The sequence below is a fragment of the Rhodopseudomonas sp. genome (assembly GCF_013377015.1).
GTDB lineage: Bacteria > Pseudomonadota > Alphaproteobacteria > Rhizobiales > Xanthobacteraceae > JARJEH01.
The window spans coordinates 195406-287694 of the sequence record NZ_JACABA010000004.1 but is presented as its reverse complement, the minus strand read 5'-3'; the positions used below and the strand labels follow the sequence as shown (position 1 = coordinate 287694).

General features: G+C 63.9%; 88 protein-coding genes and 1 tRNA gene (1 of these 89 only partly in view). 35 read left to right on the top strand and 54 right to left on the bottom strand.

Annotated features, from left to right (window positions below; genetic code table 11):
- Positions 1 to 191: 191 nt before the first annotated feature.
- The 4 genes from HXX15_RS18795 to HXX15_RS18780 form a co-directional block, all read right to left on the bottom strand.
- On the bottom strand, positions 192 to 509 hold the full coding sequence (locus HXX15_RS18795; protein WP_296517898.1) for a hypothetical protein: 318 nt from the start codon (positions 507 to 509) through the stop codon (positions 192 to 194).
- A gap of 788 nt (positions 510 to 1297) precedes the next feature.
- Positions 1298 to 1374, bottom strand: a tRNA-His gene (locus HXX15_RS18790).
- Between the two features lie 163 nt (positions 1375 to 1537).
- Positions 1538 to 1969, bottom strand: a complete 432-nt coding sequence (locus HXX15_RS18785; protein WP_296517897.1) for a phasin — start codon at positions 1967 to 1969, stop codon at positions 1538 to 1540.
- A 279-nt stretch (positions 1970 to 2248) separates the two neighbouring features.
- A complete protein-coding gene (locus HXX15_RS18780) occupies positions 2249 to 2632 on the bottom strand; it encodes a phasin family protein (protein WP_296517896.1) in 384 nt (127 codons plus the stop codon).
- A gap of 350 nt (positions 2633 to 2982) precedes the next feature.
- Between HXX15_RS18780 and HXX15_RS18775 the strand changes: the two genes are divergently transcribed.
- The 4 genes from HXX15_RS18775 (at position 2983) to HXX15_RS18760 (ending at position 8497) form a co-directional block, all read left to right on the top strand.
- Positions 2983 to 6498 (top strand): PAS domain-containing protein, encoded by a 3516-nt coding sequence (locus HXX15_RS18775; RefSeq protein WP_296517895.1) that lies wholly within the window; start codon positions 2983 to 2985, stop codon positions 6496 to 6498.
- A 564-nt stretch (positions 6499 to 7062) separates the two neighbouring features.
- Positions 7063 to 7314 carry a type II toxin-antitoxin system VapB family antitoxin gene (locus HXX15_RS18770; protein WP_296517894.1) on the top strand — a complete coding sequence of 84 codons (252 nt, stop codon included), beginning with the start codon at positions 7063 to 7065 and terminating at the stop codon, positions 7312 to 7314.
- On the top strand, positions 7311 to 7712 hold the full coding sequence (locus HXX15_RS18765) for a type II toxin-antitoxin system VapC family toxin (protein WP_296517893.1): 402 nt from the start codon (positions 7311 to 7313) through the stop codon (positions 7710 to 7712). Before HXX15_RS18770 ends, HXX15_RS18765 begins: the two co-directional genes overlap by 4 nt.
- A gap of 74 nt (positions 7713 to 7786) precedes the next feature.
- Positions 7787 to 8497 carry a Crp/Fnr family transcriptional regulator gene (locus HXX15_RS18760; protein ID WP_296517892.1) on the top strand — a complete coding sequence of 237 codons (711 nt, stop codon included), beginning with the start codon at positions 7787 to 7789 and terminating at the stop codon, positions 8495 to 8497.
- A 10-nt stretch (positions 8498 to 8507) separates the two neighbouring features.
- On the opposite strand, the gene HXX15_RS18755 is transcribed toward HXX15_RS18760, so the two are convergent.
- Positions 8508 to 8702, bottom strand: a complete 195-nt coding sequence (locus HXX15_RS18755; protein ID WP_296517891.1) for a DUF1858 domain-containing protein — start codon at positions 8700 to 8702, stop codon at positions 8508 to 8510.
- A 264-nt stretch (positions 8703 to 8966) separates the two neighbouring features.
- Here HXX15_RS18755 and HXX15_RS18750 point away from each other — a divergent pair, with 264 nt between their 5' ends.
- From HXX15_RS18750 to HXX15_RS18740, 3 genes are read left to right on the top strand one after another with little or no spacing between them, the layout of a single operon-like run.
- Entirely contained in the window at positions 8967 to 10502 is a 1536-nt protein-coding gene (locus HXX15_RS18750) for a thymidine phosphorylase family protein (protein ID WP_296517912.1), read from the top strand.
- A complete protein-coding gene (locus HXX15_RS18745; RefSeq protein WP_296517890.1) occupies positions 10499 to 11416 on the top strand; it encodes a ribose-phosphate pyrophosphokinase in 918 nt (305 codons plus the stop codon). Before HXX15_RS18750 ends, HXX15_RS18745 begins: the two co-directional genes overlap by 4 nt.
- Positions 11413 to 13011 carry an MBL fold metallo-hydrolase gene (locus tag HXX15_RS18740; RefSeq protein WP_296517889.1) on the top strand — a complete coding sequence of 533 codons (1599 nt, stop codon included), beginning with the start codon at positions 11413 to 11415 and terminating at the stop codon, positions 13009 to 13011. The genes HXX15_RS18745 and HXX15_RS18740 overlap by 4 nt, the downstream gene beginning before the upstream one ends.
- A gap of 61 nt (positions 13012 to 13072) precedes the next feature.
- Here the strand turns inward: HXX15_RS18740 and HXX15_RS18735 are convergent, their stop codons facing one another.
- The gene (locus HXX15_RS18735) at positions 13073 to 13723 is read right to left on the bottom strand and encodes a CoA transferase subunit B (RefSeq protein ID WP_296517888.1); all 651 of its coding nucleotides are present in this window, start codon (positions 13721 to 13723) and stop codon (positions 13073 to 13075) included.
- Positions 13723 to 14460 carry a CoA transferase subunit A gene (locus tag HXX15_RS18730; RefSeq protein WP_296517887.1) on the bottom strand — a complete coding sequence of 246 codons (738 nt, stop codon included), beginning with the start codon at positions 14458 to 14460 and terminating at the stop codon, positions 13723 to 13725. Before HXX15_RS18730 ends, HXX15_RS18735 begins: the two co-directional genes overlap by 1 nt.
- 205 nt (positions 14461 to 14665) lie before the next feature.
- On the opposite strand from HXX15_RS18730, the gene HXX15_RS18725 reads away from it, so the two are divergent.
- Positions 14666 to 16627, top strand: a complete 1962-nt coding sequence (locus HXX15_RS18725) for an AsmA family protein (protein ID WP_296517886.1) — start codon at positions 14666 to 14668, stop codon at positions 16625 to 16627.
- Here HXX15_RS18725 and HXX15_RS18720 read toward each other — a convergent pair.
- The 7 genes from HXX15_RS18720 to HXX15_RS18690 form a co-directional block, all read right to left on the bottom strand.
- Complete coding sequence (locus HXX15_RS18720) at positions 16624 to 17706, bottom strand: DUF2336 domain-containing protein (RefSeq protein ID WP_296517885.1); 1083 nt, start codon at positions 17704 to 17706, stop codon at positions 16624 to 16626. The genes HXX15_RS18725 and HXX15_RS18720 overlap by 4 nt on opposite strands.
- Positions 17707 to 17735: 29 nt before the next feature.
- Positions 17736 to 21413: a PAS-domain containing protein gene (locus HXX15_RS18715; RefSeq protein WP_296517884.1), complete on the bottom strand. Its 3678-nt coding sequence runs from the start codon at positions 21411 to 21413 to the stop codon at positions 17736 to 17738.
- Positions 21414 to 21661: 248 nt separating this feature from the next.
- Entirely contained in the window at positions 21662 to 22477 is an 816-nt protein-coding gene (locus HXX15_RS18710; protein WP_296517883.1) for an ABC transporter permease subunit, read from the bottom strand.
- Complete coding sequence (locus tag HXX15_RS18705) at positions 22477 to 23391, bottom strand: ABC transporter permease subunit (protein WP_296517882.1); 915 nt, start codon at positions 23389 to 23391, stop codon at positions 22477 to 22479. The genes HXX15_RS18710 and HXX15_RS18705 overlap by 1 nt, the downstream gene beginning before the upstream one ends.
- 24 nt (positions 23392 to 23415) lie before the next feature.
- Positions 23416 to 24585 (bottom strand): ABC transporter ATP-binding protein, encoded by a 1170-nt coding sequence (locus HXX15_RS18700; RefSeq protein WP_296517881.1) that lies wholly within the window; start codon positions 24583 to 24585, stop codon positions 23416 to 23418.
- A gap of 91 nt (positions 24586 to 24676) precedes the next feature.
- Positions 24677 to 26146 carry a glycerol-3-phosphate dehydrogenase gene (locus HXX15_RS18695; protein ID WP_296517880.1) on the bottom strand — a complete coding sequence of 490 codons (1470 nt, stop codon included), beginning with the start codon at positions 26144 to 26146 and terminating at the stop codon, positions 24677 to 24679.
- A gap of 106 nt (positions 26147 to 26252) precedes the next feature.
- Positions 26253 to 28943, bottom strand: coding sequence for an EAL domain-containing protein (locus tag HXX15_RS18690; protein ID WP_296517879.1), 2691 nt, complete (start codon positions 28941 to 28943; stop codon positions 26253 to 26255).
- Positions 28944 to 29134: 191 nt separating this feature from the next.
- Here HXX15_RS18690 and HXX15_RS18685 point away from each other — a divergent pair, with 191 nt between their 5' ends.
- Positions 29135 to 30238: an NAD(P)/FAD-dependent oxidoreductase gene (locus HXX15_RS18685; RefSeq protein WP_296517878.1), complete on the top strand. Its 1104-nt coding sequence runs from the start codon at positions 29135 to 29137 to the stop codon at positions 30236 to 30238.
- A 122-nt stretch (positions 30239 to 30360) separates the two neighbouring features.
- Here HXX15_RS18685 and HXX15_RS18680 read toward each other — a convergent pair whose 3' ends face one another.
- Positions 30361 to 30546 carry a DUF465 domain-containing protein gene (locus tag HXX15_RS18680; protein ID WP_296517877.1) on the bottom strand — a complete coding sequence of 62 codons (186 nt, stop codon included), beginning with the start codon at positions 30544 to 30546 and terminating at the stop codon, positions 30361 to 30363.
- 363 nt (positions 30547 to 30909) lie between these two features.
- Here HXX15_RS18680 and HXX15_RS18675 point away from each other — a divergent pair, with 363 nt between their 5' ends.
- Positions 30910 to 31116, top strand: a complete 207-nt coding sequence (locus tag HXX15_RS18675; protein ID WP_296517876.1) for a DUF465 domain-containing protein — start codon at positions 30910 to 30912, stop codon at positions 31114 to 31116.
- Here HXX15_RS18675 and HXX15_RS18670 read toward each other — a convergent pair.
- Positions 31106 to 31780 carry a GGDEF domain-containing protein gene (locus tag HXX15_RS18670; RefSeq protein ID WP_296517875.1) on the bottom strand — a complete coding sequence of 225 codons (675 nt, stop codon included), beginning with the start codon at positions 31778 to 31780 and terminating at the stop codon, positions 31106 to 31108. The two genes, HXX15_RS18675 and HXX15_RS18670, sit on opposite strands and share 11 nt — an antisense overlap.
- A 126-nt stretch (positions 31781 to 31906) precedes the next feature.
- Between HXX15_RS18670 and purE the strand changes: the two genes are divergently transcribed.
- The 3 genes from purE to rpsU all read left to right on the top strand — a co-directional run bounded on the left by purE (position 31907) and on the right by rpsU (position 34011).
- On the top strand, positions 31907 to 32395 hold the full coding sequence (gene purE / locus HXX15_RS18665; protein WP_296517874.1) for a 5-(carboxyamino)imidazole ribonucleotide mutase: 489 nt from the start codon (positions 31907 to 31909) through the stop codon (positions 32393 to 32395).
- Positions 32392 to 33495: a 5-(carboxyamino)imidazole ribonucleotide synthase gene (locus tag HXX15_RS18660; protein ID WP_296517873.1), complete on the top strand. Its 1104-nt coding sequence runs from the start codon at positions 32392 to 32394 to the stop codon at positions 33493 to 33495. The genes purE and HXX15_RS18660 overlap by 4 nt, the downstream gene beginning before the upstream one ends.
- Positions 33496 to 33711: 216 nt before the next feature.
- Positions 33712 to 34011: a 30S ribosomal protein S21 gene (gene rpsU, locus HXX15_RS18655; protein ID WP_296517872.1), complete on the top strand. Its 300-nt coding sequence runs from the start codon at positions 33712 to 33714 to the stop codon at positions 34009 to 34011.
- 228 nt (positions 34012 to 34239) lie between these two features.
- Here rpsU and HXX15_RS18650 read toward each other — a convergent pair whose 3' ends face one another.
- Both HXX15_RS18650 and HXX15_RS18645 read right to left on the bottom strand, forming a co-directional pair.
- Positions 34240 to 35238 (bottom strand): hypothetical protein, encoded by a 999-nt coding sequence (locus tag HXX15_RS18650; protein WP_296517871.1) that lies wholly within the window; start codon positions 35236 to 35238, stop codon positions 34240 to 34242.
- 11 nt (positions 35239 to 35249) lie between these two features.
- On the bottom strand, positions 35250 to 35534 hold the full coding sequence (locus tag HXX15_RS18645; RefSeq protein ID WP_296517870.1) for a cupin domain-containing protein: 285 nt from the start codon (positions 35532 to 35534) through the stop codon (positions 35250 to 35252).
- A gap of 168 nt (positions 35535 to 35702) precedes the next feature.
- Between HXX15_RS18645 and HXX15_RS18640 the strand changes: the two genes are divergently transcribed.
- On the top strand, positions 35703 to 36101 hold the full coding sequence (locus HXX15_RS18640) for a VOC family protein (RefSeq protein WP_296517869.1): 399 nt from the start codon (positions 35703 to 35705) through the stop codon (positions 36099 to 36101).
- A 64-nt stretch (positions 36102 to 36165) separates the two neighbouring features.
- Here the strand turns inward: HXX15_RS18640 and HXX15_RS18635 are convergent, their stop codons facing one another.
- From HXX15_RS18635 to HXX15_RS18605, 7 genes are all read right to left on the bottom strand, one after another.
- Positions 36166 to 37566, bottom strand: a complete 1401-nt coding sequence (locus tag HXX15_RS18635) for an NAD(P)(+) transhydrogenase (Re/Si-specific) subunit beta (RefSeq protein WP_296517868.1) — start codon at positions 37564 to 37566, stop codon at positions 36166 to 36168.
- A 13-nt stretch (positions 37567 to 37579) separates the two neighbouring features.
- The gene (locus HXX15_RS18630; protein ID WP_296517867.1) at positions 37580 to 37897 is read right to left on the bottom strand and encodes a proton-translocating transhydrogenase family protein; all 318 of its coding nucleotides are present in this window, start codon (positions 37895 to 37897) and stop codon (positions 37580 to 37582) included.
- Positions 37898 to 37908: 11 nt separating this feature from the next.
- Positions 37909 to 39039, bottom strand: coding sequence for a Re/Si-specific NAD(P)(+) transhydrogenase subunit alpha (locus HXX15_RS18625; protein ID WP_296517866.1), 1131 nt, complete (start codon positions 39037 to 39039; stop codon positions 37909 to 37911).
- Positions 39040 to 39118: 79 nt separating this feature from the next.
- Positions 39119 to 39271: an aa3-type cytochrome c oxidase subunit IV gene (locus HXX15_RS18620; RefSeq protein ID WP_296517865.1), complete on the bottom strand. Its 153-nt coding sequence runs from the start codon at positions 39269 to 39271 to the stop codon at positions 39119 to 39121.
- Positions 39272 to 39371: 100 nt separating this feature from the next.
- Positions 39372 to 39764 (bottom strand): type II toxin-antitoxin system death-on-curing family toxin, encoded by a 393-nt coding sequence (locus tag HXX15_RS18615; protein ID WP_296517864.1) that lies wholly within the window; start codon positions 39762 to 39764, stop codon positions 39372 to 39374.
- Entirely contained in the window at positions 39761 to 40021 is a 261-nt protein-coding gene (locus HXX15_RS18610) for an AbrB/MazE/SpoVT family DNA-binding domain-containing protein (RefSeq protein WP_296517911.1), read from the bottom strand. Before HXX15_RS18610 ends, HXX15_RS18615 begins: the two co-directional genes overlap by 4 nt.
- A 72-nt stretch (positions 40022 to 40093) precedes the next feature.
- Positions 40094 to 41968 carry a M3 family oligoendopeptidase gene (locus HXX15_RS18605; RefSeq protein ID WP_296517863.1) on the bottom strand — a complete coding sequence of 625 codons (1875 nt, stop codon included), beginning with the start codon at positions 41966 to 41968 and terminating at the stop codon, positions 40094 to 40096.
- A gap of 144 nt (positions 41969 to 42112) precedes the next feature.
- Here HXX15_RS18605 and HXX15_RS18600 point away from each other — a divergent pair, with 144 nt between their 5' ends.
- The 3 genes from HXX15_RS18600 (at position 42113) to HXX15_RS18590 (ending at position 47884) form a co-directional block, all read left to right on the top strand.
- Entirely contained in the window at positions 42113 to 43642 is a 1530-nt protein-coding gene (locus HXX15_RS18600) for a sigma-54 dependent transcriptional regulator (RefSeq protein ID WP_296517862.1), read from the top strand.
- A 269-nt stretch (positions 43643 to 43911) separates the two neighbouring features.
- Positions 43912 to 45966 carry a L,D-transpeptidase family protein gene (locus HXX15_RS18595; RefSeq protein WP_296517861.1) on the top strand — a complete coding sequence of 685 codons (2055 nt, stop codon included), beginning with the start codon at positions 43912 to 43914 and terminating at the stop codon, positions 45964 to 45966.
- A 286-nt stretch (positions 45967 to 46252) separates the two neighbouring features.
- The gene (locus HXX15_RS18590) at positions 46253 to 47884 is read left to right on the top strand and encodes a DUF882 domain-containing protein (protein WP_296517860.1); all 1632 of its coding nucleotides are present in this window, start codon (positions 46253 to 46255) and stop codon (positions 47882 to 47884) included.
- A 108-nt stretch (positions 47885 to 47992) separates the two neighbouring features.
- Here the strand turns inward: HXX15_RS18590 and HXX15_RS18585 are convergent, their stop codons facing one another.
- Positions 47993 to 48265 carry a DUF2312 domain-containing protein gene (locus tag HXX15_RS18585; RefSeq protein WP_296517859.1) on the bottom strand — a complete coding sequence of 91 codons (273 nt, stop codon included), beginning with the start codon at positions 48263 to 48265 and terminating at the stop codon, positions 47993 to 47995.
- 190 nt (positions 48266 to 48455) lie between these two features.
- The gene (locus tag HXX15_RS18580; protein WP_296517858.1) at positions 48456 to 48758 is read right to left on the bottom strand and encodes a DUF1244 domain-containing protein; all 303 of its coding nucleotides are present in this window, start codon (positions 48756 to 48758) and stop codon (positions 48456 to 48458) included.
- A gap of 271 nt (positions 48759 to 49029) precedes the next feature.
- Here HXX15_RS18580 and HXX15_RS18575 point away from each other — a divergent pair, with 271 nt between their 5' ends.
- A complete protein-coding gene (locus HXX15_RS18575) occupies positions 49030 to 49557 on the top strand; it encodes a DUF1036 domain-containing protein (RefSeq protein WP_296517910.1) in 528 nt (175 codons plus the stop codon).
- Positions 49554 to 50990, top strand: coding sequence for a pyruvate kinase (pyk, locus tag HXX15_RS18570; RefSeq protein ID WP_296517857.1), 1437 nt, complete (start codon positions 49554 to 49556; stop codon positions 50988 to 50990). Before HXX15_RS18575 ends, pyk begins: the two co-directional genes overlap by 4 nt.
- Before the next feature lie 11 nt (positions 50991 to 51001).
- Here the strand turns inward: pyk and HXX15_RS18565 are convergent, their stop codons facing one another.
- The 4 genes from HXX15_RS18565 to ykgO all read right to left on the bottom strand — a co-directional run bounded on the left by HXX15_RS18565 (position 51002) and on the right by ykgO (position 53374).
- A complete protein-coding gene (locus tag HXX15_RS18565; RefSeq protein WP_296517856.1) occupies positions 51002 to 51430 on the bottom strand; it encodes an OsmC family protein in 429 nt (142 codons plus the stop codon).
- 37 nt (positions 51431 to 51467) lie between these two features.
- Positions 51468 to 52430, bottom strand: coding sequence for an alpha/beta hydrolase (locus HXX15_RS18560; protein WP_296517855.1), 963 nt, complete (start codon positions 52428 to 52430; stop codon positions 51468 to 51470).
- A gap of 70 nt (positions 52431 to 52500) precedes the next feature.
- Complete coding sequence (locus tag HXX15_RS18555) at positions 52501 to 53154, bottom strand: tetratricopeptide repeat protein (RefSeq protein ID WP_296517854.1); 654 nt, start codon at positions 53152 to 53154, stop codon at positions 52501 to 52503.
- A 94-nt stretch (positions 53155 to 53248) separates the two neighbouring features.
- Positions 53249 to 53374 (bottom strand): type B 50S ribosomal protein L36, encoded by a 126-nt coding sequence (gene ykgO / locus HXX15_RS18550; protein WP_011474396.1) that lies wholly within the window; start codon positions 53372 to 53374, stop codon positions 53249 to 53251.
- Between the two features lie 327 nt (positions 53375 to 53701).
- On the opposite strand from ykgO, the gene HXX15_RS18545 reads away from it, so the two are divergent.
- The gene (locus HXX15_RS18545; RefSeq protein ID WP_296517853.1) at positions 53702 to 54586 is read left to right on the top strand and encodes an amidohydrolase family protein; all 885 of its coding nucleotides are present in this window, start codon (positions 53702 to 53704) and stop codon (positions 54584 to 54586) included.
- Between the two features lie 4 nt (positions 54587 to 54590).
- On the opposite strand, the gene HXX15_RS18540 is transcribed toward HXX15_RS18545, so the two are convergent.
- From HXX15_RS18540 to HXX15_RS18525, 4 genes are all read right to left on the bottom strand, one after another.
- On the bottom strand, positions 54591 to 56006 hold the full coding sequence (locus tag HXX15_RS18540) for an ATP-grasp domain-containing protein (protein WP_296517852.1): 1416 nt from the start codon (positions 56004 to 56006) through the stop codon (positions 54591 to 54593).
- A complete protein-coding gene (locus HXX15_RS18535; RefSeq protein ID WP_296517851.1) occupies positions 55889 to 56527 on the bottom strand; it encodes an NAD(P)H-dependent oxidoreductase in 639 nt (212 codons plus the stop codon). The genes HXX15_RS18540 and HXX15_RS18535 overlap by 118 nt, the downstream gene beginning before the upstream one ends.
- A 79-nt stretch (positions 56528 to 56606) precedes the next feature.
- A complete protein-coding gene (locus tag HXX15_RS18530; protein WP_296517850.1) occupies positions 56607 to 56828 on the bottom strand; it encodes a hypothetical protein in 222 nt (73 codons plus the stop codon).
- A 107-nt stretch (positions 56829 to 56935) separates the two neighbouring features.
- Complete coding sequence (locus HXX15_RS18525; protein WP_296517849.1) at positions 56936 to 57970, bottom strand: ABC transporter substrate-binding protein; 1035 nt, start codon at positions 57968 to 57970, stop codon at positions 56936 to 56938.
- Between the two features lie 324 nt (positions 57971 to 58294).
- On the opposite strand from HXX15_RS18525, the gene HXX15_RS18520 reads away from it, so the two are divergent.
- The 3 genes from HXX15_RS18520 to HXX15_RS18510 all read left to right on the top strand — a co-directional run bounded on the left by HXX15_RS18520 (position 58295) and on the right by HXX15_RS18510 (position 60531).
- A complete protein-coding gene (locus HXX15_RS18520) occupies positions 58295 to 58510 on the top strand; it encodes a hypothetical protein (RefSeq protein ID WP_296517848.1) in 216 nt (71 codons plus the stop codon).
- Between the two features lie 87 nt (positions 58511 to 58597).
- Complete coding sequence (locus HXX15_RS18515) at positions 58598 to 60118, top strand: lyase family protein (RefSeq protein ID WP_296517847.1); 1521 nt, start codon at positions 58598 to 58600, stop codon at positions 60116 to 60118.
- A gap of 197 nt (positions 60119 to 60315) precedes the next feature.
- Positions 60316 to 60531, top strand: coding sequence for a hypothetical protein (locus HXX15_RS18510; RefSeq protein WP_296517846.1), 216 nt, complete (start codon positions 60316 to 60318; stop codon positions 60529 to 60531).
- 39 nt (positions 60532 to 60570) lie between these two features.
- On the opposite strand, the gene HXX15_RS18505 is transcribed toward HXX15_RS18510, so the two are convergent.
- Positions 60571 to 61533 carry a diguanylate cyclase gene (locus tag HXX15_RS18505; RefSeq protein WP_296517845.1) on the bottom strand — a complete coding sequence of 321 codons (963 nt, stop codon included), beginning with the start codon at positions 61531 to 61533 and terminating at the stop codon, positions 60571 to 60573.
- A gap of 539 nt (positions 61534 to 62072) precedes the next feature.
- Here HXX15_RS18505 and HXX15_RS18500 point away from each other — a divergent pair.
- Complete coding sequence (locus HXX15_RS18500; RefSeq protein WP_296517844.1) at positions 62073 to 62540, top strand: YbaK/EbsC family protein; 468 nt, start codon at positions 62073 to 62075, stop codon at positions 62538 to 62540.
- A gap of 13 nt (positions 62541 to 62553) precedes the next feature.
- Here the strand turns inward: HXX15_RS18500 and HXX15_RS18495 are convergent, their stop codons facing one another.
- Positions 62554 to 63201 carry a response regulator transcription factor gene (locus HXX15_RS18495; protein WP_296517843.1) on the bottom strand — a complete coding sequence of 216 codons (648 nt, stop codon included), beginning with the start codon at positions 63199 to 63201 and terminating at the stop codon, positions 62554 to 62556.
- Positions 63202 to 63552: 351 nt separating this feature from the next.
- Here HXX15_RS18495 and HXX15_RS18490 point away from each other — a divergent pair, with 351 nt between their 5' ends.
- From HXX15_RS18490 to HXX15_RS18475, 4 genes are all read left to right on the top strand, one after another.
- The gene (locus HXX15_RS18490) at positions 63553 to 63765 is read left to right on the top strand and encodes a hypothetical protein (RefSeq protein ID WP_296517842.1); all 213 of its coding nucleotides are present in this window, start codon (positions 63553 to 63555) and stop codon (positions 63763 to 63765) included.
- A gap of 82 nt (positions 63766 to 63847) precedes the next feature.
- A complete protein-coding gene (locus HXX15_RS18485) occupies positions 63848 to 64111 on the top strand; it encodes a hypothetical protein (RefSeq protein ID WP_296517841.1) in 264 nt (87 codons plus the stop codon).
- A 121-nt stretch (positions 64112 to 64232) separates the two neighbouring features.
- Positions 64233 to 64418 (top strand): DUF2934 domain-containing protein, encoded by a 186-nt coding sequence (locus HXX15_RS18480; RefSeq protein ID WP_296517840.1) that lies wholly within the window; start codon positions 64233 to 64235, stop codon positions 64416 to 64418.
- Between the two features lie 103 nt (positions 64419 to 64521).
- Positions 64522 to 65067, top strand: coding sequence for an Hsp20/alpha crystallin family protein (locus HXX15_RS18475; protein ID WP_296517839.1), 546 nt, complete (start codon positions 64522 to 64524; stop codon positions 65065 to 65067).
- 164 nt (positions 65068 to 65231) lie between these two features.
- On the opposite strand, the gene HXX15_RS18470 is transcribed toward HXX15_RS18475, so the two are convergent.
- The 3 genes from HXX15_RS18470 to HXX15_RS18460 form a co-directional block, all read right to left on the bottom strand.
- Positions 65232 to 66560, bottom strand: a complete 1329-nt coding sequence (locus tag HXX15_RS18470; RefSeq protein ID WP_296517838.1) for a methyl-accepting chemotaxis protein — start codon at positions 66558 to 66560, stop codon at positions 65232 to 65234.
- Positions 66535 to 67050: a PAS domain-containing protein gene (locus HXX15_RS18465; protein ID WP_296517837.1), complete on the bottom strand. Its 516-nt coding sequence runs from the start codon at positions 67048 to 67050 to the stop codon at positions 66535 to 66537. The genes HXX15_RS18470 and HXX15_RS18465 overlap by 26 nt, the downstream gene beginning before the upstream one ends.
- Positions 67051 to 67250: 200 nt before the next feature.
- Positions 67251 to 67475 (bottom strand): hypothetical protein, encoded by a 225-nt coding sequence (locus HXX15_RS18460; RefSeq protein WP_296517836.1) that lies wholly within the window; start codon positions 67473 to 67475, stop codon positions 67251 to 67253.
- Between the two features lie 418 nt (positions 67476 to 67893).
- Between HXX15_RS18460 and HXX15_RS18455 the strand changes: the two genes are divergently transcribed.
- Positions 67894 to 69258 (top strand): polysaccharide biosynthesis C-terminal domain-containing protein, encoded by a 1365-nt coding sequence (locus tag HXX15_RS18455; protein WP_296517835.1) that lies wholly within the window; start codon positions 67894 to 67896, stop codon positions 69256 to 69258.
- A gap of 664 nt (positions 69259 to 69922) precedes the next feature.
- Here HXX15_RS18455 and HXX15_RS18450 read toward each other — a convergent pair.
- The 4 genes from HXX15_RS18450 to HXX15_RS18435 form a co-directional block, all read right to left on the bottom strand.
- Positions 69923 to 70711, bottom strand: a complete 789-nt coding sequence (locus HXX15_RS18450; protein ID WP_296517834.1) for a 3-hydroxybutyrate dehydrogenase — start codon at positions 70709 to 70711, stop codon at positions 69923 to 69925.
- 67 nt (positions 70712 to 70778) lie between these two features.
- Positions 70779 to 71927: a patatin-like phospholipase family protein gene (locus HXX15_RS18445; RefSeq protein ID WP_296517833.1), complete on the bottom strand. Its 1149-nt coding sequence runs from the start codon at positions 71925 to 71927 to the stop codon at positions 70779 to 70781.
- A 97-nt stretch (positions 71928 to 72024) separates the two neighbouring features.
- Entirely contained in the window at positions 72025 to 72534 is a 510-nt protein-coding gene (locus tag HXX15_RS18440; RefSeq protein ID WP_296517832.1) for a CAP domain-containing protein, read from the bottom strand.
- 187 nt (positions 72535 to 72721) lie between these two features.
- On the bottom strand, positions 72722 to 73759 hold the full coding sequence (locus HXX15_RS18435; RefSeq protein ID WP_296517831.1) for a glutamine synthetase beta-grasp domain-containing protein: 1038 nt from the start codon (positions 73757 to 73759) through the stop codon (positions 72722 to 72724).
- Positions 73760 to 74231: 472 nt separating this feature from the next.
- On the opposite strand from HXX15_RS18435, the gene HXX15_RS18430 reads away from it, so the two are divergent.
- Positions 74232 to 74498: a DUF2735 domain-containing protein gene (locus HXX15_RS18430; protein WP_366558595.1), complete on the top strand. Its 267-nt coding sequence runs from the start codon at positions 74232 to 74234 to the stop codon at positions 74496 to 74498.
- A gap of 145 nt (positions 74499 to 74643) precedes the next feature.
- On the opposite strand, the gene HXX15_RS18425 is transcribed toward HXX15_RS18430, so the two are convergent.
- From HXX15_RS18425 to cysG, 10 genes are all read right to left on the bottom strand, one after another.
- Positions 74644 to 75579, bottom strand: coding sequence for a glutaminase (locus HXX15_RS18425; protein WP_296517830.1), 936 nt, complete (start codon positions 75577 to 75579; stop codon positions 74644 to 74646).
- Positions 75580 to 75806: 227 nt separating this feature from the next.
- A complete protein-coding gene (locus HXX15_RS18420) occupies positions 75807 to 76856 on the bottom strand; it encodes a sulfate/molybdate ABC transporter ATP-binding protein (RefSeq protein WP_296517829.1) in 1050 nt (349 codons plus the stop codon).
- Positions 76846 to 77769: a sulfate ABC transporter permease subunit CysW gene (gene cysW, locus HXX15_RS18415; protein WP_296517828.1), complete on the bottom strand. Its 924-nt coding sequence runs from the start codon at positions 77767 to 77769 to the stop codon at positions 76846 to 76848. The genes HXX15_RS18420 and cysW overlap by 11 nt, the downstream gene beginning before the upstream one ends.
- Positions 77770 to 77775: 6 nt before the next feature.
- A complete protein-coding gene (gene cysT, locus HXX15_RS18410; RefSeq protein ID WP_296517827.1) occupies positions 77776 to 78612 on the bottom strand; it encodes a sulfate ABC transporter permease subunit CysT in 837 nt (278 codons plus the stop codon).
- A 60-nt stretch (positions 78613 to 78672) separates the two neighbouring features.
- Positions 78673 to 79662 (bottom strand): sulfate ABC transporter substrate-binding protein, encoded by a 990-nt coding sequence (locus HXX15_RS18405; protein ID WP_296517826.1) that lies wholly within the window; start codon positions 79660 to 79662, stop codon positions 78673 to 78675.
- A 122-nt stretch (positions 79663 to 79784) separates the two neighbouring features.
- Positions 79785 to 80522: a phosphoadenylyl-sulfate reductase gene (locus tag HXX15_RS18400; RefSeq protein ID WP_296517825.1), complete on the bottom strand. Its 738-nt coding sequence runs from the start codon at positions 80520 to 80522 to the stop codon at positions 79785 to 79787.
- Entirely contained in the window at positions 80519 to 81034 is a 516-nt protein-coding gene (locus HXX15_RS18395; RefSeq protein WP_296517824.1) for a DUF934 domain-containing protein, read from the bottom strand. The genes HXX15_RS18400 and HXX15_RS18395 overlap by 4 nt, the downstream gene beginning before the upstream one ends.
- A complete protein-coding gene (locus HXX15_RS18390) occupies positions 81021 to 82676 on the bottom strand; it encodes a nitrite/sulfite reductase (RefSeq protein ID WP_296517823.1) in 1656 nt (551 codons plus the stop codon). Before HXX15_RS18390 ends, HXX15_RS18395 begins: the two co-directional genes overlap by 14 nt.
- A gap of 12 nt (positions 82677 to 82688) precedes the next feature.
- Complete coding sequence (locus HXX15_RS18385; protein WP_296517822.1) at positions 82689 to 83003, bottom strand: DUF2849 domain-containing protein; 315 nt, start codon at positions 83001 to 83003, stop codon at positions 82689 to 82691.
- Positions 83000 to 84427: a siroheme synthase CysG gene (gene cysG / locus HXX15_RS18380; RefSeq protein ID WP_296517820.1), complete on the bottom strand. Its 1428-nt coding sequence runs from the start codon at positions 84425 to 84427 to the stop codon at positions 83000 to 83002. Before cysG ends, HXX15_RS18385 begins: the two co-directional genes overlap by 4 nt.
- Positions 84428 to 84676: 249 nt before the next feature.
- Between cysG and cysD the strand changes: the two genes are divergently transcribed.
- The 5 genes from cysD to HXX15_RS18355 all read left to right on the top strand — a co-directional run.
- Positions 84677 to 85471, top strand: a complete 795-nt coding sequence (gene cysD / locus HXX15_RS18375; RefSeq protein ID WP_296517908.1) for a sulfate adenylyltransferase subunit CysD — start codon at positions 84677 to 84679, stop codon at positions 85469 to 85471.
- A 23-nt stretch (positions 85472 to 85494) separates the two neighbouring features.
- Positions 85495 to 87411 carry an adenylyl-sulfate kinase gene (gene cysC / locus HXX15_RS18370; RefSeq protein WP_296517819.1) on the top strand — a complete coding sequence of 639 codons (1917 nt, stop codon included), beginning with the start codon at positions 85495 to 85497 and terminating at the stop codon, positions 87409 to 87411.
- 158 nt (positions 87412 to 87569) lie between these two features.
- Entirely contained in the window at positions 87570 to 89018 is a 1449-nt protein-coding gene (locus HXX15_RS18365; RefSeq protein ID WP_296517818.1) for a DUF1800 family protein, read from the top strand.
- Between the two features lie 2 nt (positions 89019 to 89020).
- Positions 89021 to 90232, top strand: coding sequence for a DUF1501 domain-containing protein (locus HXX15_RS18360; RefSeq protein WP_296517817.1), 1212 nt, complete (start codon positions 89021 to 89023; stop codon positions 90230 to 90232).
- A gap of 186 nt (positions 90233 to 90418) precedes the next feature.
- On the top strand, positions 90419 to 92289 hold the 5' portion of the coding sequence (locus tag HXX15_RS18355) for a malate synthase G (protein ID WP_296517816.1). Its footprint extends 307 nt past the window's final position; 1871 of the gene's 2178 nt are visible here — the first part of the coding sequence; it begins with the start codon at positions 90419 to 90421; the stop codon falls past the right edge of the window.

Sequence of the window (92289 nt, the reverse complement as noted above, 5' to 3'; positions counted from 1 at the left end):
TCGTCTTGGGCCAGAACGAACTTCAACCTGGATTAGGCTACGGGGGCAACGTCAGAGGCTTATAATCAATGGCGATCAATTTCTGAAGACCGGAAGACATTCCGAGCTGTCCGGCTGGGGTTTGCATTGATATTAAGTAACGAAATGTGCTAACGACCTCTCCACCGGGTCGTTCCAATCGTTCGTCGCCATCAGCCTTGGAATCCGCCGGGCAAATTAATTCCATGGCGGTGGATCAGAATCTTTGTAAGCAAGTTGATACGCGCAATGCGAAGGGCGCGAACATCATAAACGAGGACATTCTGTTCATCTCGGAAGTATGCTCGCTCATTGTCATCCAGAAGCGCGCTGACGTCTTCCTCCCAAACAGAAAAGTCATCAGAGGATTCAAGCTCCTCGACATCGATGAGTGTCTTTTGTTCTTTCCATAGCGCGAGAAGCGCAGTGTAATTCTGCGCCTTCGCGGGATCGGACGGAACGATTTCGAGCAGGTCATTATAGGTATCCACCGATCACTCCGCTTTCGATTTGAGCGTGGCGGCATTTGGGCCACGAAGCTGTTGGGAAAGTCTCCCCTCAAATAGACGAGATCAAACATTCCGACCGATAGAGTGCGGCAATCGCCCATTCGTGTCAAAGGACGATGAGCTGCCCCTGCCGATTTCCTCTGGTTGAAGTTAGAGTCCGGCCTTCTGAAGGACGGACGGATGAAGCGAGCCAGGTTGCGGATCGTGTCGGCGTCATTGAGGAAGCCGGCGAGCTTTAGCAGCTTCGGCCACAGTTGGTCGGCGACGCGGCGCCATTGGAGGCGCGCTGTTTTTTCGCGAGGGAAGCGACATGACGTTCGTCCAAACTTGGTGTCCATCAAACCGGCAGCAGCCCATGCCGGGGATCTTTCACAACAAGATACCGATAGGCGTAGCCGCTTCTGAGCGTCGAGCCATGTCCGTCAAAATATCGGATGGTGAAAGATGACGCCCCGTGAAGATGATTGCCGAGGCGCTGGCGCAATCCCTTGCGGCCGCTCGGCGTCCGCCCGACGTGAAGAACCTGCCCTCGTGGATTGTAGATGACGTAGACGCCCTGCTCGATTGGCGCGTCGAGCTTTCGCCGGATTTCGGGAACCTATGCACAGCAGCGCTGGTCAGCTTATCGAAAAGCGCCGTAACCCGGTTCTGCTCCCGAGCGCTCACAAGGCACTCCTTTTAGCTCTACCGGTGTGGCGATCCGCATGGCTCGAATTTACAACGCGCTTTGCGGCGAGTATGGCTGAGTGCGCTCAAGCTATTGATTTGTATGGTACAGTTGGGTGGGCTCGAACCACCGACCTCCTGTTCCACAGACAGGCGCTCTAACCAACTGAGCTACAACTGCATCCTTCAACGGCCCGTTGCAGGGTCGCGAACCGGCGGGAAACTAGGTGCAACGCCGGGCTTTGGCAAGGCCGCGCAGGGCCGGATAACGAACGTCTCAGGACCATGCCAACAAAAAGCCCGGGCCAGGCCCGGGCTTTGCAGCAAATTGAGACCGCGCCGGATCAGGCGGCGGGCTTGAACAGCTTCGAGGCGGTAGCCTTGATCGGCTCGACGGTTTCGGTCGCAACCTTTTGGGTCAGCTCTGCGAGTTCCTTGGTCTGGCCGGTCAGAATTTCGAGTTGCTTCTTGGCATGCGAGGTCCACATTTCGAACGCTTCCGGCAGCGTCTTGGCGCCAGCCAGGCCCTGCGCGAAATCGAAATTGGCGCTGGTGTTGGTCTTGGCGATGTCGAGCAGCTTGGCGGAATAGTCGCTCGCACCCTTGCTGACCGAGCTGAACATCGCCTCGATGGTGCCGTTGTGGCTTTCGGCCGCGTCCTTCAGCTTGCTGTAGCTTTCGCGAACCTGCGACACGCCCTTTTCGGCGAACGCCCGAACCTGCTCGGGAACCTGGAACGGAATGACGGTTGAGAACGGATCGGTCGAATCGGCCATGAGGTGCATCCTTCGTCTTGGGGTAAACTGAGGTGACCCGTGCGAACGGCGGGGCGCCAACCGAAATATTGGCGGGAACGTCGAACCGGATCACGGACGACCATTCTGACCGTCCATGTTAAAAATCTACACTTGGAATTTGTGCATTGCAACATAGAAATCGCTGCAATGCCGCATGGCAGCCCCCGGGGGCACGCAACCCGGGGAGGCAGGGCGACAGAGCCACCACCGCGCCGACATAGGTTGCGGCGCGAGCGGTCGCGGCGGGCTCCAGAACGCTCAGGTTTTCGGCTTAGCCACGTCGACCGCGGCCTTGCTGACAATCTGGCCCAATTCGCTGGCCTGCTCGGCGAGCGACTTCATCTGCGCCTGCACATATTCGCCATGCAGCCGCAGCACTTCGCCGAGATCCTTGGCGTGCAGCAGTTGCTGGGCATAATCCAGCGAGGCTGCGACGTTCTTTTCGGCATAGGTCACCGCTTTGGTGGTGATCTCCTTGGCATTGGCGCGAACCTCCGCGCCCTTGCCCTCGATCGTGCTGGCGGTCTGCTGGGCGCTGGCCAGCATATGCTCGAACGCCTTTCGGGCCTGGTCGAAACTGGCCTCGGCGATCGATCTCACTTCCTTTGGAATTTCGAAACGGTCATGCCCACCTTGGTCCATGGTCAACACTCCGGTTGTGTCTGGCAGGCTAACAACTAGCCCGGTTCCCCGTTCGCCCACATCACGCCACTGAAGACTGATATTCGTCGGTCTGACGTAACATAATGTCTCCCGGCGAACCTATCGTGACCGATTGATTGCATTTTGCAACCTCTCAACGCACACACCGCCGCCAAGGTTCTGCCGGGAACGCCAAAATTAAGGTTATCTCCGCTTTGGTGCCCACCGGACCACCGTCAGCGTGGACCTGACGGCGACCGGAGGCGATACTAACGAATTGTTAAGGTTCTTTGCCCGACCGCCGCGATCCGGCGCCAAGGCGGCCTTCGACCCGACGCCCATGAGCACCGATGACGAAGTTGGAATTTCAGTTGCGAGGAGTGGACGATCCGCGGCTCGCGATTCACGCCACCAGCGCGCTGCCGGTCTGGCTGTGGTCGCTCGATGGCACCCGTGTGATGTGGGCCAATCCGATCGGCGCCAGATTACTCGGCGCCGCCAACAACGCAGCGCTGGTCGCCAGGGCGTTCGGCCCGGCCGATCCGCATCGGCGTCAGGTGGCGCAACTCGCCGGACGGCTGCCGCCGAATGAAGCGATCCGCTTGGAGCGGCTGCGCGGCTTCGGCGCCAGGCTCGGCGCGCTGCTGACCTGCGCCTGCGCGCGGCTGGATTTCGCCGACGGCGCCGCCGGCATCCTGATCGCCGCGGCTGAGCCGGTCGGCCGACCGCTGCCGCTGGTCGAGCGGCTGCGCAATCTGGTTGAAGGCATCGATACGCCGATCGCCGCCTTCGCGCGTGACGGGCTGTTCGTCGGCTCGAGCGACACCGCACGCGCCTTGCTCGGCTTTCGCAATCTGTCGGAGGCAGGGCTGGAAGCGGCGCGCGACGATGCGCTGCGGCTCGGCCGCGCCGAAATGCCGATCGGCATCGGCCACGTGGTATTGCAGCGGGTCGGCACCGGCGCCGATGTCGGTCTGGTCGCGCTGCTGGTGCCGGGCGTGGTACATCACGAGCCACTGCCTGAGCCCGTCCCACAAACCGAATTCGAACCGCTGCCGCGACCAATCGAAACCGTGGCCGCACCGTCTGCGATCGAGCCGCCATCGTTTGCCTACGAAGCACCGGAAACCACATCCGAAGCGCCATCCGAATTCACGCTGCTCAACGAGGTACCGGTCGCTCTGGCTGAAGCCGCTATCGATCAACCGGTCGATGCGGCCGAACCAACGACGCCCGACTATGAAGCGCCCGAAACCACAACCGAGGCGCCATCCGAATTCGCGCTGCTCGACGAGGTGTCGGTCGCGCTGGCTGAAACCACGAGCGACACCGCAATCGCTGCGGAGTCCGAGCCGGTTGCAACCGAAAATCCGCCGGACGTCGACACCGGCGAGCCGTCGCCTTACGTCTCGGCAGTGGCCGATGAGGCGCCGCCGGCCGCTGAAATGCTCACACTTGAACTGCCCGCCGCTGAACCGCCGGCTGTCGAACCAGTTAGGGCCGAACCGCTTCCCGCCGACGTGCCCGTTGCTGCCGCGTCGAACACCCCGCCACTCGCCGAAACTTCGGCTGCCCCGATCCCGCCGCCGCGCCGCCATCCGTTACGGTTCGTCTGGCAGATGGACGCTGACGGTCGCTTCGCAATCGGCTCGGATGAATTCAACCGCCTGATCGGGCCGCGCACCACCGCCGGTTTCGGCCGGCTGTGGAGCGAAATCGCCGAGACGTTCGGGCTCGACCCGGAAGGCCGCGTTGCCGCCGCTGTCGCCAGCCGCAACACCTGGAGCGGTATCACCCTGCATTGGCCGACCGACGGACCCGGACAACGACCGCCGGTCGAATTGTCCGGTCTCCCGGTGCAGGACCGCGACGGCAATTTCGTCGGCTATCGCGGCTTCGGCGTCTGCCGCGATCTCGACGGCCTGACCGAGCTCGCATCTTTGCGCCGCCGCGACGATGACGCCGTGCCGCCAGCGCCGCAGCCGCTGTCCGCAGGCATCGCGGCGACCGACGCTGAACCCGCCGCGCCGGAACAACCCGGCCTGGTTGCGCCCGAACACGCCGAGACCGAGACCGCCGAGCCGCCCGCCCTTGCCGAGACCCCACAACAAGAACAACCGGAACCTGCCGTGGAAACCCCCAGAAACGTCCTGCCCTTCCGGCCCGTCAGCGAGCCCAAATCGCCGGCGCTGACGCCGGTCGAAAACAGCGCCTTCAACGAACTCGCCCGACAATTGTCGGCCCGGCTCGAGAACGAGGCCGCAGCCGCGGCCGAGCTCGCATCGCAGCCCTCCTCTGAGATCGCGCCGGAGCCGCCCGAGCAGGACGCGCCGGACTGGCTGATTCCGCTCACGACGCCGGCGCGCGGCGACAGCCTGCGAGACCGAACGCTGCTCGATCTGCTGCCGGTCGGAGTTCTGATCTACAGGCTCGACCGGCTGGTCTACGCCAACGCCGCGTTCCTCACCCGGATGGGATATCCCAGCCTGCAGGCGCTGGAACAAGCCGGCGGGCTCGACGCCCTGCTGGTCGAAGCCGGCGTCACCGGCTCCAGCGGCACTTCCGACACCGGCACGCCAATCACCATCGCGGCGACGCGGACCGCCGACGACCAGCCGCGACCGGCGCCGGCCGACGGCCGGCTGCACACGATTTCCTGGGACGGCGAATCCGCGCTGGCGCTGATCTTCAATGGCGTGCCGGATCAACCCGCGGCGCCCGCCGCGATCGCCGCTACCGAGCCATCCGCCGTCGGCCACGCCAATGCCGAAGAGCTCGGCGCCATCCTCGACACCGCCGCCGAAGGCATCGTGATGTTCGACGAGGCCGGCCAGCTCAATTCCTGCAATCGCAGCGCCGAGGCGCTGTTCGGCTATGACGGCGACGAGCTGGTGCAGCGCAATCTGCTCGAGCTGTTCGCACCGGAGAGCCAGCGCGTCGTCACCGACTATATGGAAAGTATCAAGGGCGCCGGCGTCGCCAGCCTGCTCGATCATGGCCGCGAAGCGCTCGGTCGGGTGCGCGCGGGCGGGCTGTTTCCGCTGTCGATCACCATGGGCCGAACCCGCGCCGACGGGCCGAACTTCTTTGCCGTGTTCCGCGACCTGTCGCAGGCGCGCAAGACCGAATCCGAGCTGGCGCAGGCGCGGCGGCAGGCCGATCGCGCCGCCACCGCCAAGGCCGACGTGCTGGCGCGGATCAGCCATGAGGTCCGCACCCCGCTCAACGCCATCATCGGCTTTTCCGAAGTGATGATCGACCAGCGCTTCGGCGCGCTCGGCAACGAGCGCTACGTCGAATACATGAAGGACATCCGCGCCTCCGGCGAACGCGTGGTCGCGATCGTCAACGACATGCTCGACCTGTCGCGGATCGAAACCGGCAAGCTCGACCTCGCCTTCGCCAGCCAGAACCTCAACGAACTGGTCGAGCATTGCGTGGCGGTGACGCAGCCGCAGGCCAACCGCGAGCGCATCATCATCCGGACCTCACTAGCGCAGCAATTGCCGCCAGTGGTCGCCGACGCCCAGGCGCTGCGCCAGATCACGCTGAACCTGATCGGCACCTCGATCCATCTCGCCAATGCCGGTGGCCAGGTCATCGTCTCGACCGCGCTGAACGATTTCGGCGAGGTCGTGCTGCGGGTCCGCGACACCGGCCACCGCCTCAACGACGACGAACTGGCGGCGGCGATGCAGCCGTTCCGAACGCCGGCGCCGAGCGATCTCTCGGAAGCCTCCGGCGCCAACCTGGCGCTGACCAAAGCGCTGGTCGAAGCCAATCGCGCCCAGTTCCAGATCAAGAGCGCGCCGCATTCCGGCACGCTGATCGAGGTGGTGTTTTCCCACGCCGTGGCGACCGCGTAGTCGTCGTGGCGATCGGGCATGTGAATGCTTTGCCCGCAAACGGCTTTGCGTGAACGGCCGGTTCAACAGGCCTCCCGCGACGAGGGAGGCGGAGCGCCGAACGGCGCGCCTTGGTAGTTGAGCCGCGGCCTACGCGCCGGATCGCCGGAGCGCAGCGGCCGCGGAAACGCCTTTCGGCGCTCCACCGTGGCGATTTTTCGCTCCGGGACCGTGCTTCCGGGCGCAGGCGCGATGCAGCCGCACCGCTTGATCCCGGCGGTTTCCCGCCGTTCACCTGCGCCGCGTCCAGCCAACTAACAAGTGGCAGACTCTCCTAGTGGAGCCGGACGGCGACCCAGAGCGTCCCGAGTGCGCGAGGCAACGTCTGCCCCCGCCCGCAGGCGCCACCCCCCACCCCGCACCTCCAGGCGTCCCAGGAAACGCCCCTCTGTGGGATGAGGTGATTAGGAATATAATCAAGATTTCCGCGAAGTCAATAAGAACCTTTGAACGCGGGAGCCGACGCGCCGATCTTGTGATTTGGTAGAATTTTGATATTTTTCTACCATCGAGCGGATGACTGCCATGCACCTCAATATCAAGAACGACGAAGCCCATCGACTGGCGACCGAGCTGGCAAAACTCACCGGCGCAAGCCTGACTTCCGCTGTCACGGCGGCGTTGCGTGGGGAACTGGCCCGCGAACGTCGGCGCCGGCAGACCGACAAAATCGCGGCCCGCCTGATGAAAATGGGCGCTCGATCCGCGGCATTTCCAGACACCGGCCTGAGCCCGGACGAGATCCTCGGCTACGACGAAAACGGGCTGCCGACGTGATCGTGGTGGATAGCTCAATCGTGGTCGCAGTCTATCGTCAGGAGGCTGACGCCGAGCGCTGTGCGCTCGGAATTGCCAGCGACGATCAACCGATCATGTCGGCCGCCAATGTTATCGAGACCTCGATCGTCCTGCGCGGACTGAAAATGATGCCGCCGGCCGAAGCCGAACAATGGCTCGACAACTTTATCGCGACAGCCGGCATTCGGATCGAACCCGTCACCGAGGAGCAGACGCGTTTGGCCCGCATGGCCCATCGGCGATTCGGGAAGGGCACTGGACATGGCGCCGCGTTGAATTACGGCGATTGCTTTGCTTATGCGCTGGCAAAGGCCATGGGCGTCCCGCTGCTATGCAAGGGCAACGACTTTCGGCTGACCGATATCGCCCTGGCCTGACCGCAAACTTCCGCTTGCCCCTGCCCGCCAATCGCGATTTAGCTGCGGTCCCACGCCGGGCCCACGGAGATCGCATGGCCACAATCGACACGTCGCTGGTCTCGCAGCTGCCGCTGTTCGCGGGGCTCGATGCCGCCGAGCTCGACGCCATCCTGCAGGAGGCCCGCTCGCTGCGGATCGCCAAGAACGCCAGCGTGTTTGAGCAGGGCGAGGAGGCGCATTCGTTCTTCGTGCTGCTGCACGGCCATGTCCGCGCCAGCAAGACCACGGCCGCCGGCGAACAGGTGGTGGTGCGCTATGTCGGCCCCGGCGAGAGTTTCGGCGTGGCGATGGCGATCGGGTTGCAGCGCTATCCCGCGACCGCGACCGCGGTTGACGACAGCGTCGTGCTGGCATGGCCGTCCTCGGCCTGGCCGCGGCTGGTCGCGCAGTATCCGTCGCTCGCCACCAATACGCTGCGCACCGTCGGCTCCCGGCTGCAGGAAACCCACACCCGCGTGGTCGAGATGTCGACCCAGCAGGTCGAGCAACGCGTCGCGCACGCGCTCTTACGGCTGGCCAAGCAATCCGGCCGCAAGGTCGAGAACGGCGTCGAGATCGATTTTCCGATCAGCCGCCAGGACATCGCCCAGATGACCGGCACCACACTGCACACCGTCAGCCGACTGCTCAGCGGCTGGGAACAACGCGGGCTGATCGAAAGCGGCCGGCAGCGCATCGTGCTGCGCGAGCCGCACAAGCTCGTGGTGCTGGCAGAACAGACGCCGGGCGACAACGCTCGCTGACATCGTCGCGTCAGGCGATAGCCGCACGCAACGCCGCCAGGAACGACTCGTGGTCGATTCCGTGCTCCCGGCAGGCGTCTTCCACCGAGTGAAAACTGGCAATCGGGCAGCCGACGCATCCGAGCTTGAAATCGAGGAACACCCGGATCGTGGCCGGGCTGCCTTTCATGACCGTGTCGACCAGGCTGTCGCGGCGAATGGACATAATCTGCTCCGTTCAGCACCAAGCTTGGGCGCGGCAGCGAGTGCGTTCTTTGTCGCGCCGCAAGCTTGCGGCGCTTTCCGGTCCAATCCAGTCGACGTCCGGAGCGCCATTCCATGCGGTGCCAAGCCACATTGACGTGCATCAATTGGTATCGAAGCCCGCACTCCTAGCCTTGCCAGCCCTGCTTGCCTGCGCGACCGGTGTCCGGCAGCCTCGATCCAGCGAATCGACCGACGCCGTCCGGCGTCCCGGAGTGGCCCATTGATAACTCTCCCCGACCTGACGCGTCCGCCGCTGGCGATCCGACGGATCAGCCTCGATACCGGCCGCGAAAACGTCGCGGTGATCTCGCGGCATTCCAACGCGCTGCGCGCCGAGGTGTTTCGCGGCTTCAGCCGGGTCGAATTGCGGATCAACGGCAAGGTGCTGCTCGCCACCCTGATGATCACCGACGACGACTCGCTGATTGGCCCGGGCGAACTCGGCCTGTCGGAGCCGGCGTTCCGGCGCTTCAATGAGCCGGTCGGCAGCCTGGTGACGGTGACGCCGGCGGCGTCGCCCGACAGCCTCGACGCGGTGCGCGGCAAGATCCAGGGCCGCACGCTGAGCGCCGCCGAAATGACCGCGATCGTCAACGACCTGGCGCATTTCCGCTACTCCGACATGGAGATCGCGGCGTTCCTGATCTCGTCGGCGCGCTTCACCTCGACCGAGGAATTGCTGGCGCTGGTGCGCGCCATGGCCGAGGCCGGCACCATGCTGAAATGGAAGAACCCGATCGTGGCCGACAAGCACTGCATCGGCGGCATTCCGGGCAATCGCACCACCATGATCGTGGTGCCGATCGTCGCCGCGCACGGCTTGATGATTCCCAAGACTTCGTCGCGCGCCATCACCTCGCCGGCCGGCACCGCGGATACCATGGAAGTGCTGGCGCGGGTCGATCTCGACGTCGAGCAGATGAAGAACGTCGTCACCAGCTGCGGCGGCTGCCTGATCTGGGGCGGCCACGTCAATCTGTCGCCGGCCGACGATATCCTGATCTCGGTGGAGCGCCCGCTCAGCCTCGATACCCCCGAGCAGATGGTGGCCTCGATCATGTCGAAGAAACTCGCAGCAGGCGCCACCCATCTGCTGATCGATTTTCCGGTCGGCCCGACCGCCAAGGTCGCCAACGCCGCCGAAGCGATGCGGCTGCGCAAATTGTTCGAATTCGTCGGCGATCATTTCGGCATCGCGGTCGAGGTGGTGAACACCGACGGCCGCCAGCCGATCGGCCGCGGCATCGGCCCGGCGCTGGAAGCCCGCGACGTCATGGCGGTGCTCGGCAACGAGCCCGGCGCGCCCGCCGATCTGCGCGAGAAGTCGCTGCGGCTCGCCGCGCATCTTTTGGAATACGATCCGCTGCTGCGCGGCGGTACCGGCTATGCGCGGGCGAAAGAGCTGCTCGACAGCGGTGCGGCACTGAAGACGATGCAACAGATCATCGACGCGCAGGGACCATCGATCTGTCGCAGCGATCTCGGCACTCTCACCGCAGAGGTGCTTGCCACCGACGACGGCGTCATCGCCAGCATCGATTGCCTGCGCATCAACCGGCTGGCGCGCACCGCCGGCGCGCCGATCGACAAGGGCGCCGGGATCGATCTGTTCAAGAAGATCGGCGACCGCGTCGACAAGGGCGAGCCGCTGTATCGCATCCATGCCTACGACCGGTCGGAATACGATCTCGCGGTCGCCGGCGCCAAGAACGATTCCGGCTTCGCGATCGAGAACCACAAATCCGGCGGGAAGCCATGACCGCGGTTGCGATCCAGAGCCTGCCGCAGGCTTCGAGCGACGCGACGCGGCTCGGCGCGCGGCTCGGCATCCCGGTGCATGCCATCAAACAGCACCGCTTCCCCGACGGCGAGATTCAAGTCACGGTCGGCCCGTGCGCATCGACCACGATCCTCTACGTCCCGCTCGACCAGCCCAACGACAAACTCATCACCATCCTGTTCGCAGCCGAAGCCTTGCGCCGCGCCGGCTGCACCCGGCTGGTGCTGCTGGCGCCGTATCTGTGCTACATGCGCCAGGACACGGCGTTCCACGACGGCGAGGCGATCAGTCAGAAGGCGATCGGCCGGCTGCTCTCCGACCTGGTCGATCGCGTCGTCACCGTCGACGCGCATCTGCATCGCACCACCGACATCGGCGCGGTGTTTCCCGGCATCGAGGCCGGCAATCTGTCGGCAATGCCGGCGATCGCCGACGCGCTGCGCGGGCAAAGGCTGGCTCCAGATACGGTGATTGTCGGTCCCGACGCCGAGTCCCGGCCGTGGGTCAGCGATCTCGCCGGCCGGCTCGGCGTCGCGCATACGGTCGCGCAAAAGCGCCGCCGCGGCGACCGCTCCGTGGAGGTCAGCCTGCCCGAACCGGCCGTGGTGGCAGGCCGTCCGACCATTTTGGTCGACGACATTGTCTCCTCCGGCGGCACGCTGATCGCCTGCGCTCACGCGCTGACCGCCGCAGGCGCCACCGTGATCGACACCGTGATCACCCACGCGCTGTTCCCGGCGGAGATGATGCGTGATTTCGAGCTCGCCGGAATTCGGTCAGTCCGCTCGACATCGAGCGTGCCGCATCCCAGCAACGCCATCCTGCTCGACGAACTGTTCGCCACAACCTTGCAGGGCGAACTCGGCTCGACAATTCCGGAGGCCCATCCATGAGCGTGACCATCCGATTCTGCGGCGCCGCGCGCACCGTGACCGGTTCCTGCTATCTGTTCGAGACCAAGGCCGGACGCCTGCTGGTCGATTGCGGCCTGTTCCAGGGCCAGAAGACGCTGAAGGAGCTCAACTACGGCGCCTTCCCGTTCCGCCCGGCCGACATCGACGCGGTGCTGCTGACCCACGCCCATATCGATCACAGCGGGCTGCTGCCGAAGCTGGTGCGCGAAGGTTTCGAGGGACCAATCCTCGCCACGCGCGGCACCATCGACCTGTGCTCCTACATGCTGCCGGACGCCGGCAGCATTCAGGAATCTGAGGTCGCGATGCTGAACCGGCGCAACATCGCGCGCGGACGTCCCGAAGTCAGTCCGATCTACACCCAGGCCGACGCCGTCGCCACCATGCAGGCGTTCCGGCCGGTCGACTACGAGAGCTGGATCGAGGTGATCCCCGGGGTGCGCGCGCGCTACTGGAATGCGGGGCACCTGCTCGGCTCCGCGTCGATCGAGATCGAATTTTCCGGCGAGGGCACGTCCGACGCTCCGCTACGCCTGCTCGCCTCCGGCGATATCGGTCCCGACTCGAAATTGCTGCAGCCCGATCCGGAAGCGCCGGCCGGCTTCGACTATGTGCTTTCGGAATCCACCTATGGCGACCGGACTCGCACTCCGACGACACCGCAGGAACGTCGTGCGCATTTGGCTTCCGAGGTGCGCGACGCCGCGGCGGCGCGCGGTGCGCTGGTGATTCCGGCGTTCGCCGTCGAACGCACCCAGGAGCTGATCGTCGATCTGGTCGAGCTGATGGAACGCGGCGAAGTTCCGAGCGCGCCGATCTTCCTCGACTCGCCGCTGGCGATCCGCGCCACCGAAGTGTTCCGCAAGCATGCCGCTAGCCTCGATCCAAGCGTCGACGTCGACCGCCTGCTGTCGTCGCCGCATCTGCGATTCACCGAGACCGTCGACGAGAGCAAATCGATCGCCAAGCTGAGCGGCTTCCATATCATCATCGCCGCCAGCGGGATGTGCGATGCCGGGCGAATCCGCCACCACCTCAAGCGCTGGCTGTGCCGAAACAACGGCACCGTGCTGCTGGTCGGATTCCAGGCCCACGGCACGCTCGGCCGATTCCTCGAGGACGGCGCCAAGGCGGTCCGCATCATGGGCGAGGAAATCAAGGTGGCGGCGCGAATCCGGCGGATCGACGACTATTCCGGCCATGCCGACGCCGTGGAATTGTCGCGCTGGATCGCCGCGCGCCGCCCGATCCAGCGCGGCATCTTCCTGGTGCATGGCGAGGAGACGGCGATCGCCGGACTGAGCGAACGCATTGCCGGGCGGCTGATTCCGGCGGCGAAGATCTTTCAGCCGGTGCTCGACGACATTTTCGAGCTCGCGGCCGCGGCACCGAAGGAGATCGACCCCGCGCATCGCCGCCGGCTGGCGCCGGAGGCGGTGGTGGCGCTCGACTGGCACAACGACATGTCGAAGCTCATGCTCGATATCAGCGACCGGATCGCGGCGGCCGCCGACGAACGCGCCCGCGCGGTAATCATCCGGCGGCTACGGCGCGCGCTGGAGGAAGCGAACTGAGCGACAGGTATCGTCCAGTCAAGTCGATGCGCCTGACCGATTTACCGATATAACGACGCGCTCAATTGTTCTTCAGCGCCACCCGGAACTCGGCTTCGGTCTTGGCCTTGACCTCGTCGAGCGTGACGCCGTCGGCGAGCTCGATCAGCGCCATGCCGTCCTTGCCGTGCTTGTCGATGGTGAACACCGCGAGGTCGGTGACCACCATGTCGACCACCTTCTCGCCGGTCAGTGGCAGGTTGCACTGCTTCAGCAGCTTGGCGCCGTCCTTGGCGGAATGCTCCATCACCACGACGACGCGCTTGACGCCGGCGACCAGATCCATCGCGCCGCCCATGCCCTTGACCATCTTGCCGGGGATCATCCAGTTGGCGAGGTCGCCGTTCTGCGCCACCTGCATCGCGCCCAGAATCGACAGGTCGATATGGCCGCCGCGCACCATGCCGAACGAATCGGCGCTGGAGAAGTAGCTGGTCGACGGCAGCTCGGTGACCGTCTGCTTGCCGGCGTTGATCAGGTCGGGATCTTCCTCGCCCTCGTAGGGGAACGGACCCATCCCGAGCATGCCGTTCTCGCTCTGCAACACCACGTCGCAGCCCTCGGGGATGTAGTTCGACACCAGTGTCGGAATCCCGATGCCGAGATTGACGTAGAATCCGTCGCGCAATTCCTTGGCGGCGCGCGCCGCCATCTGTTCGCGGGTCCAGGCCATCAGACTTCCTCTCCGGTTCCGGCGGGTATAGCGGGGTCGGTGCGCTTGCGTGTGGTGCGCTGCTCGATGTGTTTCTTCGAGCTACCAACTTCGATGACGCGCTTGACGAAAATGCCCGGCGTATGAATGTGGTCGGGATCGATCTCGCCGGCCGGCACCAGATGCTCGACCTCGGCGACGGTGATCTTCGCCGCGGTCGCCATCATCGGATTGAAGTTGCGCGCGGTCTTTCGATACACGAGGTTGCCGGCGGTATCGCCCTTCCAGGCGTGGACGATGGCGAGGTCGCCGAACAGGCCGCGTTCCATGATGTACTTCTCACCATCGAAGATCTTCTCTTCCTTGCCCTCGGCGACCAGCGTGCCGACGCCGGTCTTGGTGTAGAACGCCGGGATCCCGGCGCCGCCGGCGCGGATCCGCTCCGCCAGCGTGCCCTGCGGCGCGAATTCGAGTTCCAGTTCGCCGGCCAGAAACTGCTGGGCGAACAGCTTGTTCTCGCCGACATAGGACGAGATCATCTTCTTGATCTGGCGGGTTTCCAGCAGACGGCTCAGTCCGATACCGTCGACCCCGGCATTGTTCGAGACCACGGTCAGGTTTTTGACCCCGGACTCGCGCAGCGCGTCGGACAAGGTCTCGGCGATGCCGCACAATCCGAAGCCGCCGGACATGATCATCATGCCGTCCCGGAGAATGCCGTCGAGTGCCGATTTGGCGTCGGGATAGACCTTTTTCATGATGCTCGGACCTGATGGAGGGGAAAGCGCTTGGCGGGCAGTTTATTAGGCGAAATGTTCTTGGCCCGTCAATCGCGACATCCCCAGGACGCGCCTGCATGCCGGCCTTGAAAGCGTCAAGAAAACCGATCAAGTTGGGGTCTGAGGCGGGCCGGCGGCCCGCCTCCCCTGCTTCAACCTCAACCGATCCGGATAATCATTGGCGATGGCCCAAGGAATCAAACGCTTGGGGATGTCGGTTGCGGCGCTGATCGCCGTCGCCCTGGCCGGGCTGATCGCGCTATCCTTCCTGCTCGACCGCACCGCGCTGCGCGAGGCGGTTGAGGCGCAGATCCGGGCGGTGACCGGGCTGCGGCTGATGATCGACGGCGAGATCGACGTGTCGGTGTTCCCGCGCAGCTACGTCACCTTCCACAATGTCCGGCTCAAGAACGACGGCGACGCCGGCACCAGCGCGGCGCTCAGCGTCAAAGAGCTGACCGCGAATCTGCGCCTGCTGCCGCTGTTGCTGCGGCGGTTCGAAATCGCCGACATCATGCTGTCGCGTCCGGACATTCGTGTGCTGCGCGATGCCGACGGCCGCAGCAACTGGACCCCTTTCCTCGAAGCCCTGAAGCGTACCATGAAGCCGGGCGTCGACAATCAGGTGTCGTTCTCGGAAATCCGAATCGAGGACGGCGTCCTGGACTATCGGGACGACGCCAACGGCCTGTCGGAGAATCTCACGGACGTCGACCTCTCGCTGGCCTGGCCCTCAATCTCCCGCACCTTCGCCGCTACCGGACAGTTCGACTGGCGCGGCGAACGGATCGACGGCAGCATCAGCGTCAACGATTTCATCGCCGCCCTGTCGGGCGACCGTTCCGGTCTCAAGGTGCGGTTGGCCGGCGCGCCGATGAAGGTCGCGTTCGATGGCGCGATCGCCAATCGCGCCAGCCTGCTGCTAGAAGGCACACTATCGGCCGACAGTGTTTCGCTGCGCAATGCGCTGCGCTGGGCAGGGCAGGAACCGCCAGGCAGCGGCGGGTTCGGCCGCTTCGCGCTGAAGGCGCGCGCCAACGTGGTCGGGCCGTCGATCGCGCTGAGCAACGTCAATATCGAGCTCGACAAAAACGTGGCCGAGGGGGTGATGACTTACACCGCCAACGCCGGCCGCCAAGGCTTGCAGGCGACGCTGGCCGCGGGCGCGCTCGACTTCACGCCCTACGTCTCGACCATCCGCCTGCTCGCCAGCGGCGCCCACGATTGGAACCGGCAGCTGTTCGAGCTCGGCGTGGTCAACCCGGTCGATCTGGACATGAGACTGTCGGCGGCGAAAATCACGATCGGCGCCACGACGCTGGGACGTACCGCACTGGGCGCTAATCTGCGCGGCGGAACGCTGGCGCTGAGCGTCGGCGAGGCTCAGATCTATGGCGGCATCGTCAAAGGCACGCTGGGGATCTCGCGGTCCGCGACGGTGGCCGACGTTAAGGCGCAGTTTCAATTCGCCGACGTCGATCTTGAGAGTTGCGCCGCCGACCTCGCGGGCGTCAGAAGCCTGTCTGGGCGCGGCAATCTCAAAATCGCACTGGAAGCGTCGGGCACCAGCCCGTTCGGGCTGGCGCAGTCGCTGGACGGCACCGCCACATTGACCGGGCATGACGGCGCGATCTCGGGCTTCAATGTCGAGCAATTGCTGAAGCGGCTGGAGCGGCGGCCGCTGTCGGGCGGCGGCAATTTCCGCAGCGGCAAGACCCCGTTCGACACACTTAACATGACGGTGAAGTTCAGCGACGGACTGGCCACCGCCGAAGACATTCGGGTCGAGAGCCGCGCGGCGCGGATTTCGCTGACCGGCACCGCCTCGGTTCCGGCGCGCGAATACGACTTGAGAGGGCTGGCAAGCCTCGCCTCCATCCCCGGGGGTGCGCCCGGCTTCGACCTGCCGTTCGTGATTCAGGGGCCATGGGACGATCCCCTAATCTTCCCCGATCCGGAGAGTCTGATCCGGCGTTCACCGGGCGCAGCCCCGTTGCTCGACGCGGTCAAGGACCGCAAGACCCGTGACGCCGTGCGCTCGGTGCTGGAGCGGTTCGGCGGGGCGAAGAAGGCCGAGCCCGACGCGATCGAGACGCCGACGACCCCGCCTGCCCCGGAAGCACCAAGCGCGGCGAAATCGAACTAATTGGGCTTCCCACGTCTCTTGATTGCCAGCACCTTCTCGGCGGTCGAGCGGTCGGTCCGCTCGAAAGTTGCTAACGCACGCTCGACCTGGGACCTGGAGAGACCGACAATGCCGGCTTGGAGATTCAGCAATGACTTCGCCGTCGGCCACCCGAGGCCAAGTGCACGCGCAAGAACTAGCAGTCCTTCGAAGCGTTCCTCACGAAACATCCCCTCCACTTTCGCAATTTCGAGTTTGGACAACAAAGCCAAAGCAACAACCGTATGTTCGGTGGCCCGCTCCTGAGCGAATTTCAGTATCGTAAGGTCGCCGAGTTCGCCTGCGGCGAGAAGATCCCGCACGTCCGAAGCAGCTTCTCGATAGCGGTCCGATTCCAAGAACGTGCGGTTCGCCACCGATTCCGTGACGCCTCGGACCACGCCGTGGATGGCTCCTGCATGCTCCGGGTGCGCCGCTTGAATTTCCGTTCTTACGAGATTGGACGCGATCGCGAGCAGCCTGAGAAAATGATGACGTGGCAGTTCCGGCCGCGCCCCGACGGCCAAAGCAAGATCGTCATTTCCCTCCGCTCGATTGACCAGATTCTGATACCCACAATCCGAAAATACTGCGCCGGAGTTTCCAACAACGCTCCGAAGAACCGTGTCATCACCCCTTTCAGTCAACGGCTCGGTAACCGATGCCGAAAGGTGCGGACGGCGGGATATGGCAAGTAAGTGTCCTTGTCCTCGTGATCTCGCGCATTCGACGAGTATGTCATCACCTAGGGCAACCCGCCCCAACAGCAGGGGTTCGGCGACCTCGATAGCTTCATCCATAGCGAGCTTGCGGAGCAAATTCGACGGGCCGATACGCAACCCGGCAACGCTTCGGGACAGTTCTGCGCGAGCCCCAATTTCGATCTCCTCGACGAGACGGGTCAACACCTCCCCAAACAGCTCGACCTGCTCCTCAGAGTAGGCATCCGCTCCTCCGACAAACAGATCGCCAATCTTGCTCACAATGGAGTTTCTGCGTGCAATACCGCCGTTTCTAAACGATTGCTCGAGTTCATTGAGCAATGCTGTCTGCGTTTGCATATCCCACACCCGATGCATTTGCTTAGCCGCTAGTTTCTTTTTCGCCAGCCGGCCATCTCGATCGCCCGAACTCCGAAATCTTCAGCCGCGAATTCACAGACTGGCTTGGGCTTACCGAACAGGAACCCTTGACCCTGGGTACAGCCCGCCGACAGAAGAAGCTGCAACTGTTGTTCCGATTCAATTCCTTCAGCGGTCGTGACGATATCAAGCGCGCGAGCCAACCCAGTCACCGCACATACGATCGCCGCCGAATCCGAGCGCTCCGTTATCTCAGCAACAAAGGAGCGATCGATCTTTATCTTGTCGAATGAAAACATCCGTAGATGGCTCAAGGAGGAGAAGCCAGTTCCGAAATCGTCAAGGGCGACTGAGATACCAAGGCTGCGCAACTGATGCAGTTCGGAAAGCACATCTTCGTCATGCTGCATCAGCACTGTCTCAGTGACCTCGATTTCAAATCTGTCGGCCTCCAGACCGGTCTGCAGCAATGCATCAGCAACGGTATCGAGCAAGCTTCGGCGCTTGATGTGAGTCGGCGAAATGTTGACCGCAACCCTAATGTGGGCCGGCCAATTCGACGCATCCTTGCAGGCTTGCCTGACAACGAACTCTCCGAGAGGAACAATCAGCCCGGTTTCTTCCGCGAGTTGAATGAAGCGATCGGGAGACAGCATCCCTTCGGTCGGATGACGCCAACGAATGAGGGCTTCCATTCCGCAAAGTTGGCGGCTCCCGAGAGTGACAATGGGCTGATAATGTAGTTCCAACTCGCCAGCGGCAATTGCCTTCCGTAGATCGTTCTCCAGTACTAGCCGCTCTTGAGCGCGACCTCCAAGTGCCTCATCATAAATCAGGTAGCCATTTCGGCCGGATGATTTGACTTCATAGAGGGCAAGGTCAGCTCGATGGACAAGACCTTCCATCGACTCGTCTGGGTCGGCTCTCATTGCAACCCCGATGCTGGTTCCGATCAGCGCCCGCCTGCCATTTAGATCGTAGGGTTGCGCAAGCGCTTCAACTAGCCTTGCCGAAAGTGAAATGGCTGCCTCGCGTTGGTTCTCCGTAGGCCTCTGAAGAATGGCAAATTCATCACCTCCAACCCGTGCGACCAGATCCCCGTTGCGAACGAGTTTACTCATTCTGCCGGCGACCAACTTCAACAAGTGATCTCCTGCGGCGTGACCAAAGCAGTCGTTGACCGACTTGAATCGATCCAGGTCGATCAGAAGCACATTGAGGCCATCGCCTCGATCGGCCAATGCCTCCTCGACTTTCTTGTTGAAGACGGTTCGATTGGCGAGGCCGGTCAGGAGATCGTGGAATGCCAGGTACGACACCTGCTGGGCCGACCGTTCCCGGTCGGTGATGTCCTCATGCGTTGCAACCCAACCCCCGTCCGGTGTCGGCGCTCTGCGGATTTGGATGACTCGACCATCGGAGAGCTGCAGTACTCGGGTTTCCTGATTCGGGATGGCGTCGACGAATTCGCTGACTGTAAAGCCGGGCGTCGAGAATTTTTCTGCATAGCTCTCGACAAGCTGACGGACCGGCAGACCGCGACGCATCTGCCGCTCGCTGAAGCCGTACATCTCGCGAAAGTACTTGTTGGTGAGAACAAGACAGCCATTTCGATCCAGCAGGCACAAGCCTTGCGACATATTCGCGAGCGCGGCGTCAAGCTGCATGTTGATGCGTGCCAATTCCTCGGCTTGACGCGTCAATTTCTTCTGAGAGAGAACCCGATCCGTGATATCTTCATGTGTGGCAACCCAGCCGCTCCCGGAAACCGGCGTATAGATTACCTCAATCACTCGACCGTCGCGGCCGCGAAGCCGCGCCGTCAGCTCGTGGCCAGCGGCAATCATTCTTCGCCAGTTTGGTTGATCCGTTTCAACAAAACCAACACTCGGAAGATGGGCTGAAATCGCCTTTGCCGGCGTGCCCTGTTTAAGCAATTCCTGGGTGAGACCATAGATCTCGGCGAACTTCTGGTTCCAAACGATCAATCGGTCTTGCCCATCGAACATCGACAGACCTTGGCTCATGTGAGCGAGCGTAACCTGGAGGCTTGCCGACTGCTCTCGCGCTCGCTGCTCGCTTTCGGCCAGAAGACGTTCAGCCGCATGACGATCGGTGATGTCCACATATGTACTGATGAAACCGCCGCCCGAGACAGGGATTCCGCATATCTCAAGTACCTTGCCGTTCGGTCGAACCCGTTGGAACACGTGAGGTTCGTGTCGTTTCGCCAATTCAATACGCTCAAGGACCTGCTGGTCGATCTCGCCAGGGCCATATTCTCCGCGCTCAGCGTTTGCCCGGAATATCGCCTCCAGTGTGGGCAGTCCGCGATCAAACAGCGATAGGGGCAGATCGAGGAGCGTGCGAAATGACTCGTTGCACGCGATGAGATTTAGATCGGCATCAAATAGCGAGATGCCTCCCGGGAAATTGTCGATCACAGCTCTCAGGCGAGCTGTTTCGCGCTTGACCTCGGTAATGTCGGCGCGGAAACCCACGACATATCCGCTCGGAGTCCGTCGCTCGCGAATCTGGACCCATCGACCGTTGGGTAAATGCTGTATGAGGTCCGACGCGGTGCCGGCATGGAGGACCATACGTTGCGCGAACCAAACGGCACGCTGCTCAACTGAATCGCCGGCCTCTGGATACTGCCCATTCTGTAGGCCACAAGTGAGTATTTCCTCGAAAGTCGCACCGACTCGGATCGCGGATGCGGACGCTGAATAGATGTTGCGGTAGGCATCGTTGCAGGCAATCAGGCGATCATCCCGATCGTAGACGACGAACCCTTCAGGGATTGCCGCGATCGACTCGGTGAGGATCTGCTTTGTTCTCAGCCGCTCGGTGATGTCGGAAAAGGACGTAACAACCGACCTGCCATCGCGCCCCGGAATCGCAACCGAATTGATCGAAATCCATGCGACGGAATCGTCCTGCTTCCGTAACCCCATAACCACGTCGGTTTGCGGCTCTCCGGTTGCCAGCGTCACCATCGCAGGATGTTCGTGCTCCGGAAACTCTCGACCATCTTCCCGGATCGCTCTCCAGCGCCGACTGACGGACGTAACCCCACTGATGTCGTCGCCGCCCAACCCCAGAATTCTCTCAGCCGCAGGATTGAACGAAACGATCGCCCCTGTCGGATCCTGAACGACAATGCCCTCTCCGAGAGCCATCATGGTCGAGCGATTGAGCGCTTCGCTTCGCTGCAGTGCTTCTTCCATCTGCTTGCGCTGACTGATGTCAATTCGGATCGAAGTATAGCCGATGACCTTTCCGCTCATGGAACGACGCGGAATGATCGTGGTGTCAACCCAATACAGTCGGCCTGACTTCGCCTTGTTGCAGAATTCGCCGCGCCAGACCCGACCGTTACCGATGACGCGGTACATCTCCCGAAACAGCTGGTCTGGGTGCACACCGGACTTGAGGATCCGGTGATCTTGTCCGATCAGTTCCTCGCGCGAGTAACCGCTGATCTCGCAGAATTTGTCGTTCGCATGCAGAATGCGGCCCTTGACATCCGTGACCGCCACGATTGCCGTCTCGTTCAGCGCTTCGACAAGAAAGCTGTTCTCATCGCTACCGGACAAAGATACCATTTGCGCGAGCGCACGCTGGCTCATCTCGCGCGCTGCATCGGCATGCCTCCTCGCTTCCGAATGCTCAGTACCACTCATCGATCTTCGGTCCGATGCTGGAAGCTAGGAATCTTGCACTCAATCGCCACCGATCGAGATCGCTCTTCGAGCAGGCTCAAACGGTATTTTGAATGATGTGAAACCTCTCAAATCCGCTACGATTCTTCTGAGGCATTCACTCCGCGCAATTTTCGCCATATTCGATTAAGAATACTTCAATATGATTAACCAGCCCAACGACTGGGCAAGTTTCGACTGAAATGATGCCATATCACGAGATTCCCGGCCTATAGCGGCGCGGCGCTCTCGCCGCGCGCGCTCGACAATTTCGACGCCAGCGAGGCGGCGACGATCACCAGCGTCACCACCCCGATGATCAGCGTGCAGATCGCGTTGATCTCCGGCTTCACCCCGAGCCGGACCTCGGAATAGATCCGGATCGGCAGCGTCGCCGACCCCGGCCCGGTGGTGAAGCTGGCGATCACCAGATCGTCCAGCGACAGCGCGCAGGCCAGCATCCAGCCGGCCGCGACCGCAGGCCAGATCAACGGCACGGTGGCGGCGAAGAACGCCCGCACCGGATCGCAGCCGAGATCCATCGCGGCCTCCTCAAGGCTGCGGTCGAGCGAGCCGAGCCGCGACTGCACCACCACCGCGACGAAGCACATCGTCAGCGTGGTGTGGGCGATGGTCACGGTCCAGAAACCGCGCTCGGCGTCGAGCGCCACGAACAGCAGCAGCAGCGACAGCCCGGTGATCACTTCCGGCATCACCAGCGGCGCGTACAGCATTCCGGAAAACAGCGTGCGGCCCCTGAAGTGACCGCCGCGCGACAGCGCCACCGCGGCCAGCGTGCCGAGCAAGGTCGCCGCCGTGGCCGAGACCAGCGCCACTCGCAGGCTCATCCAGGCTGCCGCCAGCATCGCCTGGTCGTTGAAGAAATCGCCGTACCAGCGCAGCGACCAGCCGCCCCACACCGTGACCAGCTTCGAGGCGTTGAACGAATAGATCACCAGGATCACGATCGGCAGATACAGAAACGCAAAGCCGAGCGCCAGCGCGGCGATATTGAACCGGGTGAGTCGTGACGCGCGCGCAGCCATCACTGCGCTCCTTCCAACTGCCGGCGTTGCAGGCGTTCGTAGATCAGCAGCGGCAGCAGCAGCAGCGCCAGCAGCACGACCGCGAGCGCCGATGCCACCGGCCAGTCCCGGTTGGTGAAGAATTCCAGCCACAGGGTCTGCCCGATCATTATTGAATCCGAGCCGGCCAGCAGATCGGGGATCACGAATTCGCCGACGATCGGAATGAAGCACAGCAGCACGCCGGCGCCGACGCCGGGCAGCGACAGCGGGAATGTCACCAGCCAGAACGCGCGGCGCGGCGACGCGCCGAGATCGGCCGCGGCCTCCAGCAGCGACGGCTGCAGCTTCGCCAGCGTCGCGTACAGCGGCAGGATCATGAACGGCAGATAGGAATAGACGATGCCGACAAACATCGCGGTGTCGGTCGACAGCCACACCACCGGCGCCGCGACGACGTGCAGCGCCAGCAGGATTTTGTTGAGCAGCCCGTCGTGCTGCAGGATGTTGATCCAGGCATAGATCCGGATCAGGAACGAGGTCCAGAACGGCACGATCACCAGCATCATCGCCAAGGGCTGCCACGACTTCGGCAGTCGCGCCATGCCGTAGGCGATCGGATAGCCGATCGCGAGCAGGATCGCGGTCGAGACCGAAGCGACGATCACGCTGCGCAGACAGGACAGCACATAGAGATTGTCGGAGACCAGCAGCCGGAAATTATCGAGCGACAGCGCCACGAACGCCGCCTTGATCGCGCTCCATCCGGCCGCGAGATCGAACACCGGCAGATAAGGCGGCTGCGCGATTGCGGTCTGCGACAGGCTGATCTTGACCACGAATCCGAACGGCACCAGGAAGAACAGCGCCATCCACAGATACGGCGCCAGCACCGCGATCCGTGCCGGCCGGGTGAAGATGCGTCTGGCACTCATCGACTTGTACTCATCGGCTTGCCCTCATCGCTCAAGCACCACGCAATCGTCGGGCGAGAACCACGCCACCACGCGCTGGCCCGCCGCATAGGAATCGATATCGAGCCGTGCGATGTTAGCCATCGACGCCCGCACCAATGCGCCGTCGTCAAGCTTGACCGTGTAGCCGGTCAGGCCGCCGAGGTAGCTGACGTCGGTCACCACACCCTCGAGCCGGTTGATCGCGCCGATCTCGACCGCGTCGGCCACCGGACCGCGGCGCGATAGCCTGACCTTCTCCGGCCTGATCGCGACGCAAATCCTGGTCGTCTCGCCCGGCTGCCGCGGCGCGGCGGCGACGATGGCGCCGGCGTCACGGGTCGCGATCGTCAGCCGACCGCCGTCGCGCGCCTCAACAGTGCCCTCGAAAATATTGATGTCGCCGACGAATTCCGCGACCCAGCGCGACACCGGCGCCTCATAAAGCTGGCGCGGCGTCGCCACCTGTTCGAGCCGGCCGGACTCCATCACGCCGATCCGGTCGGCCATCGTCATCGCCTCTTCCTGATCGTGGGTGACGATCACGAAGGTGGTGCCGAGCCGACGCTGCAGCGCCATCAATTCGAGCTGGGTGCTCTCGCGCAATTTCTTGTCGAGGGCAGCCAGCGGCTCGTCGAGCAGCAGCAATTGCGGCCGCCGCGCCAGCGCCCGCGCCAGCGCGACGCGCTGCTGCTGGCCGCCCGACAGTTGATCCGGCCGCCGCTTCTCCAGCCCCTCGAGCTTGACCAGCGCCACCATCTCCGCCACCCGGTCGGCGATCTCGGCGCCCGGCAGGCCGGCGCGTTTCAGGCCGAAGGCGATGTTGCCTGCCACCGAAAGATGCGGAAACAGCGCGTAGTTCTGGAACATCATGTTGACCGGACGCTGGTGCGGCAGCACGGCCGCGATATCCTGCCCGTTGAGCAGGATCCGACCGCGGTCCGGGCTCTCGAACCCGGCCAGCATCCGCAGCAGCGTGGTCTTGCCGCAGCCGCTCGGCCCGAGCAGCGCGAAGAATTCGCCGGTCCTGATCTCGAGCGACAATTCGTCCACCGCGACGAATCCGCCGAAGCGCTTCTCGACCGCGTCGATCCGCAACAATGGCGCATCCTTGGGCGGCAACCTTGTATCGACGGAGTCCGGCAGCGTCCCGGAGTTTGCAATATCCTCAGCCATCAACCGTCGACCTCGTCTTCCAACCGCACGCTAACGGCGGATCATGACCAGCTCAAGCTCGCCCCGCACACGGCGGCATCAAGATCAGTAATCATCCGGCCTCGGCCATGAACGCCGCAAGTCGTTCGCGATCCTGCACCGGCATGGTCAGGCCGAGCTTGGAGCGCCGCCACAGAACGTCTTCGGGAAACCGCGCCCATTCATCGCGCATCAGATAGCGGACCTCGGCGCCGGTCAGGTCCGGCCCGAACGTCGGTCCAAGCTCGTCGCGGCTTTGCGCCGTGCCAAGCACCCGCTCCACCCGTGTGCCGTAGGCTGCTACCAGACGGCGCGCCTCGGCCTCGCCCAGGAAGCCCCAGCTCTCCCGCACCTTTTCGACCTGATCGTCGAACCGCGCCCAGGCGAAGTCGCCGCCCGGCAGCGGTGCGGTCGCAGTCCAGCGTCGCGACATCGGATAGAACGGCGTCAGCAGCGACACCGCCTGCTCCGCCCGCTTGCGCGACGTAGTGATGTCGCCGGCCGATATCGTCAGCAATGGCGCTTCGTTGGTCCGATGCTCCAGTTGCAGAAATCCGTCGCGCACCGGCCGCCGCGCCCGCCGGTCGACCACGGCGTTGGCGCCCGCCACGCCGCGCACGACATCGGCCGGCTCGATCCGCGCGCGGAAATACCGGTTGGCCGCGTCGCACAGATAGGCGATCTCGCTGGCGGTCGCCGCCACGATCGCGGGATCGCCCTCGAAACCACGCTCAACCGAGCCGACCAGCGTGAAGTCGGGGCCATAGGGCGCCGCATAGATCAGACGGCCGTCATGGTTCTGCAGCAGATAGACATGGTCGGTCTCGAACAGCCGCCCGACCACGATCCTGGTCGCCTTCAGCAGCCGCAGCGGCGGCGCCGGAAGCCGCAACACCGTGTCGAATACCGACCCGGTCCAGGCGCCGGTGGCGTTGACCAGCGCCCTCGCCGTGATCACCCGACGCTGGCCGCGATCGATCACCGCCAGCCGCCAGCTGTCGCCGCGGTCGGCGCGAACGCAGCGCGCCCCGGTCCGGATCGCAGCGCCGCGTTCGGCGGCATCGACCGCGTTGAGAACTACCAGTCGGGAGTCGTCGATGGCGCAGCCCGAATAGGCGAAGGCGGTGCCGAAGGGCCGTTGCAGCGCGACTCCGACCGGGTGATGGGTGACATCGAGCGTCGTGGCCGACGGTAATCCCGAGCCGGACGCCAGCGCATCGTGGATCAGCAGCAAGCCGCGCAGCTGCCACGGCCGACGCTCGTCGGCATGCGCCGGGATCACGACGCGGATCGGCCGTGTGAGATGCGGCGCGGTCCGCAACAGCGTGCTTCGCTCTGCCAATGCAGTCCGCACCGACAGCAGCGCTCCACGCTCCAGTCGCGCCAGATCTCCTTGGATCAGCCGGGACGACGACGACGAGGCGGCGCTGCCGAGGTCGTCCTGTTCGAACAGGATCACCCGCAGGCCGCGCCCGGCGGCATCGCGCGCGATCGCGGTGCCGTTCAGCCCGCCGCCGATGATCGCAACGTCATAGTCCGCCATGCGCGACGATCCGCAACAGTCCCGGACCCGCACAAGAGCCGGACTTCAGGGACGTGTCCAGCTTGATCGGCGGCAGCGCCGGGACGAACGACCGAACGATCGAACGTCAGCCGGTCCTGCGCTCGGACTCCATGACATCCGGCGCGGCGGCGCCGACCAGCGCGGCATATTGCTGGATCGGAGCGGGCCTGCCGATGAAGTAGCCCTGCACCGCGTCGCATTCCTCGGCGACCAGGAAGTCGAGCTGCTCCTGGGTCTCGACGCCTTCGGCGACGATCGAGACGCCGAGACCATGACCGAGGTTGATCACCGCGCGGACGATCGCCGCAGACTGCGGATTGCGGCCAAGGTTCATGATGAAGGCGCGATCGATCTTGATCTTGTCGAACGGGAACGCCTGCAGATAGGTCAGCGAGGAGTAGCCGCTGCCGAAATCGTCCATCGAGACCCGGACGCCCAGCGCCGTCAGCCGCCGCAGCAAAGCAAGTCCGCGGTCGAAATCCTCGATCAGCACGCCCTCGGTAATTTCCAGCTCCAGCCGGCCCGGCTTCAGCCCGGTTTCGAGCAGGATCGTGTGCACGTAGCCGACCAGATCGGTGTTGAGGAATTGCGCCGGCGACAGGTTGACCGCGATCTGCAACGGCTTCGGCCAAGATGCGGCCTCGCGGCACGCCTCGCGCAGGATCCATTCGCCCATTTCGACGATCAAGCCGCTCTCTTCCGCCAGCGGAATGAATTCGCCAGGAGGGACCAGGCCGCGCACCGGATGGTGCCAGCGGGCCAACGCTTCGAAGCCGATAATATCCCCATTGCCGATCCGGGTGCGGCTGCTCGCCTGGGGCTGATAGTGCAGCGAGAGTTCGCCATTGCGGATCGCGCCGGACAGATCCTGATGCAGCACCCGCCGGTCGCGGATCTGCAGATCCATCTCCGGCTCGAACACGCTCACCGAACCGCGCGATTTCGCCTTGGCGCGGAACAGCGCCGCGCCGGCATTGGCGAGCAGCGACGCCGCGTCGATGCCGTTGCTCGGGAACACCGAAATGCCGGTGGTGACGCCGATCCGCACCGATTTTCCGTCGATCACGAAACCGGTCGCCAGCGCCTTGGCCACTTGCTCGGCGAGTTCCCTCGCGGCCGCGGGCTGCGGGCCGTCGATGATCAGGCCAAACTCGTCGCCGCTCAGCCGCGCCACCACGCCGCCGCGGGACGCCGTCTCGATCCGGCGCGACACCTCGATCAGCAGCTTGTCGCCGATGGCGTGGCCGAACACGTCGTTGATCTCCTTGAGGCCGTCGAGATCGACCGACAGCACCGCGAACTCGTCTTTGCCGGTCCTGCTGGCCTCGATCATCTGCGACAGCGCCTGGATGAAGGCGGGGCGGTTCGGCAAGTCGGTCAGGCCGTCGTGATAGGCCATATGCGCCATCCGGGATTCGGTCTGGCGGCGATCGGTGACGTCTTCATGGGTCTTGATCAGATATTGCGGCTCGCCCATGTCGTCCAGCACGGTCATGCGCCGGGTCAGGAACAGCCGCAATCCGTCTTTGGTGCTGATCGGGTGCTCTTCGGTGAGCAATTGCTTCTTTCCAATCGCGATCGCGTCGCGATCGGCGATCAGCTTGGCTTCCTTGGCGTTGAAGATGTCGCTGCAGGTCAGCCCGATGGCATCCTCGCGGCGGCGGTTGAGGATGGTTTCAGCACCACGGTTAGCGAGCAAATAGCGTCCGTCGCCGGCGTCCTGCACCGTGAGCGACACCGGTACATTGTCGACCACGAGTTCGAGGAATTTCTTGGTCTTCGCGAACTCCTTGGACATCGCCCGGCGTTCGGTGACATCCTCGAACAAGGCGATCAGATATTCGGGCTGGTTCTTGTCGTCGCGGGCGACCACGCGGTTGGTCGCCAGCATGCATATGCGCTCGTCGCGCTCGATCAGCATTTCAATCTGCAGCGGGCGTTCCGACGCGGCCAGCGCCTGCTGGTCGGCTTCCCTGATCGCCGCCGCCGATTGCGGAGAGAAAATTTCTTCGGGACGTTTGTCGAGAATCTGGTCGCGACCTAGTTGCATGAAGGCTTCGAACGCGCGGTTGACGAGGATGTAGCGGCCGTCCTCGAGGTTCTTGGCGGCGACGCAGACCGGGATATTGTCGACTACCGATTCCAGAAATTGCTTGGTCCTGGCCAATTGCTGGGACAGCACGCGCTGCTCCGTGCAATCATCGTGAGTTGCCACCGAACTGCCGTTCGGCAACTGCGAGAATCTCACCAGCACCGATCGTCCGTCGGGCAGTTCGGCGATATGGCCCTGAGCGGAGCTGGCATTCTTGTAGAAATCCTCCGTGCTGAGATCCAGCGTGCCGCGCGCACGGCGCAGGTCGAGCAATTCCAAGCCGGTCATGCCGCGCGGAACATCGCTGCGGGTCAGGCCATAAATCTCCAGAAAGCGGTCGTTGCAGAACGCCACCTTGTTCCGGGCATCGACGATCACCACCCCCTGCTTGAGATTGTTCAGGACGGAATTGACCAACAGGTTCTTGCGATGATGCGATCGCCTCTGCCGGCGCAAGGTCGACATCGTCCACAGCGCGACGGCGGCGAGGAACGACGCGACGACAAAACCGCCAATCAGCAGCTCCCACATGGTTTCCGGCTCGAGCAATTCGATATAGCCCGACGGCGCGAAGTCGGTCGCTGCGGCCGCGGCAGCGCGCTGCGCACCGAGACCTGCCAGCCACGCCGCTCCCACTATCGCTGTCGCTGCTATGCCGCCTGCTTGCCGAAACTTGCCAGCCATGAAACACCCGGAACTTCCTGGTGCATTTTCTCGCTGGACGAGTTTGGATGGCGTAAACGAGCATGTCCGGGGTCGGACAATTTGACTTAAATTTCACCAATTGACCCCGCATGGTTAACGTCGCGATAACAAAGCGGAGTTCCAGCCGCGGTCTTAATGATCTGAAGATCGGTTCAGGTTTCGAGTGTGAAATGGAAAGAGTTGAATGCGTCGTCGTCGGCGCCGGCGTGATCGGGCTTGCGACGGCACGGCGGCTGGCGCGAACCGGACTCGAGGTGATTGTCCTGGAGACGGCGGAAACGATCGGCACCGCAACCTCGTCGCGCAACAGCGAGGTGATTCACGCCGGCATCTATTATCGCGGCGGAAGCCTGATGGCCCGGCTATGCGTCGCCGGCAAGCGCGCGCTGTACGACTACTGCGGGGATCACGGCATCCCGCATCGCAATTGCGGCAAGCTGATCGTTGCCACCACACCGGCCGAATCGGAAAGGCTAAAATCGATCCAGGCCCATGCCGCAGCAAACGGCGTCGACGATCTGCGGACGCTCGACGCCGCGGCGGCGTGGTCGCTGGAGCCGGCGCTGAATTGCGAAGCGGCGCTGCTGTCGCCGTCGACCGGCATCATCGACAGCCACGCTTACATGCTGGCGCTGCGCGGCGACGCCGAGGATGCCGGCGCGGCCTGCGCCTTTCATGCGCCGCTGCTGAGGGCCAACGCCACCGCCGACGGCTTTGTGCTGGAGATCGGCGGCGAGGCGCCGATGGCCTTGGGATGCCGCCTGCTGGTCAACGCCGCGGGGCTGGCCGCGACCGCGGTGGCGCGGAGTATCACATCGATGCCGGCCGAACTGGTGCCGGCAGCCTATCTGGCCAAAGGCAACTATTTCAGTTGCAGCGCGCGCGCGCCGTTCTCGCACCTGATCTATCCGGTGCCGGAGCCGGGCGGGCTCGGGGTGCATCTGACCCTCGACCTGGCAGGACAGGCCCGGTTCGGGCCCGACGTCGAATGGGTCGATAAGATCGACTACGCGGTCGATCCTGCCCGGGCGGAGCGATTCTATCCGGCGATCCGCCGCTATTGGCCCGGCTTGCCCGACGGCGCATTGGCGCCAGCCTATTCGGGAATCCGTCCGAAGATCGTCCCCCCGGCGGTGGCAGTGCAGGATTTCGTCATTCAGGGACCGCGCGATCACGGCGTAGCCGGGCTGATCAATCTGTTCGGGATTGAATCGCCCGGCCTTACGGCGTCGCTGGCTATTGCCGACTACGTCGCCGTTCTCGCTGCTGTCTAGACATGTAAGCGGTCGGGTCCACCACGGGATGCCTTGGTCGCACCCTGAGCCGGTGCCGGAACGAACGCCGGTAAAGGTGGATCAAGGCATTTGTGGTGGAGTAATCCTGCGACCCAATGACGCTAGTGCAGCGTCTCTCCGACGGTCTGTTTCACCTTTTCGATCGCGTCCCTGACCATCAGTTTACGGCGCTTCAACTCGACTATTCGCAGATCGTCCGTGGAAAGATGCACGAGCGCGTCGTGCAGTTCGGTTTCGAGAACCTTGTGTTTCCGTTCCAGTTCAACGAGATGCGCCTGAAGTGCCATACGAAACCTCCTCGGTGAGTGAGATCAGATTCGATCCGGACAATGGAGTGTACATGTCTCGGAGAGACTGTCGATGGGTTTCGAATCACAATTGTCACATTCAAGAATCATCTGAAACGAATAGTGACCGACACAATTCCCGGTACCGGGAACGAATCCCGACACCGATCGCCGGGAGGCGTCCGGAACAATCCCGACGCTGCCTTGGTCGACAGCCCGATCGTCGACAATCACCCCGAGCCGGGCGCTAACCGAAATATGCAGGAGCCTCCGGCTTGCTACCTTGGCCGGCGCGAGCGATAGTTCGGCGCAGCAAATCGGAATCCTTTCGCGACCCGTTCGCGATTCAACCAAACTCATGTCATGACCGACGAAGACGAGCGCGAACTCGATGCCGAGCTCGCAAGGCTGCAACAGGAACACCGCGATCTCGATGCGGCGATCGACGCCTTGCATCATTCGCCCGCCCCCGACCTGCTCCGGCTGCAACGGCTGAAGAAGCGCAAGTTGAATCTGCGCGACCGCATCGCCTTTATCGAAGATCAGATCACTCCGGATATCATCGCCTGATCGCCGCCAGGCCGCGTTCGCTTTTGCGCTCGGCCTTGCGCGCATACATCGCCTGGTCCGCCTGCTTCAGCGCCGCGGCGGCGTCGGAGTCCGGCCCGAGGATCGCGACGCCGGCGGAGATGCCGACCGCAATCGTGTGGCCCTCGAAGTCGATCCGCAGATGATCGACCGCGGCTTCCAGCGCCTCGGCCTTGGCCAGCGCGTCTCGCTCGCTCAGATTCCATAGCAATAGCGCGAACTCGTCGCCGCCGAGCCGTCCGATCAGGTCCGACGCTCTGACATGGCGCGACAGCGCGGCCACGACCGCCTTCAGCACAGCGTCTCCCGCGGCATGGCCGAACGTATCGTTCACCGGCTTGAGGCGATCGACATCCAGCACGATCAATGCCCCGGTCGCCTGATACCGCTTAATGTAGGCGATCGAACGGTTCAGTTCGCGGACAAATCCCCGGCGGTTCAGAATCTCAAGCAGGAAATCGGTGTCGGCGCTGGCGCGAAGCTCGTCGACCATGGCCTGGGCAGCGGCGAGTTGCGCCTTCAGCCGCCGGATTTCCAGCCGGGCGGCGGCGGGTAGCCGGGCAAGCGGCTTCGCCGCCGGCTTGGTGGCGGTGTTGCGCGATCGCGACGGTCTCGATGAGACCAATGCCTTGGATTTCTTTCTCATGGGAATCGCCACAACACTTGCCGGTCTTCACCAAGAAAGGATAGTCCATTCGCGACGCCTTGCCAGCGCCTCGGGCAGACCTATAATTCCCCTCTATGTTTCTGGATTCTCGAAAGAATTATTTGAATGACAGTCCCGGTCGCGATCATCATGGGAAGCCAGTCGGACTGGGACACCATGCGCCATACCGCCGAGACGCTGAGCGTGCTCGGAATTCCGCATGACCAGCAGATCGTCTCTGCCCACCGTACCCCGGATCGGCTCTACGCCTTCGCCAAGGGCGCCAAAGCAGCAGGCTACCGGATCATCATCGCCGGCGCCGGCGGCGCGGCGCATTTGCCGGGGATGGCCGCCGCGCTGACCGAATTGCCGGTGTTCGGGGTTCCGATCCAATCCAAGGCGCTGTCCGGCCTGGATTCGCTGTATTCGATCGTACAGATGCCGGCCGGGATTCCGGTCGGAACGCTGGCGATCGGCAAGCCCGGCGCGATCAACGCCGCGCTGCTGGCGGCCGGCGTGCTGGCGCTGACCGACGAAGCGCTCGCGGCCCGGCTTGCGACGTGGCGCAAGCAGCAGACTGACGCGGTCGCCGCCCGCCCGGAGGGGTCGGCGTGACGGATCCGAGGATACTGAAGCTGAAGCCCGGTGACACCATCGGTATTCTCGGCGGCGGCCAGCTCGGCCGCATGCTGGCGCTGGCGGCGGCGCGCCTTGGCCTGAAATGCCATGTGTTTTCGCCGGATCCGGATTCGCCGGCGTTCGACGTGGTGCAAAATGCGACCTGCGCCGAATATGCCGACGTCGAGGCGCTGGAGCTGTTCGCCGCCGACGTCGACGTCATCACCTACGAGTTCGAGAACGTGCCGTCCTCGGCGGCGATGATCCTGGCGGCGCGGCGGCCGGTGCTGCCCGATCGCAGCATCCTGGAGACCACCCAGGACCGCCTCGCCGAAAAGGACTTCGTCACCCGGCTTGGGATCGGTACCGCGCGCTATGCCGACGTCACCTCGGCGCAGGGGCTGCGCGCGGCGGTGGCGACGATCGGGCTGCCGGCAGTGCTGAAGACGCGGCGGTTCGGCTATGACGGCAAGGGCCAGGCGATCATCCGCGACGGTGCCGATCTCGATGCGGTGTGGGACGATTTGGCCACCCGCGCCGCCATCCTGGAGGCGTTCGTGCCGTTCGAGCGGGAAATCTCGGTGATCGCCGCGCGTGGCGCCGACGGCCAGGTGGTTTGCTTCGACGTTACCGAAAACGAGCATCGCCATCACATCCTGAAGACCTCGCGGGCGCCGGCGGCGATTTCCGACGCGCTGGCGGCGCAGGCGCGCGGCATCGCCGAGACCATCGCCCGCGCGCTGGATTATATCGGGGTGCTGGCGGTCGAACTGTTCGTGGTGCCGGGCGCTGACGGCCCGACCCTGCTGGTTAACGAAATCGCGCCCCGGGTACACAATTCCGGCCACTGGACCCTGGACGGCGCCTCGATCTCGCAATTCGAGCAGCACGTCCGGGCGATCGCAGGCTGGCCGCTGGCGAATCCGGTCCGCCATGGCGACGTCACCATGACCAATCTGATCGGCGACGACATCAACGACTATGAGCGCTGGCTGACCATCCCGGGCGCCAGTGTGCATCTGTACGGCAAGCGTGACGCCCAGGCCGGCCGCAAGATGGGGCATGTCACCGAGGTGACCGCCCCGCGGCGAAAATGACTGAGTTTGGGGCCGCCGCACGCCGCTTTGTGGCCTGCGAGCAACGGTGGGCCGAGCCCGGTTTTTTGGCGGGCAATCGCTGCAAACTTGTTCCCTGGCGAGGTGGACATTGCCGACCCGATCTGATACATCCGCGCCCTTGAGGTTAAGGGCTTGGCCTTAGTCGGCCCTTCGCTTTCTCAGAATTTCAATCCGATAAATGAAAGAGGATGCCGCGTGCAGGTTCTCGTTCGCGATAATAACGTCGATCAAGCTCTCAAGGCGCTGAAGAAGAAGATGCAGCGCGAGGGCATTTTCCGCGAGATGAAGCTCCGCGGGCACTATGAAAAGCCGTCTGAGAAGAAGGCTCGCGAAAAGGCCGAAGCCGTGCGCCGCGCGCGCAAGCTGGCCCGCAAGAAGCTGCAGCGCGAAGGTCTGCTGCCGATGAAGCCGAAGCCGGTGTTCGGCGCGGCTGCTGGCGGCGAGCGTGGCGGTCGTCCTGGCGGCCCCGGCGCGGGTCCGCGCGGACCGCGCTGATCGTCCCAATTTTTTGGTGATTCGAATGACGCGGGCGCTTGCGCCCGCGTTGTCGTTTTGGCCGACGCAATTTCGATCCCGAGATCGACCAGGCCAAGGCGCCCGGCTGCTATGCCCGCGCCGTCAATCGTCGTCCCAAAGATACGCCGCCATGATGGCTTTGCGCAGCTCAGCGGCAAGGCCGGACAGACCTCCGACACGTTCTGAGTCCGGCGCTCCGTCCCGCCGCTATCGCGGCAACACCGCATGAAACACCGACTTCGCCGCCAGCAACACATCCTCGGCGACCGTGCGGCGCGCGGGAGGGACGGCATCGGCTTGAAGGACGAACGCCGGCGGCGGAATCTCCGCCGGCGGGCTCGGGCGCCGCGGATCGTCGTCACGCCCGTTGGCAGAAGCAGAATAGGTATAGGGGGGGCTAGCGGTCGGCGGCAGCGCGGCATTGACGCCGGGAATAAAGGTACTGGCCGAGGCTGGCGCCGGCATCGTCACGTCGACCGGGGGCGGCAGCGGCTGCAGCGGCACGACGGCATGCGGTGGTTCCTGCATGCGTGCGGCTTCCTGCATGCGCGGAGAAGCCTCGGCAGGACGCGCGGCGGCAGTCGGAGGCCGCAGCCGCTCGATCGCCGCGCGGGCTAGCTCGTTGGCGTCGCGGCGCTCTTCCTGCGTGGCGGGCTCGGCCGGCGCCGCGCTCGGCACCGAGCCCGTTGTGGCCGGTGACGCAGCAGCTGGCGCCGCGGCCTTGGCAACCGCCCGGTCACGAATCGTGGTTTGATGCGTTCCGGTCAGCTTGTCGGCAGCTTTCTCGGTGGGCTTTTCGCCGCTCGGTTTTTCCGCGACGCTCTTCTCAATGGCGCCCTTGCCCTTGACCGGGTCAGGCGCGCTCGCGGTCCCGGCCGGCGCAACGCCCGGCTTTGCCTCGATCCTCAACCCCTTGCCAGCGGCATCGTCGGTCGCCTTGGCGACGACGGCGCTCGCAGCCGGCGCGTCCGGCTTGGCGGCGATGTAGTGGTTGACGATATACGCCCCGATGATGGTCGCGACCACCGACGGCAGAATGTCGGAAATGAACTTGGAAATGTATTTGACGTATTTCTGCATTGCCGGCCTCTTCCCCACCGCTTGATGCGTGAGGTTTGAGGCTGATTGAGGGATCAACTGCGACAGATCGGTGGCAAGGCGGAAGAAACCCGACCGCGCCGCGCGGACGCTGCGGCCGGGCTTCATACAATCTTAACTTAAGGTTTCAGCTCGACCTCGAGAAACACGATCTCGGTGGCGGTTTCGTTGAATACGTCGTGCTCAACGCCGGCCTTGCGGAAATAGGATTTGCCGGTGGTGATCGGCGCCTGCGAGCGGGTGCCGTCCGGTGCCACGATGGTCATGACGCTGGTGGTCATCGGCACGATCACATAGTCCATGCCGTGGGTATGGGGCCCGGTCGAAGCGCCCGGCGCCAGCCGCCATTCGGTGACACGAACTTCCGGGGTATCCTGCTGGACGTCGGATTTAGCTTCGAGCATGTCGGCGGTCCTTGGTTCGGTTACGGCACGCACACCTTAGCAGAAATCGCGCGAACACCTGCAGATGCTGCTGCGGCTGCGCCATGCCGGCTCGCCAAGTCGTCAGCGGTGGGTATAGTCGGATATCACCCTCAGGTGAGCTTGAAAGATATCGGGAGAGGAAGCGAGATGTTTTCACACGTCATGATCGGCACCAACGACCTCGAAGCGGCGAAGTCATTTTATGACAAGCTGCTCGGTACGCTGGGTATTGCACCCGCCGTGGTTGATCGCCACCGGATTTTCTATCGTACCAAGACGGGCACCTTCGCGGTGTCGAAGCCGATCGACGGCAAGCCCGCGACGCCGGCCAATGGCGGCACCATCGGCTTCGTCGCCCCATCGACCGAGGCAGCCGACGCCTGGCACGCCGCCGGCATCGCCAGTGGCGCGACGCCCTGCGAGAATCCGCCGGGCGTGCGCGAGATGGGCGGCGTGAAGCTCTATCTCGCCTATCTGCGCGATCCCGACGGCAACAAGCTCTGCGCGATGCATCGTCTGCCCAAGGACGCTGCCGCATCAGCCTGATCGCACCGACAAAAACGCCCGGCCTCGCGGCCGGGCGTTTGCATCAAATCCTTCAGCGAAAGGGTTACAGCGCCTTGACGATGTTCTCGGTCATCTTCTTGGCGTCGCCCAGCAGCATCATCGTATTGTCGCGATAGAATAGCGGATTGTCGATGCCGGCATAGCCGGAGGCGAGCGAGCGCTTGATGAACATCACGGTGCCGGCCTTCCAGACCTGCAGCACCGGCATGCCGTAGATCGGCGAAGTCTTGTCGTCCTCGGCGGCCGGGTTGGTGACGTCGTTGGCGCCGATCACGAAGGCAATGTCGGCCTGGGCGAATTCCGAGTTGATGTCCTCGAGTTCGAACACCTCGTCATAGGGCACGTTGGCTTCGGCGAGCAGCACGTTCATGTGGCCCGGCATACGGCCGGCGACCGGATGAATCGCGTATTTCACCTCCACGCCCTCCTCCTTCAGAATGTCGGCCATTTCGCGCAGCGCGTGCTGGGCCTGCGCCACCGCCATGCCGTAGCCGGGCACGATGATGACCTTCTGGGCGTTCTTCATGATGTAGGCCGCATCATCCGCGGAGCCGATCTTGACCGGACGGACTTCGCCGCCGGCGCCGGCGCCGGCCGCGGCGGTCTCGCCGCCGAAGCCGCCGAGGATCACCGAGATGAAGGAGCGGTTCATCGCGTGGCACATGATGTAGGACAGGATCGCGCCCGAGGAGCCGACCAGAGCGCCGGTGATGATCAGCGCCGAATTGCCCAGGGTGAAGCCGATGCCGGCCGCGGCCCAGCCCGAATAGGAGTTCAGCATCGAGATCACGACCGGCATGTCGGCGCCGCCGATCGGGATGATCAGCAATGCCCCGAGCAGCAGCGCGATGCCGGTGATGACCCAGAACGCGATCTCGTTGCCGGTCGCCACCAGATAGACGATCGCCGCCACCATCACGACGCCGAGCAGGATGTTGACGACGTGGCGCCCAGGCAGAATGATCGGCGCGCCGCTCATCCGGCCGCTCAGCTTGGCGAAGGCGATCACCGAACCGGTGAAGGTCAGGGCGCCGATCGCGACGCCGAGCGACATTTCGATCAGGCTGGCGCCGTGGATGTTGCCGGGGGTGCCGATGTCGAAGGCTTCGGGCGCGTAGAACGCGCCGGCCGCGACCAGCACCGCCGCCATGCCGACCAGCGAGTGGAACGCGGCGACCAGTTCGGGCATCGAGGTCATCGGCACCTTGCGGGCGATCACCGCGCCGATGCTGCCACCGATGGCGATGCCGAGGATCACCAGGATCCAGCCGATGAAGTCGGCCGGCGGGTGGCCTGCCAGCGTGGTTAGGACCGCGATCCCCATGCCGGTCATGCCTAAGAAGTTGCCCTGCCGGCTGGTGGCCGGCGACGACAGACCGCGCAGCGACAGAATGAAAAGCGCGCCGGCGATCAGATACAGAAGTGCGGAAAGATTGGCGTTCATCGACTTTTCCTACTCACTTCTGCTTTTTCTTGTACATCGCCAGCATCCGCTGGGTGACAAGGAAACCGCCGAAAATATTCACCGAGGCGAAGATCAGCGCGACGAAGCCGAAGCCGCGCGCCCAGACTCCGCCGGAGCCCACCATCGCCACGCCGACCGCCAGCAAGGCGCCGACCACGATCACCGAGGAGATCGCATTAGTCACCGACATCAGCGGCGTATGCAGCGCGGGCGTCACCGACCACACCACGAAATAGCCGACGAAGACGGCGAGGACGAAAATCGATAGCCGAAACACGAACGGATCGACGGCCTGCACGACATGCTCCATGGCGGTTGTCCTTATGCGGTTTTCGGCAGAAAATTCGGATGGATGACGGCGCCGTCCTTGGTCAGCAGGGTGGCCTTGACCAGTTCGTCGTCCCACTTCACCGCGAGCGACTTCGACGCCTTGTCGACCAGCGTCTCGATGAAGTTGAACAGATTGCGCGCATACAGGCTCGACGCCGAGGCCGCGACCCGGCCGGCGACGTTGGTGAAGCCGACGATCTTGACGCCATCGAGATCGACCACTTCGCCGGGCTTGGCGCCTTCGACGTTGCCGCCGCGTTCAACCGCTAGATCGACCAGCACCGAACCGGGCTTCATCGAAGCGACCATCTCGGCGGAGACCAGGCGCGGCGCGGGCCGGCCCGGGATCAGCGCGGTGGTGATGACGATGTCCTGCTTCTTGATATGCTCGGAGGTCAGCGCCGCCTGCTTGGCCTGGTACTCCTTCGACATTTCCTTGGCGTAGCCGCCGGCGGTCTGCGCGTTCTTGAATTCCTCGTCCTCGACGGCGAGGAACTTGGCGCCGAGACTTTCGACCTGCTCTTTGGTGGCCGGGCGCACGTCGGTCGCGGTGACCACGGCGCCGAGACGCCGCGCGGTGGCGATCGCCTGCAGGCCGGCGACGCCGACGCCCATCACGAACACTTTCGCCGCCGGGATGGTACCTGCGGCCGTCATCATCATCGGGAAGGCGCGGCCGAAGGCTTCGGCTCCCTCGATCACCGCGCGGTAGCCGGCGAGGTTGGCCTGGCTCGACAGCACGTCCATCGACTGCGCGCGGGTGATGCGCGGCATCAGCTCCATCGCGAACGAAGCGACGCCGGCGTCGGCCATCGCCTTCAGCGCGGCGTCGTTGCCATAGGGATCCATGATCGCGATCACCAGCGCGCCGCGCTTGTAGTTCGCGAGCTCGGAAGCCTCGGGGCGCTTCACCTTGATGACGATGTCGGCGTCTTTCAGCGCGTCGGCGCTGACGGTGGCGCCGGCGGCGGTGAACTCGGAATCCGGCAGGCCGGACTTGATCCCGGCGCCCGGCTCGATGGCGATCTCCGCACCCAGCGACTTGAACTTCTTCACCGTGTCGGGCGTCGCCGCGACCCGCGGTTCGGAGGCATCGAGTTCTTTGGCAATAGCAATCTTCATAGGTCCTCCGGCGGCGCTGGGCGCGCGCGTGAGCGAGCCGATGGCGCACCGCCGATCAAGCGATGCGCTCTGGAACGGATCAGGTCAGGAAAATCGCCATCAGCGCGACGATGGTGATCACGGCGACGCTGCCGTACTTCACCAGCTTGATGAACCCCTCATAGGTCTGCTCATGCGCGACATAATCGTTGCCGTCAGCGGTGGTGTAGGCGACTTCGTTGTGCTCAGCCATCGGTCTCTCCGGACAATGTTCGAGAATTGGATGTGCAATTAGCGTAATCTTATTGCAAGGGCAACGGCACAGCGTCGGCAGTGGGCGTCGTCAAAAAGTCTCAGACCGGCCAATTGTCCCTGATCCAGCGCGTCAGGCTCGCCTCGCTGACCTCGCCGGCGGCGAGCGAGAGGATGATTTCCGTGGCCTGGCCAGGATCCGGCGCAAAGGGGACGTCATTGCTGCGGAGGAACACCATCATCGCGTGAAAGGCGATGCGTTTGTTGCCATCGACGAAGGCGTGGTTGCGAGCGAGGCCGAATGCATAGGCCGCGGCAAGAGCCGCCAAGTCTGTCTCGCCGTAGTGCCATTGGTTGACCGGCCGCAGGACCGCCGATTCCAGCAGTCCACGGTCGCGGACGCCTTCCGGCCCGCCGAAGACCGCCAATTGTTCGGCATGCATGTCGATGACTTCATCGACATCGAGCCAGATCGGCTCGACCGGCGCGCTCATTTTGCCAGCGCCGCGAACGTATCGCGATAGTCGTGCATCACTTGGCGGGCGATTTCCATCGTCCGGGCATGCTTCGGGTTGAAAGGCGACAACCGCAAGCTGCCATCGGGCTGCTCAACCGGATAGAACTTGTCGCCTTCCTTCAAATTGAGCCGCGCCAGCAGTTCCTTCGGCAGGATAACGCCGACAGAATTGCCAATCTTGCGGATTTGCAGGGCGGTTTTCTCGATTTCGACATCACGAGCAATTTCATTCATGCCGGGCTCTCCGTTGTACATTATGTATAACGGAGATTGGGCGGTCGTTCAACAAATGTTTTACGTCGCGCCCTACCCCATCGCCTCCAGCTCGTCGATCATACCTGCGATCACCGACAGGCCGCCGTCCCAGAATTTCGGGTCCTTGGCGTCGAGCCCGAACGGCTTCAAGAGTTCGGAATAATGCTTGGTGCCGCCGGCGCTGAGCATCGCCAGATAGCGGTCGGCGAAACCCTCCTGGGCGTTTTCGTAGACCGCGTAGAGCGAGTTCACCAGGCAGTCGCCGAACGCGTAGGCGTAGACGTAGAACGGCGAATGGATGAAGTGCGGGATGTACATCCAGAAGTTCTCGTAGCCGGGCCGGATGTCGATCGCCGGCCCGAGGCTCTCGCCCTGCACGCTGAGCCAGATCTGGCCGATCCGCTCGGCGGTGAGCTCACCGTTGCGGCGCTCGGTGTGGATCGCGCGCTCGAAGGAATAGAATGCGATCTGCCGCACCACGGTATTGATCATGTCTTCGACCTTGCCGGCGAGCAGCGCCTGGCGCTGCTTGGCGCTCTTGGTCTGCGCCAATAGCCGCTTGAAGGTCAGCATCTCGCCAAACACGCTGGCGGTCTCGGCCAGCGTCAGCGGCGTCGGCGCCATCAGCGCACCATTCTTCGCCGCCAACACCTGATGCACACCATGGCCGAGTTCGTGCGCCAGCGTCATCACGTCGCGCGGCTTGCCCTGGTAATTCATCAGCACGTAAGGGTGCGCCGAGGGCGTGGTCGGATGCGAGAACGCGCCCGGCGCTTTGCCCGGCCGCACCGGCGCGTCGATCCAGCGGTCGGTGAAGAAACGCGTGGCGATGCTCGCCATCTCGGGCGAGAACGCCTGATAGGCGGTCAGCACCATGTCCTTGGCGTCGGGCCAGGCGATACTGCCGGTGGCGGCGAACGGCAGCGGCGCGTTGCGATCCCAATGCGCCAGCTTGCTCTTCTTGAACCAGCGCGCTTTCAGTTTGTAGTAGCGATGCGACAGCCGCGGATAGGCGGCGCGCACGGACGCCACCAGCGCGTCCACCACCTCGCGCTCGACGCGATTGGCCAGATGCCGTGAATCCGCGACGTCCTGGAAGCCGCGCCAGCGGTCGGAGATCTCCTTGTCCTTCGCCAGCGTGTTGGTGATCAGCGCGAAGGTGCGCTCGTTGGCCTTGAAGGTTTTCGCCAGCGCCTGGCCGGCCGCCTTGCGCTTGGTCGGATCGCGATCCTGCAGCAGATTCAGCGTCGGCTCGATCGCCAGTTCCTTGCCGCCTAGCTTGAAGCGCAGGCCGGCAATGGTCTGGTCGAACAGCCGGTTGAAGGCGCCATAGCCGGTCTGCGATTTCTCGTGAAACAGCTGCTCGACACGGTCCTCCAGCTGGTACGGCTTGTCCTTACGGCTGTCCTCGATCCACGGCCGATAGTGCCCGAGTTCGGGAGTCTGCATCGCGGTCTCGATCACCGCGTCATCGACCCGGTTCAACTCGAGCGCGAAGAACAACAGATGCACCGAGGCCGCGGTCAGCCGCTCGGAGACGTCGCCATAGAATTTGGAGATGTCCGGATCGACGCTGTCGCCGGCATGAATGAGACCCGCGAACGACGCCAGACGTCCGGCGAGATCGTCGATCGCCTCGTAGCGCTTCACCGCGCCGGCGAGCCAGACGCCGCCGCCCGGCTTCGCTGTCTCTTGCGCCAGTTTGCCCTTGAAGTCGGCTTCGAACGCGGCGCATTCGGCGTCGATCTTGTCGAGATCGCGCGCCACCTCCGGGGCATCGATCCCCGCATAGAGGTCCGCCAGATTCCACTCCGGCAGTTTTCCAGCCTTGGATCCCGACTTTGCTTCGGCCTTGGATCCAATCTTGGATTTGGCTGCGGGCGACTTTCTCGATTTGGCGGGAGCAATTCGGGAGCGCGAGACCATTTATTCGAACCTGCTTGTGGGTTTCAACCTGGACTGGTGCGAGGAGCGGACCGCGTCGGCCGCCCAATCTTTAAGAGCGCATTAATCGGCATCGGCGACAGTGCCCCGATTCGGGACAGATAGATAAGTAAACCAGGGAATGCCATGGCTGCGACCATTTTGATTGCCGATGACGATCCGGTGCAGCGCAGGCTGGTCGAGAACATGGTGCAAAAGTGCGGCTACGAGGCGATCGTGGTCGACAGCGGCGATGCCGCCATCGTCATGCTCACCGCGCCCGACGCCGTCGCAATCGACGCCATGATGCTCGACCTGGTGATGCCCGGCCTCGACGGCATGGGCGTGCTGACCAAGATCCGCGACGCCGGCCTCAACGTCCCGGTCATCGTGCAGACCGCGCATGGTGGGATCGACAATGTGGTATCGGCGATGCGCGCCGGCGCTCATGATTTCGTCGTCAAGCCGGTCGGCATCGAGCGGCTGCAGGTCAGCTTGCGCAACGCTCTGAATGCCAGCGCGCTGAAGGGCGAATTGCAGCGGATCAAGCACAGCCGCGAGGGCCGGTTGAGCTTCGCCGACGTCATCACCCGATCCGAGGCGATGGGCAGCGTGTTGCGGATGGCACAGAAGGCCGCAAGCTCGAGCATTCCGGTGCTGATCGAGGGCGAATCCGGCGTCGGCAAGGAGTTGTTCGCGCGCGCCATCCACGGCAGCAGCGACCGCAAGGCGAAGCCGTTCGTCGCGGTCAATTGCGGCGCGATCCCCGACAATCTGGTGGAGTCGATCCTGTTCGGGCACGAAAAGGGCGCATTCACCGGCGCCACCGAACGGCACATGGGCAAATTCGTCGAAGCCTCCGGCGGCACCCTGTTTCTCGACGAGGTCAGCGAATTGCCGCTCGCCGCGCAGGTCAAACTGCTCCGCGCGTTGCAGGAAGGCGCGGTCGAGGCCGTCGGCGGCCGCAAGCCGGTCAAGGTCGACGTCCGCATCATCTCGGCAACCAACCGCAAGCTGCTCGACCGGGTCAAGGCCGGCCACTTCCGGGAAGACCTGTTCTATCGCCTGCACGTGCTGCCGCTGACGATTCCGCCGCTGCGGATGCGGCGCGAGGACATTCCGGCGCTGCTGCGGCACTTTCTGGTGCGGTTCTGCGCCGAGGAAAACCGCCCGATTACCTCGATCAGCGGCGAGGCCATGTCGCGGCTGGCGCAGCTCGACTGGCCGGGCAACATCCGCCAGCTCGAAAACGCGGTCTATCGCGCGGTGGTGATGAGCGAGGGCGAGCAGCTCGGACTGGCCGATTTTCCGCTGGCTTCGGCTCAGCCGCCGGCCGGTTTGGATCAGCCCGGCGAGCCGCTGCTGATCGAGACAGCGGCGCCCCCCCAATATGTGGCGTCCAGCGATATCCCGATCGCGCCCTTTGCCGCCGGAAGCCTGGCGATGCTGACCGACAGCGGCGAAATTCGGCCGCTGGAAGAGATGGAGAGCGAAATTATCCGGTTCGCGATTTCGCATTATCGCGGCCAGATGTCCGAGGTGGCGCGCCGGTTGAAGATCGGCCGTTCGACGCTGTACCGCAAGCTGGACGAGGCCGAAAGCAGCAGGGCTGTGGCCATGGACTCAGGCGCGACCGTGCCGGAATGTGGCGCCGATGTGTCAAACGACGGCGCCTGATCGGAACATTTGAACCGTTGCCGGCAGGTGACAGACAAACGCAGTGCCACGTGGCAAAAGCGCGCAACATATTTGAATTCCGGTCCTTGAGGTCAGTTTGTCGTGAGATGTCCCGGTGCGCGCTAGTCGCACCAACCGGGCGCGTGTATCGTTTCTGTGAATCGAGACCATGCGGACGCGGCCGACGACGCTGATCGCCTGAGCCAAACCTAAAGCACGATGCCGGAAATTGCTCCATGGCGGCGCAGTTTCATCCAAGGGGTGGAAGAATGCGAAACTACTCGAAGAGCAGCGGATTCGATCGGGTACTGATGGCCGTCGCGGCGACGTTCCTGACAGTTTCGGCAAGCTCGGCATTCGCTCAGTCCGGCTCGGCTCCCAAATCTGCCGCGGAGCTCTCGATCGACGCCGCCGTTCCGGTGCCCGAGCCGGTCGCCCTGCCGCCGGTTTCCGCTGGCGATTTCAAGGCCGACACCGCCGTCGCCGCCCCGGCGAGCGCGACCGGCCAGACCGACAAGGCCACCTCATCGGCTCCCGCGGCCACCGTGCCAGCCGCGACCGCCGTAGCACCGACTGCCGGCGAGACGCCCAAGGTCGCAAGCCAGCCGACAGCGGCCGAGCCGATCGCCGCCAGCCTGCGTGAGGCGCTCACCGGAAAATCGTCGCGCTATTTCGACCGCAAGGCCGAACGGACCGTGGTCGAGAAGTTCTACGCCGAGCGCGACTACGCGCCGGTGTGGACCCAGGCCGGCACGCCCAGCGCCAGCGCCAAGGCGGTGATCGCGCGCCTCAAGGACGCCGCCGCCGAAGGTCTGGATCCTGCCGATTACCCGGTGCCGGATTTCGCCGCCGCGACCGCGCCCGATGCGCTGGCCGAAGCCGAATTGAAGCTGACCGCGAGCGTGCTGGATTACGCGCGCCAGGCCCAGAGCGGCCGGATGCACTGGTCGCAGGTCAGCGCCGACATCCAGTATCCCGAGCACCCGACCGACCCGGCCGAAGTGCTGGCCAACGTCACCACCGCCAAGGACGCCTCGGCGGCGCTGGACAGCTACAATCCGCCGCACAAGCTGTATCGCGCGCTCCGCGCCAAGCTCGCCGAACTGCGCGGCCAAGCCGAAGGCCCGGTTGTCGAGATCGCCGAGGGCCCGACCTTGAAATACGTCCCGGCGAGCAAGAAGAAGCCCGCCGTCGTGATGGAAGATCCGCGAGTGCCGCAATTGCGCGCTAAGCTCGGCGTCACCGAGAACGCCGACGACAGTCATTACGACGCCAAGGTCGCCGAGGCGGTACGCAAGTTCCAGAACAACGCTGATCTCAAGGCGACGGGGGCGCTCGATGACCGTACTGTGAAGGCGCTCAACAGTCCGAAGCGGGATCGCAGCATCGACACCGTGATCGTCAACATGGAGCGCTGGCGCTGGCTGCCGCGCCAGCTCGGCGCGGCATCGATCGGCGACGCCTATGTGATTCTCAACATTCCCGACTTCACCCTGAAGGTGATGCAGAACGGCGCCCAAGTCTGGACCACCAAGGTGGTGACCGGCAAGCCCGGCACTCACGCGACGCCGCTGCTAACCGAGACGATGAAGTTCATCACCGTCAATCCGACCTGGAACGTGCCGCCGTCGATCATCTACAATGAGTATCTGCCGGCGCTGCAGCAGGACCCCAACGTCCTGACGCGGATGGGGCTGAGGCTTGAACGCGCCCGCGACGGCAGCATCCACATCTCGCAGCCGCCGGGCGAAGCCAACGCGCTGGGCCGCATCCGCTTCAATTTCCCGAACAAGTTCCTGGTCTATCAGCACGACACCCCGGACAAGAACCTGTTCGCGAGGGACGAGCGCGCGTTCAGCCATGGCTGCATGCGAGTGCAGAATCCGGATCAATACGCCGCGACGCTGCTCAATATCACCATGCCGAACGAGCATTACACCCCGGAAAAGATCCGCGGCATGTATGGTCACAGCGAGATCGATCTGAAATTCCCGACGCCGATTCCGGTCAATATCACCTACCAGACCGCCTTCGTGGACGATTCCGGCAAGCTGCAGATCCGCAAGGATATCTATGGCCGCGACTCGCAGATGCTTGCGTTGTTGCGCAATGCCAAGGGCAAGAATCTCGAGAACGTCGTGGCGCATTCGCAGCCGAGCTACGCGCGGCCCCGCGCCGACATTCCGCAGGGCGTGGCGTTCAACGACGCCGGCGGAGGCTTCAACAGCGGCGGACCGTCGTTCTTCGAACGGCTGTTCGGCGCACCGAATCCGGCACCGGCACCCGTTTCGCGTCGCCAGCAGCGCCGGACCGTGACCCGATAAACCCCAGGGAGAACCGTGGGGCCGGCTGCGTTTGGCGGAAATTCAAAAGCAAATTCAAAGGCCCCGGTCACGTCGGGGCCTTTCGCATTAACCATTGTCCATCGCGATTTTGGCACCGGGCTAGTTTTCGCCACACTCTGGGTTAAGGTTGACGGATCGACTTGGGGAGCGAGTGGTAAATTTCGATTAACCCTCTCTCGTTAAGATTGCCTTCATCCTTTCTCGCAACATGGGGTCGCGAGATCGGATTGCTCGACTGAAACGTCCTCTGGGTGGGCTCATATTCGTGCTGGCTGGTTTCGCGCGCCGTTTCAGATCGCTGTCGTTGCCGCGCGCCGGATATGGCGCCGGACTGACGTCGCTTCTGCTGCTGGCTGGCGCGGGTTCGGTCCACGATGCGACGGCGCTGGGCGAGACCCGCACCCTGTCGTTCCACCACACCCATTCCGACGAAGACCTGACCGTCACCTTCAAGCGCAATGGCCGTTATGACGACGAGTCCCTGAGCAAGCTCAATCACTTCCTTCGGGACTGGCGCAGCCAGGACCAGACCAAGATGGACCCCCATCTGTTCGACATTCTCTGGGAAGTCACCCGCGACGTCGACGCCACGCAGCCGATCCAGATCATTTCCGCCTACCGCGCCCCCGCCACCAACGCCATGCTTCGGCGCCGTTCCTCGGGCGTCGCGCGCCACAGCCAGCACATGCTGGGGCACGCCATGGATTTCTTCGTTCCGGGTGTCCCGCTCGAGAAGATCCGCTTCGCCGGGCTTCGCCTGCAGCGGGGCGGCGTCGGCTTCTACCCGACCTCGGGATCCCCGTTTGTCCATCTGGATACTGGCAGCATCCGTCACTGGCCCCGGATGACCCGCGACCAACTCGCCCGCGTGTTCCCCGACGGGCGGACCGTTCACCTTCCCACCGACGGCCGTCCGCTTGCCGGCTATCAACTCGCGCTCGCCGATATCCAAAAGCGTGGCGATGGCGGCGATGTCTCGTCCCCCGGCAAGCCCAGCCTGCTCGCGTCGCTGTTCAAGGGCCGATCCGCTGAAGACGATGAAGAGGGCGCGGCTCCATTTGCTGAACGAGCGACGCCCGCTGGCCTGATCTCATCGCTCCGCAGCGCGGTCGCCAAATCGACCGATCCGAAACTGGCCGATGCCCAGACCGCCGAGGCGAAATCCTCGGATCCGGTGCCGATGCCGCGAGCCAAACCCGCCACCGCGGCAACGTTCCAGCTGGCCTCCGCCGACGAGCAGGCGACGCCGGCCGCGAAACGGAAGACGGCGACCTCCGAACCGAAACTGCAAACGCCGGCTGACATCATTAACGCCCGCGGCTTCTGGGACGACATGCCGCTCACGCCGAAACAGGCCTCCCCGGCGCAGATCGCAGCACTCGGCGCCCGACAGGCGCTGGCGGCGGCCGATCCGCAATCGACCGCGTCGGTGTCGGCGACATTCCAGGCCATGGCCTATGCGCCGGAGCCAGCCCAGCCCGCCGTCGATCGCGCCCCGGTGGTAACCGCCAGCGCTCCGATTCCGCGCGGCATCCGGCCGGCCTCGGTTGCGCGCAATCCAATGGCGGTGACGACCATCACGACCGTGGTCGCCAAGGGCAAGCCCAGCGTGGTCGCGACCTCGACCCGGCTCGCCGCCGCAGGATCCCGCGACAGCGATGTCTGGATGCGCGCGATGATCTTGGCGCCCAGCGCCAGCACATCGATGCACTCGACGGTGATGGGTGATGCCGACTTGACGGTGATGAGCTCGTATTTCGTCAAGCCGCAGACTGCGGTGGCGATGAACTTCTCGGATGACCCACAGCCCGGCCTGTTCTGCGACACGTTCACCGGCTCCGCGGTGACCACGCTGTCGACCACCCCGTTCGCCGTGCGGACCGCCGCGCTGCGCTGAGCGCTGTGCGGCATTTCAATCTTCAACGTCGATCAATGTGAATGCGCGGGGCAAGCCCGCGCATGACGCCCTTGGTCGCTGCCGGTTCGAGCGAACCAGCCGGCCGCCTCACAGCATTCCGAGCGCCTGCATGTAGGTCTCGAGAATGGTTTCCTGCTCGGCGCGCTCGTTGGCGTCCTGCTTGCGCATCCGGACGATGGTGCGCAGCGCCTTGACGTCATAACCGTTGCCCTTGGCTTCGGCGTAGACGTCGCGGATATCATCGGAAATCGTCTTCTTTTCCTCTTCGAGCCGCTCGATGCGCTCGATGATGGCCTTGAGCTGGTCTTTGGCGAATTTGGTCGCGGGTTCGTCGTTCACGGCGGCGGCGGAGGTGGCCATCCTGTACTCCTGGATCAACTGACATTTGGGGATTCGCGGACCGGACGTTTCGCCACGCACCGCATCTGACATCGACACTCATCAGTGCGGCCGCTTGCGTCAAGGCAGCATCGCGCTCATCCACAGCGACCGCACAAAAGAAATCGGCGGCCGGATTCAGCCTGGTGAAAGATGCCGAAATTCCGACGTGTCAGTGCCCGCTGTGGCTCTTCTTCAGGGCGTCGAGTTGCTCCGGACTGGCGGGGCTCTGATGCGCCGCCTTCCAGGTCTCGTAAGGCATGCCGTAGATCGCCTCGCGGCTCTCATCCCGGCTCAGCGCCACGCCCTTGGCGTCGGCTTCGTCCTTCAGCCAGTTCGACAGGCAGTTGCGGCAAAATCCCGCGAGATTCATCAGATCGATGTTCTGGACATCGGTCCGGGTGCGCAGATGCGCGACCAGCCGGCGGAACGCCGCCGCCTCGAGTTCCGTCCTGGTCTTGTCGTCCATCGCCATCACCTTGATCCGTCGTGCCGCGGGGCATTGACCCCAAATAGGAGTTGTCTCAGATTCTGCCACATCCTGGCGCTAAAGGGAGCCTTCGATGATGCCGCCGGAAGCCCCTCGGAAACCATCCCGTTCCGCAGCACCGGAAAATCGCGGAGCCGCCGTTGACATGCCTGCCGCGTCACGCGAAATCCTCAACGAATTGATATAGCTTGGCTGAATGATCACAGACGATTCTCCTGACCGCATGTCATTGTTGCGTCGCCGTCCCGCCGGTCCGATGGCGGTGCTGGCGTTTGCCGCGTTCTGGCTCTGGAGCGCGCCGGCGGCGGCAGATTTCCGGCTCTGCAACAACACCTCCAGCCGGGTTGGCATTGCGCTGGGCTACAAGGACGTCGACGGCTGGACCACAGAGGGCTGGTGGAATGTCTCGTCGCGCGCCTGCGAGACCTTGCTGCGCGGCACGCTGGTCGCACGGTTCTATTATATCTACGCTCTCGATTACGACCGCGGCGGCGAATGGTCAGGACAGGCTTTCATGTGCTCGCGCGACAAGGAATTCACCATCAAGGGCACCGAGGATTGCCTGGCGCGGGGATTTGACCGCACCGGCTTTTTCGAGGTCGATACCGGCGAACAGCGAGCCTGGACCGTGCAATTGACCGAAAGCGACGAACGTAACACCCAGCGCCTGCCGGGCATTCCCGGGGCACCGGGGGTCGCAGTTCCCGGCTTGTCCGGAACGCCTGGGCGTACCGCACCGGCCACGCCCGGGCTGACGCCGGATGCGCCCGGAACCAAGCCATGAGGCGGCTGCGACGAATCAAGATTCTCGCCACGCTTGGCCCCGCCTCATCCGACAGCGCGATGATCCGCAAGCTGTTCGAGGCCGGCGCCGACGTGTTCCGGATCAATATGAGTCACACCTCACACGACAAGATGCGCGAGCTGGTGAAGACCATCCGCAATGTCGAGAGCAGCTACGGCCGCCCGATCGGCATTCTGGTCGATCTGCAAGGACCGAAGCTGCGCGTCGGCTCGTTCGCCGGCGGCTCGATCCAGCTCAACAACGGCGCCAGTTTCATTCTCGACTGCAACAAGGAGCCGGGCGACGCCAGCCGTGTCCAGCTGCCGCATCCGGAAATTCTTGCGGCGCTGAAGGTCGGCGATGCGCTGCTGCTCGACGACGGCAAGGTGCGGCTGATCTGCGAAGAGACCTCGACGGACTTCGCGGTCACCCGCGTGGTGATCGGCGGCAAGATGTCGGACCGCAAGGGCGTCAGCCTGCCGGACACCGACCTGCCGGTGTCGGCGATGACGCCGAAGGATCGCGCCGACCTCGAAGCCGCGCTGGAGACCGGGATCGACTGGGTGGCGCTGTCATTCGTGCAGCGCGCCGAGGACGTCCACGAAGCCAAACGCATGATCCGCGGCCGCGCCGCGGTGATGGCGAAGATCGAGAAGCCGCAGGCGATCGACCGGCTGCCGGAAATCCTGGAAGCGGCCGACGCGTTGATGGTGGCGCGCGGCGATCTCGGCGTCGAACTGCCGCTGGAGCGGGTGCCGAGCCTGCAGAAGCAGATGACGCGCATGGCGCGCCGCGCCGGCAAGCCGGTGGTGGTGGCGACGCAGATGCTGGAATCGATGATCACCAGCCCGGTGCCGACCCGCGCCGAAGTGTCGGACGTCGCAACGGCGGTCTATGAGGGCGCCGACGCGATCATGCTGTCGGCGGAATCGGCGGCCGGAAAGTTTCCGGTCGAGGCGGTCTCGACCATGAACAGGATCGGCGAAGAGGTGGAACGCGATCCGACCTACCGGACCGTGCTGATGGCGCAGCGGCCCGATCCCGAAGCGACCGCCGGCGACGCCATCGCCAGCGCGGCGCGGCAGATCGCCGAAACCCTCGACCTGTCGGCGGTAATCTGCTGGACCAGTTCGGGATCGACCGCGCTGCGGGTGGCGCGCGAACGGCCGAAGCCGCCGGTGGTTGCGATCACGCCGAGCCTCGCCACCGGCCGCAAGCTGTCGGTGGTCTGGGGCGTTCACTGCGTCGTCGCCGAGGACGCCCAGGATCAGGACGACATGATCGAACGCGCCGGCCGCATCGCGTTTCGCGACGGTTTCGCACGCGCCGGCCAGCGCATCATCGTTGTCGCCGGCGTTCCGCTCGGCACCCCGGGCACTACCAACATGGTGCGCATCGCCTATGTCGGGAAGAACGGCGACGCGGATATGTGAGGCGCGACGTCTCAGCTCGTTAGCGTCGCGTCCAGCGTGATCTTGGTATTCAGCAGTTTCGACACCGGGCAGCCGGCCTTGGCCATGCCCGCCAATTCCTCGAATTTCGCCTTGTCGGCGCCGGGGATCTTCGCGGTCAGCGTCAGATGCACCGAGGTGATCGCAAAGCCGTCACCCACTTTCTCCAGCGTTACGTCGGCCTTGGTCTCCATGTGGTCGGCGGTGAGCTTGGCCTCGCCGAGGATCAACGACAACGCCATCGTGAAGCAGGCGGCATGCGCGGCGCCGATCAGTTCCTCCGGATTGGAGCCGGGCTTGCCCTCGAAGCGGCTGGCGAAGCCATAGGGATAATCACTGAGCGCGCCGCTCTTGGTCGAAATGGCGCCCTTGCCGTCCTTGATACCACCCTGCCACTTGGCCGATCCGGATGTCGTAGTCATGCGATACTCCATAGATTGGTTGGATGAAATTTGTAAGTTAGCGCATCGCCGATATCGGTTTTGTGTCAGACGGCGCGATCATCGCCTCGATCTCGCGCTGTACCAGATCGGGCGCCGCATTCTGCACCATGTGCCCGACATTTTGCAGCACGATCAGTTTGGCATTGGGAACCGTCGCCGCAAATGGCCGTGAATGGATCCTGAGCGACACCGTCGTGTCGGCGTCACCATGGATCACCACCGTTGGCACCTTGATATCGGCGTAACGCGACGACTGTTCCCGCACCGCGGGTTTCAGCGTCACCAGATCCCAGGCGTTGGCGAGGAATTCCCGCGGCCGCAGCAATAGCGGCGTGGCGGTGGTCTCGACATAGCCTTCCGGCATGATCTGCGGCTGAAAAACCGCGCGCACGCTCGGTCCGGTCAGCAGCCATCCGAGCGGCAGCGTGATCGTGGCGGCCAACAGCGGCCCGATCGCTGGCATCGTCACGATCTTGTTGTAGGTGCCGACGCCGCCGGGCCAGGGATGCGTGACCGGCGCCAGCATCACCAGCCCCGCGACCCGCGCCGGATAGTCCAGCGCCATCAGTGCACCGAGCGCCCCGGCCAGCGAATGCACCACCAGGATGGCGCCGCGGACGCCGAGGCTGTCGAGCGCCTGATCGATCATCTTCGCCTGCGTCGCGGGCGATGAGGGTTCCAGATCGTCACGCGTGCTCCAGCCGTGCCCGGGTCGATCGATCAGGATCACGCGATGGGTCCGCGCCAGCATCTCGCCGAGCGGCAGCCGCATCGCGCCGAGATTAGAACTGGCGCCGTGGACCATCACGATCGGCGGTCCGGCCGCATCACGCGGCCCGAGTTCGACGACATGCATCGTTCCGCCGGCGACATCGACGAGTTTGCCTTGCGGCGGATACTGCCACCGCAGCGCGACGATGCCGACCTGCGTGACCAGCGCCAGAGCGGCCAGCGCAGCCGCGGCACCTACAAGCATCATCAAGAATGTCCGGTAGAATTTGTGCACCGAGAAGTTACGCTCCGCCGTGGCGAAGGTTTCGGGTGCCCGATCAGATATCGCGGCCTTCGACCTTCTCGGTCAGGGTCTTGACCAGTTCCGGCACCTTTTCCAGGTGTGGATTGATCGCCAGCGCCCGGCGGAACGCATCGAGCGCGCGTTTGTCGTCGCCGAGGTCCTGCATGATCATGCCGAGCCCGGCCAGCGCGCCGAAATGGCGCGGCTCGCGAAGCAGCACCTGCTCTATATCCCCGAGCGAGCGGTTGTAGTCATTCTGCAAATAATACACCGTCGCGCGGCGGTTCCAGGCTTCGACATAGTCGGGTCGCAGCTTGACCACGGCGTCGAGCAATTTCAGCGCGACATCCATCTGCTTGGCGGCGATCGCGGTTTTCGCCCGCGACATCAACAGCGCGGTGGTATCGCTGCTGGTCTGGGTCCACAGCGCCCAGATCTTCGCCTCGACATGTTTGGCGCTGGCTTCGTCCGGCGCAGCTTTCAGTGCACCGAACAGAAAATCCAGTCCCTTGCCGCGATCGGTACTAACCCGGGGCAATCTGGGCGGCGGCTCCGGCGGCTTTAGCTGTTGTTTCTGTTGAATCTTTTCCGGAATCTGGGCCTGCACCGGAAGCGGCGTCAGCGCACCGGCGACGGCGAACAACGCTGCCAGCGTGGAATAGCGGAACGCGGAGAATCCAGAGGCCATCGATGAAGTGTAGACGCGCCTGATCGCGCTGCAAAGCAGCGGTTGCGTCAAAGGGCCGTGATGCGGACTGGTCAGGCGGGCTCGAAAGCCGGAATCAACCCTGGCGGGCCTTGAAGCGGCGCTGCACCTTGTTGATCACATAGACCCGGCCCTTGCGCCGCACGAGGCGGTTGTCGCGGTGGCGGGAGCGCAGCGATTTCAGCGAGTTACGGACCTTCATGGGACTATCCTGATGCTCTTGAAAGGCCGTGTGGGACTGGCCGAAAGTTGGAAAATAATGCTTGTCCCCGGCGCGGCCGAGCCACGCCAAGACCCGCAGTTCATAGGCCATCGGCCGGTGGAATGTCAATCGATCCGCCTGCCCGGCCGCGCTTTGCCGGTGGACCGCGCTCCCCGGTTTCAGCGACGGCGATCCGGCCGGAACCGGGCGCAAGGCGGTTGGCGCGGCCCCGAATTTCTTGGTAATCCGCTGCGGCAAGCTTGCGGCAAACCCGGGTCAGTTCCATGGCAGGGGTTTTCGCCCCTCCCCACCCGTCAGGATGCCCCCATGACCCAACTCGCGCTGCTCAATCCCGACGACCTGGTAGCGATCGACATCCACACCCATGCGGAGGAGCCGTGCGGCTGCCATGGCGACGACGGCTATGACGATTTCCAGGCCAAGATGGCCGAGTACTTCAAGTCGCCGAACAAGCATCCGCCGACCGTGCCGGAGACCGCCGCTTACTATCGCGCCAAGAAGATCGCCGCGGTGATCTTCCCGGTCGATGCCGAGCGCGAGACCGGCTTTCGCCGTTACAACAACGACGAGATGATCGAACTTGCGCGGCAGAATGCCGACGTGCTGATTCCGTTCGCCTCGATCGATCCGCACAAGGGCAAGATCGGCGTCCGCGAGGCGCGGCGGCTGATCGCCGACTACGGCATCAAGGGGTTCAAGTTCCATCCGACCATGCAGGGATTCTATCCGAACGACCGGATGGCCTATCCGCTGTACGAGGCGATCCAGGAAGGCGGCGCGATCGCGCTGTTCCACACCGGGCAGACCGGCGTCGGCTCCGGCATGCCGGGCGGCAACGGCATGCGGCTGAAATATTCCAACCCGATGCATATCGACGACGTCGCGGTGGATTTTCCCGACCTAAAGATCATCCTCGCGCATCCCTCGTTCCCCTGGCAGGAAGAGGCGCTGAGCGTCGCGACCCACAAGCCGAACGTCTATATCGACCTGTCCGGCTGGTCGCCGAAGTACTTCCCGCCGATCCTGGTGCGCTACATCAACTCCATGTTGCAGGACAAGATGCTGTTCGGCTCGGACTGGCCGGTGATCACCCCGGATCGCTGGATGGCGGACTTCGCCAAGCTCGAGATCCGCGACGAGATCCGGCCGAAGGTGCTGAAAAACAACGCGCGCAAACTGCTGGGGATCTGACGCGCTACAAGATCGCCACATCGGTGTCGTGAACGTATCGGTCCGCAGCCTGTTCCGCTAGTAGCTGCGTGGCGCCGGTGGCGATCACGTATCCGATACGGTCACCATTGCTCAGGGGCGGCTTCACCAAATCGCCTGGCTTCTTGAAGAGCACGACCCTGCAGATCTCGTCGCCGGTCCGCTGCGGCAGGTCGATGGAGGACAGCGTTCCCGCACGCGCAGCGGTCATCCAGCGGATGGCGCTAAAGGCACGCGGCTGGATGTCGCGCAATTCCGCGAGCGATGCGCCAAGATGCAGGTCGATCAGATCCAGATTGATCGAACGCTGCAGCGCATAGCCCATCTGATAGGGAATCTGGGCGCTGACCAGCCGCGGATTGACCTCGACCAGATACGGCCCGTCGTCGGCGACGATCATCTCGATATGCGCGGCGCCGAAATCGAAATTCACCGCGTCGAGGATCTGGAAGGCATAGTCTTTGATGGCCGTCGTATCGTATCGCGCCGAAGGAAAGCAGCTGCCGCGAATGGCAAACGACGGCGGCGGGAACATCAGCTTGTCGTTGATCCCCAGCAGGACTCGCTCCTGCGTGTTGGAAAAAACGTCGCAGCCGATCATGCTGCCGCGGATGTATTGCTCGACCGAATAGCGGTTGTTGGCCTGGACGCCGAGGCCGTAGTCGATGGGATGCGCGGTGAGCCCGTCCAGCAATTCGAGCAGCCGCTCCAGTTCTTCCTTCGACTCGACCACATTGACGTTCTGCGATCCGTAGCCGTCGGCGGGCTTCACCAGCACCGGGAATCCGATTTGCAGCACGGCGGCGTGCACCTGATCGGCGCTCTCGGCGAGAGCGAATTTCGGCTGCCGGATCCCCTTGCGCGCCAGGGTCTGGCGCACGCTGACCTTGTCGCGCATCAGCCTGGTCGTTGCGGGGTTCAAGAACCGCAGATCCAGTTTCTCAGCCAGCAGGCTGGCCTCCACCAGGCGAATGTCGATCAGGCAGAGGATGGCGTCGACGGCCCGGCGCGCGTGCAGCGCGAGTGCGGCCTGCTCGAGCTGTGGGTAGGTGAAGGGGGCGACCTCGATGACCTCGCGGGCCTGCGCCAGCGCGGCCAGGGTCGCCTCGCCCTGCGAGCGATAGTGGGCAAGGTCGGCGGTCACGAAGGTGACGTCGTGGCCCGCGGCGACGGCATCCTCCAGCAACGCGAAATCGTTACCGCCGGGAACTTCAAGGAGCAGGAGATGTGCCATGCATGCGGCTCCGTTGGCTGAATTTGGATCGCTGCCGCGGCGTTCCGTCGTCAGGCCGCGGCGCGCGCGGAACGCAGGCTCTCGACGACCGTGACGAACCGCTTCAGCACGTTCTCGATGTGTTCGGCGAAACCGTCGTGGAAACGAAAGCGATCGTCGACGATGCATTGCTCTGCGTCGGACACGCAGATCTGGTCGGCGACGACGGTGCAGCCAAGATAGGAAAAGATCGACCGCGCATTCTGCAGGCCGAGAATTCCGCCTGTCCACCCCGTCGATGCGCTCGCCAGCAGCAGCGGCCGACCGTGAAACGCATTGCGCGCGGCGTAGCGGGAGTCGATCCGCGGCAGTCGCGAGACCCAGTCGACTGTATTCTTGAGATAGGACGACACGTGACCGTTGTATTCCGGCGATGCGACGATGAGCCCGTCGGCAGATTCAAAGCGGTGGTGAAGGCCGATGACCTTGGCCAGCACGAGTTCGGATTGCTCGAGATCCTGATCGAACAGCGGCAGGTCGACGTCGGCCGGTGTCAGCATGTCGATGTCGCATGCGGAGCCGAGCACCGATACAAAATGTCGTAGCAAGCGGCTTTGGTGTGATTCGCGGCGCAGGCTGCCGGAAAACAGCAACAGGCGCGGAACTGAGTCGACGCGACGGTCCGGAATGGCAGGCGCCTGATCTTGCATGGTTAAAGTCAATCACCCTGGCGGGGTGCGGCAGAAGGGCGAGCGGAACGACCCTGCTCGCGTTCGCCCGTCTCCGGCGTCAGGCGGTCTTGTTGACCTGCGAGCCGATGCCGCTGTCGGCAAGGAGGCTTGCCACCAAGGCGTCGCCGCTGGCCGAGGATGCCTTCGAATCGGCCGGCGGTGACGGCGGCGGGGCGGGCTGCGAAACCGGGCGCGAGACCTGGGCCGAAAAGCCCCGGCTGGCGCCGATCGACATTCCCATTGGAATCTCCAGTTCGGGTAGGTCGGACGGTGCCGACACGTTGCTGTCCTGCCGTCCTACGCCGCAGGGAACAAGATTTGGTTAACAAAGTATTCCTTAATAGTACGGGACGGGTCGGGATGCTGGCGCCGGTGACATCCCGACGGTCAGATCGGCCTGCGCAACTCCATTCCAAACCCCTTGTTGACGAAGCGCGTGTCGACCGCGTGCCGCCAGTCGATGGCGGGCGTTTGGACCCCGGCGCGAACCATGCGGTCGAAGAAGCTTTTCACCCGGGCCTCGTCCATGGCACCGATGCCGGAAATATTCGTTTGGTTTGAATCGACGATACCCTGCGCCTTGATCTGGCCGACCGCATAGGCGATAGCGTCGTCGCTGATCTCCGTGTTGTGCTTCTTGATCAGGGCATTGGCGGCGGAATTGTCGGCGTAGAGATAGTTGTACCAGCCGGCGATCGACGCCTCGATGAATTTCTGGCAGGTCGCAGGGCGCTCCTTCACCAGCCGCGAGGTGGTCTCGATGGTGCTGGCATAGGTGTCGTAGCCGTAATCGGCGAGCAGGAACACCTTCGGCTGGAATCCCGCCATCCGCTGGATGCTGAACGGCTCCGACGTCAGGTAGCCCTGCATGGCCGAGCGCTTGTCGGCGATAAACGGCTGCGGGTTGAACGTGTAGAGCTTCAGTTGCTCGTCGCGGAAGCCATAGTCCTTCTTCAGCCACTGGAAATAGGAGATCGCGCCCTCTTTCGAGATGAACAGTGTCGGCAGCGTCTGCAGGTCGGAGAACTGTTCGATACCCTGGCCGGGATGGGCAATCAGGACCTGCGGATCCTTCTGGAACATCGCGGCCACGACCACCGTGGGAATATTCTGCTCGACGGCTGAAAACGCCTGCAGCAGGTTCGATCCCATGCAGAAGTCGATCCGCCCTGCGGACAGCAGTCGGCGATTGTTGTTCTGTGGGCCACCCGGAAGGATGGTCACGTCCAGACCGAAGCGGTCATAGGTGCCGTCGGCCAGCGCCTGGTAGTAGCCGCCATGTTCGGCCTGGGCCAGCCAGCTGGTGCCGAACGTGACTTTCTCGCGCCCCTGCGCGATGGCGAAGCTGCTGGCGGCGGTCGACGACATGATGCCGCCGAGCAGGGAACGCCGCGACAGGCTGGTTCTTGCTATTCTATTCATTCTCAGCCTGCTCGATTGATTCCGGGCGCGTCTAACGCTCTTCGGACGCCACATCTACGAGCGGGCAGCGACCTGCGCCGCAACTGCCTTGCACCCTAACGCATGGACCGGCATCTGCCCGGCCACAGGCCGAATCAGCAAGTTCTTTAGGTGCTTGGTGCCTTCAAGACAATCGCGCGGAGGGGAAAGCAAGCCATTTCTTCAGAATTGAACACAATCGAGATGAAGCAAATTGCAAATTCCCGGCCAACATCGTTATTGAAGGCTGCGGGGTCCCACTGTATCGCGGGACCGCATGCCAAGAGATCAAAAACGGGAGTCGACATGTCCGCAACCGAGATCGCGAAGCTGCATTTCTCCGCGGCCGTCAATGAGGCAGAAGCGGCCGGGCTGGGCGATGAAGGCGTCTGCCGCTCGCTGCTCGGCCTCGTCGTCGCCAGATATCTCGAATCCAGGAGCGTCGCCGACGTCCAGGCCGAGCTTCGCTTTGTCGCCGAGAATTGCGATCCCGAGTCCGATTTCATGTTCATGCGCCCCTAGGACAAACGCGTCAGCATCGCGCAACCACATCGGACCGACAGGGCTGACCGCCTATCCCGCCAACGCCGAGCCTGAGTCGAGACCATCATGTCGAAGTTCAACACCTGCGTCGCAGCCGTTGTACTGACCGTCGCCGCGCTTCCCGCCTTCGCCCAGCAGCCGGCGCCGGCCGCGCCGGGCCGCGACGACTTCTTCTGGCTCGGCGAGATCAACAAGGCCAGCGCCGTCATCAACACCGAGCAAGGCCTGCTGGACCGCGCCATCGCGCCGCGGATCGCCGCCGGGCTCGACACCATGCTGAAGGCCGGCGCACAGCCCGGCGCCAGCCGCCCCACTTTGGTCATCACCTTCGAGCCGCTTTTGATCGCCGCCGCGGGCGTCGAGGCGACGCTGCTGCACGCCGGCCGCTCCAGTCAGGACATGCTCGCCACTGTCCGCGCCGCGATCATGCGCGACGAGGTGCTGAAGCTGGCAGCACAAATCAACGCCACCACCGCCTCGATGGTCCGGCTGGCCGAGACCAATGTCGGCACCATCGTGCCGAACTACACCAACGGCGTCGCCGCGCAGCCCAACAGCTATGGCCATTATCTGCTCGGCCATGTCGCGGGGCTGGAGCGCGACGCGCAGCGGCTGCGCGAGGCCTATGCAAGGCTCGACCGCTCGGCGATGGGCACCACGGTGCTGAACGGCACCAGCTGGCCGCTGAACCGCGACCGCATGGCGAATTATCTCGGCTTCTCCGCCACGGTCGACAACGCCTATGACGCAGCCCAAATCCTCGCCACCGAGATGCCGGTCGAGATCGGCGCGCTGGCCACCAGCATTGCGCTCCACACCGGCGCCTTCGTCCAGGACGTCATGACCCAATACGCGCAGCCGCGACCCTGGATCCTGCTGCAGGAGGGCGGCGGCAACACCTATGTCTCCAGCGCGATGCCGCAGAAGCGCAACCCCGGCCTGTTGAACGACACCCGCGCCCAGGCCTCGATGGTGATCGCACTCGGCATCGGGCGTGCGATCGAAGCCCACAATATTCCGCCCGGCATGTCCGACGCCAAGAGCGTCAAGGACAATGTCGCGGTGATCGCAGGCGCCACGCGGATGCTACAAAGTTGGGATCGCATCCTGAACGCGCTGGTGATCAGCCCGGAGCGGGCGCTGGAGGAGTTGAACAGCGACTGGACCGCCTCGCAGGAGCTCGCCGACCTGCTGATGCGCAAATATCGGCTGCCGTTCCGCGCCGGCCATCATTTCGCGTCCGAGATCGTCGACTACGCCAAGGCCAACAACATCAAGCCGACCGATTTCCCCTATGCGGAGGCGCAGCGCATCTACGCCAAGACGCTGGCGGAGATGAAGCTGGACGGCGGCGCGCTGCCGATCAGCGAGGCGGAATTCCGCGCGACGCTGGACCCCGTCGCCATCGTCCGCAACCGCGCCACCGCCGGTGGACCGCAGCCCGCCGAAATGGGCCGGATGTTGAGCGCCGCCAAGCAGACGCTGACGGCGCAGAGCGGCTGGATCGACGAACGGCGCGGCCGGATCGACGCCGCGCTGGCCTCGCTCGACGGCGACTTCGCCAAACTGCTGCCCGCCGCCAAGTAGATATCGGCCAGCCGCGCAACGACATTGCGCGACGCGGGGCACGCCTTCGTCGACGGCGCCCAACCGCCGGAACCGTCGGAGAACGGGACCAATGATAGTTGGTACGCCTTCCGGGCCAACGTCGTTATTGAAGCGCGCAATGCAACACCCATTGCATTGCGGGACCATATGCCAAGAAATCAACAAGGGAAAGCGAAATGACCGCAACCGAGATCGCGAAGCGTCATTTTTCAGCGGCCGTCGAACAGGCCGAAGCGGCGGGACTGGGCCACGAAGGCGTCTGCCGTTCGCTGCTCGGCCTCGTCGTCGCGAAATATCTCGAATCCAGGAATGTCGCCGACGTGCAGTCGGAGTTGCGCTTCGTCGCCGAGAATTGCGACCCCGATGCCGACTTCATGTTCATGCGCCCCTAGCGCACCCTCCGCACCAGCGGGCGCTGCAATGAAGATCCGTCAAGCGACGCTCTCCAGTGACGGCTGGCCAACTGGCATTTCCGCGGCGTTAGCCGACTTGCGAGGTTGGGCCACGCTCGCGTCGGCCCAGCACCAGCGGTCGCGACCGGCAGCTTTCGCTGCGTAGAGCGCCTGGTCGCCGCGCGCAACTGCGCGCTCCATCTCCTCACCCGGCTCGACCTCGGCCAGGCCGGAGCTGACACGCAAATACAGCGGCTGATTGTCGGGCAATTTCATTGGATGATTCCTGAATGCCCGCAATAGCCGGTCAGCCGCGACAGCGGCGTCTTCGGCGACGTTCACCTGAATGATCTGCAAGAACTCCTCGCCGCCGAATCGGAATATCGGCTCGTCCTTGCGTGCCTGCGCAGACATGATGCTCGCGGCATGCTTCAAGGCCTGATCACCAATACCGTGTCCGTAGGTGTCGTTGACGAGTTTGAAATGATCGATGTCGATCATCATCAACACCACCTTCTTGCCAAGACGGTTCGCGCTTGATCGAAAGCGTGCGAATTCGGTCTCGAGCCCATACCGCAGCGGCAGGCCGGTGAGCGTGTCCAGTCGCGCGCTTTGCGCGAGAAATCCCGTCTTGAAATGCGCCAGTTCAGAGATGAAGGCGACCTGGCTGGCCTCAAAGACTTCAAGGTCGGCCAATTGACCGACGCCGTCGTCGAGTATCGCGGAACACAATTTGCGCACCGCACCGTGCATGCGCTTGTGCTGGTGCGACAACCGGATGGTGGCGGCCTCGTCAATCTCGCTGAAACGCGAACGATGCGCACCCAGCCACTGGCCAAACCGGCAGCGACAATGGGCGTCATGGGCAAGAACGTCCCTGCCGGGCGACGTTCGCAACACGGCACACCGCAAGATGCGGCGGGTCCAGCCCAAATGCGCCTCGACGGCCGCATCCAGTTCACAAATGAATTCTTCAACCTGCTCGGGAAACAATGTTGGCATTTGTCGACTCGAGGTGCTCAGGGAACGATTGACCAAGCATGGCTTGGCCGACGCGATGGGAAAAAGGCCGCACAGCTTCTAGAATCGTTGCCGACGATGCCGGCGCATGTCGCATCGCTTGCTCACGGTCGACGCCGCCCGAAAAGATGCCCACGTAACGTTCTCCCTTGACGGTATGATTACACGGCACAAATGGAGAAGATGTTAGGAGTTTCAGTTAGCGCGAAATTAAGCGGCTCTCTCGGGCATCGACGACGCGCTCATCACCTCTGCTCGGACGCGGCGAGAGATGGCTGGCTTCCGTGCGGCGATACTTCAATTGGCTCTGATGATGCGCTAGCGTCGGGCGGTATCACCGAGGCCGAGCGTGATCGCAACAATGGGTGGCAGCGCGACGCATTCACACGCGATCGGAACTGCCGCACTTGGTGTCGGCGCGGTGACGCCTCCTGCCACGGTTTCAGGATCGCCGTCCGGGCTGCGCTGCGCTTGCAGCGCAGGCACGGCATGACGGTCGATTTGAACCGAAGGCAGCAGTCATGAGTCTTGAGTCCGTCCGCGCGTTCTTCGCCGCCCATGCCCCCGAGATCGCGGTGCTGGAATCGACGATGAGTTCGGCGACCGTGGCGCTGGCGGCCGAGGCCTATGGCGTGCCGCCGGAGCAAATCGCCAAGACGCTGTCGCTGCGGATCGGCGCGCGCGTGGTGCTGGTGGTCACCAGCGGCACCGCCCGGCTCGACAACAAGAAGGCCAAGGCCGCGTTCGGCGGCAAGCCGAAGATGCTCGGCGTTCACGAAGTCGCCGAGATCACCGGCCACGAGGTCGGCGGCGTCTGCCCGTTCGGGCTGAAGACGCCGCTGCCGATCTATTGCGACATTTCGCTGCGGGCCTTCGACATCGTGGTGCCGGCCGCGGGCTCGATCCACAGCGCGGTGCGGATCGCACCGCAGCGGATGGCCGAGCTCGTCAATGCCGAATGGGTCGATGTCTGCGAAGCGCGGGCGTGAGGCCGGGCAGCGGTTACATGTCGGCCAGCCAGCCAATCCGCGACGCATAACGCACCAGATCGGCGCGGCTCTTGATGTCCAGCTTGTTGAGCCCACGGGCCTTGAAGGTTTCGATCGTCTTGACGCCGACGCGGGCTGAAATTTCCCTGTTGGTCAGCCCATGCGAACACAGTTTCAGCACCTGGGTCTCTCGCTCCGATAATTCCCGGATCGCCGAGGTCTCAGTGGCGCCGAAGATCGAGGGCCGATTCAGCGTCCGAAAGGCGACCGCCGGATCGATATAGAGGCCTCCCACCAGAACGACCCGAATGGCGATGGCAAGATTCGCGGCGGCCGATCGCTCCACCAGATAGCCTCGCGCGCCGGCCTCGATGGCCTGCGTCAGATAGGTTCGATCCTCACTTACCGAGAGAATCAGGATGCGAACCTTCGGCATCTCCGCGCCGACGTGGCGTGTCAGCATGATGCCGTCCATTCCCGGCAAAGCGATATCGACAATGGCTGCATCGGGTTTCGATCTACGAATCCCGTCCAGCGCAGCCGGTCCCGTCTCGGCTTCGCCCACGACCTCGAAATCGGCCTCCGCCGCGATCAGCCTATGCAATCCGGCCAGAATGAGCGGATGATCGTCGGCAACAAAGATACGAGACTTGGTAGTCACCGCGTGACGTCCTCAAAACTTCGTCGATCAGAAACGGTGTCCCTGAGACCGCGGTTCGACAGATAGCGAACTCACTTTTCGTTATCAAATCCGATGCGCAAACGTCACGCGATCATAGATCGAGACTGGAGATTTCGCCAACGTTAGCTATCGTAGCACGCAAACGACGGTACGTCAGGCTTAACCTGACCATAGCCGGCACGTAATTCTTACGTGGTGATCCGGAATAGGCTTGAGTCGCATACCGTGCCGACATCTCCTGGCGGGATGCATAGGCTTCATCATCACCTTGTTGCCGTCGGCAGCTCAGGCGACTGATCGCATTCTCGCCTCATCTCCGGGAGACGGCCCATGCAGCAGTTCATCCGCAATGAGAACTTCAAGCTTTATCGCCGGGCGCTGAATGAAAGCTCAGACCACGACCAGCGCAGGGTGCTGAAGGCGCTGCTTCAGATTCTGGTCGTCCAGCAAGCCGCACATGCGGCGCAACCAAGGCAAATGAAGCCGGAAACCACACCCGAAACTCAACTTTCATCGCCGGCATGCCCTTCCCGGGAACGGTGATGGAATGGCGATTCCCCGGAACGACTTTGCCCCCACCGGATCCGGGGGATCGCCGTCAATTCATCAACCTTGAGCAATTGAAATGACCGAATTGCAGTTGAGACGATTTCTGCCAGGGCAGTTCGATTTGCTGCAGAGCGCCTTAATTCATGCGACCAGGGCCTTGACGAAGACCGAGCGCCTCCCGGCGATCCAGGCATGTTTGGCGGACAAGATTCTTGCCCTCGCCGCGTCCGGAGAAGGCGACCCGGTGCGGCTGAGCAAAGCCGCACTCGCAGCCATGCGCGCGTGCCTTGCCGAGTGCAGGGGGTGTCGATCCAGAGAGGATGAGTTCGATGCCAGCTAGAGATTTCGGTTCGGCTTCGCCTCGCCGCAGAAATTGGAGAATTGATTTTTTAAATCTTGGGATCGGCTGACCATCGTCCGGATGCGACGCGACCCGATGACCGTGAGAAGGAGCAGACGCCATGGATCAAGCAACGCAAAACCTCATCAACTGCCGGGCCTATCAACTCTGGGAAACGGCAGGACAACCCAGCGGGCGCGACACCGAATTCTGGCTGATCGCCGAACAGGAAATCGCGCCGTCCGCGAAGCCTGCTGAATCGGTCGAGGCCCGGCCCGAGCCGGCCGAAATGGCACTGGTCGCGTAGCAGCCGGTTGAGTCTGAAGTCTCACCTGTCGGGATATCGAGCGGAAGCGAGAAGTCCTTAGCGGGGGAAGTGTCGTCCTTTCAGTTGATAGGAGAATTTCATTATGGCTGAAGCTGCAACCAAGCTGCCGGTGAAAACCGAAGAAAAGAAAGTCGACCAAGCCGCCACCGCGGTGCAGGCATGGCGCCCGCTTGAAGGCCTGCGCCGGGAAGTCGATCGACTGTTCGAGGATTTCGATCGAGGTTCATGGCTGTCGCCGTTCCGCCGTTCGCCCTTCGATATCGAGCCGCTCTGGGGGCGTGGACTGAAATTGACCGCCACTCCGGCCGTCGACATCGTTGAGAACGACAGCGCCTACAAGGTCACCGCCGAGCTGCCCGGAATGGACGAGAAGAATTTTGAGGTGAAGCTCGACAACGGTGGGCTGACCATCAAGGGCGAAAAGCAGGAGGAGAAGGAGGAGAAGCAAAACGGCTATCATCTCCAGGAGCGCCGCTTCGGCTCATTCGAACGCTACTTTGCCATTCCGGAGGGCGTCGATGCCGACAAGATCGAAGCCAGCTTCAAGAAGGGCATACTGACGGTAACGCTCCCGAAGAAGCCCGACGCGAAAAAGCCCGCGAAAAAGATCGACGTCAAGGTTGCGTAAGGGCTGTTTGCCGGGAGTTTCCACAGCGGCAGAAATGGCGCTGATCGCGTAGCAGCGACCGCGCTCTGGATCGAGGCCCCAAGGCTTCGCGCCCGACCGGTTGCAGTTGGACAAGAGCCGGCCGGTTCGCACCTGGCCGGCCGGACCTTGTTGAACCGACCAGATCAACCAGCCTGGGCGCGGCGTTCCTGTTCGCCGCGGCGCAGTGATTGCAGAAAACTGCGGACCGTGTCGCCGAGCGTCGCCGCCTGTTCGGCGAGCGAGCTCGAAGCGCTGAGCGTGGTGCCGGCGTGCTGTTCGGTCTCGCCGACATTGACGCTGACGCCCTGAATATTGCCGGAAATATCGCGAATCCCGGCGAAAGCCTGCTCGATATTGCGGGCCACTTCGCCGGTGGCGGCGGTCTGCGCCTCCACCGCTCGCGCCACGTGATGGGTGATCTCGTCGACCTCGCCGATGGTTTGGCTGATGTTCGCGATCGCGTCCGCGGCCTCCTTGGTGGTTTCCTGCACTTCGGCGATGCTCACCGAGATATCCTGGGTCGCCTTCGCGGTCTGCGCCGCGAGCGATTTCACCTCCTGGGCGACCACCGAGAAGCCCCTGCCCGCCTCGCCGGCGCGGGCCGCTTCGATCGTCGCATTGAGCGCCAGCAGATTGGTCTGGGCGGCGATTTCATCGATCAGCTGCACGATGGTGCCGATCCGTTCCGTGGCGCTGCGCAAGCCGCCGACGGTGACGCGGGCGCTTTCGGCGTTCGACACCGCCGCCTTGGCGATCGCGGCCGAGCGGTTGACGTTGCCGAAGATCTCGTTGGCCGACGCGGTCAATTCGGTGGTCGCCGCCGCGACGGTCTCCATATTGGCGGCGGCCTGCTCGGACGCCGCCGACACCGCAAGCGCCCGCTCCCGCGTCGCCGCCACGCCGCGGCCGAGGCTGCTGGCGGTGTCGCCCATATTGTTCGAGGCCGCCGAAACGGTGCCGATTACCGCGCCGATCGCGCTTTCGAATTCGGCGGTGTTGGCGTTGAAGGCCGCGACGCGGAGTTCGATCGCCTGCATGGCGTCGTTGATGGTCTGACTGGCGATCAGCAGCGCGCCGCGCAGGCCCTGCGGCAGGATCCGACGATAATACTTGTCGTCGCGAATCGCCCCCATTGCGGCGCTGGCCTCGCGGACGAACGCATCGCAGCGGTCGATCATGTCGTTGAGGCCGTGCTGCAGCTCGCCGAGACGGCCGCCTTCGCGGCTATACATCACGCGGGCCTCGAAATCGCCGTCGGCGATCCGGCCGCAGACCTCTCCGAGCTGAGCCACCGCACGATCGAACCTGAACAGCAGCGCGCCGATTGCGCCCAGCGCCAGCGCGATCGCGGCCAGGCCGGCGGCCAGCAGCCACGGCGAGTCCAGCGCCGCGCCGATCGATGCGGCGATTAACGCCGCAGCCGCGACGGCGAGGCAGGCGACGGCCTTAGAGAGCGAAGACAAGCTGGTCATAGGACATGTTCTTTGAATTGACGAACGCGATCAGGCGGCGATATCCGGCTTCCAACGCCTCCTTGCCATTGCGGTGGCGGGCCTCCTCGGCCAGCAGCTCGGCATAGAGCGGCGCGAGAGCGCCGATGACGCGACGCTCGGGAACGCGGCGATTGGAGTGGTAGCCGATGATGTTGCGCTCGGAATCGAACGACGGCGTCACATGGGCGAACACCCAGTAGAAATCACCGTTCCGCGTGATGTTCTTGACGTAGGCGAAAATCTCACGCCCGTTCTGAATGGTATCCCATAGCAGTTTGAACACACAGCGCGGCATATCGGGGTGTCGCAGGATACTGTGCGGCTTGCCGATCAGTTCGGCCTCACTGTAACCGCACACCTGAGCGAACACTCTGTTGGCGTAGGTGATGCGACCTTTGGTGTCGGTTTTGGAAACGATGATGTCGTCGAAGAAGACTTCGACAGAAGTCGGCATGATAGCGTGGGTCACTGGCAACAATCCAACTGGGGTCGTCACTGGCGCCACTGTCGTTCGGACGAACGACCCGATGGCCTCGTACAGCTACGAGGATATTCTTAACGGTTAGTTGGCCCGCGCAACGAGCCGGTCGCTCGCGCGAAATAAACGCGAACGTTTTCGCCATGTCAGGCAATTTCCCGACAACTAACTGTTAGTTGGATGGCGGCCGATTACCGTTTGTCTTTTTGGCTACGGCCAATTCCGGCGACAAGCAGAAATGCGACCACCAGACTCGCGCCATTGAGAGCGCCACCACGGACCGCATCGGGCGACAGTTCAAGCTGGCTGTGCGCGATATAGTCCAAGGCCGCTGCAGCAACCAAGGCGACAATCGCCGCCACAACGAGTTGGCCGACGACCCGGACGGATAGTTTCGGCATTGGAATTTTCGGCATCGAGTAAATCCTGCCTGGAGATCAGTTTAGCGCGAACCAGGTATCGGGCTATCTGGCTGACCGTGTGTTGAGAACTTGTAGCATGTGTCGTGTGGCAAACCCGATCAACATTCCGAGGTTCCATCACGGGTCCACAGAACACGGTCGAAAATCGGGGGATCAAACGCCGAACGCGATCCATCACCTTATCTAAATACCCACGAAACTGCGATTCGCTCCGCTGTCCCGCGTCGGCTGATATTCAGTCCGATTCTCAATTTGCAATCTAACCGCTGTCCGCAGACCCCGCCTGTCCCGTATTGGTCAACGGTGCCTGGTTCGCCCAACCGAATCTTAACGAATCCTTGCTAGATCGGATCGCCGCGGGCTTTGCCTGCGGCCGCAACGCCAATCTCCAGGGTTTCGCGCTTTGGCTCTCATGGATGCTCAATCAGCAGCAACGCCGCTCGCGGGCCTGAAGGCGCGGCTGCGCGCAATGTTCGGCAGCTCCAATGAGAACTCGCTCACCAACCGGCTCGCCGGCACCATCTTCCTGATCCGCGTCGTCAGCGCCGCAATGGCCTATTTCGCGCAGATCCTGCTGGCGCGCTGGATGGGCGGCTCCGACTACGGCATCTACGTCTATGTCTGGACCTGGGTGCTGCTGCTTGGCAGCATGCTGGATTTCGGCTTCGCGACCTCGGCGCAAAAGATCATCCCGGAATATCGCGCGGTCGGCGATCTAGCGCTGCTGCGCGGCTTTCTGTCCGGCAGCCGTTGGGCGACACTGGCGGCGTCCAGCGCGGTGTCGCTGCTGCTCGCTGGTCTGGTCTGGACGCTGTCGTCGTCGATCGACGCCGCGACCGTGCTGCCGCTCTATATCGGCTGCCTGACGCTGCCGGCCTTCGTGGTCGCCAATACCCAGGACGGCATCGCGCGCTCGCACGACTGGATGCGGCTCGGCCTGATGCCGCAATTCATCATCCGGCAGGCGATGATCATCGGCTTCACCGCCGGCGCCTTTGCGCTCGGCTTCCATCTCGGCGCGGTGGTGGCGATGATCGCCAGTTGCGCAGCGGTGTGGATCGCGATGACCGGGCAGATGATCGCGCTGAACCGCCGGCTCGACGGCCACGTCGAGGCCGGTCCGAAGGCTTACGATTTTCGCGGCTGGCTTGCGGTGTCGCTGCCGATCCTGCTGGTCGAAGGCTTCTATCTGCTGTTGTCCTACAGCGACATCCTGGTGCTGCAGCAGTTCCGCTCGGCGGAGGAGGTCGGAATCTACTACGCGGTGGTGAAGACGCTGGCGCTGGTGTCGTTCATTCACTACGCGATGTCGGCGACCACCGCGCACCGCTTCACCGAATATCACGCCTCCGGCGACAAGGCCCGGCTGGCGGCCTATGTCGCGTATGCCATCAAGTGGACGTTCTGGCCGTCGCTGGCCGCGACCGTGGCGCTGCTGGCGCTGGGCAAGCCGCTGCTCTGGCTGTTCGGGCCGCAATTTGTCGGCGGTTACGACATCATGTTCATCGCCGCGATCGGGCTGGTAGTCCGCGCCGCAATCGGTCCGGTGGAACGGCTGCTCAACATGCTCGGGCATCAGCGGATCTGCGCCCTGGCCTATGCGCTGGCGTTCGCGATGAACATCGCGCTGTGCCTCGTGCTGGTGCCGCGCTACGGCGGCCACGGCGCCGCGGCGTCGACCTCGGCGGCGCTGGTGTTCGAAACCGTGCTGCTGTTCTGGATCGTGCGTCGCCGGCTAGGGCTGCACGTGCTGGCGTTCGGGAAGAAGGACGCTTAGCCGCTTCGCGGCAACCGGAGGTCGAGAACCTCTGCACGAACCTTAGGGGTTCGGTTCGCTGCCCGTCACAGCCTTGGCATCTGGAGCAAGAGGTCACGAACCTTTGGCAGCCTCAGTTGCGGGACAGCCCATGATCTGGCTGATCGGCTCAACATGCGCCGCGCACCTGAATCAGAAGGCGACGGCTTTTCGGCTGTTTCGAAGGCACGTACGTCATGAGCCATTCGCAGAAAGAAATCGGCAAGTTCCAACATTTCCGCAGCGTGTCGATCGGTTTTGGAAACCGATGCTTGGCTACGGTAGAAAGCTGCTCGTCCAAAAAGCTTCTGATGGTGCGACATGACGACGCCTCTGTTTGAAGCCATTGGGGCACACGTTCATTATATTTAATTCCTACCATCGCCGCTTCGTTCACGTTTGAGATGAATCAAGGCATCTCGAAGCGTTTGAATTCGCCGCCTTATTCGGTACATTTCAGAGTAGCGCAAAGCCGTGCAGCCTCGTCTGCAAGGAGGCTTGATCGGCGCACCGTCGTTTCCACGTCATGCCCGCGCTTGTCGCGAGCATCTACGACCACAGCCGAGGCATTCAACGTTCCCGTGGATGGCCGGGACAAGCCCGGCCACGACGAACACGAATGCCGAATGCCTGTGAGGAGCTGCCGCTACGCCGCGGTCCAGCCGCCGTCCATCGACAGATTGGCGCCGGTGATCTGGCTGGCGTCGTCGCCGCACAGATACAGCGCCAGGGCTGCGACCTGTTCGGAGGTGACGAACTGCTTGGTCGGCTGCGCCAGCAGCAGCACGTCGTTGATGACCTGCTCCTTGGTGAGATTGCGCGCCTTCATGGTGTCGGGAATCTGCTTCTCGACCAGCGGCGTCCAGACGTAACCCGGCGAGATGCAGTTGACGGTGATCTTGAAGGTCGCAAGCTCCAGCGCCGCGGTCTTGGTGAGACCGGCGATGCCGTGCTTGGCGGCCACATAGGCCGACTTGAACGGCGAGGCGACCAGCGAATGCGCCGAGGCGGTGTTGATGATGCGGCCCCAGCCGCGCTTCTTCATGCCGGGAATGGCGGCGCGGATGCCGTGAAACGCCGACGACAGATTGATGGCGATGATGGCGTCCCATTTCTCGATCGGAAAATCCTCGATCGGCGATACGAACTGAATGCCGGCATTGTTGACCAGGATGTCGACCGACCCGAAGGTGGTTTCGCCAAGCGCGATCATCCCGGCGATCTCGGCGGCCTTCATCATGTCGGCCGGCGAATACACGCATTTGACGCCGAAATCGGTCTCGATCGCCTTGCGTTCCTTCTCGATCTCGGCGGGCTCGCCCATGCCGTTGATGACGATGTTGGCTCCGGCCTTGGCGAAGGTTCGCGCATAGGCCAAGCCGATGCCGCTGGTCGAGCCGGTCACCACCGCGGTCTTGCCTGTCAGACTAACCATTCGCTTGCTCCTGTTTGATGTGATTTCGACAACGCCCGACGCGCGGGGGAAAGCTCTCTGAAGGACGCTATTTGAAGGCGTCGGCGGTGAGATCCCAGGTCACCATGGTCTCGCCGTTCTGCGGTTGTTGTAGCCAATCGGGATGCCGCATCGAGACGTAGACGTCCTGCTCGCCGGCCTTCCAGTGCTCGATCATGTTGAGGCGGGAGAAGTCGTAATCCTTCGACGACGCCTCGTAATCCTTTTTACGGTAGATCAGATGCACCACCGTGACGGTGTTTTCCTTGGCCGCCTCGTGCAGGATGGCGTAGGCGGGATCGTCGCGCAGCTCGTCCGGCAGCCGGCCGATCAGATCGCGCAGAGCGTTGCGGGTGTTGTGGATCTGCTTGTTCTTGTCGGTGTTGAGCCGGGTGCGACTGGAAAAGCGGATGTCCTTTTCGCGCTCGGCGGCTTCCAGCAGGGTTTCCGGCAAGCGGCCGCGGGCGCTGAACAGATCGACCTGGAAGATCAGCAGATCGTCGACCTGCTCGCAGTCCAGCACATAATCGAGCGGCGTATTGGAGGCGATGCCGCCGTCCCAGAAGAACTCGCCGTCGATCTCGATCGCCGGAAACCCCGGCGGCAGCGCCGCCGACGCCATGATGTGCTCGGGACCAATCTTCTGCTTGGTATTGTCGAAATAGGTGAAATTGCCGGTGACGATATTGACCGCGCCGACGCTGAGCCGGATGCCGTTGTGGTTGATCAGGTCGAAATCCACCAGCCGCTCCAGCGTCGCGCGCAGCGGCGTGGTGTCGTAATAGCTCAGTGACGCCAGATTGGTCGACGGAAACAGCTGCGCCGGCGGAAACCGCGGGCTGAAGAAGCCGGGCACACCGAATGCGGCGATCACCGCGGCACTGGTCTCGTTGTAGATCGAATGCGCGCGGTCGCTGTGCAGCATCGGCTGCCACGGCACCGGCGACGACGCCAGTTCCCAGAATTCCTTCAGCTTCGCGATGCGGTTCTCGCGCGGGTTGCCGGCGATGATCGCGGCATTGATCGCGCCGATAGAAATACCGGCGACCCATTGCGGCTCGAAATCGTGATGGCACAGCGCCTGATAGGCCCCGGCCTGATAGGAGCCGAGCGCGCCGCCGCCCTGCAGCACCAGCACCCGCCGCGCCTGCGCGGGGGTGGCGGCCGAGTCGGCCGGTTTATCGGAGGAAGAATCCATCATTTCCGATCGTGTCGTGTCACAACGGACGGCGCACCGTGGCGTTCCGACGCCGCCGCGTCAATCATGCAAATGGTGCATTGCGATCACGCCGGGGTTATCGCGGCGCTTCGGCGGACGCCAGGATCAGGGTCCAGAACACCTTGTATTTGGTGTTGGGCGCATAGCTGGCGGCAATGCCCAGCTTGGTGACGCCGGCCTTGAGCATATTGGCCCGGTGCGGCGGCGAATCGCGCCAGCCGGAGAACGCCTCGGCCAGCGTATGGTAGCCGGCGGAGACGTTCTCCACCGCCAGCGTGGCAGGATATCCCGAGGCATTCAGCCGTTTCGCCAGCGGTGCCTTGACGTCATGGTCGAGCTTGTTGCGCTTGGCCATCGCCATCGACTGGTCTTCGGCGAGTTGCATCAGCGCGGGGTCGACCGTGACCCCACCGAGGCCGTTGTTCTGCCGATACAGTGAAATCATCGAGGCCGCCGCGGCCGGATCGAGCTTGGCGCCGCCATTGGCCATGCTCAGATACATCGTCGGTTGCTCGGTCACCGGCGCCTCGCCGGCGCATCCCGCCAGCACCAAAAGGCCGAAAACGGCCACCGCCCCGCGCTTCATGTCAGTTCCCCAAACCAGCCTCGTTGTTGCACACCAACCGTGGCTGAAAGGTGAACGGCGGGGAAATTGGACGGGCGACGCGTCCAGGGCACGGACGCTGTTCGCCCGGCTGAACGCAACGGCATCCCGCAAGACAAACGGCCCGGACTTGCGTCCGGGCCGCGATGCAATCGTTCCGGCCGAAGCCTCAGGCCGCGGCGGACGCCTTGGCGGTCGGCACCGAGGCGATGGTCTGCAGGATCTGCGAGGCGATGGCGTAGGGGTCGCCCTGCGAGTTCGGGCGACGGTCTTCCAGATAGCCCTTGTAGCCGTTGTTGACAAAGGAATGCGGCACCCGGATCGACGCGCCGCGATCGGCGACGCCATAGCTGAACTTGTTCCAGGGCGCGGTTTCGTGCTTTCCGGTCAGGCGCAGATGATTGTCCGGACCGTACACCGCGATGTGGGATTCCCAGTTCTCGGCGAACGCCTTCATCAACGCTTCGAAATAGTCCTTGCCGCCGGTCTCGCGCAGATAGGTGGTGGAGAAGTTGGCGTGCATGCCGGAGCCGTTCCAGTCGGTGTCGCCGAGCGGCTTGCAGTGATATTCGATGTCGATCTCGTACTTCTCGGTCAGCCGCTCCATCAGATAGCGGGCCATCCACATTTCATCGGCGGCGCGCCTGGAGCCCTTGCCGAAGATCTGAAATTCCCACTGGCCCTTGGCGACTTCGGCGTTGATGCCTTCATGGTTGATGCCTGCGGCGAGGCAAAGGTCGAGATGCTCCTCGACGATCTTGCGGGCGACCGAGCCGACCTTGGAATAGCCGACGCCGGTGTAATACGGACCCTGCGGCGCCGGATAGCCGGCGGCGGGAAAGCCGAGCGGACGGCCGTCCTTGTAAAAGAAATATTCCTGCTCGAAGCCGAACCAGGCGCCCTCGTCATCGAGGATGGTGGCGCGCTTGTTCGACGGATGCGGGGTCACACCGTCCGGCATCATGACTTCGCACATCACCAGCACGCCATTGGTGCGGGCGGCATCCGGGAACACGCGGACCGGCTTCAAAACGCAATCGGAATTGCTGCCTTCGGCCTGCATCGTCGAAGAACCGTCAAAGCCCCACAGCGGCAGTTCGTCCAGCGACGGGAAATTGGTGAATTCCTTGATCTGCGTCTTGCCGCGCAGGTTCGGCACCGGGGTGTAGCCATCGAGCCAGACATACTCGAGCTTGTACTTTGTCATGCGGTTCTCTCTGAGTTGACGAAGCGAAGGTGGGGAGTCCCAAAGTCCGCTGGAACCGCGTACCCGGCGGCCAGCAACCGCCATTTATAAAGCATGGACTATGCCAATTGGCCTCGCGACGCCCTCACGGTCGCCTCCATATCACCCGCGGTGGGCGCCGCGCCGCCCAACAACCGGGAACCAGACCCTGGATCGCGCATTTGTCCTGCTGAAGCTGCGCGGTGCCCTGGTTTGCGGTCAAAATCAAGGCAGCGCCCCCGTGACTGCCCGTATCGCAAGCAAGAAACTTCATTAACAGCTTCGGCCCACGATTGGTGAAGCCGCGCTTCAGCGGATGGACGCAGGCCGGCGGCGGCGCAAACGGGTGCGCTGCACAGATGTTTACTTACTAAGCAAGGCCGCAAATGCGCAAATGTTCGCCAAATGATGATTTATCTTTGGTCATGTTGCACGAAGCGCGTGCGATCCCGATATGGTGGAGAGCGAGTCGAAGCGCCGCGCAATGAAGCGCTGCGTATCAAGGAGAACCACAGAGGAGAACATGGTGACTACGAACTTGAATCAGGAATCCGCAAGGATCTATCAATTCCCCGTCGGCGGTCGCGCCGGACTCCCGGGATATCATGCGGCGGTTCAGCCCGCCGAAATGACGTCGGCTCGCACCACCAAGGCGGTCTCCAGCTCGAGCTGGTATCACGAAGCAGCCTTGCTTGAAGAGGGGGCCGACAAGCCGCAATGACAACGATCAGGTCGACGCCCAGGCGGGGCGTAAAAGACGCGAGTTAAATAAGGGCCGACGTGCAAACGTTTCGGCCCTTTTCTTTTGATCGAAGCTTCACCTTGAGAGGCGTCGCCTTGAGAGGCTTTGCCTTGAAATGCCGGCGTCAGACGCCGAAGATCGACCAGCCCATCCGCTTGGCCAGCCCCTCCAGCGCGAGCCGGCCGAGATGGGAATTTCCCGAAGGATCCAGCCCCGGCGACCACACCGCGATCGACGCCTTGCCAGGCGCGATCGCCAGCACGCCGCCGCCGACCCCGCTCTTGCCCGGCAGCCCGACCCGATAGGCGAATTCGCCGGAGCCATCGTAATGGCCGCAGGTCAGCATCAGCGCGTTGATCCGCCGCGCCCGCTGCGGCGATACCACCGAATGCCCGGTCGAGGGATTCCTGCCGCTATGCGCGAGAAAGCGTCCCGCCATCGCTAATTGCCGGCACGACATCGCGATCGCGCAATGATGGAAATAAACCCCGAGGGTGAACTCCACCGGGTTTTCCAGCACGCCGAACGACTTCATGTAGTTGGCCAGCGCGATGTTGCGAAACCCGGTGCGCTGCTCCGAAGCCGCGACCGCCTCGTCGATTGCAATGGTGGGATCGGCGGCGAGGAATTGCATGAAGCGGAGGATTTCGCCGAGCGCCTCGCGCGGCTGGTGCCCGGACAGGATCGCATCGGTGACCGCGATCGCCCCGGCATTGATGAACGGATTGCGCGGCACGCCGCATTCGCGTTCGAGCTGCACGATCGAATTGAACGGACTGCCGGAAGGTTCGCGGCCGACCCGGCGCCACAACCGGTCGCCGATCTTGCCGAGCGCCAGCGTCAGCGTGAACACTTTCGAGATGCTCTGGATCGAGAACGGCACGTCGGCGTCGCCGCCCGCGAAGACATTGCCGTCGGCGTCGATCACCGCGATGCCGAACGCGTGCGGGCCAACCCGCGCCAATTCCGGAATGTAATGCGCGACCGCGCCGCGATCCGGCCGCTTCGCCATTTCGGCAGCTATCTCGGCGACGACGGTTTCTAGATTTTCTGTGATCATGACAGCTTGCCATGCATGCACGATGCATACCATCGCGATACCGGCACGGCCTCTCGCTGTCATGGCCGGGCTCGTCCCGGCCATCCTCGCGATGCACGCATCGCACCAGCGATCCGATCGAAACTGCCGAAGTCGACCCGAGACATGCAGGGCCGGATCGAAATGCATCGACGGATATTTCGTGGATGGCCGGGACGAGCCCGGCCATGACGTGGTGAGGGCGCAACCTACTCCCGTGCGGCAAAGATCCGGTAGCGGCGGGGTTGCAGGCCGACGAGGTCGCCGGGCTTCAACTCGCGGTCGCGCGGCGCGTCGATCTCGACCAGCGTGTCCTGGCCGGGGGCATTGAGCACAATATCGGCGCGATGCATCGGCCCGAAGGCGCGGACGTGCTTCACCGCGCCTTGCAGCGCGCCGCTGCCGGCCGGCCCCACCGCAAGGTCGTGGCGGCGGATGAACAGTTTTGACGGACCCGATGCGGCGTTCTGCGACTCCAGATCGAGCACCTTGTCGCCGAGCCGGATCCGGCCGTCGCGAATGTCGACCGGCAGCATGATCGACTCGCCGATGAAGCCGTGCACGAAGGCGGTGGCGGGCTCGTCATAGACGTCGCCGGGGGTGCCGATCTGCTCGATCCGGCCCTTGTCCATCACCACCACGCGGTTGGCGACTTCCAGCGCCTCCTCCTGGTCGTGGGTGACGAAGATCGAGGTGACGTGGATTTCCTCGTGCAGCGTGCGCAGCCATTTGCGCAGCTCCTTGCGCACCTTGGCGTCGAGCGCGCCGAACGGCTCGTCGAGCAGCAGGATTCGCGGCTCGATCGCCAGCGCGCGGGCCAGTGCGATGCGCTGGCGCTGGCCGCCGGAAAGCTGGCTCGGATAGCGGTCCGCCAGCCAGTCGAGCTGCACCAGGTCGAGCAGCTCCTTGACGCGCCGCCGAATTTCCGACTCCGACTTACGAACAGCGCGGGGCTGCACCCGCAACCCGAAGGCGACGTTCTCAAACACGCTCATGTGCCGGAACAGCGCGTAGTGCTGAAACACGAAGCCAACATGGCGCTCGCCGGCGCCGCGCGACAGCGCATCCTCGCCGTCGAACGACACCGAGCCGGAATCCGGCCAGTCGAGCCCGGCGATGATCCGCAGCAGCGTAGTCTTGCCGGAGCCGGAGGGGCCGAGCAGCGCCACCAGCTCGCCGGTCTCGACCTTGAGATCGACGTTGTCGAGCGCGGTGAAAGAGCCGAAGCGCTTTACGATGTTGCGAACTTCAATCGTCACTGACGTGCCGTCCTTCCTCGATCTGACCTTCCAGCACGGTCTTCGCAATCAGCGTGACCAGAGCCAGAAACGCCAGCAGCGACGCGATCGCGAACGACGCGACGAGCTGGTACTCATTATAGAGAATCTCGACCAGCAGCGGCATAGTGTTGGTCTCGCCGCGGATATGGCCAGACACCACCGAGACCGCGCCGAACTCGCCCATCGCGCGCGCATTACACAGCAGAACACCGTACAGCAGGCCCCATTTGATGTTCGGCAGCGTCACCTTCAAAAAGGTCTGCCAGCCGCGCGCGCCGAGCGAAATTGCGGCTTCCTCTTCCTGCTGGCCCTGCTCCTGCATCAGCGGAATCAGCTCGCGCGCCACAAAGGGGAACGTCACGAAGGTGGTCGCCAGCACGATCGCCGGCACCGCGAACAGGATATGGATGCCGTGCGCCATCAGCCACGGCCCGAAATAGCCCTGCGCGCCGAACAGCAGCACGAACACCAGGCCGGAGATCACCGGACTGACCGAGAACGGCAGATCGATCAGCGTGATCAGTACGGTCCTGCCGCGGAATTCGAATTTCGCGATCGCCCAGGCCGCCGCCACCCCGAACACCAGATTGAGGCCGACCGAGATCGCCGCGGTGACCAGCGTCAGCCAGATCGCCGACAGCGCCTCGGGGTCACTCAATGCCGAGAGATAGAATCCGAAGCCCTTGGAGAACGCCTCGGCGAACACCAGCAGCAGCGGCAGCACCACGAAGATCGACAGGAAGGTGAGCGCGAGGCCGATCACGATGCCGCGCACCAGGCGCGGTTCGGTATGGGCATCGCGCTGCGCCAGCCGAATCGCGTTGGCGGTCACGGGCTGCGCCGCCGCCGTGGTTGCGACCGGGGTCGCGCTGGATGTCGTCGCCATCGTCATGTCACGTCAACTCACGGCCAAAGCGCGGGTCTGCGCCCAGCGCTGCAGCCGGTTCAATAGAAAAATGATCAGAAACGACACCACCAGCATCACCACCGCAATCGCGGTGGCGTCGGCGTAGCGAAACTCCGACAGCCGGATCACGATCAACAGCGGCGCGATCTCCGAGACGTTTGGCAGGTTGCCGGCGATGAAGATCACCGAGCCGTATTCGCCGACCGCACGCGCGAACGCCAGCGCAAAGCCGGTCAGGATCGCCGGCGTCAGACTCGGCAAGATCACCCTGGTGATGGTCTGCCAGCGATTGGCGCCGAGGCACTCCGCCGCCTCCTCGATGTCGACGTCGAGATCGATCAGCACCGGCTGCACGGTGCGCACCACGAACGGAATCCCGATGAAGATCATCGCGATGAAAATGCCAAGCGGGGTGAACGCCACCTTGATGCCGAGCGCCGCCAGCGGCGCGCCGAGCCAGCCCTTCTGCGCGAACAATGTGGTCAGCGCGATGCCGGCCACCGCGGTCGGCAGCGCGAACGGAATGTCGACGATGGCGTCGAAGATGCGACGGCCGGGAAACCGGTAGCGTACCAGCGCCCAGACGATGATCAGCCCGGCGACCAGATTGACCAGCGCCGCGGCGAACGCCAGCCCGAACGAAATCTTCAGCGCGTGCAGGGTCCGCGCGCTGGTGACGATGTCGATGAACTGCGACAGGCTCAGCTCGGCGGTCTTGACGAACAGCCCGGCGAGCGGAAGCAGGATCAGCAGCGACAGCCAGGTCAGGGTCAGGCCCATGGTGAGCCCGAATCCCGGCAATGCACTTCGTCTGGATGCCGCGCTCACATTCGCCCCTTCAGTTCCCAGGCCGGGGGTCCGGCCTGGGCGTCTCGCTTCATTTCGCGATCAGTTCTTGTAGATCTTGTCGAACACGCCGCCTTCGGCGAAGTGCTCGGTCTGCGCCTTGGTCCAGCCGCCAAACACGTCGTCGATGGTGAACAGCTCAACCTTGGCGAATGCGTTCGTATACTTCTTGGCAATTTCGGCATCCCGAGGGCGGTAGAAATTGCGGGCGGCGATTTCCTGGCCTTCCTGGGTGTACCAGTGCTTCAGATAGGCCTCGGCGACCGCCCGGGTTCCCTTGGTGTCGACCACCTTGTCGACCACCGCGACCGGCGGCTCGGCCAGGATCGAGACGGAAGGCGCCACGATCTCGAACTTGTCCTTGCCGAATTCCTTGACCGCGAGGAACGCCTCGTTTTCCCAGGCCAGCAGCACGTCGCCGACGCCGCGCTCGACGAAGGTTACGGTCGAACCGCGCGCGCCGGTATCCAGCACCGGCACGTTCTTGTAAATACTGGCGACGAAGTCCCGCGCGCCTTCCTGCGAGCCGGATTTCTTCAGCGCATAGCCCCAGGCCGCCAGATAGTTCCAGCGTGCGCCGCCCGAGGTTTTCGGATTCGGCGTGATCACGCTGACGCCGGACTTGATCAGATCGTCCCAGTCCTTGATGCCCTTCGGGTTGCCCTTGCGGACCAGGAACACGATGGTCGAAGTGTAAGGCGATGCGTTCTGCGGCAGACGCTTCTGCCAGTCCTTCGCCAGCAGGCCCTTGTTGGCGATGGCGTCGATGTCATAGGCCAGCGCCAGCGTCACCACGTCGGCCTGCAACCCGTCGATCACCGAGCGCGCCTGCGAGCCCGAGCCGCCATGCGACTGCTTGATCTCGACGCTCTTGCCGGATTCCTTCTGATAGGCCGCCGCGAACGACTTGTTGAAATCGGTATAGAGTTCGCGGGTCGGATCATACGACACGTTGAGCAGCGATACGTCCGCGGCGAACGCCGAGCCTGCCCAGATCAGTCCCGCAAGCACGGGAACAAGACGACGGATCATCTTAATCTCCATTGGCCGGACGACACCATGTCATCGACGGCGAAGGGCCGAAACTCCCGGAGAAGCGCGCGCTAGTCAACGAAACGGCATTTCGTTGTTCGGTTAGTTGCGACAGCGTTGTGCTACGAAATCTTCATGGTGTGGATGCCGCATTCCGTCTTGGCCTTTCCGCGCCATCGTCCGGCGCGCGCGTCCTCATTCGACTCGGCGCGACTGGTGCACGGCATGCAGCCGACCGAGAGAAATCCGGACGCCGCCAGCGGGTGCGGCGGCAGTTTCGCCAGCGTGTAGATCGCCGCGATCTCCTCGCGCGAGACGTTGGCGAAGGGATTGAATTTCAATCGCGCGCCGTCGGCCTCGACCACCGGAATGTCGGCACGCAGCCCGCCCTGAAACCGTTTGCGGCCGTTGATCCAGCCGCTGAACGGCGCAAGGGCGCGCGACAACGGCTCGACCTTGCGGATCGCGCAGCATTTATCCGGATCGGAGAACCATAATTCCCGCTCCGGATCGTCGCGGTTTAGATTCTCCTCGAGCGGCTTGATCGAGCGGACGTCGGTGAGGCCGAGCGTGGCGATCAGGGTGTCGCGATAGGCCAGCGTCTCCTCGAACAGCCAGCCGGTATCGAGAAAGATCACGGGAATCGAAGGGTCGACATCGGCCATCACTTTCAGCAGCGCGGCGGATTCGGTGCCGAACGACGACACCAGCGCCAGCCTGTCGCGACCGAGATGGCGCAACGCCGCCGCGATTACCTCCGCAGGCGACGCCGCGCGCAGCGCGGCATCGAGCTCGCGTGCGGTCAGCTCTTGCGCCGTCGGTGCGGCCGGTTGCGACAGCGGTTGCACGAGTTCGCTCATGAATTGGCGCTTTCGGAATGGCGCTGGCGAAGCCGGCGCTCCAAGGCGGTCTGCCGGCCGTCGCCGGTCGGCTGATAGAACTCGGTGTAGCGCTGCGTCGCCTCCGCGAAGGCGTGAGCGTCGCTGTCCTTCTTCACCTCAAAACTGTCGAAGCCGTTGCGCAGCAGGAAGGTGAACTGGTCGCGCAGCACCTGCCCGGTGGCGCGCAATTCTCCCCGATAATGGTGACGCTCGCGCAACAGCCGGGCCTGGCTGTGCGCGCGACCGTCGCGGAAGGTCGGAAACACCAGCGCCACCGCGGCCAGCCGGTCCAGCCACGGCGCCAGCTCGTCGACGCTACGGTTGTTCGGCCAGATCACTCCGACCGGACTGTTGCGCGCCGACAGCGATTCCGCATTGGCGAGAAATCGCGTCGCCGACACCAGCACGGCGCCGTCGGACGGCAGTTTCGCGTCGTCGGCCAGATGCACGAAGCCGTCGCTGACGATCTGTCCCTTGTTAACGAGTGGCATAGACGCGCTCCCTGAATGGCTCGACGCCCAGCCGCTTCACGGCATCGATGAATAGCTCATCGGGCCGTTCGCGCAGCGCGAGGTAGGCCTCGACGATGTCTTCGACCACATCGGCGACTTCGGCATAAGGCACCGCCGGCCCGATCAGCTTGCCGAGTTCGGCGTTCTCGTCAGCGCGGCCGCCGATGGTGATCTGATAGACTTCCTCGCCGTTCTTCTCGACGCCGAGAATGCCGATGTTGCCGACATGGTGATGGCCGCAGGCATTGATGCAGCCGGAGATATTGACGTGCAGCCGGCCGATCAGATTGGCGGTGTCGTGATTGGCAAAGCGCCGCGTCAGCTCCTGCGCGATCGGGATCGAGCGCGCATTGGCGAGCGAGCAGTAGTCCAGTCCCGGGCACGCAATGATGTCGGTGACCAGATTGACGTTCGGGGTGGCGACGCCGATCTTGTCGAGCGCGCGCCACAGCGCCGGCAAATCGCGCTTGGCGACATGCGGGAACGCCAGGTTCTGCTCGTGGCCGACGCGGATTTCGCCGAACGAATATTTGTCGGCGAGGTCGGCGACAGCGTCCATCTGAGCCGCGGTGGCGTCGCCCGGCGCCCCGCCGATCGGCTTCAGCGACAGCGTCACGATCGCATAGCCTTGCACCTTGTGCGGCGCGACCGAATTCGTCCGCCAGGCCTCGAACTGCGGATCAGCCGCGGCCTGCTTCAGTTCGTCCGGCATCGGCGCGAGTTTCTCATAGGCCGGATAGCTGAAGCGCGAGCGGATGTCCTCGACCACGGCGGCGTCCAGCGCCAGCGTGGAATCGCGGATCTGCAGCCACTCGGTCTCGACTTCCTCGGCGAACTTCTCGATGCCGAGCTCGTGCACCAGGATCTTGATCCGCGCCTTGTAGATATTATCGCGACGGCCGTACTGGTTGTAGACGCGCAGGATCGCCTCGACATAGCTGAGCAGATCGCGGCCCGGCACGAATTCCCGGATGGTCTTGCCGATGAACGGGGTGCGGCCGAGCCCGCCGCCGACCAGTACCTCGAAGCCGGTTTCACCCTTGTCATTGCGATGCAGCCGCAGCCCGATGTCGTGGACCTTGATCGCGGCGCGGTCGTGCGCCGACGCGGTGATGGCGAACTTGAACTTGCGCGGCAGGAACGAGAATTCCGGATGCAGCGTCGAATATTGCCGCAGCAGTTCGGCCCAGATCCGCGGATCCTCGACCTCGCCGGGCGCGACGCCGGCCCATTGATCTGCGGTGATGTTACGAGTGCAGTTGCCGGAGGTCTGCATCGCGTGGATGCCGACCTCGGCGAGATCGGCCAGCGCGTCCGGCAGGTCGGCGAGCTTGATCCAGTTGAACTGGATGTTCTGCCGCGTGGTGAAATGGCCGTAGCCGCGGTCGTATTTGCGCGCGACATGCGCCAGCTTGCGCAGCTGCGCCGACGACAGCGTGCCGTAGGGGATCGCGACCCGGAACATATAGGCGTGCAGCTGCAGATAGACGCCGTTCATCAGACGGATCATCTTGAACTCATCTTCCGAGAGTTCGCCGCTGAGCCGGCGCTTGACCTGGTCGCGGAATTCGCTGACCCGCTCGTTGATCAGGGTGCGGTCGATTTCATCATAAGCATACATTTGCAAAAGGCCTTACGCGTGAGCCGGCAATTCGATGGTGACGCCGTCGACCCGGATCTGCTCGCGCAGATTGCCGGGCTTGATCGCGCCGGACTCATCGACCTCGACCGGCGCGATATAGGCGCCGACCGCGCCGAGATCGTCGGCCACCGATTCACCCAGCAAAGCGCGCGCAGCGTCGGCGGTGCGCACGATCGCGGCGTCGGCCAGATCGGTCGACCAGTCCTTCGCATTGGTGCGCCAGATCACCACGCCGTCCCAGGTGCGGTTCGCGGTCACCACCGAGGGTCCGGTGATCTTGATCTTCTGTTGCAGCGGAGAGGTCATTCGGCAGCCACCTGCATGAGGAGTTGTTGGAGTTGGGTTTCGCGCCACGGCGCGGAATGCGCGACCACGTCGCCGATGATCAGGATCGCCGGCCCGCCATCGACCTGTTCGACCAGCACCGGCAGTTCGGACAGCGTGCCGACTGCGGCCTTGGCATCGGGCCGCGTCGCGCGGGCGAACACCCCGACCGGCGTCTGCGGCGAGCGCCCGGCCTTCAACAAGCCGGCGAGCACCGAGGGCGCCGCGGTCATGCCCATGTACACCACCACCGTCATCTTGACGTCGGTGAGGGTCGACCAGTCGACGGTGTCGGCGTCCTTCGCTTTATGAGCGGTGAGGAAGGTGATGCGCAGCGCCTCGTGACGATAGGTCAGCGGCACCTCGAATTGCGCGGCGGCGCCGAGCCCGGCGCTGATCCCCGGGATCACCGAATAGGCGACGCCGGCATCGCGCAGCGCCTGCACTTCCTCACCGCCGCGGCCGAACACGAACGGATCGCCGCCCTTCAGCCGCACCGCGCGCTGGCCGGCCTGCGCCGCTTCGATCAGCAAGGTGTTGATGGCGTCCTGCCCGATCCCGGGTTTGCCGACGCGACGGCCGACCGGCACAAGCGACGCATCGCGGCGAATGCGGTCGAGAATTTCCGGCGTCACCAGTTCATCGTAGAACACCACGTCGGCGTCCTGCAGCGCGCGCAGCGCCTTGATGGTCAAGAGATCCGGATCGCCCGGTCCGGCGCCGACCAGCGTCACGCGGCCCTCGGCGCCGGCCGCTTGCGCGCCGGCATAACGCGACGGATCGACGATGCCTGTGAGTTCATATTCGGCCTCGGCCTCGCGGCCGGCCAGCACCAACGCGCCGATCGGCCCATCAACGACCCGTTCCCAGAACCGGCGGCGCAGCGGAAACTGGGCGATCCGCGTATTGAAGGTCTTGCGAAAGCGGCCGATGAAATTCGCCAGATCGCCGATCCGCGCCGGCAGCAGCGCCTCGATCTGTTCGCGGATACGCCGCGCCAACACCGGCGACGATCCACCAGTGCCGATCGCCACCACGACGTCGCCGCGATCGACGATCGCCGGAAAGATGAAACTGGAATGGACCAGATCGTCCATCACATTGACCGGCAGCCCGACCGCGCGGGCGCGCGCCGCCATCGCCGGTCCCAGGTCGCCGGCGCCCGCGCACAGCACCGCGATCACGCCGGACAAATCGGCCGCAAGCGGATCGCCGGCGCCGCGCTCGATCCGCGCGGCCTGCTCCCGCGTAACACCGCCAAGCTCATGATCGCCGTCAATCGCGTACCAGCGAATCCGCGCGCCGGCCGACAGCAGCAGCCGCAGCTTGGCGCGCACGAGCTCGCCCGCACCGATCAATAGAATCGGTCCGGTCCGTAGATCGAGAAACACCGGCAGATATCGCATGCGCCGCTCCGCTCCCCCGAACTTGGGGTTGACTAGAATTATTTTCTATATATCTCTCTTGCAAGCGCTGCAAAGAGAAATTTATTTCTTCTATATTGCAGTGCAACTGTAGAAGTTTTTACCCTCAAACGCCAAGCGGAAGACATGAACCTTCTCAGCAACGATCATCGCGGCCAGCCGTTGCACCGCGAGGGCAGCGTTCCGGGCCTGCCCGCGCCGCCGCGTCAGGAATTTTTGGCGGCGCCCGGGATGGATCACCTCGACGCACTGGAAGCCCAGAGCATCTACATTTTCCGTGAAGGTTTCGCGCGGCTGAAGAAGCTGGCGCTGCTGTGGTCGCTCGGCAAAGATTCCAATGTGATGATCTGGCTGGCGCGCAAGGCGTTCTTCGGCAAGGTGCCGTTCCCGGCGCTGCATGTCGACACCGGCAAGAAATTTCCGGAGATGTATGCGTTCCGCGATCAATACGCCAAGGAATGGGACCTCGATCTCAAGGTCGATTACTGCCCGCCGCTGGAGAGCATCGATCCGACGTTGCCGCCCGCCGCCCGCTCCGCCGCACGCAAGACCGAAGGGCTGAAGCTGGCGCTGGCCAAATACGGTTTCGACGGGCTGATCGCCGGCATTCGCCGCGACGAGGAAGCCACAAGGGCCAAGGAGCGGGTGTTTTCGCCGCGCGGCACCGAGGGCGGATGGGACGTCCGCGACCAGCCGCCGGAATTCTGGGACCAGTTCAACGCCTCGCCGCCGCCCGGCGCTCACTTGCGGATTCATCCGATCCTGCATTGGACCGAGGCCGACATCTGGGCCTACACCAAGCGCGAAAACATCCCGATCATCCCGTTGTACCTGGCACAGAACGGCAAGCGCTATCGCTCTCTGGGCGATGCCGACATCACCAATCCGGTGGCGTCGAATGCCTCCAACATCGACGAGATCCTGACCGAACTCGACAGCACCAAGGTGCCGGAACGCGCCGGCCGCGCGCTCGACCACGAGACCGAGGACGCCTTCGAGCGGCTTCGCGTCGCCGGCTATCTGTGACGAGACCTCAAGTGAGTGATGCCATGACCATCGCCGTCCCGCCCGCTTCCCTCGCCACGCCGAACGGCACCACCCGTCCGCTGGTCCGCATCGTCATCGTCGGCCATGTCGATCACGGCAAGTCGACGCTGGTCGGCCGGCTGCTGCACGAGACCGGCTCGCTGCCGGATGGCAAGCTGGAAATGCTGAAAGCCGTCAGCGCCCGGCGCGGCATGCCGTTCGAATGGTCGTTCCTGCTCGACGCGCTGCAGACCGAGCGCGACCAGGGCATCACCATCGACACCACACAGATCTCGTTCCGTACCGGCTCGCGCGACATCGTGCTGATCGACGCGCCGGGCCACGCCGAATTCCTGCGCAACATGATCACCGGCGCCTCGCAGGCCGACGGCGCGGTGCTGATCATCGACGCGCTGGAAGGCGTGCGCGACCAGACAAGGCGGCACGGCTATCTGCTGCATCTGCTCGGGGTCAAGCAGGTCGCCGTGGTGGTCAACAAGATGGATCGGGTGGATTTCTCGGAAGCGCGATTCCGCGAAATCAGCGACGAAATCTCGGCGCATCTGATCGAACTCGGCGTCACGCCGGCCGCGGTGATCCCGATCTCGGCGCGCGACGGCGACGGCGTCGCCGAACGCACCGCGAATATCGCCTGGTACGACGGCCCCACCGTGGTGGAAGCGCTCGACGCACTGATCCCGGCGCGGCCACTCGATCAATTGGCCCTCCGGCTGCCGGTGCAGGCGATCTACAAATTCGACGACCGCCGCATCGTCGCCGGCCGCATTGAATCCGGCCAACTGCAAACCGGCGACGAGATCGTGATCATGCCGGCCGGCAAGATCGCGAGGATCAAATCGGTCGAGAGCTGGCCGGTGACGCCGGTGAGCGGACCGCAAGGCGCCGGCCGCTCGGTCGGCATCACGCTGGATCGCGAATTGTTCATCGAGCGCGGCGACGTCATTGCCCATGTCGGCGCGGCGCCGCGCGACACGCGACGGCTGCGGGCGCGGATCTTCTGGCTGCATGATCAGCCGCTGCTGCCCGGCGCCTCGATCCTGCTGCGGCTCGGCACGCGGGAAACCCGCGCCACCGTGGTGGCGATCGAGAAAGCGGTCGATCCCGGCGATCTCGAAAGCGTCGCCGCCAAGGCGATCGCGCGCAATCATGTCGGCGAGATCGACATCGCGCTGGCGCAGCCGGTGGCAGCCGACCCGGCAAGCGACAATCCGCGCACCGGACGACTGGTGATCGAGGTCGGCGGCCGGATCGCCGGCGGCGGGCTGGTGCTCAGCGTCGATGCCGGCGCACGCGCAATTCCCGTCGATATCGTGCCGGTGGAGTCGGCGCTGCGACCGGACGAGCGCTTGGCGCGCTATCGCCATGGCGGCGCGGTGGTGTGGCTGACCGGCCTGCCCGGCTCCGGCAAATCGACGCTGGCGCTGGCGCTGGAGCGTCGATTGTTTTCGCGCGGCGGTTCGCCGATCCTGCTCGATGGCGACACGCTGCGCGCCGGGCTCAATGCCGATCTCGGCTTCTCGGCCGAAGATCGCGCCGAGAACATCCGTCGCCTCGCCGAGATTGCAACGCATCTGGCCAGGAATGGACACATCGCGATCGTCGCGGCGGTATCGCCAGCGCTGGAGGATCGCGCCGCGGCGCGGCGGATCGCCGCCGAGCTGTTTCGCGAAATCCACGTCGCGACCCCCGCCGAGGTGTGCGAGAGCCGCGATCCCAAGGGCCACTACGCCAAGGCCCGCGCTGGCGCGTTGAAGGGCTTTACCGGCATCGGCAATGACTATCAGCCGCCGGTCGGCAACGAGCTCACGATCGACACCTCGACCGGCTCGGTCGCCGAGGCCACCGACGCCATCGAACTGATGCTGGCCAAGACCGGCGTGCTGTTCGACGAGCTGGTCGACCTCGCGGCGAATATCTGACGCGCGGCCGTCGTTCCACGTCGGGAACAAGCAGCCGATGGCGCGAGACGCCATCCTGCTGACTGCATCGTGATCGCGGCCTTCACGCCGGGTTCATCCCTGCTTGCGCTATAATCGCGCTGCGCTCTCGTTCGACGACGCGCAGCTGGAGAATAGCCGTGGCCCGTGATTGGCAAGCAGGTCTCGTCGCACTCAACCGCTTCGGCTTCGGCGCCCGCGGCGGTTCGTCGGGCGATCTGTCCCATGCCGCGTCCGATCCGCGCGGCTTTGTGCTTGCCGAGCTGAACCGCGCCGATGCGGCGCTGCTGGAAGGCCCCGGCCTGCTGTCGACGCCGGCTTTGGGACAGGCGATGTTCGCCTATCAGGACGAGGTCAAGCAGGCGCGCGAGGCCGCGGTGAAAGTGGCGGCCGCGATGCCGGCCGAGGCCATGATGACGCCGCCGGCCGACGCGCCGAAGCCAGCCGATGCGAAGCCCGCCGCACCGGCGCCCCTCAACGTGATTCAGAAGACCTTTCGCGCCGAGGCGCTGGCGCGAATGCAGCGCGCGTCGATCGCCGAATGCGGCGTGGTCGAGCGGCTGGTGGCGTTCTGGTCGAATCATTTCTGCATTTCCGCCAACAAGGGCGAGCCGGCGCGGATCTGGGCCGGCGCGTTCGAACGCGAGGCGATCCGTCCGCATCTGCTGGGAAAGTTCGGCGACATGCTCCGCGCGGTCGAGCAGCATCCGGCGATGCTGTTCTTCCTCGACAACCAGCAATCGATCGGCCCGGCCTCGAAGGCCGGGCAGAACGGCAAGCGCGGGCTGAACGAAAATCTCGCCCGCGAGATCATGGAACTGCACACGCTCGGCGTCGGCTCCGGCTATACGCAAGAGGATGTGACGTCGCTGGCGCGGATCATCACCGGCTGGAGCTTCGCCGGCCGCGACGGCAAGCTCGGCCTACCCGGCAGCTTCATCTTCAACGCCAACGCGCATGAGCCGGGGCCGCAGCATCTGCTCGGCAAGAATTACGACGACGCCGGCGTGGCGCAAGGCGAAGCGGCGCTGGCCGATCTGGCGCGGCAACCCGCGACGGCCAAATTCATCGCGCGGAAATTCGCCACGCATTTCGTCGCCGACGATCCGCCACCGGCGTTGGTGGCGAAGCTGCAAGATGTCTTTTTGAAAACCGATGGCGACCTCAAGGCGCTAACGCTGGCGCTGATCGGCTCCGACGAAGCCTGGCAGGCGCCGCTGAGCAAGATCCGCTCGCCCTATGAGTATCTGGTGGCGAGCGGGCGATTGCTGGCGCGGATCCCCGACGAACCCGGTCGCTATCTTGGTTGGCTCAACACGCTGGGCCAGCCATTGTGGACACCGCCCGGCCCGAACGGCTTTGCCGACAGCAACGCCGCCTGGGCCGCGCCCGAAGGCCTCAAGCTGCGGCTCGATATCGCCGCTCAGACCGCCTCCCGGATCGGCGAAAACGTGGACGCCCGCGAGCTGCTCGACGTCGTGGCCGGTGCGGCCGCGTCGGTGGATACCAGGGACGTGATCGGGCGCGCGGAATCGCGGCAGCAGGCGCTGGCGCTGTTGTTGATGTCGCCGGAATTCCAGAGGAGATGACGATGCGAGCCTCATCGCTAATCACTTCGCGGCGCGCGCTGCTGCACGGCGGCGCCTCGTTCGCCGGCTGGGCCTATCTGCCGAAATTCGCCCGCGCCGCCGATCGTCGCGATCCACGCCTCGTGGTCGTCATTTTGCGCGGCGCGCTCGATGGGCTCGCCACCGTGGCGCCGACAGGCGATCCCGACTACGCCGGCCTGCACGGCGCAATCGCCTTGACGCGCGATGGGCCGCATCCGGCAATCGCACTCGATTCCTTTTTCGCACTACATCCGGCGATGCCGGAATTCGCCCGGATGGTCCGGGCCAGGCAAGCCGCCGTGGTGCACGCGGTGGCGACGTCGTATCGCGACCGTTCGCATTTCGACGGCCAGGATGTTTTGGAAAGCGGCCTCGCCGGACCCGGCCGGGTGCAATCCGGCTGGCTCAATCGCGCGGTCGAAGCGCTGCCGCGCGGCGAGCGAATCGCCAGCGCTTTGGCGATTGGCCCGACCACGCCGTTGGTGCTGCGCGGCGCCGCGCCGACCGTGGGCTGGTCGCCGGCGACGCTGCCGCAGGCGGCAGAAGACACCGCGGCGCGGCTGATCGAGCTCTATCAGCATCGCGATCCCGCGCTGGCGGCGGCGCTGAGCCAGGGCGTGCAGCTCGACAAGATCGCGCAGGGCGACGACATGAAGCAGAAGCCCGGCGGCAATGCGATCGTGGCGATGCGGCAGGTGGCGCGCGGCGCCGCGAAATTGATGGCCGCCGACGACGGCCCGCGGGTCGCCGCGCTCGATTTCGACGGCTGGGACACTCACGCCAACGAGGGCGGCCCGGTCGGGCGACTGGCGCAACTGCTCGGCGGGCTCGACGGCGCGCTGGCGGAATTCGAAACCGGCCTCGGCCCGCGCTGGCGCGACACCGTGATCCTGGTCGCCACCGAATTCGGTCGCACCGCGAAGATCAACGGCACATCCGGCACCGACCACGGCACCGGCACGGTGGCGCTGCTCTGCGGCGGCGCGGTGAAAGGCGGCCGGGTGATTGCGGATTGGCCCGGCCTGAAGCAAGCGCAGCTATACGAGGCCCGCGACCTCGCGCCGACCACCGATCTGCGCGCCATCATCAAGGGCGTGCTGCACGATCATCTGGGGATCAGCGCCGCCGTGCTCGCCGACAGCGTCTTCCCCGACAGCGCGCTGGTGAAGCCGGCGCAGGGACTGGTCATTTAAGGTCCGATTCAGTCGAGGGTCGGGCTGCCCGCCTAGCGGGAGTCAGCAGTCCCGACGGCAACAGCCCCTTCTCATTGGCCCGGCTTTGGCGCTAAAAGGGGCGCCCCGGACGCCGGCTTGCGGCGGCGGGTCCGTTGACCCCTGAAAATGGCGCGTTTGGCGCCGTTTCTCGCGAGAAATCCCAACATGAATCGTATTGACGCCCACGGCCTGAAAATCGCGCCTGTCCTGTTCGACTTCATCGCCAAGGAAGCCGCACCCAATACCGGCGTGACGCCCGACGCCTTCTGGGCTGGCCTGGCCGGAATCGTCCACGATCTGGCGCCGAAGCTCGGCAAGCTGCTGGCACTGCGCGATACGCTGCAGGGCAAGATCGACACCTGGCACCGCACCCACAAGGGCAAGCCGATCGATCTGGCGGCGTACACCACCTTCCTCAAGGAGATCGGTTACCTGCTGCCGGAGCCTGCGACGGTGCAGGTCGAGACCGCCAATATCGACCGGGAAATCGGCCATCTGTGCGGGCCGCAGCTGGTGGTGCCGCTGAGCAATGCGCGCTACGCGCTCAACGCGGCGAATGCGCGCTGGGGCAGCCTGTACGACGCGCTGTACGGCACCGACGCGATTCCGCATGACCCCTCCGAGGCCGGCAAGGGCTACAACAAGGCGCGCGGCGACAAGGTGATCGCCAAAGCCAAGGCGTTTCTCGACCAGTCGGTGCCGTTGGCGACCGGCAGCCATAGCGACGTCGCCGCCTACAGCGTGATCGCCGGACATTTGTCGGTGAAGCTCGCAGACGGCAAGCTGACCACGCTGAAGTACCAGACGCAATTCACCGGCTATCTCGGCGACGCCGCCGCACCGACCGCGATCCTGCTGGTCAATCACGGCATGCACATCGACATCCGGATCGATCGCAAGCACATCATCGGCAAGGACGATTCCGCCGGCGTCTGCGACATCATCCTGGAATCCGCGGTCTCCACCATCCTCGACATGGAAGACAGCGTCGCGGCGGTCGATGCCGACGACAAGGTGCTGATCTATCGCAACACCATGGGGCTGATGGACGGCACGCTGGAGGCGGACTTCGAGAAGGGCGGCAAGACCGTGCAGCGCACGCTGCATGAGGATCGGGTCTACACCGCGCCGAACGGCGGCGAGATCAAGCTGCATGGTCGCAGTCTGCTGCTTATGCGCAATGTCGGCCATCACATGTACACCGACGCGGTGCTGGACTCCGCGGGCGCGGAAATTCCGGAAGGCTTTCTCGACGCCGCCGTCTCCGGGCTGATGGCGATCCACGACCTCAAGACCAAGGGCAAGATCCGCAACAGCCGCCATGGCTCGGTCTATATCGTCAAGCCGAAGATGCACGGCCCCGACGAGGTGGCGCTGACCTGCGAATTGTTCGGACGGGTCGAGACCATGCTCGGCCTGCCGGTCAACACCATGAAGGTCGGGATCATGGACGAGGAGCGCCGCACCACGGTCAACCTCAAGGCCTGCATCCAGAACGCCTCCAAGCGCATCGTCTTCATCAACACGGGTTTCTTGGACCGCACCGGCGACGAGATCCACACCTCGATGGAAGCGGGTCCGATGATCCGCAAGAACGAGATGAAGGCGCAGCCCTGGATCAAGGCCTATGAGGACTGGAACGTCGATATCGGGTTGATCGACGGGTTGCCCGGCCACGCCCAGATCGGCAAGGGGATGTGGGCGGCGCCCGACAAGATGGCCGACATGCTGGCGCAGAAGATCGGCCATCCGCAGGCCGGCGCCACCACCGCCTGGGTGCCGTCGCCGACCGCCGCGACGCTGCACGCGCTGCATTATCATCAGGTCGACGTCCACGCACGCCAGCAGGAACTGAAGAAGGGCGGCCCGCGCGCCAAGCTGAGCGACATCCTCACCATTCCGGTGTCGCAGTCGAATTGGGCGCCGGACGACGTCAAGCAGGAGATCGACAACAACTGCCAGGGCATCCTCGGCTACGTCGTGCGCTGGATCGACCAGGGCGTCGGCTGCTCGAAAGTGCCGGACATCCACGACGT

Excerpts from the sequence above, each read along its gene's own strand:
- HXX15_RS18505 (WP_296517845.1), bottom strand. The coding sequence starts at position 61,533 with ATGCCAACATTGTTTCCCGAGCAGGTTGAAGAATTCATTTGTGAACTG.
- HXX15_RS18710 (WP_296517883.1), bottom strand. The coding sequence starts at position 22,477 with ATGGCTGCGCGCGCGTCACGACTCACCCGGTTCAATATCGCCGCGCTG.
- HXX15_RS18510 (WP_296517846.1), top strand. The coding sequence starts at position 60,316 with ATGACCGCAACCGAGATCGCGAAGCGTCATTTTTCAGCGGCCGTCGAA.
- HXX15_RS18630 (WP_296517867.1), bottom strand. The coding sequence starts at position 37,897 with ATGGAGCATGTCGTGCAGGCCGTCGATCCGTTCGTGTTTCGGCTATCG.
- HXX15_RS18580 (WP_296517858.1), bottom strand. The coding sequence starts at position 48,758 with ATGGCGATGGACGACAAGACCAGGACGGAACTCGAGGCGGCGGCGTTC.
- HXX15_RS18760 (WP_296517892.1), top strand. The coding sequence starts at position 7,787 with ATGGCCACAATCGACACGTCGCTGGTCTCGCAGCTGCCGCTGTTCGCG.
- HXX15_RS18360 (WP_296517817.1), top strand. The coding sequence starts at position 89,021 with ATGCGAGCCTCATCGCTAATCACTTCGCGGCGCGCGCTGCTGCACGGC.
- HXX15_RS18610 (WP_296517911.1), bottom strand. The coding sequence starts at position 40,021 with ATGAATGAAATTGCTCGTGATGTCGAAATCGAGAAAACCGCCCTGCAA.
- HXX15_RS18575 (WP_296517910.1), top strand. The coding sequence starts at position 49,030 with ATGGCGGTGCTGGCGTTTGCCGCGTTCTGGCTCTGGAGCGCGCCGGCG.
- cysW (WP_296517828.1), bottom strand. The coding sequence starts at position 77,769 with ATGACGATGGCGACGACATCCAGCGCGACCCCGGTCGCAACCACGGCG.
- purE (WP_296517874.1), top strand. The coding sequence starts at position 31,907 with ATGACAGTCCCGGTCGCGATCATCATGGGAAGCCAGTCGGACTGGGAC.
- HXX15_RS18725 (WP_296517886.1), top strand. The coding sequence starts at position 14,666 with ATGGCCCAAGGAATCAAACGCTTGGGGATGTCGGTTGCGGCGCTGATC.
- HXX15_RS18405 (WP_296517826.1), bottom strand. The coding sequence starts at position 79,662 with ATGATCCGTCGTCTTGTTCCCGTGCTTGCGGGACTGATCTGGGCAGGC.
- HXX15_RS18440 (WP_296517832.1), bottom strand. The coding sequence starts at position 72,534 with ATGAAGCGCGGGGCGGTGGCCGTTTTCGGCCTTTTGGTGCTGGCGGGA.
- HXX15_RS18780 (WP_296517896.1), bottom strand. The coding sequence starts at position 2,632 with ATGGACCAAGGTGGGCATGACCGTTTCGAAATTCCAAAGGAAGTGAGA.
- HXX15_RS18470 (WP_296517838.1), bottom strand. The coding sequence starts at position 66,560 with ATGACCAGCTTGTCTTCGCTCTCTAAGGCCGTCGCCTGCCTCGCCGTC.
- HXX15_RS18675 (WP_296517876.1), top strand. The coding sequence starts at position 30,910 with ATGACCGACGAAGACGAGCGCGAACTCGATGCCGAGCTCGCAAGGCTG.
- HXX15_RS18485 (WP_296517841.1), top strand. The coding sequence starts at position 63,848 with ATGACCGAATTGCAGTTGAGACGATTTCTGCCAGGGCAGTTCGATTTG.
- HXX15_RS18705 (WP_296517882.1), bottom strand. The coding sequence starts at position 23,391 with ATGAGTGCCAGACGCATCTTCACCCGGCCGGCACGGATCGCGGTGCTG.
- HXX15_RS18480 (WP_296517840.1), top strand. The coding sequence starts at position 64,233 with ATGGATCAAGCAACGCAAAACCTCATCAACTGCCGGGCCTATCAACTC.
- HXX15_RS18445 (WP_296517833.1), bottom strand. The coding sequence starts at position 71,927 with ATGGATTCTTCCTCCGATAAACCGGCCGACTCGGCCGCCACCCCCGCG.
- HXX15_RS18775 (WP_296517895.1), top strand. The coding sequence starts at position 2,983 with ATGACGAAGTTGGAATTTCAGTTGCGAGGAGTGGACGATCCGCGGCTC.
- HXX15_RS18490 (WP_296517842.1), top strand. The coding sequence starts at position 63,553 with ATGCAGCAGTTCATCCGCAATGAGAACTTCAAGCTTTATCGCCGGGCG.
- HXX15_RS18620 (WP_296517865.1), bottom strand. The coding sequence starts at position 39,271 with ATGGCTGAGCACAACGAAGTCGCCTACACCACCGCTGACGGCAACGAT.
- HXX15_RS18625 (WP_296517866.1), bottom strand. The coding sequence starts at position 39,039 with ATGAAGATTGCTATTGCCAAAGAACTCGATGCCTCCGAACCGCGGGTC.
- HXX15_RS18395 (WP_296517824.1), bottom strand. The coding sequence starts at position 81,034 with ATGCCACTCGTTAACAAGGGACAGATCGTCAGCGACGGCTTCGTGCAT.
- HXX15_RS18720 (WP_296517885.1), bottom strand. The coding sequence starts at position 17,706 with ATGCAAACGCAGACAGCATTGCTCAATGAACTCGAGCAATCGTTTAGA.
- HXX15_RS18560 (WP_296517855.1), bottom strand. The coding sequence starts at position 52,430 with ATGATGCTTGTAGGTGCCGCGGCTGCGCTGGCCGCTCTGGCGCTGGTC.
- HXX15_RS18640 (WP_296517869.1), top strand. The coding sequence starts at position 35,703 with ATGTTTTCACACGTCATGATCGGCACCAACGACCTCGAAGCGGCGAAG.
- HXX15_RS18455 (WP_296517835.1), top strand. The coding sequence starts at position 67,894 with ATGGATGCTCAATCAGCAGCAACGCCGCTCGCGGGCCTGAAGGCGCGG.
- HXX15_RS18545 (WP_296517853.1), top strand. The coding sequence starts at position 53,702 with ATGACCCAACTCGCGCTGCTCAATCCCGACGACCTGGTAGCGATCGAC.
- HXX15_RS18425 (WP_296517830.1), bottom strand. The coding sequence starts at position 75,579 with ATGATCACAGAAAATCTAGAAACCGTCGTCGCCGAGATAGCTGCCGAA.
- HXX15_RS18515 (WP_296517847.1), top strand. The coding sequence starts at position 58,598 with ATGTCGAAGTTCAACACCTGCGTCGCAGCCGTTGTACTGACCGTCGCC.
- HXX15_RS18685 (WP_296517878.1), top strand. The coding sequence starts at position 29,135 with ATGGAAAGAGTTGAATGCGTCGTCGTCGGCGCCGGCGTGATCGGGCTT.
- HXX15_RS18555 (WP_296517854.1), bottom strand. The coding sequence starts at position 53,154 with ATGGCCTCTGGATTCTCCGCGTTCCGCTATTCCACGCTGGCAGCGTTG.
- HXX15_RS18565 (WP_296517856.1), bottom strand. The coding sequence starts at position 51,430 with ATGACTACGACATCCGGATCGGCCAAGTGGCAGGGTGGTATCAAGGAC.
- HXX15_RS18430 (WP_366558595.1), top strand. The coding sequence starts at position 74,232 with ATGGTGGAGAGCGAGTCGAAGCGCCGCGCAATGAAGCGCTGCGTATCA.
- HXX15_RS18500 (WP_296517844.1), top strand. The coding sequence starts at position 62,073 with ATGAGTCTTGAGTCCGTCCGCGCGTTCTTCGCCGCCCATGCCCCCGAG.
- HXX15_RS18400 (WP_296517825.1), bottom strand. The coding sequence starts at position 80,522 with ATGAGCGAACTCGTGCAACCGCTGTCGCAACCGGCCGCACCGACGGCG.
- HXX15_RS18670 (WP_296517875.1), bottom strand. The coding sequence starts at position 31,780 with ATGAGAAAGAAATCCAAGGCATTGGTCTCATCGAGACCGTCGCGATCG.
- HXX15_RS18435 (WP_296517831.1), bottom strand. The coding sequence starts at position 73,759 with ATGACAAAGTACAAGCTCGAGTATGTCTGGCTCGATGGCTACACCCCG.
- cysC (WP_296517819.1), top strand. The coding sequence starts at position 85,495 with ATGACCATCGCCGTCCCGCCCGCTTCCCTCGCCACGCCGAACGGCACC.
- HXX15_RS18645 (WP_296517870.1), bottom strand. The coding sequence starts at position 35,534 with ATGCTCGAAGCTAAATCCGACGTCCAGCAGGATACCCCGGAAGTTCGT.
- HXX15_RS18600 (WP_296517862.1), top strand. The coding sequence starts at position 42,113 with ATGGCTGCGACCATTTTGATTGCCGATGACGATCCGGTGCAGCGCAGG.
- ykgO (WP_011474396.1), bottom strand. The coding sequence starts at position 53,374 with ATGAAGGTCCGTAACTCGCTGAAATCGCTGCGCTCCCGCCACCGCGAC.
- HXX15_RS18595 (WP_296517861.1), top strand. The coding sequence starts at position 43,912 with ATGCGAAACTACTCGAAGAGCAGCGGATTCGATCGGGTACTGATGGCC.
- HXX15_RS18690 (WP_296517879.1), bottom strand. The coding sequence starts at position 28,943 with ATGGCTGGCAAGTTTCGGCAAGCAGGCGGCATAGCAGCGACAGCGATA.
- HXX15_RS18740 (WP_296517889.1), top strand. The coding sequence starts at position 11,413 with ATGAGCGTGACCATCCGATTCTGCGGCGCCGCGCGCACCGTGACCGGT.
- HXX15_RS18520 (WP_296517848.1), top strand. The coding sequence starts at position 58,295 with ATGTCCGCAACCGAGATCGCGAAGCTGCATTTCTCCGCGGCCGTCAAT.
- HXX15_RS18700 (WP_296517881.1), bottom strand. The coding sequence starts at position 24,585 with ATGGCTGAGGATATTGCAAACTCCGGGACGCTGCCGGACTCCGTCGAT.
- HXX15_RS18615 (WP_296517864.1), bottom strand. The coding sequence starts at position 39,764 with ATGAGCGCGCCGGTCGAGCCGATCTGGCTCGATGTCGATGAAGTCATC.
- HXX15_RS18475 (WP_296517839.1), top strand. The coding sequence starts at position 64,522 with ATGGCTGAAGCTGCAACCAAGCTGCCGGTGAAAACCGAAGAAAAGAAA.
- HXX15_RS18385 (WP_296517822.1), bottom strand. The coding sequence starts at position 83,003 with ATGACCTCTCCGCTGCAACAGAAGATCAAGATCACCGGACCCTCGGTG.
- HXX15_RS18635 (WP_296517868.1), bottom strand. The coding sequence starts at position 37,566 with ATGAACGCCAATCTTTCCGCACTTCTGTATCTGATCGCCGGCGCGCTT.
- HXX15_RS18745 (WP_296517890.1), top strand. The coding sequence starts at position 10,499 with ATGACCGCGGTTGCGATCCAGAGCCTGCCGCAGGCTTCGAGCGACGCG.
- HXX15_RS18540 (WP_296517852.1), bottom strand. The coding sequence starts at position 56,006 with ATGCATCGTCGACGATCGCTTTCGTTTCCACGACGGTTTCGCCGAACA.
- HXX15_RS18735 (WP_296517888.1), bottom strand. The coding sequence starts at position 13,723 with ATGGCCTGGACCCGCGAACAGATGGCGGCGCGCGCCGCCAAGGAATTG.
- cysD (WP_296517908.1), top strand. The coding sequence starts at position 84,677 with ATGGATCACCTCGACGCACTGGAAGCCCAGAGCATCTACATTTTCCGT.
- pyk (WP_296517857.1), top strand. The coding sequence starts at position 49,554 with ATGAGGCGGCTGCGACGAATCAAGATTCTCGCCACGCTTGGCCCCGCC.
- HXX15_RS18535 (WP_296517851.1), bottom strand. The coding sequence starts at position 56,527 with ATGCAAGATCAGGCGCCTGCCATTCCGGACCGTCGCGTCGACTCAGTT.
- HXX15_RS18730 (WP_296517887.1), bottom strand. The coding sequence starts at position 14,460 with ATGAAAAAGGTCTATCCCGACGCCAAATCGGCACTCGACGGCATTCTC.
- HXX15_RS18650 (WP_296517871.1), bottom strand. The coding sequence starts at position 35,238 with ATGAAGCCCGGCCGCAGCGTCCGCGCGGCGCGGTCGGGTTTCTTCCGC.
- HXX15_RS18460 (WP_296517836.1), bottom strand. The coding sequence starts at position 67,475 with ATGCCGAAAATTCCAATGCCGAAACTATCCGTCCGGGTCGTCGGCCAA.
- HXX15_RS18680 (WP_296517877.1), bottom strand. The coding sequence starts at position 30,546 with ATGGCACTTCAGGCGCATCTCGTTGAACTGGAACGGAAACACAAGGTT.
- HXX15_RS18585 (WP_296517859.1), bottom strand. The coding sequence starts at position 48,265 with ATGGCCACCTCCGCCGCCGCCGTGAACGACGAACCCGCGACCAAATTC.
- HXX15_RS18390 (WP_296517823.1), bottom strand. The coding sequence starts at position 82,676 with ATGTATGCTTATGATGAAATCGACCGCACCCTGATCAACGAGCGGGTC.
- HXX15_RS18770 (WP_296517894.1), top strand. The coding sequence starts at position 7,063 with ATGCACCTCAATATCAAGAACGACGAAGCCCATCGACTGGCGACCGAG.
- cysG (WP_296517820.1), bottom strand. The coding sequence starts at position 84,427 with ATGCGATATCTGCCGGTGTTTCTCGATCTACGGACCGGACCGATTCTA.
- HXX15_RS18605 (WP_296517863.1), bottom strand. The coding sequence starts at position 41,968 with ATGGTCTCGCGCTCCCGAATTGCTCCCGCCAAATCGAGAAAGTCGCCC.
- HXX15_RS18785 (WP_296517897.1), bottom strand. The coding sequence starts at position 1,969 with ATGGCCGATTCGACCGATCCGTTCTCAACCGTCATTCCGTTCCAGGTT.
- HXX15_RS18450 (WP_296517834.1), bottom strand. The coding sequence starts at position 70,711 with ATGGTTAGTCTGACAGGCAAGACCGCGGTGGTGACCGGCTCGACCAGC.
- HXX15_RS18525 (WP_296517849.1), bottom strand. The coding sequence starts at position 57,970 with ATGAATAGAATAGCAAGAACCAGCCTGTCGCGGCGTTCCCTGCTCGGC.
- HXX15_RS18755 (WP_296517891.1), bottom strand. The coding sequence starts at position 8,702 with ATGTCCATTCGCCGCGACAGCCTGGTCGACACGGTCATGAAAGGCAGC.
- HXX15_RS18715 (WP_296517884.1), bottom strand. The coding sequence starts at position 21,413 with ATGAGTGGTACTGAGCATTCGGAAGCGAGGAGGCATGCCGATGCAGCG.
- HXX15_RS18695 (WP_296517880.1), bottom strand. The coding sequence starts at position 26,146 with ATGGCGGACTATGACGTTGCGATCATCGGCGGCGGGCTGAACGGCACC.